At 35.7% G+C, this 115,343-nt stretch carries 103 protein-coding genes and 2 pseudogenes (1 of these 105 cut by a window edge); 36 read left to right on the forward strand and 69 right to left on the reverse strand.

Features of this window, described 5'->3' with window-relative positions; genetic code table 11:
* On the forward strand, positions 1 to 674 hold the 3' portion of the coding sequence (ribF, locus tag C1A06_RS05280; protein WP_101689198.1) for a riboflavin biosynthesis protein RibF. It extends 253 nt beyond the left edge of the window; only the last 674 of its 927 coding nucleotides appear in the window; its start codon lies off the left edge, out of view; it ends in the stop codon at positions 672 to 674.
* Positions 675 to 851: 177 nt separating this feature from the next.
* Positions 852 to 1,682 (forward strand): DUF4890 domain-containing protein, encoded by an 831-nt coding sequence (locus C1A06_RS05285; protein ID WP_145996350.1) that lies wholly within the window; start codon positions 852 to 854, stop codon positions 1,680 to 1,682.
* Between the two features lie 98 nt (positions 1,683 to 1,780).
* Here the strand turns inward: C1A06_RS05285 and C1A06_RS05290 are convergent, their stop codons facing one another.
* From C1A06_RS05290 to C1A06_RS05310, 5 genes are all read right to left on the reverse strand, one after another.
* Complete coding sequence (locus tag C1A06_RS05290) at positions 1,781 to 2,950, reverse strand: OprO/OprP family phosphate-selective porin (RefSeq protein WP_159461383.1); 1,170 nt, start codon at positions 2,948 to 2,950, stop codon at positions 1,781 to 1,783.
* 18 nt (positions 2,951 to 2,968) lie between these two features.
* A complete protein-coding gene (locus C1A06_RS05295) occupies positions 2,969 to 3,934 on the reverse strand; it encodes an HAD family hydrolase (RefSeq protein WP_101689201.1) in 966 nt (321 codons plus the stop codon).
* A gap of 72 nt (positions 3,935 to 4,006) precedes the next feature.
* On the reverse strand, positions 4,007 to 4,699 hold the full coding sequence (locus C1A06_RS05300; protein ID WP_101689202.1) for an MIP/aquaporin family protein: 693 nt from the start codon (positions 4,697 to 4,699) through the stop codon (positions 4,007 to 4,009).
* Positions 4,700 to 4,755: 56 nt separating this feature from the next.
* The gene (glpK, locus tag C1A06_RS05305; RefSeq protein WP_185116816.1) at positions 4,756 to 6,243 is read right to left on the reverse strand and encodes a glycerol kinase GlpK; all 1,488 of its coding nucleotides are present in this window, start codon (positions 6,241 to 6,243) and stop codon (positions 4,756 to 4,758) included.
* Positions 6,244 to 6,321: 78 nt separating this feature from the next.
* Positions 6,322 to 7,917 carry a glycerol-3-phosphate dehydrogenase/oxidase gene (locus C1A06_RS05310; protein WP_101689356.1) on the reverse strand — a complete coding sequence of 532 codons (1,596 nt, stop codon included), beginning with the start codon at positions 7,915 to 7,917 and terminating at the stop codon, positions 6,322 to 6,324.
* 261 nt (positions 7,918 to 8,178) lie between these two features.
* Between C1A06_RS05310 and C1A06_RS05315 the strand changes: the two genes are divergently transcribed.
* The gene (locus C1A06_RS05315; RefSeq protein WP_101689204.1) at positions 8,179 to 8,943 is read left to right on the forward strand and encodes a DeoR/GlpR family DNA-binding transcription regulator; all 765 of its coding nucleotides are present in this window, start codon (positions 8,179 to 8,181) and stop codon (positions 8,941 to 8,943) included.
* 63 nt (positions 8,944 to 9,006) lie between these two features.
* On the opposite strand, the gene C1A06_RS05320 is transcribed toward C1A06_RS05315, so the two are convergent.
* The 16 genes from C1A06_RS05320 to C1A06_RS05395 all read right to left on the reverse strand — a co-directional run bounded on the left by C1A06_RS05320 (position 9,007) and on the right by C1A06_RS05395 (position 23,277).
* Positions 9,007 to 11,301, reverse strand: coding sequence for an NADP-dependent malic enzyme (locus C1A06_RS05320; protein WP_101689205.1), 2,295 nt, complete (start codon positions 11,299 to 11,301; stop codon positions 9,007 to 9,009).
* A 51-nt stretch (positions 11,302 to 11,352) separates the two neighbouring features.
* Positions 11,353 to 12,384, reverse strand: a complete 1,032-nt coding sequence (locus C1A06_RS05325; RefSeq protein ID WP_101689357.1) for a S41 family peptidase — start codon at positions 12,382 to 12,384, stop codon at positions 11,353 to 11,355.
* A gap of 43 nt (positions 12,385 to 12,427) precedes the next feature.
* Positions 12,428 to 13,219 carry a glycoside hydrolase family 25 protein gene (locus C1A06_RS05330; protein ID WP_101689206.1) on the reverse strand — a complete coding sequence of 264 codons (792 nt, stop codon included), beginning with the start codon at positions 13,217 to 13,219 and terminating at the stop codon, positions 12,428 to 12,430.
* Between the two features lie 3 nt (positions 13,220 to 13,222).
* On the reverse strand, positions 13,223 to 13,771 hold the full coding sequence (rfbC, locus tag C1A06_RS05335; protein ID WP_101689207.1) for a dTDP-4-dehydrorhamnose 3,5-epimerase: 549 nt from the start codon (positions 13,769 to 13,771) through the stop codon (positions 13,223 to 13,225).
* 6 nt (positions 13,772 to 13,777) lie between these two features.
* Positions 13,778 to 14,641, reverse strand: a complete 864-nt coding sequence (gene rfbA / locus C1A06_RS05340; protein WP_101689208.1) for a glucose-1-phosphate thymidylyltransferase RfbA — start codon at positions 14,639 to 14,641, stop codon at positions 13,778 to 13,780.
* Between the two features lie 144 nt (positions 14,642 to 14,785).
* Positions 14,786 to 15,910 carry an aspartate aminotransferase family protein gene (locus C1A06_RS05345; RefSeq protein WP_101689209.1) on the reverse strand — a complete coding sequence of 375 codons (1,125 nt, stop codon included), beginning with the start codon at positions 15,908 to 15,910 and terminating at the stop codon, positions 14,786 to 14,788.
* A 150-nt stretch (positions 15,911 to 16,060) separates the two neighbouring features.
* Complete coding sequence (gene argC / locus C1A06_RS05350; protein ID WP_101689210.1) at positions 16,061 to 17,029, reverse strand: N-acetyl-gamma-glutamyl-phosphate reductase; 969 nt, start codon at positions 17,027 to 17,029, stop codon at positions 16,061 to 16,063.
* A gap of 1 nt (position 17,030) precedes the next feature.
* Positions 17,031 to 18,239: an argininosuccinate synthase gene (locus tag C1A06_RS05355; RefSeq protein WP_101689211.1), complete on the reverse strand. Its 1,209-nt coding sequence runs from the start codon at positions 18,237 to 18,239 to the stop codon at positions 17,031 to 17,033.
* Complete coding sequence (locus tag C1A06_RS05360; RefSeq protein ID WP_185116820.1) at positions 18,236 to 18,841, reverse strand: GNAT family N-acetyltransferase; 606 nt, start codon at positions 18,839 to 18,841, stop codon at positions 18,236 to 18,238. The genes C1A06_RS05355 and C1A06_RS05360 overlap by 4 nt, the downstream gene beginning before the upstream one ends.
* Before the next feature lie 66 nt (positions 18,842 to 18,907).
* Complete coding sequence (gene argR, locus C1A06_RS05365) at positions 18,908 to 19,369, reverse strand: arginine repressor (RefSeq protein ID WP_221405676.1); 462 nt, start codon at positions 19,367 to 19,369, stop codon at positions 18,908 to 18,910.
* Positions 19,370 to 19,547: 178 nt separating this feature from the next.
* On the reverse strand, positions 19,548 to 20,279 hold the full coding sequence (locus tag C1A06_RS05370; protein WP_101689214.1) for a biotin--[acetyl-CoA-carboxylase] ligase: 732 nt from the start codon (positions 20,277 to 20,279) through the stop codon (positions 19,548 to 19,550).
* A gap of 10 nt (positions 20,280 to 20,289) precedes the next feature.
* Entirely contained in the window at positions 20,290 to 20,652 is a 363-nt protein-coding gene (locus C1A06_RS05375) for an MmcQ/YjbR family DNA-binding protein (RefSeq protein WP_101689215.1), read from the reverse strand.
* A 12-nt stretch (positions 20,653 to 20,664) separates the two neighbouring features.
* Positions 20,665 to 21,030 (reverse strand): YraN family protein, encoded by a 366-nt coding sequence (locus C1A06_RS05380; RefSeq protein ID WP_101689216.1) that lies wholly within the window; start codon positions 21,028 to 21,030, stop codon positions 20,665 to 20,667.
* Between the two features lie 9 nt (positions 21,031 to 21,039).
* Positions 21,040 to 21,759: a 2-phosphosulfolactate phosphatase gene (locus C1A06_RS05385; protein WP_101689217.1), complete on the reverse strand. Its 720-nt coding sequence runs from the start codon at positions 21,757 to 21,759 to the stop codon at positions 21,040 to 21,042.
* A complete protein-coding gene (kdsA, locus tag C1A06_RS05390) occupies positions 21,760 to 22,554 on the reverse strand; it encodes a 3-deoxy-8-phosphooctulonate synthase (protein WP_101689218.1) in 795 nt (264 codons plus the stop codon).
* A 117-nt stretch (positions 22,555 to 22,671) separates the two neighbouring features.
* The gene (locus C1A06_RS05395; protein ID WP_101689219.1) at positions 22,672 to 23,277 is read right to left on the reverse strand and encodes an OmpH/Skp family outer membrane protein; all 606 of its coding nucleotides are present in this window, start codon (positions 23,275 to 23,277) and stop codon (positions 22,672 to 22,674) included.
* Positions 23,278 to 23,616: 339 nt separating this feature from the next.
* Between C1A06_RS05395 and C1A06_RS05400 the strand changes: the two genes are divergently transcribed.
* From C1A06_RS05400 to C1A06_RS05415, 4 genes are read left to right on the forward strand one after another with little or no spacing between them, the layout of a single operon-like run.
* Positions 23,617 to 25,074, forward strand: coding sequence for an aminoacyl-histidine dipeptidase (locus C1A06_RS05400; RefSeq protein WP_101689220.1), 1,458 nt, complete (start codon positions 23,617 to 23,619; stop codon positions 25,072 to 25,074).
* Positions 25,075 to 25,086: 12 nt separating this feature from the next.
* Positions 25,087 to 25,818 carry a DsbA family oxidoreductase gene (locus C1A06_RS05405; RefSeq protein WP_101689221.1) on the forward strand — a complete coding sequence of 244 codons (732 nt, stop codon included), beginning with the start codon at positions 25,087 to 25,089 and terminating at the stop codon, positions 25,816 to 25,818.
* Between the two features lie 11 nt (positions 25,819 to 25,829).
* The gene (locus C1A06_RS05410; RefSeq protein WP_245872006.1) at positions 25,830 to 27,257 is read left to right on the forward strand and encodes a hypothetical protein; all 1,428 of its coding nucleotides are present in this window, start codon (positions 25,830 to 25,832) and stop codon (positions 27,255 to 27,257) included.
* 5 nt (positions 27,258 to 27,262) lie between these two features.
* Entirely contained in the window at positions 27,263 to 28,285 is a 1,023-nt protein-coding gene (locus C1A06_RS05415; RefSeq protein ID WP_245872007.1) for an endonuclease/exonuclease/phosphatase family protein, read from the forward strand.
* Here C1A06_RS05415 and C1A06_RS05420 read toward each other — a convergent pair whose 3' ends face one another.
* Together C1A06_RS05420 and C1A06_RS05425 are read right to left on the reverse strand one after the other, a co-directional pair.
* Complete coding sequence (locus tag C1A06_RS05420) at positions 28,286 to 28,762, reverse strand: MarR family winged helix-turn-helix transcriptional regulator (protein ID WP_101689223.1); 477 nt, start codon at positions 28,760 to 28,762, stop codon at positions 28,286 to 28,288.
* Positions 28,763 to 28,907: 145 nt separating this feature from the next.
* Complete coding sequence (locus C1A06_RS05425; RefSeq protein WP_101689224.1) at positions 28,908 to 30,365, reverse strand: amino acid permease; 1,458 nt, start codon at positions 30,363 to 30,365, stop codon at positions 28,908 to 28,910.
* Positions 30,366 to 30,748: 383 nt separating this feature from the next.
* Between C1A06_RS05425 and rpsF the strand changes: the two genes are divergently transcribed.
* Genes rpsF through rplI form a run of 3 tightly spaced genes read left to right on the forward strand, consistent with a single transcriptional unit; the run spans position 30,749 to position 31,856 of the window.
* A complete protein-coding gene (gene rpsF / locus C1A06_RS05430; RefSeq protein ID WP_101689225.1) occupies positions 30,749 to 31,114 on the forward strand; it encodes a 30S ribosomal protein S6 in 366 nt (121 codons plus the stop codon).
* Complete coding sequence (gene rpsR, locus C1A06_RS05435) at positions 31,115 to 31,384, forward strand: 30S ribosomal protein S18 (protein ID WP_185116821.1); 270 nt, start codon at positions 31,115 to 31,117, stop codon at positions 31,382 to 31,384.
* Between the two features lie 28 nt (positions 31,385 to 31,412).
* A complete protein-coding gene (gene rplI / locus C1A06_RS05440) occupies positions 31,413 to 31,856 on the forward strand; it encodes a 50S ribosomal protein L9 (protein WP_101689227.1) in 444 nt (147 codons plus the stop codon).
* Between the two features lie 94 nt (positions 31,857 to 31,950).
* Here the strand turns inward: rplI and C1A06_RS15340 are convergent.
* The 27 genes and pseudogenes from C1A06_RS15340 to C1A06_RS05570 form a co-directional block, all read right to left on the reverse strand.
* Positions 31,951 to 32,172 (reverse strand): annotated as a pseudogene (locus C1A06_RS15340) (ABC transporter C-terminal domain-containing protein); the annotation flags it as partial.
* A gap of 87 nt (positions 32,173 to 32,259) precedes the next feature.
* Positions 32,260 to 33,834: pseudogene (locus C1A06_RS05445) on the reverse strand (ABC-F family ATP-binding cassette domain-containing protein); the annotation flags it as partial.
* 56 nt (positions 33,835 to 33,890) lie between these two features.
* Positions 33,891 to 35,045: a metallophosphoesterase gene (locus tag C1A06_RS05450; protein WP_101689229.1), complete on the reverse strand. Its 1,155-nt coding sequence runs from the start codon at positions 35,043 to 35,045 to the stop codon at positions 33,891 to 33,893.
* Entirely contained in the window at positions 35,021 to 36,169 is a 1,149-nt protein-coding gene (locus C1A06_RS05455) for a metallophosphoesterase (protein ID WP_245872008.1), read from the reverse strand. Before C1A06_RS05455 ends, C1A06_RS05450 begins: the two co-directional genes overlap by 25 nt.
* Before the next feature lie 140 nt (positions 36,170 to 36,309).
* Positions 36,310 to 36,990 carry a zinc metallopeptidase gene (locus tag C1A06_RS05460; protein WP_101689231.1) on the reverse strand — a complete coding sequence of 227 codons (681 nt, stop codon included), beginning with the start codon at positions 36,988 to 36,990 and terminating at the stop codon, positions 36,310 to 36,312.
* An 89-nt stretch (positions 36,991 to 37,079) separates the two neighbouring features.
* Complete coding sequence (locus C1A06_RS05465; protein WP_101689232.1) at positions 37,080 to 38,345, reverse strand: adenylosuccinate synthase; 1,266 nt, start codon at positions 38,343 to 38,345, stop codon at positions 37,080 to 37,082.
* Between the two features lie 26 nt (positions 38,346 to 38,371).
* The gene (locus C1A06_RS05470) at positions 38,372 to 38,833 is read right to left on the reverse strand and encodes a Fur family transcriptional regulator (RefSeq protein ID WP_101689233.1); all 462 of its coding nucleotides are present in this window, start codon (positions 38,831 to 38,833) and stop codon (positions 38,372 to 38,374) included.
* 218 nt (positions 38,834 to 39,051) lie between these two features.
* Complete coding sequence (locus tag C1A06_RS05475) at positions 39,052 to 39,753, reverse strand: NigD1/NigD2 family lipoprotein (RefSeq protein WP_101689234.1); 702 nt, start codon at positions 39,751 to 39,753, stop codon at positions 39,052 to 39,054.
* A 97-nt stretch (positions 39,754 to 39,850) separates the two neighbouring features.
* Positions 39,851 to 40,294, reverse strand: a complete 444-nt coding sequence (locus C1A06_RS05480; RefSeq protein WP_101689235.1) for a nucleoside deaminase — start codon at positions 40,292 to 40,294, stop codon at positions 39,851 to 39,853.
* Positions 40,291 to 40,506 carry a hypothetical protein gene (locus C1A06_RS05485; RefSeq protein ID WP_101689236.1) on the reverse strand — a complete coding sequence of 72 codons (216 nt, stop codon included), beginning with the start codon at positions 40,504 to 40,506 and terminating at the stop codon, positions 40,291 to 40,293. Before C1A06_RS05485 ends, C1A06_RS05480 begins: the two co-directional genes overlap by 4 nt.
* Positions 40,507 to 40,565: 59 nt before the next feature.
* Complete coding sequence (gene dinB, locus C1A06_RS05490; RefSeq protein ID WP_101689237.1) at positions 40,566 to 41,654, reverse strand: DNA polymerase IV; 1,089 nt, start codon at positions 41,652 to 41,654, stop codon at positions 40,566 to 40,568.
* Between the two features lie 12 nt (positions 41,655 to 41,666).
* Positions 41,667 to 42,494, reverse strand: coding sequence for a glutamate racemase (murI, locus tag C1A06_RS05495; protein WP_101689238.1), 828 nt, complete (start codon positions 42,492 to 42,494; stop codon positions 41,667 to 41,669).
* Positions 42,495 to 42,570: 76 nt separating this feature from the next.
* Complete coding sequence (locus C1A06_RS05500; protein WP_101689239.1) at positions 42,571 to 43,089, reverse strand: OmpH/Skp family outer membrane protein; 519 nt, start codon at positions 43,087 to 43,089, stop codon at positions 42,571 to 42,573.
* Positions 43,090 to 43,272: 183 nt separating this feature from the next.
* Positions 43,273 to 46,152: a translation initiation factor IF-2 gene (gene infB, locus C1A06_RS05505; RefSeq protein WP_101689240.1), complete on the reverse strand. Its 2,880-nt coding sequence runs from the start codon at positions 46,150 to 46,152 to the stop codon at positions 43,273 to 43,275.
* A 111-nt stretch (positions 46,153 to 46,263) separates the two neighbouring features.
* Positions 46,264 to 47,520 carry a transcription termination factor NusA gene (gene nusA / locus C1A06_RS05510; protein ID WP_101689241.1) on the reverse strand — a complete coding sequence of 419 codons (1,257 nt, stop codon included), beginning with the start codon at positions 47,518 to 47,520 and terminating at the stop codon, positions 46,264 to 46,266.
* Positions 47,521 to 47,525: 5 nt separating this feature from the next.
* On the reverse strand, positions 47,526 to 47,993 hold the full coding sequence (gene rimP / locus C1A06_RS05515; protein WP_101689242.1) for a ribosome assembly cofactor RimP: 468 nt from the start codon (positions 47,991 to 47,993) through the stop codon (positions 47,526 to 47,528).
* A gap of 108 nt (positions 47,994 to 48,101) precedes the next feature.
* Complete coding sequence (locus tag C1A06_RS05520; RefSeq protein ID WP_101689243.1) at positions 48,102 to 49,955, reverse strand: sulfatase-like hydrolase/transferase; 1,854 nt, start codon at positions 49,953 to 49,955, stop codon at positions 48,102 to 48,104.
* A gap of 182 nt (positions 49,956 to 50,137) precedes the next feature.
* Positions 50,138 to 52,396: a RelA/SpoT family protein gene (locus tag C1A06_RS05525; protein ID WP_101689244.1), complete on the reverse strand. Its 2,259-nt coding sequence runs from the start codon at positions 52,394 to 52,396 to the stop codon at positions 50,138 to 50,140.
* Between the two features lie 89 nt (positions 52,397 to 52,485).
* Positions 52,486 to 54,354: a LysM peptidoglycan-binding domain-containing protein gene (locus C1A06_RS05530; protein WP_101689245.1), complete on the reverse strand. Its 1,869-nt coding sequence runs from the start codon at positions 54,352 to 54,354 to the stop codon at positions 52,486 to 52,488.
* A 63-nt stretch (positions 54,355 to 54,417) separates the two neighbouring features.
* Positions 54,418 to 55,113 carry a DUF5683 domain-containing protein gene (locus tag C1A06_RS05535; RefSeq protein WP_101689246.1) on the reverse strand — a complete coding sequence of 232 codons (696 nt, stop codon included), beginning with the start codon at positions 55,111 to 55,113 and terminating at the stop codon, positions 54,418 to 54,420.
* Between the two features lie 23 nt (positions 55,114 to 55,136).
* Positions 55,137 to 56,045 carry a ParB/RepB/Spo0J family partition protein gene (locus tag C1A06_RS05540; protein WP_101689247.1) on the reverse strand — a complete coding sequence of 303 codons (909 nt, stop codon included), beginning with the start codon at positions 56,043 to 56,045 and terminating at the stop codon, positions 55,137 to 55,139.
* Between the two features lie 36 nt (positions 56,046 to 56,081).
* Positions 56,082 to 56,846 (reverse strand): ParA family protein, encoded by a 765-nt coding sequence (locus tag C1A06_RS05545; protein ID WP_101689248.1) that lies wholly within the window; start codon positions 56,844 to 56,846, stop codon positions 56,082 to 56,084.
* 176 nt (positions 56,847 to 57,022) lie between these two features.
* Entirely contained in the window at positions 57,023 to 57,982 is a 960-nt protein-coding gene (gene hemH, locus C1A06_RS05550) for a ferrochelatase (RefSeq protein ID WP_101689249.1), read from the reverse strand.
* A gap of 106 nt (positions 57,983 to 58,088) precedes the next feature.
* Positions 58,089 to 59,063 carry a type I phosphomannose isomerase catalytic subunit gene (locus C1A06_RS05555; protein ID WP_101689250.1) on the reverse strand — a complete coding sequence of 325 codons (975 nt, stop codon included), beginning with the start codon at positions 59,061 to 59,063 and terminating at the stop codon, positions 58,089 to 58,091.
* 94 nt (positions 59,064 to 59,157) lie between these two features.
* Positions 59,158 to 61,164 (reverse strand): alpha amylase C-terminal domain-containing protein, encoded by a 2,007-nt coding sequence (locus C1A06_RS05560; protein WP_101689251.1) that lies wholly within the window; start codon positions 61,162 to 61,164, stop codon positions 59,158 to 59,160.
* Between the two features lie 42 nt (positions 61,165 to 61,206).
* Positions 61,207 to 61,653 carry a NanQ anomerase/TabA/YiaL family protein gene (locus tag C1A06_RS05565; protein ID WP_101689252.1) on the reverse strand — a complete coding sequence of 149 codons (447 nt, stop codon included), beginning with the start codon at positions 61,651 to 61,653 and terminating at the stop codon, positions 61,207 to 61,209.
* 21 nt (positions 61,654 to 61,674) lie between these two features.
* Complete coding sequence (locus tag C1A06_RS05570) at positions 61,675 to 61,980, reverse strand: DUF8479 domain-containing protein (RefSeq protein WP_101689253.1); 306 nt, start codon at positions 61,978 to 61,980, stop codon at positions 61,675 to 61,677.
* A gap of 276 nt (positions 61,981 to 62,256) precedes the next feature.
* Between C1A06_RS05570 and C1A06_RS05575 the strand changes: the two genes are divergently transcribed.
* The 3 genes from C1A06_RS05575 (at position 62,257) to C1A06_RS05585 (ending at position 66,083) form a co-directional block, all read left to right on the forward strand.
* A complete protein-coding gene (locus C1A06_RS05575; RefSeq protein ID WP_101689254.1) occupies positions 62,257 to 64,404 on the forward strand; it encodes a M3 family metallopeptidase in 2,148 nt (715 codons plus the stop codon).
* A 52-nt stretch (positions 64,405 to 64,456) separates the two neighbouring features.
* Positions 64,457 to 65,023 carry an elongation factor P gene (gene efp, locus C1A06_RS05580; RefSeq protein ID WP_101689255.1) on the forward strand — a complete coding sequence of 189 codons (567 nt, stop codon included), beginning with the start codon at positions 64,457 to 64,459 and terminating at the stop codon, positions 65,021 to 65,023.
* A gap of 109 nt (positions 65,024 to 65,132) precedes the next feature.
* Entirely contained in the window at positions 65,133 to 66,083 is a 951-nt protein-coding gene (locus C1A06_RS05585) for a DUF6146 family protein (RefSeq protein WP_101689256.1), read from the forward strand.
* Positions 66,084 to 66,129: 46 nt separating this feature from the next.
* On the opposite strand, the gene C1A06_RS05590 is transcribed toward C1A06_RS05585, so the two are convergent.
* The gene (locus C1A06_RS05590) at positions 66,130 to 67,149 is read right to left on the reverse strand and encodes a pirin family protein (RefSeq protein WP_101689257.1); all 1,020 of its coding nucleotides are present in this window, start codon (positions 67,147 to 67,149) and stop codon (positions 66,130 to 66,132) included.
* A 124-nt stretch (positions 67,150 to 67,273) separates the two neighbouring features.
* Here C1A06_RS05590 and C1A06_RS05595 point away from each other — a divergent pair, with 124 nt between their 5' ends.
* Positions 67,274 to 67,636 carry a winged helix-turn-helix transcriptional regulator gene (locus C1A06_RS05595; protein ID WP_101689258.1) on the forward strand — a complete coding sequence of 121 codons (363 nt, stop codon included), beginning with the start codon at positions 67,274 to 67,276 and terminating at the stop codon, positions 67,634 to 67,636.
* A gap of 82 nt (positions 67,637 to 67,718) precedes the next feature.
* Here the strand turns inward: C1A06_RS05595 and C1A06_RS05600 are convergent, their stop codons facing one another.
* On the reverse strand, positions 67,719 to 68,027 hold the full coding sequence (locus tag C1A06_RS05600; RefSeq protein WP_101689259.1) for a hypothetical protein: 309 nt from the start codon (positions 68,025 to 68,027) through the stop codon (positions 67,719 to 67,721).
* A 145-nt stretch (positions 68,028 to 68,172) separates the two neighbouring features.
* Here C1A06_RS05600 and C1A06_RS05605 point away from each other — a divergent pair, with 145 nt between their 5' ends.
* The 8 genes from C1A06_RS05605 to C1A06_RS05640 all read left to right on the forward strand — a co-directional run bounded on the left by C1A06_RS05605 (position 68,173) and on the right by C1A06_RS05640 (position 77,297).
* Entirely contained in the window at positions 68,173 to 68,538 is a 366-nt protein-coding gene (locus C1A06_RS05605) for a DUF8478 family putative metalloprotein (protein ID WP_101689260.1), read from the forward strand.
* Positions 68,539 to 68,634: 96 nt separating this feature from the next.
* A complete protein-coding gene (locus C1A06_RS05610) occupies positions 68,635 to 70,995 on the forward strand; it encodes a TonB-dependent receptor (RefSeq protein WP_101689261.1) in 2,361 nt (786 codons plus the stop codon).
* 210 nt (positions 70,996 to 71,205) lie between these two features.
* Complete coding sequence (gene nrfH / locus C1A06_RS05615; protein ID WP_101689262.1) at positions 71,206 to 71,790, forward strand: cytochrome c nitrite reductase small subunit; 585 nt, start codon at positions 71,206 to 71,208, stop codon at positions 71,788 to 71,790.
* A 12-nt stretch (positions 71,791 to 71,802) separates the two neighbouring features.
* Entirely contained in the window at positions 71,803 to 73,302 is a 1,500-nt protein-coding gene (gene nrfA, locus C1A06_RS05620; RefSeq protein ID WP_101689263.1) for an ammonia-forming cytochrome c nitrite reductase, read from the forward strand.
* A gap of 48 nt (positions 73,303 to 73,350) precedes the next feature.
* Positions 73,351 to 74,643, forward strand: coding sequence for an alginate export family protein (locus C1A06_RS05625; protein WP_101689264.1), 1,293 nt, complete (start codon positions 73,351 to 73,353; stop codon positions 74,641 to 74,643).
* Positions 74,644 to 75,945, forward strand: a complete 1,302-nt coding sequence (locus tag C1A06_RS05630; protein WP_245872009.1) for a cytochrome c biogenesis ResB family protein — start codon at positions 74,644 to 74,646, stop codon at positions 75,943 to 75,945.
* Positions 75,942 to 76,724: a cytochrome c biogenesis protein CcsA gene (ccsA, locus tag C1A06_RS05635; RefSeq protein WP_101689265.1), complete on the forward strand. Its 783-nt coding sequence runs from the start codon at positions 75,942 to 75,944 to the stop codon at positions 76,722 to 76,724. Before C1A06_RS05630 ends, ccsA begins: the two co-directional genes overlap by 4 nt.
* A gap of 9 nt (positions 76,725 to 76,733) precedes the next feature.
* Entirely contained in the window at positions 76,734 to 77,297 is a 564-nt protein-coding gene (locus tag C1A06_RS05640) for a pyridoxamine 5'-phosphate oxidase family protein (protein WP_101689266.1), read from the forward strand.
* Positions 77,298 to 77,399: 102 nt separating this feature from the next.
* Here the strand turns inward: C1A06_RS05640 and ric are convergent, their stop codons facing one another.
* Entirely contained in the window at positions 77,400 to 78,125 is a 726-nt protein-coding gene (gene ric, locus C1A06_RS05645) for an iron-sulfur cluster repair di-iron protein (protein WP_101689267.1), read from the reverse strand.
* An 18-nt stretch (positions 78,126 to 78,143) separates the two neighbouring features.
* Positions 78,144 to 79,793, reverse strand: a complete 1,650-nt coding sequence (hcp, locus tag C1A06_RS05650; protein ID WP_101689268.1) for a hydroxylamine reductase — start codon at positions 79,791 to 79,793, stop codon at positions 78,144 to 78,146.
* 381 nt (positions 79,794 to 80,174) lie between these two features.
* Between hcp and C1A06_RS05655 the strand changes: the two genes are divergently transcribed.
* The 6 genes from C1A06_RS05655 (at position 80,175) to C1A06_RS05680 (ending at position 85,738) form a co-directional block, all read left to right on the forward strand.
* Positions 80,175 to 81,719 (forward strand): acyl-CoA carboxylase subunit beta, encoded by a 1,545-nt coding sequence (locus C1A06_RS05655; RefSeq protein ID WP_101689269.1) that lies wholly within the window; start codon positions 80,175 to 80,177, stop codon positions 81,717 to 81,719.
* A 14-nt stretch (positions 81,720 to 81,733) separates the two neighbouring features.
* Complete coding sequence (gene accC / locus C1A06_RS05660; RefSeq protein ID WP_101689270.1) at positions 81,734 to 83,245, forward strand: acetyl-CoA carboxylase biotin carboxylase subunit; 1,512 nt, start codon at positions 81,734 to 81,736, stop codon at positions 83,243 to 83,245.
* 11 nt (positions 83,246 to 83,256) lie between these two features.
* Positions 83,257 to 83,790 (forward strand): biotin/lipoyl-containing protein, encoded by a 534-nt coding sequence (locus tag C1A06_RS05665; RefSeq protein ID WP_101689271.1) that lies wholly within the window; start codon positions 83,257 to 83,259, stop codon positions 83,788 to 83,790.
* A 73-nt stretch (positions 83,791 to 83,863) separates the two neighbouring features.
* Positions 83,864 to 84,544: a Crp/Fnr family transcriptional regulator gene (locus C1A06_RS05670; protein ID WP_101689272.1), complete on the forward strand. Its 681-nt coding sequence runs from the start codon at positions 83,864 to 83,866 to the stop codon at positions 84,542 to 84,544.
* Between the two features lie 81 nt (positions 84,545 to 84,625).
* Positions 84,626 to 85,318, forward strand: coding sequence for a Crp/Fnr family transcriptional regulator (locus tag C1A06_RS05675; RefSeq protein ID WP_101689273.1), 693 nt, complete (start codon positions 84,626 to 84,628; stop codon positions 85,316 to 85,318).
* Positions 85,319 to 85,432: 114 nt separating this feature from the next.
* On the forward strand, positions 85,433 to 85,738 hold the full coding sequence (locus tag C1A06_RS05680) for a hypothetical protein (RefSeq protein WP_101689274.1): 306 nt from the start codon (positions 85,433 to 85,435) through the stop codon (positions 85,736 to 85,738).
* 62 nt (positions 85,739 to 85,800) lie between these two features.
* Here C1A06_RS05680 and trpA read toward each other — a convergent pair whose 3' ends face one another.
* From trpA to C1A06_RS05740, 12 genes are all read right to left on the reverse strand, one after another.
* On the reverse strand, positions 85,801 to 86,583 hold the full coding sequence (gene trpA, locus C1A06_RS05685; protein WP_101689275.1) for a tryptophan synthase subunit alpha: 783 nt from the start codon (positions 86,581 to 86,583) through the stop codon (positions 85,801 to 85,803).
* The gene (locus C1A06_RS05690; protein WP_101689276.1) at positions 86,580 to 87,212 is read right to left on the reverse strand and encodes a phosphoribosylanthranilate isomerase; all 633 of its coding nucleotides are present in this window, start codon (positions 87,210 to 87,212) and stop codon (positions 86,580 to 86,582) included. Before C1A06_RS05690 ends, trpA begins: the two co-directional genes overlap by 4 nt.
* Complete coding sequence (trpC, locus tag C1A06_RS05695) at positions 87,202 to 88,002, reverse strand: indole-3-glycerol phosphate synthase TrpC (protein ID WP_101689277.1); 801 nt, start codon at positions 88,000 to 88,002, stop codon at positions 87,202 to 87,204. Before trpC ends, C1A06_RS05690 begins: the two co-directional genes overlap by 11 nt.
* A gap of 12 nt (positions 88,003 to 88,014) precedes the next feature.
* On the reverse strand, positions 88,015 to 89,013 hold the full coding sequence (gene trpD / locus C1A06_RS05700) for an anthranilate phosphoribosyltransferase (RefSeq protein WP_101689278.1): 999 nt from the start codon (positions 89,011 to 89,013) through the stop codon (positions 88,015 to 88,017).
* A complete protein-coding gene (locus C1A06_RS05705; protein ID WP_101689279.1) occupies positions 89,010 to 89,585 on the reverse strand; it encodes an anthranilate synthase component II in 576 nt (191 codons plus the stop codon). Before C1A06_RS05705 ends, trpD begins: the two co-directional genes overlap by 4 nt.
* Positions 89,586 to 89,590: 5 nt before the next feature.
* Positions 89,591 to 90,997 (reverse strand): anthranilate synthase component I family protein, encoded by a 1,407-nt coding sequence (locus C1A06_RS05710; protein WP_101689280.1) that lies wholly within the window; start codon positions 90,995 to 90,997, stop codon positions 89,591 to 89,593.
* A gap of 6 nt (positions 90,998 to 91,003) precedes the next feature.
* On the reverse strand, positions 91,004 to 92,197 hold the full coding sequence (trpB, locus tag C1A06_RS05715; protein WP_101689281.1) for a tryptophan synthase subunit beta: 1,194 nt from the start codon (positions 92,195 to 92,197) through the stop codon (positions 91,004 to 91,006).
* A gap of 232 nt (positions 92,198 to 92,429) precedes the next feature.
* Positions 92,430 to 93,533: a PepSY-associated TM helix domain-containing protein gene (locus tag C1A06_RS05720; RefSeq protein WP_101689282.1), complete on the reverse strand. Its 1,104-nt coding sequence runs from the start codon at positions 93,531 to 93,533 to the stop codon at positions 92,430 to 92,432.
* A gap of 217 nt (positions 93,534 to 93,750) precedes the next feature.
* A complete protein-coding gene (locus C1A06_RS05725) occupies positions 93,751 to 96,165 on the reverse strand; it encodes a TonB-dependent receptor (RefSeq protein ID WP_101689283.1) in 2,415 nt (804 codons plus the stop codon).
* 187 nt (positions 96,166 to 96,352) lie between these two features.
* Positions 96,353 to 96,988, reverse strand: coding sequence for a DUF3256 family protein (locus tag C1A06_RS05730; RefSeq protein WP_101689284.1), 636 nt, complete (start codon positions 96,986 to 96,988; stop codon positions 96,353 to 96,355).
* Between the two features lie 17 nt (positions 96,989 to 97,005).
* Entirely contained in the window at positions 97,006 to 98,352 is a 1,347-nt protein-coding gene (locus tag C1A06_RS05735; protein ID WP_245872010.1) for an MltF family protein, read from the reverse strand.
* Positions 98,353 to 98,389: 37 nt separating this feature from the next.
* Complete coding sequence (locus C1A06_RS05740) at positions 98,390 to 99,343, reverse strand: NAD(P)H-dependent flavin oxidoreductase (RefSeq protein ID WP_185116818.1); 954 nt, start codon at positions 99,341 to 99,343, stop codon at positions 98,390 to 98,392.
* A gap of 253 nt (positions 99,344 to 99,596) precedes the next feature.
* Here C1A06_RS05740 and rnr point away from each other — a divergent pair, with 253 nt between their 5' ends.
* The gene (rnr, locus tag C1A06_RS05745; RefSeq protein ID WP_101689287.1) at positions 99,597 to 101,750 is read left to right on the forward strand and encodes a ribonuclease R; all 2,154 of its coding nucleotides are present in this window, start codon (positions 99,597 to 99,599) and stop codon (positions 101,748 to 101,750) included.
* 41 nt (positions 101,751 to 101,791) lie between these two features.
* Here rnr and C1A06_RS05750 read toward each other — a convergent pair whose 3' ends face one another.
* From C1A06_RS05750 to porT, 3 genes are read right to left on the reverse strand one after another with little or no spacing between them, the layout of a single operon-like run.
* A complete protein-coding gene (locus C1A06_RS05750) occupies positions 101,792 to 102,121 on the reverse strand; it encodes a nitrous oxide-stimulated promoter family protein (RefSeq protein ID WP_306346014.1) in 330 nt (109 codons plus the stop codon).
* Complete coding sequence (locus C1A06_RS05755; RefSeq protein WP_101689289.1) at positions 102,078 to 102,506, reverse strand: GNAT family N-acetyltransferase; 429 nt, start codon at positions 102,504 to 102,506, stop codon at positions 102,078 to 102,080. The genes C1A06_RS05750 and C1A06_RS05755 overlap by 44 nt, the downstream gene beginning before the upstream one ends.
* Positions 102,507 to 102,519: 13 nt before the next feature.
* Positions 102,520 to 103,239: a type IX secretion/gliding motility protein PorT/SprT gene (gene porT / locus C1A06_RS05760; protein WP_442341961.1), complete on the reverse strand. Its 720-nt coding sequence runs from the start codon at positions 103,237 to 103,239 to the stop codon at positions 102,520 to 102,522.
* Between the two features lie 257 nt (positions 103,240 to 103,496).
* Here porT and fdxA point away from each other — a divergent pair, with 257 nt between their 5' ends.
* From fdxA to meaB, 7 genes are all read left to right on the forward strand, one after another.
* Positions 103,497 to 103,664 carry a 4Fe-4S ferredoxin gene (gene fdxA / locus C1A06_RS05765; RefSeq protein WP_101689290.1) on the forward strand — a complete coding sequence of 56 codons (168 nt, stop codon included), beginning with the start codon at positions 103,497 to 103,499 and terminating at the stop codon, positions 103,662 to 103,664.
* A 109-nt stretch (positions 103,665 to 103,773) separates the two neighbouring features.
* Positions 103,774 to 104,988 (forward strand): lipoprotein N-acyltransferase Lnb domain-containing protein, encoded by a 1,215-nt coding sequence (locus C1A06_RS05770; protein ID WP_101689291.1) that lies wholly within the window; start codon positions 103,774 to 103,776, stop codon positions 104,986 to 104,988.
* A 20-nt stretch (positions 104,989 to 105,008) separates the two neighbouring features.
* Positions 105,009 to 106,601, forward strand: coding sequence for an alkaline phosphatase family protein (locus C1A06_RS05775; RefSeq protein ID WP_101689292.1), 1,593 nt, complete (start codon positions 105,009 to 105,011; stop codon positions 106,599 to 106,601).
* Between the two features lie 47 nt (positions 106,602 to 106,648).
* A complete protein-coding gene (gene secA, locus C1A06_RS05780) occupies positions 106,649 to 109,951 on the forward strand; it encodes a preprotein translocase subunit SecA (RefSeq protein WP_101689293.1) in 3,303 nt (1,100 codons plus the stop codon).
* Positions 109,952 to 110,148: 197 nt separating this feature from the next.
* On the forward strand, positions 110,149 to 112,695 hold the full coding sequence (gyrA, locus tag C1A06_RS05785; protein ID WP_101689294.1) for a DNA gyrase subunit A: 2,547 nt from the start codon (positions 110,149 to 110,151) through the stop codon (positions 112,693 to 112,695).
* Positions 112,696 to 112,715: 20 nt separating this feature from the next.
* Positions 112,716 to 114,020, forward strand: a complete 1,305-nt coding sequence (locus C1A06_RS05790; protein ID WP_101689295.1) for a tetratricopeptide repeat protein — start codon at positions 112,716 to 112,718, stop codon at positions 114,018 to 114,020.
* Between the two features lie 203 nt (positions 114,021 to 114,223).
* On the forward strand, positions 114,224 to 115,321 hold the full coding sequence (meaB, locus tag C1A06_RS05795) for a methylmalonyl Co-A mutase-associated GTPase MeaB (RefSeq protein ID WP_101689296.1): 1,098 nt from the start codon (positions 114,224 to 114,226) through the stop codon (positions 115,319 to 115,321).
* The last annotated feature ends 22 nt before the right edge of the window (positions 115,322 to 115,343 follow it).

Raw genomic sequence — 115,343 nt, forward strand, 5'->3', positions numbered from 1 at the left:
ACTATTGTATATCTATTGATTTTACAAGAGAACTATCTCAGCTTTCGGCACGAGAATTTATACAGCAAATTCTGAAAGGAAAGTATAATGTTCAGGTACTGCTCATCGGTTACGATCACCGTTTTGGTCACAACCGTGAAGATGGCTTCGAGCAATATCAGCAATATGCGGCCGAGGTAGGGATGGAGGTTATTCAAGCGCAAGCTTATCCCGATGAATATGTCAGTTCGTCGCACATACGTCAGTTATTGAAAGAAGGGCGTATAGAAGAAGCAAATCATCTGTTAGGGTATAATTATATCATTTCGGGACGCATCGTCAAAGGCTTTCAAATTGGTCGTACGATCGGTTTCCCGACAGCTAATATCGAGTCGTGGGAACGATATAAGGTTATTCCTGCTTTCGGTGTTTATGCCATTCATGTTTATATCGAAGGAAAGCGTTACGATTCGATGCTTTATATCGGAGTTCGTCCTACAGTTCAGAACGGAATGAACGTCAGTGTAGAAGCTAATATTTTCGATTTCGATGGGGATTTATACAACAAATCACTTTCGGCCGAATTTCTCGAATTTATTCGTCCCGACATTAAGTTTTCAGGATTGGATGCTCTTCGTCAGCAGCTTCAGAAAGACAAGGATAATGTAATTGAAACATTGAAAAAATATAGATAGAGTAGGGCATATTGTAATAATGATATAAGGCAGATACTAGATAAGTGTCTGCCTTTTTTGTTTGATAATGAGCTGTTTGAGCGATTGTCAAAATATTCATCTTGTTAAAAAATGCAAAGGTATTAAACCTTTCGGTTTGGAAATACTCTAACCTCTAAACGCTAAAAATTTAGAAATATGAAAAAGATAATTTGTTCTATAGTATTTTTTATGAGTGTGTCGGCAGTTTCATTTTCTCAGAACGGAGGAAAGATGCAGTACAAAGAAAGAAAAGATTTTGCTAAAGAACTGAATCTTTCGGATGAACAAAAGACTAAAGTAAATGAGTTGAACGATACATATAAAGTGAAAATTGACGAACTGAGAAAGAATTCATCTTTATCGAAAGATGAACGTAGAAAACAAATGCGCGACTTATCCGACCAAAAACACAATGACATGAAGAAAATTCTGACGGCTGATCAGATTGTAAAATTGGATGCAAGAAAAGATCAACGTCAGAATAGACAATTCAGCAATAGAAGTGGTAAACATCATCGTCAGCCAATGATGCAGAGAGGTGATAGTTGCAGAATGGATTGTATGAAAGATCTGAATCTGACAGAAGATCAGCAAGCGAAGATGAAAGCATTGAAGGATAAATATGCTGATAAATCGAAAGCATTGCGTGAAGAACGTCGTACAGAATTTGAAAATATTCTAACTGCCGATCAGAAAGCTAAGTTGGCTGAATTTAGAAAAGACAGACCTAACAGACCAAATAGAATGATGCAACATCGTCCGCCAATGATGGGCCAAAAAACTTGTAATGTAGTAGGGAATAAAGAGTTGCCTCAGGATGTGAAACTGAAATTGGAGGAGTTGGAAGCTAATTTTGTAAAAGAAAGACAAGCCATTCGAAGCACTCGCATCACGGTAGCTATGCAAGATAAGAAAATTGATGAATTACGTACAAAATATAGAGAAGACAGACGTGCTATAATGAAAGAAGCATTTCAGAAGAAATAAGTGAATTTAGATTACTGGTTATTAGTTTAGTGAAAAAGAAAAGCCACAGATAAATTTATCTGTGGCTTTCGTGTATCTATGATTATGACTAGTAACGATTAGAATACGACTTGATATCGAACGCTAAATACACTGATATTCTCGTTAGCTAAAGCTGCATTTTGTCCTAGGGACATATATGAGTAATTCAGTTTTACAGCCATATATTTGTTTAGAAAATAATTTGCACCCAAAGTAATGTCACTCATTGTTCCACCTTTCGAGAATTCGTTTCCATCCAGATTTGTATAGTTGTAACGAACTGCAAATTCTAAAGATCCAGGACGTGGTGTTGCCATACGTGACCATGAAGATGAGTATCCGTAATTACCACCTATTGCAAGAAAGCCAATTTGCGCATAGGCTCCATCAGCCTTATAGGTTGGAAGTCCGGCTCTTCTTTTTGTATTAGAATGGAAATACTCACCCTGTAGATAAAGCGGACCATATGCAGCAATAAGTTCGACTGCATACTTAGCTTGAAAATCAGCATGATCAATAGTTGTTCCAATAGCGCTTCTTGTATCTTTTGTATTTAACAGATTGCTCGCGAATTTGAATTTACGCAAATATTTTGCGCTACCTTCTTCATCTTTACCACTGGCATCAGCTTTACGCAAAGCTCCGGCTAGTCCAATGTGTAATATCTTGCCACTTTCTTTGAAAGGAGTGAAAACGAAACGACCAGCTCCCGAGTAGCCATCGTCTCCTCTGTCTTGCTCGTTTTTGATTGCTCCATTATCGGCAAATACACCTCCGCCATACCAGAATAATTTGCTCCAGCCAATGTATTCCAAACCTATCTTACGACTAGGTGCAAAAACATTTGAACTTCCATTGGGCGAAATGAATGTGGTATTGCTCGAACTTTCCATGTGATCCAATCCGAATGGTTCGATAAAGTTACCACCTCTTAGATATGAGCTTTTATTCAAGTTGTATTGTACGAAAATGTCTTTGGCTGATACTTTTGAGTTGGCATAGCCAATATCAAGCTTGACTTCCCAAGATTTATATTTAGCTTTCAGTCCCAAACGTAGGTCAGACATGGTTACTCCGTTGTCAAGTGAGGTTTCATCTTCCATAAACACTGCACCATCCAAATACATACGGCCGACTGGTGTTATTTTGATGCTTTCGTCACCAACTTTCACATCGACAGACTGAGCAGATAACATACCTGCACAAAGAAATGTGCAGGCTGTTATTATTAGTTTACGATTAAACATATACATTTAATTAAGTTGTTATTTTTTGTTTACAGCATTAGATTTAACGCCGTATTCTTCTGTAACATAAGTATATTTCTTATTGATGTTGCGATAATCATTTTCAGGAACATCGTTACAATATACAATTACAGCATTAGGATCTTTTTCCCAATATTGTTTTGCTGTTGAACCTTCCATCAAACCTCCGCTTTTACCTTCAACTTTTTTGTTGTCAGGATTAACCATAAGTTTGATTCCTGCTGATTCATTCATCATTTCCATATCACCACGGCTATTACCACCTACCAATAGAGGTCTAGCTTTGATCATAGTATGAATAACTTCAGCTTTACCACCGTCTTGAGAAACTGGGTGAACTAGTTTATCTGTAGAAATTCCATCAACAGTTGTAACTGTTCTGATACCTAGTATTCTGTCATTAGGGATACCTAATTCTTCAGCCACGAATTGTTCGTAAAGTAGTTCAGGAGAAGCTGTAATAACCCAAATCTCGAAGCCATATTCTTTCAGATTAGCAAGAAGCTCTTTCATTTCTGGGTAAAATTTAGTTTGATATTTTTCTTTGAACATATCTTTACCTAGCTTTCTGATTTCGTCAGCAGTCATACCTGATAGGTAGCGAGCTCTGTTTTGAACATACTCTAGGCCTACATTATCACCATGAAGTAACTGGTCTACAACTTGCATTTTTTCTTTCGATTTTGCATCTTTTTTACCTTCGTAAGTTCTTTTTGCATGGTCGTAAAGAGCTTCATCAGCTAAATAATAAGGAACTTGACCAAAAAGGGTTCCGTCGCAGTCGAAAGCAGCAACTTTTCTTTCAGTGATTGTGATAGTTGAGTTCAAGAAACTTTCAAGACGATCGTTAATCTCTTGAGACCAGCCTTTGATAGGACGATAAGTTTGAGCCGATAATGTTGTAACTAACAGCGAAAAAGCGACTAAAAATAAAGTCTTCCGTAATAAATTTAGATTTTTCATAATAATACTTTTAATTGGTTCAAAGTGATAAATTTGTTATAATATTTATGCAACTAATTTGTTGCTTTTTTGTTAAGAGAACAATGAGTATAAAAAACCAGCAAGGCAACCACCAGCCAATGGGCCAACTAATGGTACCCAAGCGTATGCCCAATCGGCATCTCTTTTGTTTTTCATAGGCATCAGCATATACATTAGACGTGGTGCAAGATCACGAGCCGGATTCATTGCGTATCCTGTTGTACCTCCAAGAGACATACCTATCACGACAATAAGTAAACCGACAGGCAGTGCTCCTGCAATCATTGATTGTCCTGCGAATAATATACCCATTACTAGGACGAAGGTTGCCATAAATTCGCTGAATAGGTTCCATCCGTATGATCTGATTGCCGGAATCGTACAAAATGTACCTAGCTTAACAGTTGGATCTTCTTCAGCATCATAGTGGGGTTTGTAGAATAGATATGTTAATAGTGCAGCAAACATACCCCCCAGCATTTGAGCAATGATATATCCAATTACGTTTCCGTCGAATTTGCCGGCTAAGGTAAGCCCAAGTGTAACGCAAGGGTTAAGATGAGCGCCTGAAGGTTGGGCTACATAGGCTCCGGCGAATACAGCAAGTCCCCATGCGAAAGTAATTACTACCCAACCACTATTATTGCCTTTTGTTTTAGGAAGGCATACGTTTGCAACTACACCGAGCCCCAGTAACAGCATAAGTGCTGTGCCAAAGAATTCGTATAATAAATTTGTATCCATGATGTTAGATTTTTGTTGGTATTGGTCTATTTAGATATTTGGATTATTGATATAAGCTATTTAACCCAATTTTGAGAGCGATAAATTGCGTTCGACCATTTTTTCTTAGCTAGATGCATATCAATAGTTTTGTCTGCCTCGAATCTGGTATCAACTTCCCATTGTTTTTGAACTTCTTCAATATTCTCCCAGAATCCAACAGCTAGTCCAGCTAAATATGCGGCTCCCAGAGCAGTTGTCTCTGTTGTTTTAGGGCGAATAACAGGTTGTCCTAGGACATTGGATTGGAATTGCATCAATAGGTTATTTTGTGATGCTCCACCATCAACACGTAGCTCTTTCAGACCTACACCTGCGTCAAGAATCATCGCATTGATTACATCCATTGTTTGATAGGCAATACCTTCAAGAGCTGCGCGAGCAATATGAGCGGCAGTTGTTCCGCGAGAGATGCCGACAATTGTACCTCGAGCGTATTGATCCCAATATGGGGCTCCGAGTCCAGTCAATGCTGGAACAAAATATACGTCGCCGCTATCAGGAACTTGAGTGGCAAGAGCCTCGATTTCTGAAGACGATTTGATGATTCCCAGTCCATCTCTCAGCCATTGCACAATAGCACCTCCAACGAAGATACTACCTTCGAGAGCATAAGTTGTCTTGCCGTTGATTTGCCATCCGATAGTTGTTACCAGATTGTTTTTTGATGCTACTGGCTTATTTCCTGTATTCATCAAGATGAAACATCCTGTACCATATGTGTTTTTGACCATTCCTGGTTCAACACACATTTGTCCGAAAAGAGCTGCTTGTTGGTCACCGGCAATACCTGCAATCGGAACTTTCGATGCAAAAATAGTTGTTTTGGTATGTCCGTACACTTCACTAGATGAAGCTACTCTTGGCAACATACTTTTTGGTATCTCGAAAAGTCTAAGTAATTCTTCATCCCATTCAAGAGTATTGATGTTGTAAAGCATGGTTCTTGATGCATTCGAAACATCAGTAACATGTACTTCGCCTCTTGTCAATTGCCACGTAATCCATGTGTCAACAGTTCCAAATACTAGTTCACCTTTTTCTGCTCGTTCGCGGGCACCTTCAACATTATCTAAAATCCATTTAATCTTCGTAGCACTGAAATAGGCGTCGATTATAAGTCCGGTTTTAGCTTTGACCTTTGGGATCAATCCTTGGTATTTCAGTTTATCACAATATTCGGCAGTACGTCTGTCTTGCCAAACGATAGCATTATAAACAGGTTCGCCTGTGTTTCTATCCCATACAATTACCGTTTCACGTTGATTGGTGATACCAATAGCTGAGATATTTGTTCCATTGATCCCGATCTTGGTAATGGCCTCAGCTGCAACAGAGGCTTGCGTAGCCCAAATCTCATGTGGATCATGTTCTACCCAACCACTTTGTGGGAAGTGTTGTGTAAATTCGCGTTGAGCGACTGAACATATTTTTCCAGAATGATCAAAAACAATTGCTCGTGAGCTGGTTGTACCAGCATCGAATGCTAAAATGTATTTTTCCATGATATTAAAAAGTGATGATATTGTTGTTTCTTTATTTATCTAGGTATTTGGTCGATGTTTTTCGTGGTTGTTGTGACTTTATGTCCGCCATGATGGTTTGTAAGGTTCTAGCAGATAGTCTTGAGCTAGATTTACAAATTGACTGATTTGTTCTTTTTCCCAAGTTGCGTCTTTCCCTAATTCTTTACTCATAATCGAAGCTACAGTTGGAGCTATTTCGATAGATAATCTGGCATCGAGTAGGAGAGCACGTAATCTGCGCGAAAGTACATCTTCTACTGTTTGTGCCATCTCTTCTCTCACAGCCCATACAACCATACTCTTAGTATAATCAAGCTCTGGATGTAATTTCTGCGCTAGTTCTGGATTTTCTTTTTCAATCTTAAGTATTGAACTCCAATCACTACCATACACATAATTGAAATTTGAACGGTCTACATTCTCTTGATAGCCATGTATACGTAGTTCTTCGGTTTTACATTCTACTGCTTGAAGATGACCAACCTCGATTGATTTGTCAACCACATCTTTGGCCATATCTCGGTAAGTAGTCCATTTACCACCGGTTATGGTTATTAATCCACTTTCAGATGTGACAAGCTTATGACTACGCGATATTTCTTTTGTCTTTTGAGGATTTGATGATTTTGTAGGAGCTGCAAGCGGGCGTAAACCAGCGAATACAGATAATACATCTTCGCGTTTAGGTTGTTTGGCTAGATATTGTCCTGCAGTTTTCAGAATAAATTCTATTTCACTGTCTAAAGCTTTTGGCTCAAGAACGAATTCGTTCATAGGAGTATCTGTTGTGCCTAAAACGACTTTCCCATGCCATGGAACTCCAAATAAAACGCGTCCGTCAGAGGTTTTGGGAACCATAAGAGCCGAATCTCCACCTAAGAAAGATTTGTCTACTACGAGGTGTACACCTTGGCTTGGACGGACAATATTATCAATGTGCGGATTGTCTTTTTGCATCAGATTATCTACAAATATTCCGGTTGCATTTACTACGACTTTCGTTTTAAGTTTCAATATCGTACCGTTTATTTGATCTTGAGCTATGACTCCACAGATTTTACCTTCTTTATCTTTCTCAATGTCATTAACTTTTACGTAGTTTGCAGCAGCTGCACCCTGTTCTATAGCAGTTTGCATTAAATTGATCCCCATTCTGGAATCGTCAAACTGCCCATCGTAGTATACAACTCCTCCTTGTAGGCCATTTTGCTGTATTTGAGGAATCTCTTTAATAACACTTTTCTTACTCATAGGTAATGATCTACCTAAACCTTTTTTACCAGCTAATACATCGTATAATGTAAGCCCAATAGTGTAAAATGGTTTTTCCCACCATCTGTAGTTTCCTATAATGAAACGTTGGCTTTTCACGAGGTGAGGGGCATTGATTCGCATAAGACCACGTTCGTGCAGTGCTTCAATGACTAGGCTTACATCACCTTGTGCTAGATATCTGACACCTCCATGCACTAATTTAGTACTTCTGCTCGAGGTTGCTTTCGTAAAATCATGTTGTTCTAGTAATGCTACTTTGTATCCGCGTGTGGCGGCATCTAGCGCTGTTCCTAGTCCAGTTGCTCCTCCTCCAACAACAACTATATCCCATTCTATGGAGTTGTCTGCAAGTTGTTTTAATATGTGGTCTCTATTGATCATAAGAGTAGATTTATGTAACTATTCATACGCAAATATAAATATAAAAACTAAAAAAGCAAACAATCGAAACATATTTTTTAAAAAATCGAAATTAATACATTATTAATCGGAATTCGTGGTGAGCTAAATAGCTTTTGCTTAATGATTTTAGGTCTATGTTATATTGATTAGTAATTTATTTTTGGATTTTATGTTTTATTGTAGAAAATTTTCTATATGTTTGTAAGAGTGTAAAATGTGATAAATATCCAAAATAATATGGGTAATATAGCTAAACGACATACATATATCCTCGAATTATTGAAAGCAGATGGATACGTGAAAGTTCAAGAGTTGAGTGAAGCATTGGGCGTATCTGAAGTTACGATTCGTAAAGACTTGAAGCAACTCGAAAGTAAAAAACTTTTATATCGGAATCATGGAAGTGCTAGTAGTTTAAGTTCTATAATAGAAGATAAGCACTTTGATGAGAAAGAGAAGGTTTATCAAAAAGAGAAATCAGACATCGCCAAAGCAGCGACAGAACTTTTAGAGCTAAATGATAAAATAATTATTGCTTCCGGAACAACATTGCTAGCTTTTGCAAAAGAAATTCATACGCGTGAGCCAATTACTGTTATTACACCATCAGTAAAGGTTTCGCTTGAGTTATGTTATAATCCAAATATTGAGATCATTCAGTTAGGGGGAACTCTACGTAAGAATTCGGTTTCAGTAATAGGTCATTACGCAACAAATATTTTAAGTGATGTTTCGTGTAATAAGCTATTTATAGGTGTAGATGGCTTGGATTTGGATTATGGCTTAACAACCAGTGATATGAACGAAGCGCGCATAAATCAAGTGATGATAGAAGCTTCACAGAAAGTTATAGTTTTGACAGATTCATCAAAATTTGGTAAAAGAGGATTCTGTAAAATATGTGATTTTAATAAGATACATCATATTATTACAGATGCAGGTGCGCCAAGTCATGTAATTGAAATGATTCGTGATAAAGGTATAGAAGTCACGATTGTATGACGCTGATAAATAGATAGATAAAAATAAAGCTTCAAGTATAACTTGAAGCTTTATTTTTGATGTTTATCTCATGTCTGAATCTTTGTTTGTTTCATGTACAATGGCATCAACAGCAGCAACTACAGCTAGATTTACGATATCTCGTACCGAACTTTCGATGTCAGTGAAATGGACTGGTTTGCGTAATCCCATTTGGATAGGTCCAATTGTATCGCCCGCAATACCCATTTCCGACAATAATTTACTAGAAACATTAGCCGAGCTAAGATTCGGGAAAATAAAGGTATTTACGTCCTTCCCTTTTATCGTGTTGAAAGGGAATGTTTCATCTCTTAGTTCTTTATTTAGGGCAAAATTTATCTGCATCTCGCCATCTATATCCATTTCAGGGTGGAACTCGTGAAGATGCTTAACGACGTTTGATATTGTCTTTGGACTACCATCTTGCTCGGTTCCGAAATTGGAGAACGAAAGCATAGCCATAACGGGGTTGCTATTGAAGAAACGAACTGAAGAATATGTCATCTTGGCAATATCCAAAAGTGCTTCTTCATTAGGCCAGCGGTTGATTAGTGTATCTGCCATGAAGAATGGACCGCGTTTTGTCTGAATAATGTGTAATGCAGCAAAATGCTTGTATTGTGGTTGAATTCCGATAACTTCTTTTGCAATTTTGGCAAATTCCTGATAGTGGCTATATACCCCCGTAACTAGTCCGTCTGCATCTCCGCATTCGACCATCATCATTCCGAAATAGTTTCGAATATTCATTTTTTCGAAAGCTTCTTGGAAACCGATACCTTTTCGATGACGTTCTTCACTCAATTTTGCGGCATATCTGTTTCGTTTGTCATCTTCTTTTATTGATCTGTGGTCAATAATTTGAATGCCCGTAAGGTCTATGTTTTCTTCTTTGGCTATTTTTTCTACTCTCTCAGGATTACCAAGTAGGATAGGGATGCATAATTTTTCATTATAAACAATGTTGGCAGCCTTAATCATATTCTTATGGTTCCCTTCACAGAATACAATACGTTTAGGTTTGCTCTTGGCAAGAGAACTCAGGTTGTTTATGATAGTGTTGCTGTAACCCATCATAACCGAAAGTTTGTTTTCGTATTCTTCCCAATCATCAATCTTACGACGTGCTACGCCTGTTTTGATAGCAGCCTTGGCTACAGCCATCGAAACACAAGTCAGAAGGCGAGGGTCAAGAGGCTTAGGTATAATATATTCAGGTCCGAAAGATAATCTTTTGAGCTGATATGCTGTATTGACAACATCAGGAACCGGTTGCTTTGCTAATGAGGCCAATGCTTTTACAGCAGCCATTTTCATTTCTTCATTGATAGATGTAGCTTGTACATCCAGTGCTCCTCTGAATATATATGGGAAACCTAATACGTTATTTACTTGATTAGGATAATCAGAACGACCAGTTGCGAAAATTATATCTGGACGTGATGCCATTGCATCTTCGTAGGAAATTTCTGGATCAGGATTGGCCAGAGCAAAAACGATCGGGTTTTTATTCATCGATTTTACCATGTCCTGAGTGAGTATATTTCCTTTCGAAAGACCAACGAAAACATCGGCTCCGTTAATAGCTTCAGATAATGTTTTCAGATCAGTTTTAACTGCAAATTGCTTCTTAATTTCATTCAGGTCTTTTCTGTCCGTAGATATAACACCTTTGCTGTCACAGATCAATATATTTTCAGAGCGTACTCCTAAGCGCATATATAGTTTAGTGCAAGCAATAGCCGAAGCTCCTGCTCCATTCACAACAAGCTTAACATCCTTCATTTTCTTGCGTGCAAGATCTACTGCGTTGAGTAGTGCTGCAGCAGATATGATTGCTGTACCGTGTTGATCGTCGTGCATGACCGGAATATCCAATTCATCCTCCAGACGACGTTCTATTTCGAAACATTCGGGAGCTTTGATATCCTCCAAATTAATACCTCCAAAAGTTGGCGCAATAGCCTTTACAGTTTGGATGAATTTTTCAGGATCTTTTTCGTCTACTTCTATATCGAATACATCGATACCCGCAAATATTTTAAATAGTAATCCTTTACCTTCCATTACGGGTTTACCTGCCAATGCTCCTATGTCGCCTAATCCGAGTACAGCTGTACCATTCGAAATAACACCAACTAAGTTTCCTTTGATTGTATACTTGTAGGCGTCATCCGGATTTTTTTCTATCTCGAGACATGGTTCGGCTACTCCTGGAGAATACGCCAGAGCTAAATCAGTTTGAGTTCTATGAGGTTTACTTGGTACTACCTCTATTTTACCATGTGGCTCTACTTCGTGATACTTTAGAGCTTCTTCTCGCGTAATTTTGGGCATAAATGTCGTATTAGAATGGTTTGTATAATATTGCTTAAAATTTAAGCTTAGCTATCTTTTCTTATTAACTTGAATTTCGTTTTTTATAACTTTTCTGGCAGTTTCGATTATTGTATCAATTTCTCGTAGATTGGTATCCATATCTACAAACAAGTCCGGATCAATTCCAAATTCGATATGTTCCATTGATGCATCATGTATTGGTGATGCCGAGAAGCGGACAGACCAACCATTTGGTATTTCGGATGAAAATGGCAGGCCACTTCCTCCTCCGGTTTTGTCTCCAACGATCACAGCATTGGGTGCATAACGCATGGAGTTGACAAAATCATTGGTTGCACTATAGCTGCTTCTGTTTGTTAGAACAACAACAGGACCTTGATATCTTAATCTGTCGTTTGGAGGTGTGATATATTGGGCATAAGGTTTCGAAAAACTATCGTGCCCTTTTCCAGTTTTGTGCTGTATATAACTTACTAATGTCTTTTCTTTAAAAAAACGTTCAGCTAGTCTTTCGCTATTGGTTAATGCGCCACCTCCATTGTTGCGCACATCAACTATGATACCATCACATGGCATCAGATATTTTATAATATGGTCTAACTGGCTAAGACTAGTGGATATCGAAAAATCTCCATAATACAAGTAACCGATATTATCTTCGAGAATTCTATATTTTATTCCTCCAGATATACGATAATCAGTACCGGTACCGAGATAATACTTCTCTTGTATATTTGCATCAAAGTTTTTCGGATAGTCTTCGAACCATGCTAAATATCTGATTCTATCGTGTTTCGCAACTAAATTTACATGACCGTCTTTCAGTTCGTTTAACATTTCTCCCATTACATAGAAAAACTCTTCATCTGTCATTTCTTCTTCAACACGAGCTGAATATCGAGTGTAGACTTCATCCCAATCAACGAAATCTTTTTTATATTCAAAAAAACAATATTTCTGATCAAAGATGGTCCATAAAGCTTCGAAATTTCCTTTTTTGGAATTTTCGAAATTATCTTCATGAAAGCAAGAAGTAAGAATAAATGTGATAAAAATGAAAAAAAGTAATCTGATCTTCATGTATACTCTGTCTATCTTGATGATGTTCATTTCAAAATGATGGTTAAGGTAGTAATAATTCTTTGAATTCGTCGAATGAATATCGATAATAATTTAGATCAATTTTCTCATCAACACCAGGAAGTTTTCCTGAATGAGAAAATTGCCAGATTCTCCAGTTTATATCATCTGATGGTTCTTTGTGTAGGTCGCATATCCAAAAAGGATTGTCGAGAAACGATCCTTTGATGTACAATTTATAACAATCTTTGTTTGTATATATCAATGGACGAACTCCGTAATGTTCATATAAGGCACTCTCTAATTCCACCAATTCATGCTTTATCATGGCTATATATGAAGCATCATCACTATAGGTATTGATTGTTGAATGTTCGACATCGATTGCCGGAATCAAATCTCCACTTTGGCATTTGGCAGTACGGATGAAATGCTGAGCTTGATCACGACCAGATACACCAAATCGGAAAAAATGGTATGACCCAATTTTAACTTGTGCTTCACGTGCTTGTTCGTAATTGTATATATAATTACGATCTAAATGATCAACGCTTTCGGTAGCTTTTATATATCCGAAATATATATCCTGTTCACTGACCATTTCCCAGTTGATGATCGGTTGATGATGAGATATATCGATCCCTTTGACAATGTATTTTGAAGATTCGAATTTTTGTGGTTCACGAAAATAATTTTTGTAGAACAAGAATGCTGTAATACCAACGATTGCAATTAGCAGGGCACTAATTGCAACACGTCTGGTTAGTTGATCTTCTTTGTTTATACGTTTTTTAGCCTTCTTTTTTCTAGGCTTAACTTTCTTCTTTACAGCCATTGATTATTCGAATAAAGGTGTTTCAGAGAACGGTTTACCTACCTTATCTTTTTCAGACAGAATGATTTCAGATTCATTTATATTCCAATGGATATCTAAACTAGAATCATTCCATAATAATGTTGCTTCGTGCTCTTTTGAGTAGATATTATCTACTTTGTATGCAAAGACAGCCGTTTCGCTTATAACCTTGAACCCATGTGCAAAGCCACGCGGAACAAATAGCTGTGTTTTGTTTTCCTCAGAAAGTTCGATTGCAAGATGTTGTCCAAAAGTAGGAGATGATTTTCGAAGATCGACTATTACATCTAGAACAGCTCCTTGTAGTACTCTTACCAACTTCGCTTGTGAGTATTCTCCGGTTTGATAATGTAATCCACGAAGAACTCCTTGAGTGGATTTTGACTCGTTATCTTGTATAAAATTGATTTGCCCGACATGTTTTTCGAATTGATCATATCTGAAAGACTCCATAAAATAGCCTCTTTCGTCGTAAAATACCTTTGGCTGAATCAGCCACACATCGTGCAAAGATTGTTTTATAAATTCCATTATAAGTTAAGATAGTAGACTTAGTATATATTGACCGTAAGCAGTTTTATCGAGCTTTTGCCCTAATTCTTCCAGCTGATTATCAGTTATCCATTTGTTTCTCCATGCAATCTCTTCGATACATGCAATGTAGAAACCTTGTCGATTTTGAATCGTTTCAACATAGTTTCCAGCTTCTAGCAAGCTGTCGCAGTTACCAGTATCAAGCCATGCAAATCCACGACCGAAAAGCTGAACCTGAAGCGATCCTTCTTCTAAATATAACTTGTTGAGATCTGTAATTTCATATTCGCCGCGTGCAGACGGTTTCAAAGCTTTTGCTCTTTCACAAACAGTATTGTCATAGAAATATAATCCAGGAACAGCATAGTTTGATTTTGGTTTAGCAGGCTTTTCTTCCAACGAAACGACGTTGTTATTTTCATCGAATTCGACAACGCCATACGCACGTGGATCTTTTACGTAATATCCAAATACACAAGCCCCTTTCTCAATACTTGCTGCTTGATGAAGCATTTTTGAGAAATTCTGTCCATAGAACATATTGTCTCCAAGAATTAAGCAACCAGCTTCTCCGTCAAGGAACTTTTCGCCGAGTACGAATGCTTGTGCCAAACCGTTAGGAACTTCTTGAATAATATACTCGAATTTCATTCCCAATTCTTCGCCACTTCCCAATAACTCTTTGAACATAGGTAGATCACGTGGAGTAGATATAACTAACACTTCACGTATACCTGCTAGCATAAGTGTTGATAATGGATAATAAATCATCGGTTTGTCGTAAACCGGCATGATTTGTTTCGATATTGCTTTAGACAGCGGGTAGAGACGAGTAGCGCTTCCACCTGCAAGAATTATTCCTTTCATATGTTGTGTCCGAAGTTTGTTATTTCTCAAATTTGGCTATAAATTTAAGCAAAGATAGCATTTCCTTCTCGAACATATAGTGGATTGGTCAATTTATTGCCAACGAAAAAGAGCATCCTTAGTAGGACGCTCTTTCATGTTAGTTTATGCTATAACTTGCTTAAAATGATCAAGGAACATATCTGCTTGTTCTATAGTCAGGCAGAGTGGAGGAAGTAATCGAATTACATGAGCTCCCGTTACACCCGTGAATATTTTATGATCAAACAGCAGTTTTGAACGTATTTCTTTGATTGGTTCGTTGAATTCCATTCCTATCATCAGACCAAGTCCGCGAACTTCTTTGATTTGAGGGAACTTCTTGAGTTCATTCATCAGATATTCGCCAACTTTCTGTGCATTATCTACAAGTTTCTCATCTTTCATGATGTCAAGGACAGCAATTGCAGCTGCACAAGCAAGGTGATTACCTCCGAAAGTAGTTCCTAATTGTCCGTGAACAGCTTTGAACATGGGACTGATTAATACTGCTGACATTGGGAATCCGTTAGCTATACCTTTAGCAACAGTAATAAGATCAGCTTTTATATCCATATACTGATGAGCGAAGAATTTCCCGCTACGTCCATATCCTGATTGTATTTCGTCCAGAATTAGGATAGTTCCGGTTTCAGTACATATTTTACGAAGTTCTTGCATGAATTCTTTTGTCGGTATTTTAATACCTCCAACACCTTGAATACCTTCAATAAGAACTGCTGCGTATTCTTTAGTCGAAAGTTCTTTCTTGACGAAATCGATATCACCCCATGGAGCGAAAGTTATACGATCCGTTTCATTGAAAGGCGATATATATGAAGGATTATCTGTAGCTACTACCGTTGCCGATGTTCGTCCATGAAAAGCTTTTGCAAACGAAAGCATTCTTTTGCGTCCGTTGTGGAACGACGCAAGTTTCATCGCATTTTCATTAGCTTCGGCTCCCGAGTTGACAAGAAACAAGTCGTAGTCAGGATATCCGCATTGTTCAGATAATTTGTCAGCCAGCTCCACTTGCAGTTTATTAACGATTGAGTTCGAATAAAAAGCTATTTTATTTAGCTGATCGTTAACTTTCTCAACATAATGAGGATGAGTATGTCCTACGCTGATAACAGCGTGACCACCATATAGGTCTAAATATTTATTCCCTTTGTCATCATATACATAGCAGCCTTCGCCTTTAATGATATTGATGTCGAATACGGGAAATACGTCAAATGGTTTCATTTATTGATTGTCAGTTTTAAATCTGCTAAAAAGTAACACTTGTGTACAGATTTTTATTGTTTTGGTTTTATTACTTTGTTCCCAATATTGATTTATCTATTTTATAGTATATAGATAAATTATACAAAGAACGATTGCAGTAGTATAAAATTAAAATGCCGAAGCTTTCAATTTCAATCCTGCTGTTTCTTCTAATCCAAATATGAGATTCATATTCTGGACAGCCTGACCTGATGCCCCTTTCAGCAGATTGTCTATACAAGATAGAATCAATAGTTTGTTACCATGTTTTTCGACATGAACAATACATTTGTTTGTATTGACAACCTGCTTCAGATCAGGATTCTTATCCGTTACAATAGTAAAAGGACAAGATTCGTAAAAATCTTTATATAGCTTCTGAGCATCTTCTTCAGTACCATCGAAATCGAGATATACCGAAGCAAAGATTCCACGAGTAAAATTACCTCTGACAGGTATAAAGTTTATGTAAGGTGAGAAGTCATTTTGTAATTGAATCAACGATTCACTTATTTCTTGTAAATGCTGATGCTCGAATGCTTTATAGACTGAAATGTTATTTTCACGCCAGCTAAAATGCCCGGTAGCACTGGGTTTTACACCTGCACCGGTTGAGCCGGTAATCGCATTTACATGTATTTCGGAATTGATAAGTCCAGCCTTTGCTAAAGGTAATAGTGCTAACTGAATTGCTGTTGCAAAACAGCCAGGATTAGCAATATATTTTGCGTTTACAATTTGATCTTTGTTTAATTCTGGTAATCCATATACAAATTTATTTCCTTCAGCTTTGTGGCGATAATCAGTTGATAGATCAACTATTTTCAGATGCTCGGGAACTTTGTTGGCATCTAAGAATTTTTTAGTATCTCCGTGAGCTGTACAGAAAAATAAAACATCAATTTTATCGTAAGGTAATTGATCGGTGAAACTCATTTCAGTATCGCCCAACAATCCTCCATGTACGTCATAAAGTTTATTTCCTGCATTACTGGTACTATTTACAAATACCAATTCTACTTGCGGATGATTCAATAAAATGCGTATCAACTCGCCTGCAGTATATCCGGCACCTCCTATAATTCCTACTTTAATCATTTTAAATGTCGTCCTTTCCGTTTTTTTGCTGTACGTTATGATAAATTTTGTTCGGTATTGAATAGATTTTAGTAAATCCTTTCGCATCATCCGAAGTCCAAGCTTTGTTTATTTCGCCATATTCGCCGAAGTCTGCTTTCATCAGGTCAAAATCACTTTCTACTCCAACTAAAGTATATCCATAAGGGCGAAGATTGACAATCACACGACCTGTTACATTGCGTTGCGATGATTCAAGCATTGCTTCGATGTCGCGCATAACTGGTTCAAGATATTGAGCTTCGTGAAGAAACATTCCATACCAATTGGCAGTTTGTTCTTTCCAGTATTGTTGCCATTTGCTTAGAGTATGCTTTTCAAGCATCTTATGAGCATTGATAATGACAATCGGAGCTGCAGCTTCGAAGCCTACACGTCCTTTGATTCCGATGATTGTATCGCCGATATGCATATCGCGACCGATTGCAAAAGCCGAAGTTATTTCTTCAATTTTCTGGATTGCTTTAACTTTGTCTGTATATTTTATGCCATTTACAGCAGCGATTTCTCCATTTTCGAAATCAATAGTAAGCTCTTCTTCTTGAACTTTTTTCAATTGAGAAGGATAAGCTTCTTCCGGCAAAGTTTTATTCGATTGAAGAGTTTCTTTTCCGCCGATGCTTGTTCCCCAAAGACCTTTGTTAATTGAGTATTCCATCTTCGTGAAATCTGCTTCGTATCCATGCTCTTTCAAATAATTGATTTCATATTCACGGGTCAGGATCATATCACGTGTCGGTGTGATAATTTCGATACCGGGTGCAAGAACGTCAAAAGTAAGGTCGAAACGAACTTGATCGTTACCAGCACCTGTACTACCATGTGCTACTGCATCAGCACCAATTTCTTTAGCATAGTTGATAATAGCTATTGCTTGAAAAATACGTTCCGAACTAACAGAGATAGGGTAGGTTCCATTACGAAGAACATTCCCGAAAATCATATATTTAATACTTTTTTCGTAATATTCTTGAGTAATATCTAGGCTTACATGTTTTTTTGCACCTAGCTTATAAGCTTTCTCTTCTATAACTTTCAGTTCGTCAGGTGTAAATCCACCTGTATTAGCTATAGCTGTATAAACTTCGTATCCTAGGTCTTCTGACAAATATTTCGCACAGAATGAAGTATCTAATCCTCCGCTGAATGCTAAAACGACTTTCTTTTTCATTTCTTCAATATCTTTTTTATTTCTTTGATTGTTTCTTTTACTTCTTTTTTGTCTTTTTGCTTTGCCGGATCGAAAAGCATAGCTGTACAGATACAGTATTTGCGATCGGTACGAGTCAATACATCATAGTTGATACATCCCTGACAGCCTCTCCAGAATGACTCGTCGTCGGTCAGTTGAGCAAACGTAACTGGATTGTATCCAAGTTCAGTATTTATTTTCATAACAGCAGCTCCTGATGTCAGACCAAATACTTTTGCCTCGGGAAACATAGCACGTGCCAATGAAAACGCTTTTAGCTTTATCCTTTTAGCAAGCCCATGTTGACGAAATTTTTCGACAACGATTAATCCTGAGTTCGCAACATATTGTTTGTTACCCCACGACTCGATATAGCAAAAACCCGCAAACTCGTCACCACAAGTTGCTATGATTGCTTTTCCTTCTCTGATTTTCAGTTCGACATATTCTGGCGAACGTTTAGCGATACCTGTGCCACGAACTTTTGCGGCAGCTTCTATAGTATCTAATATAGTCTGTACATAGCCTATGTGGCTATCGTTGGCTACTACTACTGATATTTCTGAAATTTGAGTGTCCATTTCTTTCTGATGAACTAAAATATTATTTGTGATAGATAATGTTGTTTCCATTTTATACGATGCTAATCAAGCTAATTTGATTGGTATAAACGTAGATAGTGAATCAATAGCATGCTGACGGCTTACATTTTCGCGTAGGATGACCAATATGGTATCATCTCCTGCAACCGTTCCCATTATTGTATTGGTTGCCTTGTCGTCAATTTCAGCAGCAATGCCCATTGCGTAGCCTGGGCGAGTCTTTATGACTGCCAGTTGTCCAGAGAATTCGATGCTCAGGTACCCGTAGGTGGCAATATTAGGTTGATTGTTTGTTGTCTGATTGACTACATCGGTCAACTGATATACATATCCATCTTCATGATGGGGTACCTTTATTATTTTCAATTCCTTGATGTCGCGAGATAGTGTCGCCTGCGTTATATCAAAGCCTTTGCTCTGAAGCATAGTAAGGAGCATATCCTGATTCTCAATTTTATTCTCAGAAATCAGTTCTCTTATTATTTGTTGGCGATATTGTTTAGTCATAATGTATAAATATACGATTCTGATGCAAAAATATACATAAAAATGCATATTCAATCTATATTCATGAATAATTATAAAACATTATAGTTAAAATGATGTTAATTTTTAGGGATTTCTGCATATTCATGCTTTTACGGCTCGAATATGTAAATATTATAGATGGATGGAAGATGAAAAATTATAATACAAATTGCACTTCTTTGAAGGCAAATTTTCTGATTTTACCATCAGGCTTTTCTAAGACTAATATGCCACTAGGCTCTATATCATTAATCTTTGCTTCGAAATCTTCGATACCATCATTGTAGAAATGATATCCGTTTTTTCTAAAAAGAGCATTTTTATATAATGATACAATTTCAAAAGTATTACCATCTTTGGCTAATTGATAGTAAAACAATATACTATTTGTAATCTTGTCTAGTATTTCATGAAGATTATATGAATTGCCCGTAACCATCGAAAGCGAAATTGGATTCGATGCATCACTTCTAAATTCTGTCTGGTTGATGTTTATACCGATGCCTGCAATGGATTGTTGAATATAGTTTCCGATAAGACTATTCTCAATCAATATACCACAAATCTTGCTGTTGTTCCAATAAATATCGTTAGGCCATTTGATACTGATTCCGTCCGCGTATCTGTCTAATACATCTTTAATTGCTAAAGCGATTATTTGCGAAATGATAAATTGCTTGTTTGCTGAAACAAAATCGGGTTTCAGTAATATGCTAAATGTTAGGTTCTGTCCTTTTTCTGATTCCCAGCTATTACCTCGCTGACCACGTCCACCAGTCTGAAAGTCTGCTACAACAATAGTACCTTCGGAGACCTCATTCTCGGAAAGAATTTTTTTTAGGTAATTGCTTGTCGAATCAATTTCTTCTAGATGGATATAGTTTGACATGAATCGGAACTTAGCTGTTATAATATTCTTTTTGTCTAATTTTGGGAAGTTTCTTGATTACTTCGTCTACCGAGTGTTGGACAAGCTCTTTTATTAGTTCATCAGGAAGGTCTCTTTCGATATAGACAGAGTTCCATAGTGCTTTACTTGTATGATATCCGGGCTGTACTCCTTCGTAACGTTCCCGCAGTTCGATCGATCTTTCGGGATCACATTTCATGTTTGCAAAGAATTCACCATCTTTAGGCTCTAAGCCTATATAGGCAAACATCTTATTCATAACTTTGAATACAAGCGTCGTATCATCGAAAGGAAAACTTTCGGTTGCACCTTTTATTGATAGACAGAAATCGCGAAAATCTTCAATGTTCATGGCTTGTGTGTTTTACATTATTGGAGGAAGAAAGGCATCTTCTATGTATTCGATATCAAATTGCCCGTTCGCAGATATAACAGCAGCTACATCAAAACGAACAGGCTTTTCTATATTATTTTCAATCAGGTAATTGTCGGCAGATTCAACAATTCTGCGAATTTTAGATGGCGATACAGCATCCTCCGGATTACCCCAAATTGATGATGTACGCGTCTTGACTTCAACAAAAATAATCCATTCGTCGTTTTCGGCAATAATATCGACTTCGTATTTTTCGTAAAACCAATTGCTTTCAAGAATACGATATCCGTTTTTCTGCAAATAGCTGATAACGGCTTGTTCTCCATTTCTGCCTAGATTATTGTGTTGAGCCATCTCACATACTCAAGGTTTGTATATTGTCAATTTTCTTGTTGATTTATCGAAGATCGGAACAACGTTTACTGTGTCTAATTCGAGGCAGTATTCTGCATCTCTTAGTAGATTATTAGCCTCGAGACGCTTTATGTGTTCAGTCTCATCCATATATTTTCTTATATCAGGTTTAGCTTTTTCCCACATTTGCAGAGCTATAGTTGTGGCATCCGAACTACTTTCGTAGCCTTTCGAAATCAATAAATCAGCTAAAGCACCTCCATAAAGACTATCTTCTATATTGAAGCGGTTATTCCATCCGGCACAAAGCACTATTACATCCTTCTTTTCTTCTGCGCAGAAGTCAGCAATAGCGCTGATGTTTGAGAATGCACCTACTAACAGGCAATAACTGTCAGAAGCTTGATCAATGGCTTGTGTACCATTGGTTGTCGTAAATACTACATCTTTATCAGCAACAATCTCGGCTGTATAATCAAAAGGAGAGTTGCCGAAATCAGCAAAATCGCATCTTTTTACGTTGCGTTCAGCTCCGACAAGATACCCTTTAGACTTATATTCTTGTGCTTCGTCAATTGATGCTACTGGTATGATACTTTTAGCACCATTGTTCAAAGCAGTACACATAGTTGTAGATGCACGGAATATGTCTACAACCACCACAATTTTATCTTTGCCATCCGTATAAAAAGAATAGAGGGCAGGGGAGAAGCATACGTCTATTTTCACTTACAATGCGGCTTTTAGTCGGGTTAGACGAGTTAGTAGATCTTCCATCTGATCAAGTGGTAGCATGTTTGCTCCATCTGATAATGCATTTGCCGGATCGAAATGAGTTTCAAGGAAAAGTCCGTCTACTCCTGTTGCTATACCAGCTTTACACATAGTTTCGATCAATTTTGGCTGTCCACCGGTTACACCAGAAGCTTGATTTGGCTTCTGAAGACAATGCGTAGCATCAAGGACTACCGGAAAACCAAATTCTTTCATTTCAGGAATACCTCGGAAGTCAACAACTAGATCAGAATATCCGAACGAATTTCCTCTATCTGTAAGCATCACATTGTTGTTGCCAGAATCTATGACTTTTTGAGCAGCAAATTTCATCGCTCCAGGAGCCATGAACTGTCCTTTTTTGATATTGACAATTTTGCCAGTTTCGGCAGCAGCAATCAATAGCTCAGTCTGACGGCTAAGGAATGCCGGGATTTGCAGAACGTCAACGTATTCGGCAGCTAATGCGGCTTCTGTTGTTTCGTGTATATCAGTTACAGTCGGTATTCCGAAAGTTTTGCCAACTTTTTGCAGAATTTTTAATGCTTTCTCGTCACCAATTCCAGTAAATGAATCAACACGTGAGCGGTTAGCCTTGCGGTATGATCCTTTAAATACGTATGGTATATTTAGTTTGCTAGTAATTCTAACTAATTCGTCTGCTATGCGCAGAGCCATTTCTTCTCCTTCAATAACACATGGTCCTGACAAAAGAAAGAAATTGTCGTTTTTTAATTCAGATATATTCATAAATAGATATTGTTTATTTCAGACTATAAAGGTAGTACAAAAAATATACCGAAAAAAGAGACGCTTATAACTTCATCCTTTTTCGGTATACTTATTATTTTATTATTAAGCTAAAGCTTATTTTTTAGGGATATATCGCTCGTTTAATTTTGTTAGAATGATTTGCGTGATGTCATATTTATCTTTCGAAACGATAATGTTGTCATGACCGTTATTCAAGAATATGATTTCATAATTTACTTCATCATTATATCTTTCGATGCACGAACGGATAGAATCTGTAATCTGATTTGTCATTTGAAGTTGTTCTGTACCTAGTTCGTTTTCCAGGCGTTGAGCCATTGCTTCGTATTCTGCTGCAAGTTTGTTTATTCTTGCATATTCTTGTTGAGCTCTATCTTCACTGATGAAAACATTTTGCTGCAATTTACGTTGAAACTCTTGGCTTTCAGTTTCAAGACTGCGTTTTTTGTTTGCTAAAGTGTTTTGAGTACTGCTCAATTTTTTCATTAAGCGGTCATTCGCGTCTTTTGCAAAGTTGTAGTTTAATAATAACGAATCAACATTTACGTAAGCTACTGGAAGCACACTGGTTGAATCACTGTTCGAAAAAGCAAGAGTTTGTCCTTGTTGCGTATTATTTTTTGATGTAAAAAATAACACAAATAGAACAATGATGGCAGCAGCCAATACGCCGTTGATAATGTAAGATATATTCTTCATTTAAAATACAAATTAGTTACAGTTCACAAATGTTTTCATGACATTAGAGGTTTTACTGATCATTTCTCTAATGACAGACAAAGATATGGTATAAAGTTAAGAATAAGAATAAAAAAAATGATTAAAAGATGTGAAAATCGAATAAATATCCTTTCTCTAGCCAAAGTTACGATCAGGTAATTATGAGTTATTGTGTTGAATAAAATGATTGATTCTATCTATTCCTGATTTTTTTGTAAATACTAAATATAATATTATATTTGTTTATCTGCTTACCCAAAAGGATATGTTAACAGATAGTTATGACAAACTTATCATTTTACAAATATTAAATATATTATGACAATAAAAGATTTAAAACCGGAATTGGTGTGGGGTTATTTTTATGAGTTGACTCAAATACCAAGACCATCTAAAAAAGAGGAAAAAGTAGTTGCATATCTTATGGATTTTGCAAAAAAACATAATTTGGAAGCAAAAAAGGATGATGTTGGTAATGTAGTGATATTTAAACCAGCTACTTCAGGCATGGAGGATCGTCCGACAGTTATTCTGCAAGGCCATGTTGATATGGTTTGTGAAAAGAACGCGGGAACTGTGCACGATTTTGATAACGATCCGATTGAAACATATGTTGATGGAGATTGGCTGAAAGCAAAAGGAACAACACTAGGAGCTGACAATGGAATGGGAGTAGCTGCAGCATTGGCAGTTTTAGCTTCGGATGACATATTGCATCCGAAACTTGAATGTCTGTTTACAGTTGATGAAGAAACTGGTTTGACGGGAGCATTTGCTTTAGGAAAAGACTTCCTGAGTGGAGATATTCTTATTAATCTGGATACAGAAGAAGAAGGAGAAATATACATCGGTTGTGCTGGGGGAAAGACTTCGACAGCCAAATTTACATATACACCAACCGAAGTTCCTAACGGATATTTTTGGTTTAAAGTGGAAGTGAATGGCTTGAATGGTGGACATTCTGGTTCGGATATCGATAAAGGATTGGGCAATGCCAATAAGATATTAAACCGTTTCCTTTGGGATTTAAATAAAAATGAAGAACTGGCTTTAGCAGAATTCAATGGGGGTAATCTACATAATGCTATTGCGCGTGAGGCATGGGCTATTGCGGGCGTACCTGTTACGGATAAAGAAAGTGTAGCGGTTAAACTAAATATTTTGGCTGCTGATGTGGAGTCCGAATTGAAACGTGTTGATGCAGGGGTAAAGCTTAAAGTTCAGTCATTTGATACGCCTAAAGTTATAGTTGACAAAAATACTACATTTAAGCTGTTAAATGCTCTTTATGCATGTCCACATGGTGTTTTGGGAATGAGTCATGAAATTGAAGGACTGGTTGAAACATCAATGAATCTTGCGTCAGTGAAAATGAAGGAAGAAAATACTATTCTGATCACAGTAAGTACTCGTAGCTCTACAGAATCATTAAAAAATGATGCGGCAAATATGTTTAAAGCTGTATTTGATCTAGCTGGAGCTGAAGTTAAATTTGCTGATGGTTATCCGGGGTGGACTCCTAATCAGGATTCTAAAATATTGAAAGTCGCACGTGACTCTTATATGAAATTATTCGGAAAAGATCCGGAAGTAAAAGCAATCCATGCTGGATTGGAATGTGGACTTTTTTTAGAAAAATATCCACATCTGGATATGATTTCATGCGGACCTACTATCAGAGAGGCACACTCTCCGGCAGAAAAAATGGAAATCCCTTCTGTTGCTAAATGGTGGGATTATTTGTTAGATATACTAAAAAGCATCCCTAAAAAATAGATTACTGGAATAATGAAAAAAATGACAGTCGAAATATGGTCAGATATTGCTTGTCCATATTGCTACATTGGAAAACGTAAATTTGAAAAAGCACTGGCTCAGTTCGAGCATCGTGATGAGATCAAGTTGGAATGGCATAGCTATGAACTGAATCCTGATCTTCCAAAGAAAGCTTTAGACATGTCTTTTGCTGAGTATTTTTCAAAAGAGAATGGAGCATCGGCAGAGGACGTAAAAGCATTCTGTCTGAAGTTGACATCCTTGGCTAAAGAGCAAGGATTGGACTTTAATTTTGATAATCTGATTGTAGCAAACACTTCTGATGCTCTACGCTTGGTAAAATTGGCTAATGAGTCAGGATTGGCGGATGAAGCTGAAGAAGCTTTATTTGATGCGTATTTCGTTAAGTCGAAAGATATAAGCGATCGAGCTACATTGGTCAAGCTAGGTGTTGAAATCGGACTGAATGAAGCTTCAATCGTAAAGATGCTCGATAGTGATAAGTATCTTGAGCAAATTGAAAAAGATATCGATTATAGTGAGAATGGACTGAATCTGGAATATATTCCGTTTTATTATTTTAATAATAAAGATATCATTCAGGGCTCAATTGAGGTTGAAGACTATATAGATATGCTGAATAAAGCCTATACAGAATGGAAAGAGCATGGTGTAGGTCGAGGCGACGGCGAAAAACGAAGTGGAGGACGTTCATGTTCTGCTGACGGAGTTTGTAGTCTGTAAAATTATAGAATGTGAAGAATATTGTATATACATTGCTGATAGCCACCCTAATGGGTGGCTTCTGCATTTCTTGTGCCGAGAGTGATGATTTTTCGTCGTCCTCAGATTTAAAACTAAGTTTTTCGAAAGATACAATTACTTTCGATACGGTTTTTACAACTATAGGTTCATCGGTAGCTCAATTTAAAATCTATAATCGAAATAATAAATCCTTGTCTATAGAATCTATTGAAATTGTAAATTCAGAGAAAAGCGGTTTTACGATGAATATTGATGGAGAACAGGGAACTCGGATAACAGATGTAGATATCTTAAAAAAAGATAGTCTTTATGGTTTCTTGCGTATTACGGTTGATCCTTTGAATGAGAATAGCCCTATTCTGATAAGAGATTCAATACGTTTTGTGACTAATGGAAATGTTCAGTATGTAATATTAGAAGCAATAGGACGTGATGTCTATATCATAAAAGGTAAAGAAATAAAGGAGGATACTTATTTTAATGCTGATAAGCCATATTTGATTTACGATTCTCTGAATGTTGTTCGGGGAGCCAAATTGACTATTGAGGCTGGTGCTGAATTGTTTTTTCATGATAAAGCCTCAATGAATATTTGGGGAACTTTAAAAGCTGAAGGTGAGTTGACTAATAATATAGTTTTCCGAAACGATAGATTTGATAAAATGAACGATATTATCCCTTATTCTAATATTCCAGGTCAATGGAATGGTATTGTTTTCCATCCTGATAGCTATGACAATTCTTTAAAGAATGTTATTGTCAAAAATGCAATAGTTGGTCTTTATTTTTATTCTTCAGATATAACAAAGAAGAAAGCGCAATTGTATAATGTTGAAGTTCGTAACTCGTCAGATAATTGTGTAGTGGCTTCTGATTGTTATATTGATGCAGTGAATTGTTTGTTTTCAAATTCACGTAAAGCTGTTTTGGATATACAAGGGGGGAATTATTCGTTTTTACATTGTACTATTGCCAATTATTATCAATGGTCAACTCGTGAAGGAGCTGCTCTGACTTTGAGTAATGAATCGGTGAGCGTTGAGTCTCCTCTTATTCAATGTGATTTTATAAATTCAATTATATATGGTACTAGAGTTGATGAGCTGTCTTTAGTGGATAAAGGAAATCAGAACTTTAATTTTAACTTTCGTAATTGCTTAATTCGTACCAAATATGGTGTAGATAGTAAGGGCTTTGTTAACGTGATATGGAATAAAAATCCAGAATTCTTAAACTTGAATTCAAGCGGTCTATATGAATACGATTTTAGATTGTCAGAGACATCCTATGCAATTGGAATTGCTGATTTAGAATATTCAAAACAAGCTACTTTTGACCTAAGAGGTAATGCCAGATTGATGGATGGAAGTTCAGACGCTGGTTGTTTTGAGTGGATGGGTGAAGAAAACAAAATTTGATGATTATGCTGCGGATAGTTGTATGTTTGTTTATCGTGATGTGTACAGCGTATCTATCTGCACAGAACCCATTTAGAATTGTATTTTACAATGTAGAGAATTTATTCGATACGAAAGATAATCCCGAGACGGATGATGATGATTGGTTGCCTAAAGGGAATCAACGTTGGTCAAATTATCGTTATTGGCAAAAATTGAAAGGATTGAGTGCTGCTATTGATAGTATAGGAGAGAATTATCCTCCAGCTTTGATAGGCTTGTGTGAAGTAGAGAATGATTCCGTTTTATTTGATCTATGTAAAAGATCTCCTCTGAAAAAGCATAAATATCGCTACATTATAACGAAATCGAAGGACGATCGTGGTATGAATGTAGCCTTACTTTATCAGCGTGATGAAATGAAATTACTTACGGTCAAAGAATATACCCCGAATTTTTCTGATGCTCCAGATAAACATACTCGCAATGTATTACATGTTACTGGATTGGTAATTAGTGGAGATACTTTAGATATTTTTATTTGCCATTTTCCTTCTCGTGTTGATGGTATAAAAAGAACTCGTCCATTCAGACAACAAGCTGCACGATTGCTAAGACAGCAGGTAGATAAAGTTATGGCGAGACGGGTGAAAGCAAATGTGATTATTATGGGAGATTTTAATGATTTTCCTAATGATGATAGTATGTTAAAAATACTGGCTGCGAGGAGTATGTCAGAATCATTAAAGTATAAAAATCTATATAATATGTTCTTAGATCGGATTAAGGAATCTGATACGGGTAGCTATAAATATAGAGGTAAATGGCAATTTATGGATCAATTTGTAGTCAATGGTAACTTATTGAACTCAGTGAATACTGTTTCTGTAACTAATAATACAGCAAAAGTATTCAGTGGTGATTTCTTACTGGAAAATGATGAGAAATACGGAGGAAAAAAGCCATTTCGAACGTATGTATGGCGTAAATATTTGGGCGGACTGAGCGATCACTTGCCAATATATCTTGATCTCAGAATTAAAGAATGATTATTTGTCTAATGCAATTTGAATATTTGAAAATACAACGCGTAATACACGTTTTGTCGTTTCAAAGTGTTCTTCATCAACACCTTTCAACGCAGCTTCCATCGTATTGTAAACAGCTTCGTTAGCAATATCTTTGATTGCGGTTCCAGTTTCAGTTAAGAATATAAGATTCGATCTGCGATCGTTTTCTGAAGCTTTACGATATACTAGTTTCTGTTTTTCAAGATTGTCAATCAAGCGTGTCATACTAGGTTTATCTTTGAACGTTGCATCGCATAGGCGTTGTTGAGTTACACCATTCTCGATCCAAAGATGCGAAAGCACAGACCATTGTTCGGGAGTAATTTCCAAATTACTTTTTCTGAAATTACGATACATCATCCTATTGATTGCCATAGATACTTTTCCGCTAATAATAGGGAAAATGACTTGAAGATTACTTTGTAGCTCGTTCTCAATAGATTCTTTATTTACCATATGTCTGTTCTTTGTATTCGGTGCAAAGATATAAAAAAAGATGCAAAAAAAACAATTGATTAGACAAGTAAAATCCTAAAGACATAAAGTAAAAGAGCCATTCATAAGGAATGGCTCTTTATTAGATATGTTATCACATTGTATATTAATGCTTATGGGAAGATTCAACTTCCTCTCTATGCTTTCTAGCTTCTTCCGCCCATTTATCTCTCAGATGTTTTGGCGAAATTTTATAAGCTATGAATAGTAATATAAACCAAATAGGAGTGTACATCAGTCCGATACGAGTGTCTTCGCGGAACCAAAGGGCTACCAGGATGAAAGCAAAGAACGCAAGCGCCATATAGCAAGTAAATAATCCCCCTGGCATCTTGTATTTCGAAGCTTTATGTAATTCGGGTCTTTGTCTGCGGAATGCAATGTAAGCGATAAGGATTGCTGACCATACGCAAACAAAAAGTATTGTAGAAACAGTTGTAACTAATGTAAATGCATGAAGAATTCCTTGGTTATCAAAATAGAGTAGGACCACTGCAGGGAGTAGGAACATACATGAGAATATCAATGCATTAGCAGGAACAGCTGCTTTCGATAATTTCTTAAACTGTTTAGGCGCTTTGTGCCCCACAGATAAACCGAATAACATACGACTTGTTGAGAATATTCCACTATTGGCAGATGAAGCCGCGGATGTGATAACAACAAAATAGGTAATAGTAAATGCAGCGGCAATGCCAGCAAATGAGAACAGAACAATAAACGGACTATTTTCAGGGTCAATAGATCTCCATGGCATAACAGACATGATGACGATTAATGCGCCAATGTAGAACAAAATAACACGAATAGGAATAGCATTGATTGCTTTAGGAAGCGTTTTTTCTATATCTTTTGTTTCAGCTGCAGTTGTACCTACTAGTTCAACTCCAATGAATGCAAATATGGCTATCTGGAAACCGGCGACAAATCCCGAAAGTCCCATCGGGAAGAACCCTCCATCGTTCCATATATTGCTAAGTGATGTTACTGTTCCAGATGGTGTTTCAAATCCAGTTATTATGAATACGATACCGATTATAATAAGTCCTACAATAGCTACGATTTTGATGATCGAAAACCAAAACTCAGCTTCGCCGAATAGCTTAACTGTAAGAAGATTGAGTCCTAAGAAAAGGAATATACAGATTAAAGCTGGTAACCAGGATGGTATGTCAGGGGCTAAGTATTTGACATAACCGGCAATAGCGATTAAATCGGCACAACCAGTAACGATCCATGCTATCCAATAAGTCCATCCAATGAAGAACCCAGCCATCGGACCTAATAAATCGTTTGCAAAGTCCATGAATGATTTGTATTTCAAATTTGATAAGAGAAGTTCTCCCATCGCTCTCATTACAAAAAACATTACAAATCCGATGATAGCATAAACAAAGAGGATAGAAGGTCCGGCTAGACTGATAGTTTTGCCCGATCCCATAAATAGACCGGTACCAATGGCACCTCCAATTGCGATAAGCTGTATGTGTCTGTTCGTAAGATGACGATTCAGACCGCTGTCAGACTTTTCACAGCTTGGAGCATTTCTTTCTGTTTTTTCCATAGTGTCAAGTTCTTTTAAGGTATTTATAATAAACTGATGAGTCTCAATGTCTAAATGTAAGTATTTTAACTTAAAGTAACTATATGAAAATGAGAATTTTTATTAAAATATTTACAAAATTGAGTAAATTAACAATTGACTAATAATGGCTCTGAGACTTAGCTGACGAGGTTTTGATCAATGTAAAATAATTAGTTTTTACCTTATCTGTCTTATTACCAATATTGTATGATGCTTATTGTGTGTGCTTTCATTATGATTTTTTTATCGTTTGTGTATTTTTTGAGTTTAAGTATTTGATATTTAATAAAAAATGCCTATTTTTGTGCCCGCATTTCGATGCAAATTGTATTAAACAATAAATAATCAATTAATTATTAATTATGAACAATTACGAAACCGTTTTCATTTTGACTCCCGTTTTATCTGATGTTCAGATGAAGGAAGCGGTAGAAAAATTCAAAGCACTTTTGGTTGCTGAAGGCGCTAAGATTGTGAATGAAGAAAGCTGGGGGCTTCGCAAATTGGCTTACCCAATTCAAAAGAAGTCAACAGGATTTTATGCATTCCTTGAATTTGAAGCAGATCCTGCTGTTATCGCAAAATTGGAGCTTAACTATCGCCGCGACGAGCGTGTGATCCGTTTCTTGACATTCCGCCAAGATAAATTTGCTCACGAGTACGCTCAAAAGAGACGTAATCTAAGATCAGGTAAAAAAGTAGAAACAGAAGAAACAAAGGAGGCTTAAATCATGGCACAACAATCAGAAATCAGATATTTAACTCCACCTTCAGTAGAAGTTAAAAGAAAAAAATATTGCCGTTTCAAAAAGAATGGTATCAAGTATATTGATTATAAAGATCCTGAATTCTTGAAGAAATTTTTGAACGAACAAGGTAAAATTCTTCCTCGTCGTATCACTGGTACTTCATTGAAATTCCAACGTCGTGTTGCTCAAGCAGTAAAACGTGCTCGTCACTTAGCATTGCTTCCATACGTAACTGACTTAATGAAATAATCAAAAAACTTAAGGAGGACAATAAATTATGCAAGTAATATTAAAAGAAGACGTTGTAAATCTTGGTTATAAAGATGATGTAGTAACTGTTAAAGACGGTTACGGACGCAACTTCCTTCTACCACAAGGAAAAGCTGTTATAGCTACAGAATCGGCAAAGAAGGTATTGGCTGAAAATTTGAAACAACGCGCTCACAAGCTAGCTAAGATCAAAGAAAATGCTGAAGCTCTTGCTGCTAAATTGGACGGAGTAGCACTTACTATCGGTGCGAAAACTAGCTCAACAGGAACAATCTTTGGTTCTGTTACAAACATCCAAATTTCAGAAGCTCTTGAGAAATTAGGTTACGAAGTAGATCGTAAAGTAATCTCTATCAAAGAAGCAGTCAAAGAAGTTGGTAGCTACAAAGCAATCGCTAGATTACATAAAGAAGTTTCAGTTGAAATTCCTTTCGAAGTAGTTTCAGAATAAGAAATTCTTTCAGATATAAAAATAGGCTTAACATTTAGTTAGGCCTATTTTGTTTTATATAGGTAAATCTTATCCTATTTTAGAGTATTTTGTCTTATACCCACTCGCTAAGTTCGAGCCAGCGCATGGTCTTTTCGTCTATCTCATCAATGAGTTCGCTAACGCGTTGTGATTTACTGATAAGTTCATCATTCGATAAATTCCCACTGGATAAAGCTTCTTCGATAGCCACTTTTTCTGCTTCGAGTTGCGGTATCAGCTTATCAAGTTCTTCGAACTCTCTTTTCTCGTTAAAGGTAAGTTTACGTTTCTCTTCTTTTTGTTGAGTACGTTGTTGTTTTTGTTCTTCCTTAGGAGATGTAGTAGCCTTAACTTCGTTAGCTTTTATGATGGCATCTTGCTCATCTTTCCAATCACGATAATCACTATAATTGCCAGGGAAGTCTTTTACAATAGCATTGCCTTGGAAGGCAAGAAGGTGGTCAACAACTTTATCCATAAAGTACCTATCGTGAGAAACGATAATAACACATCCTTTGAACTGCTGAAGATATTCTTCCAGAACATTCAATGTTACGATATCTAAATCGTTTGTAGGCTCATCCAGTACAAGGAAATTCGGATTCTGTATAAGTACAGTACACAAGTACAAGCGACGGCGCTCACCTCCTGATAACTTAGCTACAAAATCGTGCTGCTTTTCGGGAGAGAATAAAAAATGTTGTAAAAATTGTGATGCTGTAAGCTTATATCCATTTCCTAAATCGATAACTTCTGCTATATTCTGAATGACATCCAGCACTTTCATATTGTCGTCGAATGTTAATCCGTCTTGACTATAATATCCGAATTTGACAGTTTCACCAATATCGAACTGACCTTTATCAGGAGCAACTTCACCCATCAGCATTTTTAGGAAAGTAGATTTACCTGTTCCATTATTTCCGACGATACCTAGTTTCTCGTAACGTGTAAAAGTATAATTGAAGTCTTCGAGTATTTTTATACTTCCGAAAGATTTATAGATGTGCTGAGCCTCAAATATTTTTTTCCCAATGTATGAACCTTTCACTTCAAGTTTAACATTGTCGCTATCGTAATTTTGCTTCGCTTTTTTTTCCAGATCATAAAATGCATCAATACGCGACTTAGCCTTTGTTCCACGAGCTTGTGGTTGACGGCGCATCCAGTCAAGCTCTTTGCGCAGTAAATTCGAAGCTCTGTCTACTTCTGCATTTTGTGCACTAAGACGCTCTTCTCGTTTTTCGAGATAATACGAAAAATTGCCCTTATATTGGAACAATTGTTTTTGGTCGATTTCAATTATTTCGGAACATACCCGATCCAAGAAATAACGATCGTGAGTAACCATTAATAAACTCAAGCGCGAACGTTGCAGATAATTTTCTAACCATTCTACCATATCTAGATCTAAGTGGTTGGTAGGCTCATCTAATATAATCAGATCGGGCTCAGTGATAAGTACATTTGCCAGAGCTACACGCTTTAGCTGCCCTCCTGACAATTCTGAAATTTTCTGATCGAAATCTTTAATTTTTAACTGGGCAAGAATTTGTTTAGCGCGATGCTCGTAGTCCCAAGCTTGGAGAGCATCCATTTGTTGAAGTAAATACTCTAGATTAGAGTGGTCACCCGAACTCATAGCTTGTTCATATTCAGATATAAGATCAGTTATCTCATTTCCTGAATGAAAACAAGCTTGGATGACGGTTAAATCAGCTGGGTATTGAGGTGCTTGCTCAAGATAGGCAACGCGTAGGTCGCGACGATAAGTAACAGTGCCGCTATCGTGAGGTTCTTTGCCTGCCAATATATTTAGAAGAGTTGTTTTACCCGAACCATTTTTAGCAATCAGTCCAATTCGTTGCCCTTCGTCAATTCCGAAAGAAATATTCTGAAATAATACCAGACTACCAAAACTTTTAGTTAGATTTTCTACTTGTAAATATACTGCCATATTATTTTATACTTTGAGAAGCAAAGGTAGTATATTTAAGGCATAAAACCTTTAGGCTAACGAATCGATTCGTTTCTAAATTCTAGATTTAGCACAACAATTTCCGATACTGTACCTATTCTATATTGAGGCCCGGAAAGACCTAGTCCGGAAGATATATAAATATGTGTATTATCTTTTTTCAGATATCCGTACGATTTCTCATAAAACCAACTTACAACATAATTCCATGGAAATATTTGTCCGTTATGCGTGTGTCCATATAAAGCTAGGTCTGCACCCGAATCAGCGTCTTCTTGCAATCGGTGAGGTTCGTGGTTAAGTAAAATTATTGGTTTAGTTTGATCAATACCGGACATAATGTCTGAAATTTGTTTTCGATTAAGACATTTGTCATCTTCGCGACCAACGACGTAAAAAAAACTATCCACAAGTGTATGGGTGTCTCGAAGTATATGGATCCCTGAATTATCTGTAAGCCATTTTATTTTGGCTCCGGATTCTTCGTGTTTATCTTGTATATAATCATGGTTTCCGGTCGATCCATATACTCCAAGAGGTGCTTCAATACGTTTAAATTCTTCATCTACTTGTTGTTCTAGTATTGGTTTTAGATTGAAGTCGATAATGTCTCCAACAATGAGTACCAAATCTGGCTTCTGTTCATTTATCAGATCAATATATTTTGCCAGCATGTTACGTTGTATTAATGCTCCAATATGAAGATCCGAAACCATCACTATTCTTACTTTTGAATGCTTAGGATTAGCTTTCTCTATTATTAGATTTTTCTCGGTTATAACCGGATTCCGAAAACGATACGATCCCCAACTCATCATTGGTATTACTACCATTAATCCTAAGCTGAAAAGCATGAATCGAGTTTTTCGAGAAGTAAAGTTTATTTTTTCTGGGAGGTATTTTAGGCGTTTATTCGTAATATATACTAAGTCGTATAACAATAGCATAATTGCCATATAGAGAATAAATATAGTCCATGAGCCCCCAATCCATGAAATAGTACTCATCCAGTCAAGAGGAATTGTTTCATGGAAAATAAATCCGATCAGATAGATGATCAGTTCAATAACAAAAAGTAGGGTATAAGGTACGCGAATGCTTCTTTTGGCAGGCAAACCTTGCCAACCTCGCCAAAAAACGTAAATGTTTATCAGCAGATGAACTATTATTGCTCTGAGGAATATTCGCATTCTTTTCCTTTCAATGTAATGACAACGTATTCAGATTGTGTACCTATACGAAATTTTCCACCCCAAATTCCGATTCCAGAGCTTACATAGATATGCGTATTCCCTTTTTTAAGGTAACCATGATCTATTTCGTACATTGCATTTGTTATCATCGAAATAGGCCAAACTTGCCCTTTATGTGTATGTCCTGACAATTGCAGATCAATATTGTTCTTCTCTGCCTCTTCCAGATGGAATGGTTGATGATCCAGCAATACAATTGGTTTCGATTTGTCCAAACTATCAACAATAGTATTCAATTGTTTACGGCGTTTATTGCTTTTATCATCACGACCTACTAAATAGAAACTGCTATCAACTAGGATAGCTTCATCTCTTAAGAGTTTAACACCCGATCGTTTGATAAAGTCTGATGACTTTCTAAGGTCGCTCAAGAATTCGTGATTTCCTACACAACTATAAATTCCAAGTGGAGCTTTTATTTTTTTGAAACTTTCTGCAATGTTTTGGTCATCTAAAGGTCGCACACTACTATCTACAATGTCTCCAGCAATCAGAACGATGTCGGGATTCTCTTTATTGATTTTTTCTATCCAACTTTCAAATTCGTTTTTACCGATACCATATCCAAGATGTAGGTCACTGATAGCCACTATTCGGAGTGAATCTCGGTTTGCAATTGGTTTTTCCAAGGCTATTGGCAATTCAACCCTAACTTTCCATGTGTATTTCATGTAGCCACATATCATTAATAGGAATATGAATCCTACCATGAAAGCTAAACCTACCCAATTCTCTTTCGTAAATCTGGTTAATGCATCACTTGGCATGAAATGTAAGAATTTATTTGGCAGACCTAAACATAAATCTTTTACAAGGAATACAATGACGAAATATATCATGATAAATAACCAAGATGTTCCTATCATGAAGAAGAAGCGAGTCATGGCTATTGGCATTGATTCGCCTGCTACAAAATACATAATCAGTGATAATATGACTATAGCTGCCGAAGCGAATATTCCTATATTAGTCGTTGTACTAGTTGGAACGGCTGTCCAAAGATGATGAAAGATATAGAAGTTACCGATTAGGTAAAGTAAAATGACAATTACAAAAATCATTTGTCGCATTTAAATGTTTATAAAATATTGTAGTGCAGTGCAAATATAGAAAATATAGGAATTGCGGCAGATTGTAAAATAGAAAAAGAGCAACCTTGAGATTGCTCTTTAACGAATATTTACTTTATAGACTTGTTTTTTTAATCTCGTCGACTCATTGCGATCATGATATAATATATCAGAGTTGCTAATGAACCTACAGCTGCTACGACATATGTATATGCAGCCCATTTCAAAGCATCTTTAGCTTTATCATTGTTCGTATTGTCTGTAATACCAGCATTGTCAAGCCAAGCCAAAGCGCGGCTACTTGCATTTATTTCTACCGGTAATGTAATGAAGCTGAAAATTGTTGTCATCGCAAAGAGGGCAATGCCAATCCATAATAGGCCAGGAAATGTATTGAAAAATAATAATCCGGCAAGTATAATCCATTGAACCCACGATGAAGCAAAGCTTACTATAGGTACAAGCGACGATCTCATCTTTAGTGGAGTATATCCATAAGCATGTTGCACTGCATGTCCGCATTCGTGAGCGGCAACAGCAGCTGCAGCTACGCTGTTAGTCCCATAAACACTTTCACTCAGGTTTACAGTTTTGTTCATTGGATTATAATGGTCGGTTAGCTGTCCTGCTGTCGAGATAACCTGAACATCATATATTCCATTATCATGTAACATTTTTAGGGCAACATCATGACCTGTCATTCCATTACGTAACGGAACCTGTGAGTATTTTTTAAATTTACTTTGTAGTGTTTGGGAAACAATAAAGCTTACTAAAGCTATCAACCCAAATATAATCCATCCTAAAGCCATATATTATTGATTAGTTTATTTGACAAATATATAACAAAAAAAGTGCCAATCAATATGACTGACACTTTGGATATATTTAAAAATAGTAACTATTTTCTAATAATTGTTTGTTCGCGATCTGGTCCTATTGAAACAATCTTGATAGGCACTTCTAGTTCTTTTTCAAGGAAAGCTACATATTCTTTAAATTCTGTAGGAAACTCGTCTTCGCTACGCATTTTTGTCATGTCAGTTTTCCAACCTTTCAATTCTTTATATACTGGCACAACATTATCTTCTAAGTTGTATGGCATTGTTGCCAGTCTTTCACCATTTACTTCATATGCAACACAAGCTTTGATGGTTTCGAAAGAGTCCAATACATCGCTTTTCATCATAATTAGTTGAGTGACTCCATCAACCATGATAGCATATCGTAATGCAACTAAGTCTATCCATCCACAACGGCGAGGACGACCAGTTACTGATCCAAATTCAAAGCCTTTTTCACGGAGTAAGTCTCCTGTTTCGTCGAAAAGTTCAGTTGGGAAAGGTCCACTACCAACACGTGTACAGTATGCTTTGAATATACCATATACTTCTCCGATTTTTTGTGGGGCAACGCCCAAACCTGTACATGCACCGGCTGAGATAGTATTTGACGAAGTAACAAACGGATACGATCCGAAGTCAATATCTAGCATTGTACCTTGCGCACCTTCAGCCAATATTTTTTTATTATCTTTTACTGCATCATTTAGATATTGTTCGCTATCAATGATACAGAATTCTTTTAATTTTTCAATTCCTTCAAACCACTTTTTCTCCATTTCAGGAAGAGAGCTTGCATTGTGGCGGTAGTGAAGAAGTGTTTGCATATGCTGAGCCTTGATAGTCTCATATTTCTCGTCGAAATTATGGAAAAGATCACCAACGCGTAGTCCCGTTCTGTTTATCTTGTCAGTATATGTTGGGCCGATACCCTTACCAGTTGTTCCAATTTTACCTTCTCCTTTATTCGCTTCATAGCAAGCATCTAAAAGACGGTGTGTCGGTAAAATAAGATGTGCTTTCTTAGATATCAAAAGCTTTTTCTTCAGATCATGGCCTGACTCTTCCAACTTTTCCACTTCATCTTTGAAAAGAGCCGGATCAAGAACTACGCCATTGCCGATTACATTGATATTATTACCTTGGAAAATACCTGATGGAATAGAACGGAGAACGTATTTTTCTCCTTCAAACTCAAGTGTATGTCCGGCATTAGGACCTCCTTGAAAGCGAGCTACGATTTGATAGTTTGGAGTTAAAACGTCGACGATTTTACCTTTACCTTCGTCGCCCCATTGTAATCCTAACAAGATGTCAATTTTCATTTCAGTGTGATGAGTTGTTTATTATTTTATGATTTCTTTTTGTTTTTTCGTTGGCATTTGGCACATACACCATATACATAGAGACTGTAGTAGCTGACTTTAAATCGTTGAAAACGTTTTTCACGTGCAGCATCTAAAGGCTGGTTGCATTTGTACTCTTTTACTTCGCCACAATCCAGGCATATAAAGTGATCGTGATTCTCGTTACCATATGCTTTTTCATATTTCGAGACGTTGGCTCCAAATTGATGCTTAACGACTAATCCACAATCCAACAATAGCTCCATTGTATTGTATAATGTTGCCCTACTGACACGGAACATCGTCCCTTTCATTATATTGTACAACAAATCCATGTCAAAGTGTCCTTTGATATTATATATATGTTCTAGTATTGCAAATCGTTCAGGAGTTTTTCGGTGCTTACGCTGAGTTAGATACTCCGTGAATTCATTCTTTACCTGCTCTTGCAGTTTTGAGTTGTCCATTTTCAATAAAAAGCTAAATAAATGCTTGATAAACAAAAATACAATTTTTTGAGTAATAGTCTAGAGAATTATCTATGAAAAGAACGAAAATCACAATTAATTGTATTGTCTACGATATAAAAGCCGAAAGAGCAAATTCTCACGAACTCGCCCTTCCTAAGGAAATCAAAAAAAGAATATCAATAAAGTTTTATCGATGTATATTGTATAAATACAAACTAGAAAGGTGTATAATCAGCATAAACGATTTTTTCGCCTTTTAGTGTATTAAGTTTTATTTTTAGAGTTACTTTTTCATGCTTTGCCAGATTAAGACTTCTTAAATTGTAACATCTTGTTGTACCCCTGATCCATTTTTCAGAATCATCATTTTTATTATGTACAAACTCAAGATCTATTGTGTCATTTTCAATTTGGTCAGCCTCTGCAAAACTGTTGGATGTTGGTATTATCCGATATAAATCGAACTGATGTAATTTGCTGTCACTGCCATATTGGAATCCAAAATCCAGATTGACATATTGATCACTTATAGTCAGTGATTTAAAATCAATAGGATCTCTAGTCAAATTAGCTAAATCATTTACTTCGATATCTAAAACATCTTTTGTCGGAATTTCTGCTATGCCATTTAGCTTGATAATATGTCCATTATCAATATCTCCAAGAATTGTATAAGTTATACTAACTCTTCGTTCCTTTGGTATATAATTAGGAATATTTGATGCTACAACTGAAAGTATTGTACTATCGCCAATAGTAAAAGAGCGTATTGGCTCTCCAATATTATTTACAGTCGCATATTTTGAATACCATATATCTCCCAATGAATATCCATCGTCATCAGAACATGAAGAGAAGATTACACTTGTTGAAAGTATAGCAATAGCTATAGCAAATAATAAATAAAATCGTTTCATTTATTGCGGTCTTTGCGAATGAGCCGTATACCGGCCATTCTGTATTCATATACATAGATGCACACTTAGGGAAAGTGCTGCATCAAAAAATAAAAAATTAGCGTTTTTCTTTAAAAAAGTTTTTCATGAGCTGTGTACACTCATCACTCAGTACTCCTGATTTTACCTGCGTTTTAGGATGGAGTAGGTTTGGGGAGAATAGTGAGTAACCTCTTTTCATGTCGCTGGCACCATATACTAGTCTGTGCAGTTGTGCCCAAGCTAAGCTTCCGGCACACATTGGACATGGCTCTAAAGTAACATATAGAGTACAGTCGGTAAGATATTTTCCTCCGAGAATGTTTGCTGCAGCAGTAACAGACTGAATTTCAGCATGAGCAGTTACATCAGTAAGAGCTTCGGTAAGATTGTGCGAACGTGCAATAATTCGATTTTGACAAACGACAACAGCTCCAACCGGTATTTCTCCTCTGTCGTAAGCTTTGTTTGCTTCAAGCAGAGCTTGGCGCATAAAATATTCATCATCTAAAACTAGATTCATCTTCGCATTTCGTTTTCGTCAAAAAGAGTAGGGTAGTCCTGATCTAAATTTTTCAAAACAAAACTTAGTAGAGTTTCGCGTACCCAACGTGTACGATTACCAATCTTATATTTTTTCATATAAGCATCGATCATTGCATATTCTTTCTCATTGAGAGAGATCGCAATATGTTTTTCTCGTCTGACACAGTCGGTTCGCTTCTTTTGTTTCATTGTTTGCAAAAGTAGAGACTTTATTCGATATTTTAAAGGAATATATTGTGCTTTTGCTGCTAAATAGACGATTTATCGTCATCAAATTTAAAATCTATCTCCAATTGTACAGCATCTTTCCAGATATTGTCATCATTGTTCTTAATACTAAGTCCTAGAAGTCTGACTTTGGGTGAAATATCTACCATTTGCAATAACTCCTTTCCTATATCAATCAGCATTTCATAATTGTCTATTGGTTCACTCAAAGTTTTGCTTCGAGAAATAGTTTTGAAATCAGCATATTTTATTTTCAGAGTAACCGTACGACCATAAAATGATCTTTTAGATATTCGTCTTATTACTTCACGGGCAATAGCTTCCATCTCTATTGTCAAATTTTCATACGAATCTATATCTTTTTCAAAAGTATTCTCTGCGCCCAACGATTTTCTAATTCGATCGGGCTCAACTGGTCTATCGTCTAGCCCTCGCGCATATTGATAGAATTGGTGTCCCATCTTCCCAAAGTGAGCAATGAGTTCGTTTTCAGATCTTTGTTTAAGGTCTAAGCCGTTCTTTATTCCAATTTGATGCATATACTTTGCTGTTACTTTGCCTACTCCGAAAAAACGCTCTATAGCTAACGATTCAACAAATTTCTCTGCATCTTTGGGTTGTATTACAAATAATCCATCCGGTTTATTATAATCGGATGCTATTTTAGCCAGAAATTTATTGAACGAGACTCCTGCAGAGGCTGTTAATTGAGTTGTATCTTTGATCTTTTGTTTTATCTCTTTAGCAATAATCGTTGCCGAACGAATATTTTTGTGATTCTCGGTTACATCTAGAAATGCTTCATCAAGTGATAATGGTTCTATGAGATCGGTATATTCACCGAAAATATCCATAATTTGACGAGATACTTCTTTGTATGCATCAAATCTAGAAGGTGTGAATATTAAATGAGGACATCGTTTTAATGCCATTCTAGAAGACATTGCAGATCGTACTCCATATTTACGAGCTTCGTAGCTGGCGGCAGCAACTACTCCTCTTTCACCAGCATAACCTACTGCTAAGGGTTTACTTCTATATTCGGGATTATCGCGTTGTTCTATCGAAGCAAAAAACGCATCCATATCTATGTGAATAATCTTTCGCATAGCAGGGTCAATTTATTCCATTTCAATACGTTCAACGATAATTTCTTTATTTAGAAAAACTGCTGCCGTATCCGAAAATTTGTCAGGATTCTCGGTTGTATAATATTTTGTTTGCCCATTCTTTGTACATACGCTATCCATCTCTACATGACGTTCTAAGTAATCTTTGAGGCTTTGGGCTACATATTCTCCTTGCGAAATGATTTTTACATGATTCGGAATATATTGGCGTATTTTATCGAGCAGAAGAGGGTAGTGGGTACAGCCAAGAATAAGTGTATCAATCAGCGGATCCTTATCAAATAAGCTATCCAAGCTTTCATTAATAAAGAAATCGGCACCTTGACTATCAAATTTTTTGTTCTCAACAAGAGGAACCCACATTGGACAAGCTTCGCCAGTCACTTGAATATCTGGATGAAGTTTTTTTATTTCTATAGGATATGATCCAGACTGGATTGTTCCTACTGTCCCAACTATACCGACATGACGTGATTTTGTAATATTACCTACAATTTCTGCTGTTGGTCTGATAACTCCCAAAACGCGTTTGTCTGGATTTATAGTTGGCAAATCTAATTGCTGTATACTTCTAAGTGCTTTAGCTGATGCAGTGTTACATGCTAGAATAACCAGATTGCAACCCATATCGAATAAAGTCTCAACTGATTGTTTGGTAAACTGGTAAACTATTTCAAATGAACGAGGACCATATGGGGCACGAGAATTATCACCCAAATAGCAGAAATCGTATTGAGGTAATAGTTTTTGTATCTCGGATAAGATTGTTAGTCCACCATATCCTGAATCAAATACGCCGATTGGTCCCGGTTTTAACATATACAGTCTATTTAATATGAAAAATGCTTCCCATAAAGATAAGAAGCATTTTGTTTTTATTTTAGTTATTCGAGTCCTATTTTATCCCTAACTTTCTCTTAACAAGAGGTGTAATATCTACTGCATCGGGAGTAACGAATATGATTGATGGGTTTGCCATATCATATACACAGATATATCCTTGTTCTACACCTACTTGATAAACAGCATCTTTTAATTTTTGTCTCAGTGGAACTAACATCTCAGCTTCCTGAGCCTCAACATCTTCTTTTGCAACTTTCATAAAGTTATTGATGTTGCGTTCCAGCTCGTATAATTCTTGCATACGTCTCAGACGAATATTTTCCCCCATTGATGATTGGTATGAGATGAAATCTGAATACTTTTTATTGTAATCATTCTGCATCACTTCAAGCTCAGCTTTATACTTATCATTCAATTCGTTCAAAGACTCACTCGCTTTTATTCGCTCAGGCATAACAGCAAATATTTCATTCGAATTGACAAATGCAATTTGATTTGAAGTTTGAGCCGATATATGATTTGAGAAGAATAAAGGTACTATTACGAGTAAAACAAGAAAAAACTTCTTCATAACGCTGTTTTTTATTTTACTATTTGAGTGTTGGGATTCTTTGTCCAAAAGAAAATTCAATTAATAGTTGCGTTTTGCGGTGGTAGTGGTTAGATACCACCGACTATCAAGGATATAAGACTTGGTTACAACTATCAATTGGTATTTCTTTCTGTGACAAATATACGAATAAATTTTTAACTTTTAAAGTTTTTTCTTCACTTCTATTTCTTCGAACGCTTCAACAAGGTCACCGACTTTAATATCGTTGTATTTATCGATGTTCAAACCACATTCGTAACCCGAAGAAACTTCTTTAACATCGTCTTTGAAACGTTTCAGAGATCCTAATGTTCCTGTATATACAACGATTCCGTCGCGAATGATTCGAACTTTATTGTTACGTTTGATTTTACCTTCTTTGACGATACATCCAGCAATTGTTCCAACTTTCGTAATTTTGAATATCTCACGAATTTCAGCTGTTCCAACAAATTCTTCCTTAATTTCTGGAGACAACATACCTTCCATCGCAGCCTTCACTTCATCTATCGCATCATATATGATAGAGTATTGGCGGATATCTACTCCTTCTTGCTCAGCCGCACGGCGTGCCGCTTGAGAAGGACGCACTTGGAATCCTATAATAATTGCATCTGATGCTGCTGCTAATGTGATATCCGATTCAGAGATTTGTCCAACGGCTTTATGGATTACATTAACTTGGATTTCTGGAGTTGAAAGGTTGATTAACGAGTCAGAAAGTGCTTCTACAGATCCGTCCACATCTCCTTTGACAATTACATTCAATTGTTGGAAGTTGCCGATCGCAATACGACGACCTATGTCATCAAGTGTAAGCAGTTTTTGAGTACGTAGTCCTTGTTCACGTTGCAATTGCTCACGTTTATTGGTGATTTCTCTTGCTTCTTGCTCTGTCTCTAGCGCGTTAAAAATATCACCTGCTTGCGGAGCACCATTTAATCCTAGAATTAATGCTGGTGCTGATGGTGCAGCTTCTTCTATAGGTTGGTTACGCTCGTTAAACATCGCTTTGATACGACCAAAATGAGTTCCTGCAATTACAATATCACCTTTTCTTAAAGTTCCGGACTCAACCAATACTGTTGATACATATCCGCGACCTTTGTCTAGTGATGATTCAATCACAGAACCACTGGCACGACGATTTGGATTAGCTTTCAATTCAAGAAGATCTGCTTCTAGTAATACTTTTTCAAGTAATTCATCTACACCAATACCTTTTTTAGCAGAGATATCTTGAGACTGATATTTACCACCCCATTCTTCAACAAGATAATTCATCGCAGCTAGCGATTCTTTAATCTTATCCGGATTAGCTGCCGGTTTATCAATCTTATTGATAGCAAAAACAATAGGAACACCTGCTGCAGAAGCATGGTTTATTGCTTCAATTGTTTGAGGCATGACACTATCGTCCGCAGCAACTATAATGATAGCAATATCTGTTACTTTCGCTCCACGAGCACGCATCGCCGTAAAGGCTTCGTGACCTGGAGTATCCAGGAATGTAATTCTGCGTCCTGATTTCAGCTTAACATTGTAAGCTCCAATGTGTTGAGTGATACCTCCAGCTTCACCTGCAATAACATTTGTTTGGCGGATGGTATCAAGTAATGAAGTTTTACCATGGTCAACGTGTCCCATTACAGTAACGATTGGTGCACGTGGCTCTAGATCTTCTTCATTATCCTCCTCTTCATTAATTGCCTCAATAACTTCGGCACTTACATATTCTGTTTTAAATCCGAATTCTTCGGCTACGATATTTATTGTTTCAGCATCAAGACGTTGATTGATAGAAACCATTAGTCCGATACTCATACATGTTGCTATGACTTTAGTAACAGGTACATCCATCATATTGGCAAGGTCGTTTGCCGTAACGAACTCAGTTATTTTAAGTGTTCTGTCTTCAACTGCTTGTTGTGCCAGTTCTTCTTGCTGACGTTGAGATACTAACTCGCGTTTTTCTTTACGATATTTAGCACCTTTATTTTTTGCACCTTTAGTCGTCAAACGAGCTAAAGTTTCTTTTATTTGTTTTTGAACTTCTTCGTCACTAACACCAGCCTTTACTATTGGTTTGCGATGTCTGTCTCTGTTGTCATTATGAGCACCAGCAGGACGTTTAGTTACAGAGTTTGGTGGAACATTCCCGCCTTTTTCTATATCAACTTTTCCTCTTTTGATGCGATTGCGTTTCTTCTTAGCAGCATCGTCTGAGTCGTTACTCTGAGTTTTTCGGTTTTCATCAACCGATTCTTTTTTCAGAAGACGTACGTTGTTATCTTTCTGCTTTTTAGCATCTTGATTTTCCTTATCAAGACGTTCTTTTTTCTTTTCGGCTTTTGTCTTTTTGGCAGGTCGAGTTTTATCATTTATCGAGCTTAAGTCGATTGTACCTTTTACGACAATGTTTGAAGCTAACTTCGGTTTGTTCAACCTAAATACGTCTTCGCCTTCTTCGATAGTTTCTGTCTTATTTTCTATTTTATTCGTCATTTGAGGAGCTTCAACTTTTTCTTGGACCACTTCAGGAGCAACTACTTTAGGTGTTGCTTCTATAATAGGTGCTTTTTCTTCAACTTTTTCCTCTTTTACTACCTCTTTTTCAATAGGTTTTTGAACTTCTTGTACAACTTCGACTTTCTCTTCTTCAGCTGCTGGCTGCACAACCTTCTTAGGTTTATTCAGAGCATCTAAATCTATTTTGTCTATTACTTGAAGGCGAGGTTTTATTTCTTCAGGTACTTCTGTTTTTATTTCTTTTTCTTCAACTTCAATCTTTTTTGCTTCAGCTTCAGCTTCTTTACGTGCTACTTCAGCAGCTTTTGCAGCCTCGGCTTCTTTTTTGCGGTTTATCAATGCTTGAACATCTTGGTCTTTACCAAATTCTTTTACAAGCATTTCGTAGTTCTTTTGATCGATTTTTGTATTAGGATTCGATTCCACTTCAACACCTTTACTGTGTAGAAATTCAACTAATGTGTTGATTCCTACATTCAAATCTTTTGATATTTTGATTAATCTTATAGACATATATTTCTTTTAATTCTAAAAAAATCGAACATTATACTGAAAAACCTCTGCAAGCAAGGCAAAAGTATTAAGAAATCACAGAATTACCAAATCATAGGCTTTCCCTTTATCTTAATTTTCATCTTCAAATTCGGCTTTCAATATAGCTAAAATTTCATCTGCTGTATCTTCTTCCAAATCTGCATCGTTAATAAGTTGCTCACGGCTGAGTGCTAAAACATTTTTAGCTGTCATGCAACCAATTCGTTTCAATTGTTCGATAACCCATTCGTCAATTTCATCACGGAATTCATCAAGATAGATATCTTCTTCGTCGAAGTCTTCTACATCACGATATACGTCAATTGTATATCCGGTAAGCATACTTGCCAATTTGATGTTTAAGCCGCCTTTACCGATAGCCAATGATACTTCTTCTGGACGAAGTAAAACTTCAGCACGTTTTTCTTCTTCGTTAATCTTAACAGAAGTGATCTTCGCCGGACTAAGTGCACGTTGGATGTACAGGTTAGTATTCGGAGTATAGTTGATGATATCAATATTCTCGTTACGTAGTTCTCTGACAATACCATGTATACGTGATCCTTTCATCCCAACACAAGCACCAACTGGATCAATACGATCATCGTATGATTCAACCGCTACTTTAGCTCTTTCTCCAGGAATACGTGCGATTTTCTTAATTGTTATCAAACCATCATTTATCTCAGGAACTTCTAGTTCAAGCAATCTTTCAAGGAATACTGGTGAAGTTCTTGATAAGATAATTTTAGGATTGTTATTTTTATTTTCTACTCGTTCAACTACGGCACGAACATGTTCACCTTTACGGAAAAAGTCTGAAGGGATTTGCTCGGTTTTAGGAAGTAGAAGTTCTTCTTTTTCATCATCAAGAAGAAGGATTTCTTTTTTCCATATTTGATAAACTTCACCAGAAACAATTTCTCCAACTTTGTCATTATAACGAACATAAAGGCCTTCTTTCTGAAGTTCAAGAATTTTAGAAGTCAAAGTTTGGCGTAATGTTAAGATCGCACGACGACCAAAGTCTTCGAAAAATACTTCATCTGTAACATCTTCACCTACTTCGAATGAGTCGTCGATCTTTTTTGCATCACTCAGCGAAATTTGAGTGTTTGGATCTTCAAGTTCCTCGTCGTTTACTATAATTCTGTTGCGCCAAATTTCAAGGTCGCCTTTATCAGGGTTGATGATAACATCATAATTATCATTAGACCCGAACATTTTAGCAATAACGTTACGGAAAGATTCTTCGAGGACGCTAATCATAGTCATCCTATCTATATTTTTCAGCTCTTTAAATTCTGAAAATGTATCAATCAAACTGATAACTTCTTTCTTTGCCATAGTTTTTATTTAAAACTTATTATGTATTTAGTATATTTTACGTCATTATACCCGAAAGTCAAATCTTCTTCAACTTCTATTTTACGCTTTGCACCTTCAGGTTTTTCCATTTTAGTGATAGTTATTACAAACTGATTGTCGTCGCACGCCTTAAGTATTCCTTTAAGTTTGATACCTTTCTTTGTAAGGACTTCAACTTCATTACCAATATTTTTTTGGTATTGTCTTAATACTTTGAATGGTGTAGTGATACCAGATGAACCTACTTCAAGTTCGAAATCTTCTTCATCTCTGTTTAGCTGAGATTCGATTTTTTTGCTCAGAGCAATACAATCATCAATTGATATGCCTTCTTCACTATCAATCTCCACTACAATTATGTTTGAAGGTCGAATTTGTACGTCAACCAGAAACATAGAATCATTGTCTATATTTTCTTCAACAATCTGTTGTATAAAGTCTTTTTCTATCATTATTTGTTTTTGGAATGAAAAAGAGGAAGCCAATGCCTCCTCTTTCCCTTTATTCGTTTGCAAATATAGTATATTTTTGTTCTTTTTCCAAATTTATTTTATATAGGATTATTTTTTATAGAAATAATTCTTCTTTTGAAGAGCTTCTCTGATGACTTTTGTATCCAAAGCACTTCTTGGAAGTGTATTTAATTTTGGATCGGTTATTTCCAAAGATCCAATATGATTGGTGTTAGTAATAATATTATCCATGATGAATCCAAAATTGACAACGCTACCTACTACATGAGGATATCTGCTACTAGTGCTGTATATATCGTAGCCCATACTATAGTCTGATATTGGATTTTCTACGCCTAAGAACTGGTGTACAATAGATGCAGATACATCATAATGTGTCGTCATATGCGAATATGTTTTGTTTCCTTCTATTGATGGATAGTAGAATATAAAAGGTACTTTTAGTTGCCATTCAGTAAAATTGCTCCCATGTCCCCAGAAATTTTTCTTATTCTCATTAAATTCCTGACCGTGATCGCTAGTTATTATTATGATTGTTTTATCGAGCATATCTTTATTTTCAAGCTCTGTCAACACTCGTCCTATTAGATGGTCGATATGGTATACGCAATTTTTGTATAAATTGAAAAATGGTGTGCGATCGATGTCATTATTGAGAGCCATGTAGTCAGGATGCTCCCATGATGGAGTAAATTTTGTTCTGTAATTTTCAGGAATTGATATAGCATGTGCTAAATCATAAAAAATGAAAGAGAAAAAAGGTTTGTCGTTTTTTTGTTCAGCTATGAAGTCAATAGCCATTTCTGTTATCCTTTCATCTCTGTCAAAAGGAGTTGCTCCTTCTGTTTTCGTATTGATATCTTTCACGTGCCTGAAAAACATTTCATGAAATGGTGGCATGGTGAAATTTGCACTCGGAAAAGCTTGGATATTGTATTGTCGTTCTATTAACTGATCCACTAATATCGGGGTTGTATTACTGATGCCAAACTCTTTTTCATACGTCAATGATGCACCATAGAATAAACCAAACAAACCACCTCTAGTTCCATAACTTGAGCTATAGTGGTTATTGAAGTAATGACCTTTCTTCGAAAAATTGTATATATTAGGAGTAACTATACTATCGAATGTCGATGGATTCCATGAGTCGATAAGCAAATAAACAATGTTGTATTCGGGTATCGAATCTTCCAATTTTAAATCAGTTAGGGGATAAAGTACGTCGGTGTTATTCTTTTTGTTAATATCATCTAGATCATCATCCTGTGTTTTGATTCCGATTTTAGTCAATAATCTATTCATCGTCAATGGAAAAAATAAAGGTATGACTGTTGCTGATTTCTGAATAGAAGCTTTATTGACAGCCGCTGCTATAGCATGCGTGACATGTCCATTTACAAGACATACTAATAGGAATACAGTTGCTGTAAGCACACCTTTCTTTCTTATTCTTGTATAAAATTTTGATGCAATTTTATTAGCTACCAAATATGGAACCACAGCCGTAATAAATACGAGAAAAATGAATCTGAAATATAGCCAAAAATCAAAAACAAAAACTTCACTACCAGCCCCCAATATCAATTCGAGTACAAAACCATTGATATGAAAACGATATATACTGAATACTAAGCCATCTAAGATTATGAATATCTGTAGTAATATGGCCATAGCAATAAATATAGCTCGTGCAGACTTATTTAGTTTTAGTATTGTTACATTTAGGATATAAATCAAGTAAATTGCAAATGCTAGCATAGCTGATTGACCCACTATGGCAAGGATAAAGTATATCCATGCATCGACATCCATATAATTGTTTATATCGCTGCGTATTAAGTTTATAAAAAGAACAATAGATGTTATTATAGTGGTTAGTATAAACAAAGTAAAGCCATATTTGAGCTTTTCTCTCATACTCTTTGGACTACTCTTCATAATATTGTAATGTGTAGGTGTAATAATTAGGTCTTTTTTAAAATCGCGAGCAAAGATATAATATAAAATATAGATAAAGAAATGATATAAAAGAAAGTATCTATTTTATAAATATAAAATAGACACTTATATACGTTGTAGCACAAAGGAGAACTTTTACGATAGCAATATAGGCGTATTAATCAATAGATATTCTGATCGCGGCTAACTGTTTGAACTCCTTCTACTTTTGATATTTTGTTTCCTATTAACTTCAAGTCCTCTATATTGTGAACATCAAGAACGATTTTACCTTCGAATATTCCATCGTTACTATTGAAGTATATTGTTTTTATATTCAGTGATGCTGAAAATATTATATTTGATATTTCAGAGAAAATGCCAATCCGATCGATACCCGTTACTGTTATTGTAGACGAAAACGGGGCATTGGTTGCTTCTCCCCACTGAAGGTTAACAATCTTATCACCATAGCTTGCTTTTAATTTAAGCCCTATAGGACAATTAATGCCATGGACATCGATTATATTATCATTATTAATATACCCAAATACTTTATCTCCAGGTATTGGATTACAGCAAGTTGCAATTCTAAAGTTTTTCTTAAATGCATCGTCTTGTAGGGTATATGTCTTTTTCTTGTCGATTTTTTTAGTAACGTCCAAAGTGTCGGAAGATGCGCTGTTATCAGGCTTTTTCATTACTTGAAAGGCTTGTTTCATATACTTCATAAGCCCTGAAGAATTCTGTTTGCGCATAGCTAGAAGCTTCTCTATTCGGTGAGGAAGATCTATATTATGATTTCCAATTGCAAAATAAAGTTCTTCTTTATCTTTCATCTTGTAGTAGTCTACAATCTGATTCATTCGCTCGGGAGTTAGTTCAATTTGAGAGCCTTTCATACTCTCGTTCAGCATTTCTTCTCCTAATTTTATCTTTTCTCTGCGTTTTCTACGAAGAGCATATTCAATTTTTGTTTTAGCTTTGGCTGTCGAAGCAATGCTTAACCATTCTTCACTAGGTGTTTGTGTTTTAGATGTAAGTATTTCTACTTGATCTCCGCTTTTTAGTTTGTAATTTATAGGAACCAATCGATGATTGACTTTTGCTCCTATACAACTATCACCAATATCTGAGTGTAGATCATATGCAAAATCTAGAGCGGTAGCCCCTTGTGCAAGAGTGCGAATTTCTCCTTTTGGTGTAAAAACAAATATTTCTTGAGAATATAAATTTAATTTTATTGTGTCAAGGAAGTCTAGCGCATTTGGACTCGGACTTTCAAGTATCTCTTTAATTGTTTTTATCCACTTGTCCAGTTCGTTATCTTCTTCTATCTTACCTTCCTTATATTTCCAATGTGCAGCAAAGCCCTTTTCAGCAATATCGTCCATTCGTTGGCTCCTGATCTGAATTTCTATCCATTGCCCATCAGGCCCCATTACAGTAAGATGTAATGCTTGATATCCATTGGCTTTTGGGCGGCTTACCCAATCTCGAATTCTATCTGGTCTTAATTTATAGATGTCTGTAATGACAGAATAGATATCCCAACATCGTTTTTTTTCGTCTATACCAGGTTCGCTTTCAAAAATTATACGAACGGCAAATATATCATATATTTCTTCGAATGGAATATTTTTCTTTTGCATCTTATTCCAAACCGAATAAACCGATTTTTCTCGGGCTTTGATTTCGTATTTGAACCCTAAGGTATCTAATTTCTCTATGACAGGTTTCGCAAAGTGAGAGTATATATTCTGACGTTCTTGGCTTGTTGTTGCAAGTTTTTCTGTTATCTCCTTGTATGTTTCTGGATTTTCCCATTTAAAACTTAATTCCTCTAATTCAGTTTTTATCGCGAATAAGCCTAATCGGTGAGCTAGGGGAGCATAGATATACATTGTTTCGCCTGCAATTTTATATTGCTTGGCAGGAGTCATAGAACCTAGAGTTCGCATATTATGCAATCTGTCTGCAATTTTCACAAGTATGACACGTATATCATCAGACATTGTAAGCAGCAGTTTACGAAAGTTCTCTGCTTGTGCCGATACGTTATCTTGGTCTCCAAACATACCTTGCGATATTTTTGTCAGACCAACTACTATTCGTGTAATCTTGTCTCCAAAAAGTGCGCGAATATCTTCTTCTGTATATTCGGTGTCTTCAATCACATCATGCAGTAGGGCTGCACATATTGAAGTAGATCCGAGACCTATTTCGCCGCAAACGATACGTGCTACTGCAAGCGGATGCATAATGTAGGGCTCTCCTGAGCGTCGACGAGCACCTTTGTGAGCCTCTTTAGCTAATTGGAACGCACGCGTAATTATTTCCACCTTGCGACGATGGTTACTATTTAGGTAATCATTGATAAGAGCGTTAAACTCATTATCGATCATTATATCTTCTTCACTTTTAATGTTCTTATCACTCATAGTCTTGATGGCAAAGCTGAGTAAGCAAAAATAATAAAAAAAACTATAATAAAAATTATACTTGTATCAAGTTATATATTTAAGCTCTTTTACTTTTTGGGTAAATAAATAACCAGCCTTTGACCTGCTTTTGCAATAGGTGATTTTAATTTATTCCATGCAATGATACTTTCTTGAGTAACATGGTACTTAGCAGCTATTTTTGTTAATGTTTCTCCTATTCTAACCTTATGATATACAGTCCTATCATTAATTTCCTGAATCCGAATTTCATTTTCACTTTGTTCTGATCCATCCAGAGTTATTCGTGGAAAATAAGATATGCTATTTATCTCGTTTTTGTCAATGTATTCATCTACTATAGATGATAGGTACTCTCTGTCAATTTCTAATACAGATATTTCAGGCTCAACAACACGTAGCGTGTCTACTATTTCTACATAGTGCACTTTTTTTATAACCAAATTACGTCCAGCAATAAGATTATTACCCGATATGTTATTCCAGTTCTTTATATCGGAGGTAGATACATTATTCTTTTTAGCTATTTTAGCCAATGTATCACCTTTTTTTATCTTGTAATATGTATTTTTAGTCTCAGTTTTTTGACTTTTTACAATTTGAACTAATCCATTACTAGTTTGTACAACTGTAGGTTCTTCTTTTGTGATTATTGGTTCTTTTTCTTTTTCTACTTTTTTTACTGCCAGAGATGGATTTGATACCCTTAGTGATCTACCAACACTGATGTTGTTAGATCTCAGACCATTCCATTGTTTTATCTGATTGACTGTTACTCCATATCGTCTGGCGAGACTGCCTAATGTGTCGCCTCTTTTTACTTTATGAATACGGCTAGTACCTCCGCTCGATCCACCCTGTACAACATCAACACCAGCTGTTCTTCTATGAGTTAGTAACTCGTTTGCTCTGTGATTAAAGATTGTGTCTTGTTTATCTATAAATGCTGTAGCTTTAGTTAGAGGCAGATTCAATGTGTATGGTTTGTTTAATCCTGGGACTATATCGGTTTTAAACTGAGGGTTATATTGGCGTATATCTTCAATTGGAATATTTAGAATATCTGAAACTTGTTGAAAATGAAGATTTTTATTTACTACTAATGTATCCATTAGTATTGGCATCTCTGGTTCTCCCGGACAGATGCCATGTTTGTCATAATAGCTCATAACATAAGTTGCTGCAATGAATATCGGAACATAACCTCTTGTCTCGCGAGGAAGAAACGGATAGATAGTCCAATAATCAGTCATACCACCACTACGACGTATAGCCTTATTTACATTTCCTGGGCCACAATTATAGGCCGCAATAACTAAATTCCAATCATTATAAATATCATATAATGCTTTTAGATAGCGAACTGCAGCTACAGTTGATTTTTCAGGGTCACTACGTTCGTCTACTAAGCTGTTTACTTCAAGATTATACATGCGTCCGGTGGGAAGCATAAATTGCCAAAGACCTGTTGCACCTACACGAGACCTTGCTTTCGGATTGAGCGCTGATTCTATGACAGGTAGGTATTTTAGCTCAATAGGAAGATTTTCTTTGTCTAATTCTTGCTCGAACAATGAAAAATAATATTGGCCTTTGCTGAGTAATGAACTTACTAGCAGTGGCTTTTTGAGATACATTTCGATATATTTTCTTACCAAGGGGTTGTAAGAAAGTTCCATCTTTGAAGGTAGCGAGTAGAGTCTATTAATGAATATAGAATCGTGTGTATTCAATAGCTGATCGCCCGAACTGACACAGTTTGAGTTCCCATATATTTTTTTCTGGGTCATTTTTAACAGCAAATCATCATAATTTTTCTCGATGCTTGCCGGAAATTGAGTAGTATTTTTTATATCAGATTCTATCTGCGAAAGTTGTGGGTATGCACAAAATCCGATTAATAGAGACGCTGATATTAATATAATTCGTTTAAACATATTAATAAGTATTTTAATTCATTCGTTATGAGGCGAAGAATTGTAAAGTTTACTAGTTGTATACTAAAAAACTATTCTAAACTGGACACCAACTGTTGTGCCCGAAATAGAATTTGGTGTCCATACCATAGGAGCTACGGTCATCGACAGATCTTCCGACATATCGAAGTCGAAAAGTTGAGCATCTACATACGCATCAATCATGCATAGTACATAAAGGCCAGCCCCTACAATGATAGAAAGATCGCGGTATCGGCGATAAAAATCTCTTTTACGTTTCAATAAATCTTGATAACGCTGTCTTTCTTGAGGGTTAAATTGAATGTCGTTACTTGCATTAGGAAGAAAGTCTTTCCAACTATCTCCTTTACCCAATGCTAAATCACTAAATGCATCTGCGTAATCGCTATAATATCGTCCATTCCATGTGAAAGCATATACTACGCCCAAAAAACCTCCATAAACAATTGGAAGTTTCCAGTATTTGCGATTGTATGCTTGGCCTAATCCCGGAAAGATAGCTGAATATATAACTGCTTTTGTCGGATTAGGTTTGAACTCAGGTTTTATGAGGTTGTATGGATTAATTTCTTCTTTTATTTCCAGTTTAGGTAGGCTATCTCTGCTTATCGAATCTATTAATATTATATATTCTTTGTCAGTAGAATTTTCTATAGTAATATCAAAATCTTTAGCTTGCAGGCCTATGTGTAGACTTCCAAACAGTAACAACAAGCAAATTAATAAATTCTTTTTCATGTTTTGATATTACAGACAATAACCTATTTTTTTAATTGATCAAATATTGAAATAATGCGTTCCAGTTCTTCTTCAGATTTAAACGGTATCGAAATTTTTCCTTTACCTGTATCGTTGCAGCTAAGTTGAACTTTTGTTCCGAAGTATTTTGATAAATGATTTTTCAATAAATTGAATTCTTCAGGCGTTGCTTTTCTAACTCCTGCTTTCTTTACATTTTCAACAGCTTTTTCCTCAGAAATAAGGTTTTCTAACTTTTCTCCCTTATTGATAGCACGTACATATTCTTCAACTTTCCGTACCGACAATCCTTCTTCAAGAATTAGTTCATATAGCTCTAATTGTGCCGCAGCATCTTCTAAAGTGACTAATGTGCGAGCGTGAGCCATGTCTATTTTCTTATCTCTGATACCCATCTGTATCTCAGCTGGTAATTTTAACAAACGTAGATAGTTTGCAATAGTCGTACGTTTTTTACCAACTCTTTCACTTAGTTTCTCCTGGGTAATATGATATGTTTCAATTAAATTTTGATATGCTAATGCAATCTCAATTGAGTTTAGATCCTCCCGTTGGATATTCTCAATCAAAGCCATTTCCATCACGGTTTCATCTTCAGCAGTCCTTACGTATGCAGGAATGCTAGATAACCCAGCAAGCTGAGATGCACGAAAACGTCTTTCTCCAGCGATGATCTGATAAGAATCCTCTGTAATCTTACGCAATGTAATAGGCTGTATTACTCCGATTTGACGAATAGAAGTAGCAAGTTCAGTCAAAGCTTCTTCGTCGAAAACATGACGAGGTTGGTCTGGGTTAGCCGAAATTTTATCTAGTTCTATTTCATTGATAGATGATGAACCCTCGGTTTTTACCTCTTCAACGTGTATCAATGCGTCAAGTCCTCTTCCTAGTACAGGTTTTTTAGCCATTTCGTATTACGTGTTATTTAGATTGAGACAACAAAGTTAAGAATTTTTCTCGATAAGTTCTTTTGCTAATTGCATATGGTTTATCGCTCCACGCGAAGCAGCATCATAAACTATGACAGGTTGGGCAAAACTTTGCGATTCACTAAGTTTTACATTACGCTGTATTACAGTTTCAAACACTAAATCTTGAAAGTGATTTTTCACTTCTTCGTATATTTGATTTGCCAAGCGCAAACGTGAATCATACATTGTAAGCAGAAATCCTTCTATTTCCAGATTAGGGTTCAGTTTAGATTTTATAATCTTTATTGTATTTAATAACTTGCTGATTCCTTCTAATGCAAAATATTCGCATTGTACGGGTATGATAATCGAATCTGCAGCAGTCAAAGCATTTACTGTAATAAGTCCTAATGAGGGTGAGCAGTCAATAAGGATGAAATCGTAGCTGTCACGTAATGAGTGTAACACACTTGACATTCTTTTTTCACGACTTTCCATATTGAGCATTTCCAATTCTGCTCCGACAAGATTAATATGCGATGGGAGAACACTCAGATGATCAAATTCAGTAGGAATAATTGCTGCTTTAGGGTCAGATGATCCGATCAGACATTCGTATATTGTACTTTTCACATTGCGTATATCAATGCCAAGCCCGGAAGAAGCATTAGCTTGGGGGTCGGCATCTATCACTAATACTTTTTTTTCGAGAGTAGCTAGTGAAGCCGCTAAATTTATAGTTGTGGTTGTTTTACCTACACCACCTTTTTGATTTGCTAGTGCAATAATTTTTCCCATATATTAATAACTCTGTTTTTTCGATTGGCAAATTAAGGAATAAAAAATAGGATATTGTCTTATTTTTTGTGAAACTATGTACTGATTGTTGATAAATAATTTAAAATGTTAATAATCTCATAAGCGAAAAAGGATGAAATAGCTATATTTCAGAGATATGTATGGTAATAGTTTGCTTAGTTTGTAATGATTTTAGCAAGTCCTTCTACCCAGCAATCGTCACTATTGAGGCAAGGGATGAATATGAAACTTTCACCTCCATGCTTCATAAATATTTCACGCGCATGAATATGTATATCGTATATTGTTTCTAGATTATCTGAGGAGAATCCAGGAGAAGTTATTATTATTCGTTTTTTTCCATTCAAAGCAGCCTCTTTCACTACTTCGTCAAGGCTCGGTTGTATCCATTTTTTTCCCATCGCCGACGAAAATACTATTTGCCCTTTATTTAAGGGAATATTAAGTTTCTTACTTACAAGCAATACTGTTTCTTTGGCCTGATACACATAGTCAAACTCACGACCTTTTTTCCACCCCTTTTCTATATGAGTAAGTGGTAGACTGTGAAAGTTGAACAAAAACAGATCATGGTCTTCGACAAGGAAAGGCCTTATCTTATCGGATAGTGCTTCTATATATCCTTCATGAGAATAGTAAGGACGTGTGAATGTTATTCTATAAGGATAAGGTTTCTCCATAAATATGCGTCCAACTTCATCTGCTGCAGTCTGCCAAGAAGATTCAGCATAGTGCGGAAACATTGGAACTACTACCACTTCGTGTATATTACCATATTTGCAAAAATCTTGAAGTGCCATTTCTATGTTTGGCTCTTCGTAACGCATGGCTATTTTTACCGGTTTCTCTATTTTATTTTCAAGTTTTGAGGCTAGTTGCTCCATATGGTAGACTAGGGGAGAGGCATCGTGTTCATCATCCCAAATTAAAGAATATTTTTTAGTAGAGCTAAATTGCCTTAATGGTAAGATAACCCCGTCAACTAATATGGGACGAAACCAATCTGGTACAGTCATAACCATGGGATCGGATAGCATTGCTCGTACAAATGCTTTTACATCTTTCCTACTTTTTGTTTGAGGGCTTCCTACGTTTACTAATAATATTCCTTGCATATAGATAAAATTGTTCAGACTTGTAAAAATACAAAAACTACATCTCTCAAACATCGAAGATGTAGTTTTTGTTTAATAAATAAGTTTTATGATGGATTAAGAATCCCTAAACGTAAGTTTCTAATAATAAAACATTATCATTAGGCTTAATTAATACGTCTTCTGTATCAGCCGGAATCAAAATTGACTCACCTTGTTTTACTTGGATCACGTTTCCTTTATTATCTTCAATCTGACAAGCCCCTCCCATACAAATATATATAACAAATGAGTCTGTATCTTTATATGAACGAGCGGTGTTTCTACCTAATTCCAATAGATTAGTCGTGAAATATTGGCATGACTCTAATTCTACAGATTCGTTTTTAATTGGAGTGTAGTCAGTGCGGTAGTCGTCCTGAAGCGTATAGTCTATAGCGTCTTTTGCCAATTCGGTATGCAGCTCACGCGGTTTCCCATCTACACCCAATCGATTGTAATCATAGATGCGATAAGTGATATTCGATGTTTGTTGTATTTCGGCAACAAATGTACCAGCGCCTATTGCATGAACACGACCCGCTGGTAGAAAGAATACATCGCCTTTTTTGACTTCATATTTTTTTAGATAGTCCATGAAGTTGTTCTCCTCTATACTCTTGATATAGGTTTCGGGCGTCATTTGTTTGGCAAATCCTGAATATAATGTTGCACCTTCACTTGCGTTTACGACATACCACATTTCTGTTTTTCCAAACGAATTATGTCTTTCTTTTGCTAGTTTGTCATCGGGATGAACCTGTATTGATAGATCGTCGCGAGCATCAATGAACTTGATTAGTAGAGGAAAAGTAGTTCCGAATTTTTCAAATACCGAATTACCTACTAATTTACCTTGGTATAAGGTGATTAATTCATCTAAGGTTTTACCTTTTAACTCACCATTAGCAACTACAGAAACATTGCCTTCTACACCCGATATTTCCCAGCTTTCGCCAATTCCTTTTTGCTCAGGTTGTATTCCTTTAAACTTACATATTTCGTTACCGCCCCAAATAATTGATTTTAGGATTGGTTCAAATTTTATTGGATATAATTTCATTTTAATATTTCAATTGTTTTAATTCAACTTTAAGAATGTCTCAATGTATATGCAAAAAGAATCTTTTTTAGTCTCATTACAAAATAGATCTAAATTATTTTGATTTTCTTAACACAAAAGCAGATCTAGCAGGTATATAAAGATTCAACCAGCCTTTCTTATCTTTTTTATAAAGTTCATCATATTGGGTTCTGTGAATAATACTGTCATCAGACAGACCATTTCCTCCAAATTCCATACTGTCAGTATTCAGAACGACTTGATATTCTCCCTCAGGAGTTATGATACCATAGTCAGTATAGGATTTGTTAGGACTGAAATTGAAGACAAATATCAATTCTCCACGCATATATGCCAGAACCTGATCTTCATCTTTATCCCAAAGGCGTATTACTGGTGTTGCTTCAAACTTTTTCTCACTTTTGATAAGGCTTAGCATCGCTTTGTCAAAATCGCCTAGCCAGTGATATTTCAAATTCTGATCATCAGCCAAGTGCCATTGTCTGCGAGCGTAATGATATGACCAGTTATTGCCTTCGCGAGGAAAATCTACCCATTCCGGATGACCAAATTCATTACCCATAAAGTTTAAATATCCTCCATTTATAGTACTGACAGTAGCTAGACGAATCATTTTATGAAGTGCTATTCCTCGATCGGTAGAAAACGAACTGTCAAATAGTTTTGACATGTGCCAATACATATCAGCATCTATCAGGCGGAATATGATTGTTTTGTCTCCTACTAGAGCCTGGTCGTGACTTTCGGCATATGAAATTGTCTTTTCATCTTCACGCCTATTGGTCAATTCCCAGAATATGGCAGTCGGATGCCATTCTTCATCTTTCTTTTCTTTGATTATCTTAATCCAATAATCAGGAATATTCATTGCCATACGATAGTCAAATCCGTAGCCTCCATCTTTGAACTTAGAAGCCAAGCCTGGCATACCGCTCACTTCTTCGGCTATAGTTATGGCTTTCGAATTTACTTCGTGAATTAATTTGTTGGCTAATGTCAGATAGCAGATAGCATCGGGATCTTCGTTTCCATTGAAATAATCTTCATAGCTTGCAAAAGTGTCTCCAATGCCATGGCTGTAATATAACATTGATGTTACTCCGTCGAAGCGGAAACCATCAAATTTGTATTCGTCGAGCCAAAATTTGCAGTTAGATAAAAGAAAATGAAGAACTTCATCCTTTCCGTAGTCGAAACATAATGAATCCCATTGCTTATGTTCGCGACGCTCTCCACTATGAAAATATAGATCGTAAGAGCCATCAAATCGGCCTAAACCTTCTACTTCATTTTTTACTGCATGTGAATGGACTATGTCCATAATAACGGCCATTCCCATTGCATGCGCATCATCAATCAGGTGCTTTAATTCATCTGGTGTGCCAAAGCGTGATGAAGCTGCAAAGAAACTTGATACATGATATCCGAACGATCCATAATATGGATGTTCTTGTATAGCCATTATTTGAATAGCATTGTATCCATCTTCTTTTATTCGAGGTAGGACATTTAGTCTGAATTCTTCGTAAGTACCAACGCGACTCTCTTCAGTAGCCATGCCAATATGGCATTCATAAATGAGTAAAGGGTCAATAGTCGGTTTGAATGTTTTCTTTTTAAACTTATATGGTTTTTCTGGATCCCAAACTTGCGCTGAAAATAGATAAGTTTGAGCATCTTGTACTACACGCGTTGCCCAAGCTGGGATTCTTTCAGCTTCGTTACCATCCCAACACATCCATAATTTAAATAAATCGCCATGCTTGATCGCTTTCAAGGGAACTTCAATTTCCCATTGGCCATTCGATATGCGATTTAACTTAAACTCTTCCAACAGCTTCCAGTCTGTGAAATCTCCAATCAGATATATTTCTGTTGCATTGGGTGCCCATTCGCGGAAAATCCAGCTTTTAGCAGTCTTATGCAAACCAAAGTATTGGTATCCAGATGCAAATTCTGAAAGAGATAGTGCACCATTGCCCGTCAATTGTTTTTCACGGTGTCCAACATAGTTGTACCTTCCTTCTATAGCCTTTGCGTAAGGCTTTAACCAAGGGTCGTTTTTTATTAGTTTAAGCATAAGTTATCGAAGTGTTAATGATGGTAATTTAGAGAATCTGTTTTATATTTTTACCTTAACAATGATTTTTAAAATATTTCCTTCTCCAACACATGGAGCGTGTCCATCTTCAGGAAAGAAAATAAGAAAATCACCGGGTTTGATAGTGATATAACTATTTGGCGTATCGTTGAAAAACTGAATATCTATCTCGTTATTGAATGGAGCAGCTTCTGATTTTAGATTAGCTCGGCTTGACCATCCAAAAGTTTCTTCTTTGCTTACTGGTAATTGAATATCAATATACGAATTGTGAACTTCAAGCTTTGCTGCTTCTTTCGATTTCAGAGTTGAATCATTTACACTGACAAATAGGTTATCACCATCGAGTATTGTTTTTCCAACTTCCAGTTTAGAAAAGTCAAGTGTTTTGATATATTCAAATGCTTTTTTAAATAAAGGGTTCATTTGCTCATACGGAGCAGTGTTTTTAAGACTATCAATTATCATATTGTAATTTTTATATATAAATTATTCGTAATCTGAGGGTGCAATATTTATTTGAAACATATATTCTCCTTTAATATTGCTGTAAATATATTTGAACCCAACATTTTCTTTTTGATATAGTGCCGCTGTAGGTTGCTTTTTCAAATTCTCAATCATCAACGATTTTGATGATTTGATGAAATTAGAAGAATCTATCCCTGAAAAAGTTAAGCGGTAATGGTATTGTATAACTCTGTCAGAAACAAGTTTACAACTGTCGAAATATACATTGTCATTCAATTTTCTGGGACAACGTGCATTTTCGGTAGCAACCTCTTTTTCTAGCATTGTTTCTACTTTATTGCTATTCTGACAATTAAAGAAAATTGTACAGCAGACAATTAATAATATAGCAGAAAGAAAGTGGTATCTCATTTTAATTGTTATTGTTGAATCGCTTTTATTATACAAGTTTACTAAATTTTATTTGATTAGCTACCATGAAAAAAATGTTTTGTGCACTGGAACTATTTTTAGCCTAATAGAGTCAATTATTTTATTTATTTTTGTATTTAATGGGGTTCGTAAATCTAATTTTATATATAAATTAATCAATTAGTTAACATGAAAAAAATTCTTTTTTTATTAAGTTTTGCAATTATGCTGTACTCTTGTAACGACAAGAAGGCATCATCAAATCCGTTTTTCGCGGAGTTTGATACTGAATATGGATTGCCTCCTTTCGATAAAATTAAAGTTGAGCACTACATGCCTGCTTTCGAAGAAGGTATGAAACAAGAAAGTGCTGAAGTTGATGCCATTGTAAATAATACAGAAGCACCAACATTCGAAAATACAATTGTAGCTTTAGAACAATCAGGCAAAATGCTTAAGCGAGTATCGTCTGTATTCTTTGCGATTAGTGGAGCTAATTCTGACAGTATCATTAGTGGAATAGAGAAAAATATTTCACCAATATTGACAGAACATAGCGATAATATTAATTTGAATGCAAAATTGTTCGAAAGAATAAAAGTAATCTATGAAGATACTACGCGCACAGATTACACAACAGAACAAAAGAAACTAATTGAGAAATATTATAAAAACTATGTTCGTTCAGGTATTCTTTTAGATGCTGATAAACAAGAGCGTTTACGTGCAATTAATAAAGAATTGAGTGAATTGAGTACTGCATTCGGTCAAAACCTGTTAGCTGACACAGATAAGTTTGAGCTTGTTATCGAAAAACAAGAAGACTTGGCAGGATTACCTGCAGATGTTGTAGCTGCTGCTGCCAGCGTTGCTTCTAAAAAAGGACTTGAAGGAAAATGGATATTTACGACTAATAAACCAAGTTGGGAGCCTTTCTTGAAATTCGCAGACAACCGTGAACTACGTGAAAAACTATATCGTGGAATGTTCGACCGTTGTAATAATGGAAATGAAAACGATAATAATGCTATCGTTGAAAAACTTGTTAAGTTAAGAATTGAAAAGGCAAACTTGTTAGGTTATAATACATTTGCTGATTACGTTCTAGAAGATAGAATGGCAAAAACTCCAGATAATGTAATGGGATTCTTAAACAATATTTGGGAATATGCATTACCTCAAGCTAAAAAAGAAGCTGCAGAATTGACAGTTCTTGCTAAAAAAGAAACTAATAATGGAAGTTTCAAATTAGAATCTTGGGACTGGTGGTACTATGCAGAAAAACTTCGTAAAGAGAAATACGATTTGAACGAAGAAGAATTGAAGCCATATTTCGAATGTGAGAATGTAAGAGATGGTTTGTTTGATGTAGTAAATAAGCTTTATGGATTAACATTCAAACGTTTAGAAAATGCACCTATATATCAAGAGGACGTACAAGTGTATTCTGTAATTGATGCAGATGGATCTTTGATCGGAACAATCTACATGGACTTCTACGCACGTAGCGGTGCTAAGCGTAATGGGGCATGGATGGGTAGCTTCCAAAAACAAGATGTAGATGCAAATGGAAACTTTGTTCATCCAATTATATATAATGTAGAAAACTTCCCTGCTCCAGTAGGAGATCAACCGTCATTATTGACTCTTGATCAAGTAGAAACGATGTTCCACGAATTCGGACACGCTTTACATGGTTTGTTGTCTAAATGTAACTACTATTCACTTTCAGGAACTGCTGTTAATCGCGATTTCGTTGAGCTTCCTTCTCAAGTTATGGAACATTGGTCAACAGAACCTCAAGTGTTGAAACAATATGCTAAGCATTATCAAACGGGTGAAGTTATTCCTGATGCATTGATCGAAAAAATGCAAAAAGCTGGAACTTTCAATCAAGGATTTGTTACAACAGAACTTGTTGCTGCTGCAATTCTTGATATGAAATGGCACACTCTGAAATCTACAGATCTTGCTATGTTTACAAAAGAAGGTGATGGTAAATTAGATGTTCAGAAATTCGAAAAAGATGCAATGAACAATATCGGACTAATCTCTGAAATTATACCAAGATACCGTACTACATACTTCAGCCATATCTTCAGTGGTGGTTATTCTGCTGGATATTACAGCTACCTTTGGTCGGAGGTATTGGATGCCGATGCATACGAAGCATTTGTTGAAGCAGGTGATATTTTTGATCAGAAAACAGCAAAATTATTCCGTGAAAATGTATTGTCGAAAGGTGGAAGCGATGATCCGATGACATTGTACAAAAACTTCAGAGGAGCAGAACCTAACCCTAAATATTTATTGAAAAACAGAGGTTTTGTAAAATAATCATTTTACATTATCTTTGCAGCACTAAAAAAAAATAACTAATAATATATTAATGGCAACAACAGCAGATATAAGAAACGGAATGTGTATAGACCTTGAAGGTCAATTCTATTTTGTAGTTGAATTTCTACACGTAAAACCTGGTAAAGGTGCAGCATTCGTTCGTACAAAATTACGTAATGTAAAAACAGGACGTATACTTGATAAAACTTTCAATGCAGGTGTTAAACTGGATGAAGTTCGTATCGAACGCCGTCCATACCAATATCTTTACCAAGATGATATGGGGTACAACTTTATGAATACAGAGACTTTCGATCAAATCTCTATACCTGGAGAAGCAATTGAAGGTGTTCAATTCTTGAAAGAAGGTGATATGGTTGATGTTCAGGTTCATGCTGAAACAGAAACTATCCTTACAGCAGAAATGCCTCAAAGTGTTATTCTTGAAGTAACATACACAGAACCTGGACTTAAAGGTGATACAGCTACTAATGCAACTAAGCCTGCAACAGTAGAAACTGGTGCTGAAGTACGTGTGCCATTATTTATTAATGAAGGTGATAAAATTAAGATCAGTCCGGCTGATGGCTCATATCTTGAGCGTGTGAAAGCTTAATTGATTTTTTAGAATACCGATAAAGCCTGCTGAATAACATCAGCAGGCTTTTTGTTTTCAGTCAGGTAAAGTATATCTTTATTTATTAGGAACTTAAATTGTGTGTGCTATGAAAAAGATTCTTTTTATAATAGTATTATTCATACCTCTCTTTTGTCTTGGGCAGGTTGAAAATGATACTATAAATAATGAATTAGATGATCTTTTCTCAAAATCAAACAAATCGTTGATTGTAATCGATGGAGTGGTTTTTGACGGAGTACACATTAGTGATGTAGATATGAGCAATGTCTCAGATCTGACTATCCTAAGGGGAGAATATGCTGTATATATTTATGGTAATAAAGGGAAAAATGGAGCTATTATCATTACAACTAAAGAAATAGAACAACAAAATGGAAATTCTCAAAACTCAGAAGATAATGAATCTGCAGTAAAAAAGAAAAAGATAAGTAAGAGTAAAAATGACATGGGTCTGCCAATATCATTAAATGTTGATAGTATTAGTGATGATATTTCCCAAAGAATACCTGCTTCTAGATTAGTTATGGTGCCAAACCATGCGATAAAACGAGTGCCATTTAGATCTTCTAATCTTATTATTTTACTTGATGGTGAGATTGTAGAAAATGATGCCTTAAGCCGGATTGACCTTTCGGATATTGACACATTGGTTGTTATTAAGGGGCAAAATGCCATTAATCTAATGGGGAATAAGGCACGTGATGGTATTATCTATTTATCAACAGATGGAAATATCTCAATTGAATCTGAATACGAAGCCATCGTTCTTGATGTTGGATTCGATAGTTTTTTAGCAACACAAAAATCAAAAGATTACTATTCTATAGCATCTTTGAAAGCGAAAAATGAATACCTAGTTTCAGAGTGGAATTATAGATGTGGCCTACCTTCGGTATATAACCCAAACGTATATGAACAGAAAATAGATTATGAATCACGATTGGACTATGGTTTAGATGTTGAATATATAGTGTATATGTTCTTTAAATATATGGCAAAAGAAAATAATATTCGATTCAATATGACTTTTATATAAAATAAAAAAGCCCATTACAAATAAGTAAAGGGCTTTTAAAATAGGCTTATTCAGGTTTGTCTATAACCATGCCGAATTGGTAACTAGCAAAACGACCTGCGTTTTTGTCAATAACAATATCGGATTCTTTTTCGCCCCATGGCCATCCACCAAACTCAGTTTGTCGATACTCCATAAAGGCTTCTTGTAATTCTCTTTCGGTACTCATAACAAATGGTCCGTAAGCTGCTATTGGCTCATTGATAGGTTCACTTTCAAGCAATAGTAATTTAGCTTTCGAATTTCCGCTTTTTATAACTATATCTTGATCTCCATATAAATCTGCTAACTGAGAAACGCGTAGCGGTGTCCCTTCAATGTTAATGGAATCTTCTCCCTCGTAGTAAAATAAGAAACGATTCATTGTCGAAGATACTGCATTCAATTTAAATTCAGTATTGGCATCCATTTCGATCAGAGCTGCTCCAAAGTGATTCTTAGGATCGGCAGCCCATGAGTTTTTTAGAGCACCCAAAGCTTTCACTCCGTAATATTCACCAAGGATAATTTTAAATGTTACGTCGCCCGAATCACTACTGATTTTAGCAGTCGGAATTTTATCTCTCCAAAGCATTTTGTAGTCTGGCTCGGTCAATTTGCTCTTTGAAGGAAGATTTACCCATATTTGGAATAGTCTGAACGGATTTTCCTTATCATCATTTAGCAATGGAAACATTTCCGAGTGCATAACACCAGATCCGGCACTCATTAATTGTACGTCACCATCTCCATAACGACCATGAGTTCCTTTCGAGTCAAAATGGTCTGCATATCCTTCAGGAATTATTGTTATAATCTCGAATCCACGATGTGGGTGCTGTGGAAATCCTGGGATAGTATCACCATGATACATTCTCCAAGGTGCTGAATTGTTAAAGTCGCTACCTTTAATTCTTGTTGATAAATAAGATTTAGGTGCCATTTTACCATTACCTTCAGGATATTGATCGCGGTGATGAGCAGCTAGAATAAATGGGTCTCTAACATCTAATCTGCTTTCTGTATTTGAAATTCTTTTAATCTTCATAATAGTGTCCTTTCTTTTAATATAAATTTTGATCTTTATCTTAATAGTATCAAATAAAAGGCCAAAGTGTTATATATTTGTTCCGAGTTTACTCGAGGTAACTAGTAACATTAACGTAACTATTATGAACGAAAATAACGATTCACTACCATTAGCTTGTACAGAAAACCTAATGGCAATGCGTGATACGATAGATATTTTGGGCGGAAAGTGGAAATTACAGATATTGCATTATCTGGCAGTAAAAGAATCTGAAAAGAATACTTTCAAGAAGATAGAACGTGGCATATTGGGTATTTCTGCCAAAATGCTATCTAAAGAACTGAAAGATTTGGAAATGAATCAGCTTATTACCCGTACGGTTGTTCCAACAAAACCGGTGACTGTAGAGTATGCCATTACTGAATATGGTAAAACTGCAAAAGATATAACAGATAAACTGGTAGAGTGGGGTATTAATCACCGCAAACATCTACTTGGAAAATAGGAGAACAAAAAGCATAAAGATTAAATCTGAACTATTCTAGTTCGATTTAATCTTTATATTACTCGTGCTATATAAACCTCTTTTAATCAGCTTCAGTGTTGAATCTCCATTCTTTATTTATATGGTCATAGATTATCAGGAACTCTTTAACCGAAGGAAGGCGTAGAGTTTTGTCATGTGACATTAAGGCATCACGATTCCCTTGAAGATTTGAAACAGAATTATTCCAGATAGAGATTTTTTCATATACTGTATTAATATGTTTTGTATCCGATCTGGATATAGCCGAATTGATTTCTTCAATCAAATTAGGAATCTTTTCTTTTGCATATTGTTCTGTTATTGAACTATAAGCAGTCATGTATTTTTCTGTAATTTTTGTTCTATCCATGATGCAAAGATTTATGTTACACTATAAAAATACTAAAAAATAAGAAAAAATCATAGATGTTTTTGGATTAATTTATTGTGAAAATTCTATTCAGATAGTATGATGTAAGCTATTATTCTCTATTTTTGCGATAATTATTAGGCATATGAAATTGTTGAGACAAGGTATAAGACAGAATGTGATGAAGATCATTTTATTAATGATCTTTAGCTTATATACATGTTCAACAACCTTTTTTACGCATAGCCATATTGTCGAGGGCTTAACTATCATTCACTCTCACTTCTATGATAAAGGTGATGATGGTAAGCCTAGCCATATACATACAACGGTTGAGCTTCAGCTCATACAGATATTATCTACCTATTCTTCTTTCGAGATAATAATCTCGGCGGTATTGATAGGTCTCTTCGCTTCTTATTGTAAAAAACTACTTATTAAAGCCAACTGCGCATCGAAACTGCAAATATGTTTTGAGCAGCTAAGGCTCCGTGCTCCTCCCGTTTTATAGTTTTATATTGATTTACACTGTTAGACTTTTATATATGCGATATATGTATAGGTCTGATCTTATTTACAATTTAATTAAAACTATAAAGCAAATAAAATGAATAAATATATTTTATTGCTTCTGCTATTATTGGGAGTAACAATACATGCAGTAGCAAACAATACACCCGTACAAGTTACGGATGCAAACTTATTCGGTCATGTAATCGATGCAAAAACAAAAGAACATCTCCCATATGTGACTGTTGTAATAGAAGGTACAACTATTGGTACAACAACTGATGCAACAGGGCATTATACATTGAAAGATTTGCCGACAAGAAAACTAATTGTTGAAGCACGTTTTGTCGGTTACGAAACAATGAGTATTGAGGTCATCATAGAGAAAAATAAAACCCAAGAAATTAATTTTGAACTCAAAAAGTCATCAGTATCGCTCGACGAGATTGTTGTCTCAGCCAATAGAAACGAGACTAGCCGTAAATTGGCGCCAACGTTGGTAAGCATTCTCGATGCAAAAACTTTTGACAAAACTCATTCATGTTCGGTTGGCGATGGCCTGAATTTTCAGCCTGGCTTACGTGTCGAGAATAATTGCCAAAATTGCGGTTTCACACAAGTGCGAATGAATGGCTTAGAAGGGGCATATTCGCAAATATTGATTGATTCGCGACCTGTATTCAGTTCTTTGGCTGGAGTATATGGCTTGGAGCAAATTCCTGCAAATATGGTTGAGCGAATTGAAGTTGTTAGAGGTGGCGGATCTGCTTTGTTCGGAGCTTCAGCAATAGCCGGTACGATCAACATTATCACAAAAGAGCCTCTAAGAAATTCAGGACAATTATCTCATAGTATTACTTCAATTGGAGGAGAAAGTAGCTTTGATAATAATACAAGCTTCAATGTTTCTCTGGTATCAGATGACCATAAAATGGGTATAATGGCTTATGGACAAAAGCGTCATCGTACGGCTTACGACCATGACGATGACGGCTTTTCCGAAATTCCGAAATTAGATAATCGCACCTGGGGGATACGTTCATATTTAAAAGCTAGCCATTATTCGAAATTTACTCTGGAATACCATAATATGCAAGAATTTCGAAGAGGTGGTGATCGTTTAAATTTACAACCATTTGAAGCACAAATAGCCGAGCAGGCCGAATCTAAGATAGACGGAGGTAATATTAAATATGATTGGCTTTCGCCAGATGGTAAACATCGAGTGAGTGTATATACTGCTTCTCAATTGACAAATAGAAATAGTTATTATGGAGGGGGAGTTCCCATTAGCCAATTGCCAAGCGATAGTATAAAAGCTAAGGAAAGCCGATTGAAATCTTATGGTAAGACAAAAGATATAACATTTAATGCAGGTGCTTTATATTCTTACGATATCGACAAATTGTTGTTTATGCCATCCACATTGACGACTGGTTTAGAATACAACTTTAATAAATTGGATGATATCAGTGGATACAGATCAGCTCCTGTTAAACAAGCTATTAGCATCTATAGTGTATATGCTCAGAATGAATGGAAAAACGATATGTGGGGATTTTTAATTGGGGCGCGAATGGATAAGCATCGTCTACTGGATAGCCCTATTCTTAGCCCGCGTGCAAATATTAGATATAATCCTACTGAGAATATTAATATACGTTTGAGTTATGGACAAGGATTTCGTGCGCCGCAATTATTTGACGAGAACCTTCATGTTAAGATTGCGCAAGGCGAAGCTATCACGCAGATATTAGATCCTAATCTGAAAGAAGAGAAATCTCATAGTTTCAGTGGATCAGTAGACTACTACTTATTTTTAGGAAGAAATCAATTGAACTTTTTAATTGAAGGATTCTATACAAAGCTCAACGATCCATTTACAACAGTTAAAGAATCACATCCCGATGATAAAGGGCGAGAGATTGAACGTGTTGTTAATGCTTCCGGAGCTAAAGTATATGGAATTACATTAGAAGCGCGTGCTGCTACTACTGCTAATATAGAATTTCAAGTTGGAGCAACTATTCAGCGGAGTTTATACGATAAAGCTCGTAAATGGTCTGGAGAAGATATTGATGATGATGTAATAGCAACAAGGAATATGATGCGGACACCGGATTTTTATGGATATTTTGTTGCAACATGGAGTCCCGTAAAACAATTTAATACATCTTTATCGGGTACATATACCGGAAGTATGTATGTGCCACACGAAGCAGGTGTTATAGATAGAAATATAACAGAGAAAAGCCCTTCCTTTTTCGATATGAATTGGAAAGTTGCATATAATATTCCCATTTATAAAATAGTTAATCTGGAGCTAAATGCAGGAGTACAAAATATATTCAATGCATATCAAAAAGATTTCGATCAAGGCCCTGATAGAGCATCAAGTTATATTTATGGACCTTCATTACCACGAAGTTTCTTCGTAGGAGCTAAAATCAGTATATAAATTATTTTTTACAGACATTTGAAAGGAGCAAAATTAAATTTTGCTCCTTTCTTTTTATAAATCAGTATATTATATATGTTGAATAAAATGATGTAATATTTTTTATGAGATGTAATTTTGATTACATATTCTTAGGTTAATAATACTTAAATTTGTATATTCATAGATGTATACCTATGAGTCGAAGATTGATATTTTATAAAAAACAATATGAAAAAGCTTTTAAGTCTTATACCGCATCAGTTCGTCTTTCCGCTATTCCTCATAGGGGGAATACTTGTAGGGCTTGGAGCATATGCTGCGTATGTGTCTAGGGCGCATTCTTATCTTTCGGATAATCCTGAGGCATGTATCAACTGTCATATAATGACACCATATTACAGTTCTTGGAAGCATAGCTCTCATGCACAGTGGGCTACATGTAACGATTGTCATGTCCCTCAAAATAATATGATTGAAGGATATGCATTCAAAGCGATGGATGGATTGTATCATGCCGCAGTGTTTACAATGCATGGCGAGCCTCAAGCAATCAGACCACGAGATGCTAGTTATGAAGTTATTATGAATAATTGTATTCGCTGTCATGAACATCTGAATACAGCTGTAGTAGAAACCGGTATGGTATCATACTGTGATGTGAAAGAAGGAAAGGGAAAAGCTTGCTGGGATTGCCATCAAGAAGTGCCTCATACTAAAGTGAGTAACATTTCTGGAGCACCAAATGCATATGCTCCACTTCCCGAATCACCAGTTCCTGCATGGTTAAAAGATAAAATGAAGAAAAACAACTAAATATTGATCATTATGTTAAAGAAATTAGCTGAAGCAATAAGAAAGCGACCTATTATTGGTTGGGGAATATTTTTGGCTTCGATGGTTGTAGTATTTTTATTAGGCTTGTTAGCAGCCTCTATAACTGAACGAAGGGCAGAAATAGCAACTATTGTTGCAAATCGTATTGATGAGATTGAACCGGGTGATGCTCGTAGTGAAAATTATAAAAATAATTTCAGACGTGAGTATGATACTTGGAAAAAGACTCAAGACATGGACTTCCGTAGTAAATATAACGGAAATATGATGCAAGATGCTCTGGAAGATAGACCTGAAATGGTTATTCTTTGGGCTGGTTATGCATTCTCTAAAGACTACAATGCACCTCGTGGACATATGTATGCTTTGGAAGATAATAGAAATACATTACGTACAGGTACTCCAGAGAATGAAGGAGATGGACCACAACCGGCAGCTTGTTGGGTATGTAAAAGCCCGGATGTACCTCGTTATATGCACGAGCATGGAATTGATGAATTCTATAACCATCAATGGGGTGATTTAGGTAGTGAAATAGTTAATCCGGTAGGATGTGCTACATGTCACAATAGTGAAACAATGAATCTTCAGATTTCACAACCAGCTCTAATACAAGCTTTCGAAGCAATGGGAAAAGATATAACACAAGCTACCCCTCAAGAAATGCGTTCTTTGGTTTGTGCTCAATGTCACGTAGAATATTATTTCCAAGGAGATCACAAAGTTGTGACTTTCCCGTGGAAAGACGGTATGACTGTAGAGGATATGGAAGCATACTATGATAGTATTCAGTTCACAGACTGGACACATAAATTGAGTCGTGCTCCTATGTTGAAAGCTCAACATCCTGACTATGAAGTATTCCTTTTAGGTACTCATGCTCAAAGAGGTCTGTCTTGTGCTGATTGTCATATGCCATACAAATCGGAAGGTGGTATTAAATATTCTGATCACCAAATTATGAGCCCGCTTAAAAATATAGCAAATACTTGTCAGGTATGTCACCGCGATAGCGAAGAAAACTTAATGAAATATGTTTACGATATTCAGGATAAGGCTAACGAAATTCGTAACCGTATTGAAGTTGAATTATCGAAAGCGCATATCATGGCAGCTAAAGCTTGGGATAGTGGAGCTTCGGAAGCTGAAATGCAAAAAACACTTAAGCTTCTTCGTCAGGCACAATGGCGTTGGGACTTCTCGGTAGCAACACACGGTGGTTCGTTCCATGCACCGGTTGAAATCCAAAGAATTTTGGCTCACAGCCTTGATAAATCATTGCAAGCTCAGCTAGAGGTACAAAAGGTATTATTCGCTCATGGAGTGACAGATGTTGCTATGCCTGATATTTCTACAAAAGCAAAAGCTCAGGAATATATTGGTCTTGACATGAAGAAAGAGCGTGAGAATAAAGACAAATGGATCAAAACAGTTGTTCCGAAATGGCTGGAAGAAGCAAAAGCTAAAGGAAGACTGATTGCAGAAAAATAAGGCTTTGTGTAAACTAAATATAACCCTCATTTTCTAATCGAAAAAGAAATGAAACTAATTAAGAACATACTAATGGGATTAGCATTAATCCCATTTGTTCTTTCTGCACAAGAAGAACAGCAGGGAGAATTTTCAATATCGGCACAAATCCGTGCCCGTGGTGAATATCGTAATGGAGCTCTTTTCCCTAGATATGAAGGCGAAAATTCAGCATCATTCATAAACAATCGTACCCGTTTGACTCTTGGTTATACGCGTTCTAATTTAGAACTTCGTTTGTCAGGGCAACATGTCGGACTATGGGGCGAGAGTATTCAATCTAAGAAAGACGGAGACTTTGTATTGAATGAAGCTTGGGCTAAACTAAACTTTGGTGATGGATTCTTTGCTCAACTTGGCAGACAAGCATTAAGCTATGATGACGAACGTATTCTAGGTGGCTTGGATTGGCATGTTGCAGGAAGATATCACGATCTACTTAAACTAGGCTACTCGAAGAATTTGAATACAATTCATGTAGCATTAGCTTTCAATCAAAACAGTGATAATCCCCAAAAAAGAGGCAATTATTTTGCTCCAACTGGTCAGCCATATAAAAATATGCAGATGGCTTGGTATCATTATGGAAGTACACAAAAACCGTTTGGAATATCATTGTTAGCTATGAATCTTGGATGGGAACTAGGTGATATTGAGAATGCAAAGAATGGCTTTATGCAAACCTTCGGAACTTATTTAACCTATAAAAAAGATATGTGGGATTTGAATGGTTCAGCATACTATCAATCAGGAAAAAGTAGAACTGGAAAATCTGTTTCAGCTTATATGGCAAGCGTATTTGCTAAAGCTAATTTTACTTCTCAATGGGCTGTCGGTTTCGGTAGTGACTATTTGAGTGGATCGGATCAGAACAGTGATAAACACAAAGCTTTTGATCCGTTATATGGTACGCATCATAAATTCTACGGAACGATGGATTATTTCTATGCTTCTACATTCTCTAATGGCTTAAATCCGGGTTTGTGGGATAATCAAGTAGGTATTTATTATAAACCATCGCCAAAAGTAGATATGTCATTGAATTATCACTATTTTATGTCTGCAAAAAGTGTTACAGTTGAAGAACATAAATTTAGTAAAGGTTTAGGTTCAGAAGTCGATTTCCAAATTAATTGGTCTATTATGCCAGATGTTAAGCTGATGGCCGGATATTCGTTTATGTTGGGTACAAAATCGATGGATGTAGTAAAAGGTGGTAATCACAAAAGCTGGCAAGATTGGGGATGGATTTCGATCAATATAACCCCGAATCTATTTAAAACTAAAGTAAATAAATTCTAAGTGAACGAAACGAATAAACGTACTATGTGGCAATTTCCTTGGCAGTACAAGGAGAGTATTGCTATCGTTGCAGGTATTTTGATTGTCGGTATTTTATTGCAATTAACATTAGGAAGCTTTGATTTCTTTCTACTTCATGCACCTGTAAATATTATTATCGGGATTTGTTTAATCATATTGATTATAGCATTATCCTTTGTCAAAAATAATTCGATCATAAATTGGTTGTCAAGTGTCCCCCTATCGGTAGCTCTTATAGGGGGGCTATTTGTGATGACTATTATTATGGGGCTTACTCCTCAGTATGCACGTGTAAATACAGATTTACACATTCATTGGGATCATGCTTCATTCGACCAAATATTTGATTATGTACTAACTAACTTAGGATTCAAACAAGTAACTACATCATGGCCTTTTGTGCTAATGTATGCTTTTAATTTACTAGTGTTAGGCTTAGTTATTGCAAGAAGGCTTCATAATTTCAGGCTGAAAGATTACGCATTTTATCTGAATCACTTTGGCCTTTGGATATTCTTTTTTGCTGCAGGATTAGGTTCTGCAGATATGTTACGCTATGTAATGTATGTAGAAGAAGGTGAAGTAGAATGGCGTGTGTATGACAATCATGAGAACGTCTTAGAGCTAGATATTGCAATCCAGCTTCATGATTTCGTAATGGAGGAATATCCACCCAAATTAGCTGTAGTTAATAAATTTACGGGAGATGTTCAACCTGAGAGTAAACCTGTATATTATCAAATAGACGAAAGCAGACGCAATGAGATTTTGGCAGATTGGAATCTAGAGCTAGAAGAGTATATTCATGAAGCCGTAAGAAAGACTGATACAAGCTTTCAAGCCATACCAATGTCGGGTTCGATGCCTGCTGCAAGAGTAAAGATGACCAATAATAAAACAAAGCAAGAAGTGTCGGGTTGGTTGACATGTGGAAGTGTTGACCAGTTTGTAATGCCTCTTGAATTGGATTCTACATATTCATTGGTCATGACAAAGCCAGAGGCTAAACGTTTTGCTTCAGATATCACTGTAATGACTAAGGATAATCAGGAGCCAATACATGCGACTTTAGAAGTAAATAGTCCATTGAGAATGGGTGATTGGATGATCTATCAATACGATTACGATCACGCATTGGGTAAGGCATCACGTACAAGTGGTTTCGAACTGGTATACGATCCTTGGCTGCGTGTGGTTTACTTGGGTATTATATTGATCGCTCTAGGATCAATTTGTATGTTGTGGGTAGGTAATAGAAACAGGCAAAAAGAAAAACAATGACTTGGAACGAATATTTATGGTTTGCTATACCTGCCATTCTATGTTGGTTATCGGCAGGAATATTAGCATTTAGAACTAAAAAGACTATTTTAGTTGATATATTAACAATACTTGGAATCCTTATTTTTGGAGCTTTTATAATCGGCTTGTGGATAGGACAAGATCGTCCGCCATTACGTACAATGGGAGAAACCCGTCTGTGGTATTCGTTTTTCCTTGCATTAATCGGATATGGTACATACAAGCATTGGAAGTATAATTGGATATTAGGATTTTCAAATCTTGTAGCAATTGTTTTCGTAATAATTAATATTGTTAAGCCCGAAATTCATTCGACGAATTTGATGCCGGCATTACAGAGCTATTGGTTTGTACCTCACGTTACGGTTTATATTTTGTCGTATTCGATGTTAGGTGCTGCAACAATTGCGTCAATTGTACAATTGGTAAAATTAGGAAAAGGAAAACCGGATGATAATCTTTACAATTTTATGGATAATATAGTGTATGTCGGATTTGGTTTTTTGATGCTAGGTTTACTAATGGGTGCGTTATGGGCAAAAGAAGCATGGGGACATTATTGGTCTTGGGATCCCAAAGAAACTTGGGCTTTTATTACTTGTGCAGCATATTTAATATATGTTCATATGCGATTACAGAATAAACATCCTAAATTTACACTATGGATGCTGCCAATATCATTCGTTATGCTAATGATTACGTGGATTGGAGTAAACTATCTTCCGGCAGCACAAAATAGTATACATGTTTATTCGTAATAAGATTAAATGAGAAGAAAAGACCGAGAAATGGGGCGTGAATTTGCGCTTCAGATTATTGATAATTCAGACTATGGAGTACTATCTGTTATAGATGCAGATGGTGCTCCATATGCTTTTCCACTTTCGCTAGTTCGTAAAGAAGATAGTTTATATTTTCATTCAGCGCAGGGAGGTAAAAAGGTAGAAATATTCAAGAGAAATCCTATTGTAACTGTGGTATTTGTAGGTAAAACCAAGATTCCTGAATTGTTCTCAATTGAAGAACTGGATTCGTGTTTACTTGACGAGAAGAAAGGAAGTTCTTTAGCAAGTAAAGTTTTTACAACTGAGTTTGAGTCTGCTATTACTTATGGACGGATAGTCCTAGTGAATGATAAACAAGAAGCTATAGATGCATTACGGTTATTATGTGAAAAATATACACCATCGAAAATGAAGTACTTCGAGATGGCTGTTAGATCAGGATTGTCGAGGACAAATATTTATCGAATAGATATTGAATCTATTACAGCCAAACGTAAAAAATACGATTCAAAAGGAGAAGAAATGAAATGGGGTAGGATAGAGTAATTATATTATATATAGCTCTGTATAATCTATACAATATCAAAATACCCTATAAATGATTAAGTTTTATAGGGTACTATTTTTATAATTCAAAAAGAATATTGACTAGCTCAGACTATCCTCAATTATTATTGATTTTTTAAAGAGTATATTATTTTCTACATGGATATGTATATGCAAATTCTCTTCAAAAAGTCTTAATTCTTCTAATACTAATTTGTATGAATTGCATGCATGTTTGGGTGCCGTGTAGTAATTAGTCAGTTCCGATATTCTTTTAAATCTTGCACCTTCATCTTCATGCTCTTGTAGCATCACTCGAATTGGGTTCTGTACGCTTCCACAATGAAATTGGGGTAAATTATCTCCTCGTTCAGATGCCGTTACGATTTCATATACCAATGGAAATAATATATTTTCTTCTTTAGCCAAATGATTATCAAGATCCATTAGTGAAGCTCTGAATAAATTCAGAACCTCAGTTAGATGTTTATCTGTTTCACCATGGGCTTTAACTACTTTATCTAAAAGATTGTATATACGAGGACCATTATTACGGATGTAGTGATGATGATATTTTACAATATAATCGATCAATAACTCCAATGACCAATTGTCGAAATTCAATGCTAACGGAAGGCCTCCATATGAAGTTTGATTATTCAGAGCTTCAATAATCTTATCTAGAGGTACTGACGCATTTTTTGCAGCATCTTCGATAAAGATATTACCTCCACAGCAGAAATCAATACCGAAAGAATTAAAAACTCGTGCATACTCAATATTCTGAGCTACTATTTCACCAATAGTTTTATTTGAGAATTGTTTCATTTAAATAGTCTATTAAAATTAGGCAATCCAAGCTTCCATATCCGCTTCTACAGTAGAAATACCACCGATTCCAAAGTTTTCGATCAATACTTTTGCTACGTTTGGTGATAAGAATGCAGGAAGTGATGGTCCTAAGTGAATATTTTTGACACCAAGACTAAGTAAAGCAAGAAGTACTATTACAGCTTTTTGCTCGTACCAAGCAATATTGTAAACTATAGGAAGTTCATTTATATCTTGTAATTCGAACACCTCTTTCAGTTTCATAGCTATTACTGCCAATGAATAACTATCGTTACATTGCCCTGCATCCAATACGCGAGGGATACCACCTATATCGCCTAACGGAAGTTTGTTGTAGCGGTATTTAGCACATCCAGCCGTTAAAATTACAGTGTCATTAGGTAATGCTTCCGCGAAATCTGTATAATAGCTTCTTCCTTTAACACGACCATCACAACCTGCCATTACAACAAATTTCTTAATTGCACCACTTTTTACAGCATCTACGACTTTATCTGCAAGTTGAAGTACTTGATGATGGGCGAAGCCACCAACGATAGTGCCTTCTTCGATCTGTGTTGGAGCTGCACATTTTTTTGCTAATTCGATAATTTCAGAGAAATCTTTCTTACCATTTACATCCGTATTAATATGCTTGAAACCAGGATAGCCTGTTGAGTTTGTAGTGAATACCTTGTCCCTGTATGATGCATCGCTGAGTGGAGGAACTATACAGTTAGTCGTAAATAGGATAGGACCATTAAAACTAGAGAATTCTTCGCGTTGTTGCCACCAAGCATTACCATAGTTTCCTACGAAATGTTCGTATTTCTTGAATTTTGGATAGTAATTTGCAGGAAGCATTTCACTATGTGTATAAACGTCTACTCCAGTGCCTTCTGTCTGTTCTAGAAGTTCTTCCATATCTTTGAGATCATGGCCACTAATAAGGATTGCAGGATTTTTACCTACACCAATGTTAACCTCAGTCAACTCAGGATTACCATAACTTTCTGTATTTGCCTTGTCAAGCAGAGCCATTGTTTTTACACCTATTGAGCCCGTCTCAAGTACTAATGCAATCAATTCTTCAACAGTTAGAGTTCCCAGAGATAGGTCGTGCATAGCACGTTGCATAAACGCATCTACATCTTCGTCGTTATATCCAAGTCTCGCTGCATGTTCAGCATAAGCTGCCATACCTTTCAATCCATAAATTGTAAGTTGAGCAAGAGAACGTATATCTTCATTTCTTTCGCTTAAAATACCTACGGTTGTCGCGAAACTATCATAATCTTTTTCTTCAGCTTCCCACGTTAATTGTGGTAATCGAGGCAATATTATATTATTTGCAACACAAAAAGCAATTAATTCTTCTCTTATTTTAAGACTTTCTGTTACTCTAGCTTTTATTGTCGGATCGTCAAAATTAGCATTAGTAATAGTACAAAAAAGGGCATCGCGGACGAATGCATTAACTTTCTCGAAATTGTAGTTCAGTTTACTCTCTCTAATCTTTGTGGTAATAACGGAAATACCTTGCACTGAATACATCAATAGGTCCATTGAATTCGAAGTAATATAATCTTTACCACATACTCCTTTCAGAATACAGCCTTCTCCTTTAGCTGTTTCTTGACATTGATAGCAAAACATTTTATCCATAACATTTGTATTTAAGTTGATTTAATTTTATTCTAATACAAAGAAAGATAAGCGTGATGAGTTAAATTGTCACAATTGTGACACATGTTAAAAATGTGTCCTAAAACATTATTTTGTTAATCTTATAAGATTAATAATTTGCATAGTTTTCAATAATAAAGGAAATACTTAGACAGATGATAGAAAAAATTAATATCTTTATGACATGACTATGATAATAGAACCAGAGTTTTCTATTTGTTGACCTTGGATGATAATACATCTTATTATCTATATTTTATAAACTACAATAAGTATTAGTATTTAAGACTAAATCTGTAAAACAGGCGGTATAGTACTTTGTAATTAATACAACTTTAACAATTTAAATTATATAATACAATGAAAGAACTTCTGAAAAAATTAGAAGACCTAAACCAGCAGGCCGAATTAGGCGGTGGTAAAAAACGTATTGATAAACAACACGAAATGGGTAAATTAACTGCTCGTGAAAGAATCGAACTTTTACTTGAGAAAGGGTCTTTTATTGAACTTGATAAATTTGTAACTCATCGTACTACCGATTTTGGTATGGCAGATACAAAGATTCTCGGAGATGGTGTCGTTACTGGCTACGGGATGATTGGAGATCGTCTTGTATTTGTGTTCGCGCAAGATTTTACTGTATTTGGAGGCTCATTATCAGAGACATATTCAAAGAAAATATGTAAAGTTATGGATATGGCTATGCAGATGGGAGCACCTGTTATTGGACTTAATGATTCGGGCGGAGCTCGTATTCAGGAAGGTGTGAGATCATTAGGAGGTTATGCTGATATTTTCTTGAAAAATTCGATGGCATCTGGTGTCGTACCTCAGATTAGTGCTATTATGGGGCCTTGTGCCGGAGGAGCAGTATATTCTCCTGCATTGACTGATTTTATCTTTATGGTAAAACAGAGTAGCTACATGTTTATTACCGGACCCGATGTTGTGAAAAGCGTAACGCAGGAAGAAGTTACAAAAGAAGAACTTGGAGGAACAGATATCCACATGAGTAAATCTGGAGTAGCTCATTTTGCGGCAGAAAATGATATTGATTGTATAAATCGAATTAGAGAACTGATTACATATCTACCAGGGAATAATATGGAAGAACCTCCTTTTGTTCCGACTCTCGATTCGCCAACACGCCCAACACCTACATTAGCTGATCTTATTCCGACTAATCCAAATCAGCCATACGACATTAAGAAAATGATAAAAGAAATTGCAGATGATTATCGTTTCTTTGAAGTACAAGAAGATTTTGCTATGAATATTGTGATCGGTTATATTCGTCTTAATGGTAAAACTATCGGTGTTGTTGCAAATCAACCGGCTGTATTAGCAGGTACTTTGGATATTAATGCTTCTGTGAAAGCAGCACGTTTTGTGCGTTTTTGCGATGCATTCAATATTCCTCTGTTGACATTGGTTGATGTTCCGGGATTTCTTCCAGGAATTAATCAAGAATATGAAGGAATTATTCGTCATGGAGCTAAATTACTTTATGCATATTGTGAGGCTACAGTTCCAAAAGTTACCGTAGTAGTACGTAAATCATATGGTGGAGCATATTGTGTAATGAGCTCAAAACATATCAGAGGAGATATAAACTTTGCATATCCTACGGCTGAAATAGCTGTTATGGGTCCTGATGGTGCTGTAAATATTTTATTTAAGAAAGAAATTGATAAAGCAGAGGATGTAGAAGCTAAACGCAAAGAGCTGCAAGGTGAATATCGTGAAAAATTTGCTAATCCATATCGTGCAGCCGAATTAGGTTATATGGATGAAGTGATTGATCCGGCTATAACACGCGTACGATTGATTCGAAGTTTCGAAATGCTGGCAAATAAACGTCAGTCTAATCCTCCGAAGAAACATTCTAATTTACCACTTTAAAAGACTTTACAATCATGATAAAAAAAATATTAGTAGCTAACAGAGGAGAAATAGCGCTACGTATATTTCGCACATGCCGTGTAATGGAACTAGGAACAGTTGCCATTTATACACATGTCGATCGTGGAGCTTTGCATGTTCGTTATGCTGAAGAGGCTTTTTGTATCTCAGATTCTCCAGAAGACACATCTTATCTTAAACCTGAAAAAATATTAGAAATAGCTAAAAAAACAGGTGCAGCAATACATCCCGGATATGGATTTTTGTCAGAAAATGCAGACTTTGCCCGTCAATGCGAGAAAGAAGGAGTGATCTTTATTGGCCCGAATGCCGATATTATCGAGCGTATGGGGATAAAGACCGAGGCTCGTAAGGTGATGAAAGAAGCTGGTCTACCTATCGTTCCGGGTATAGAATCGCCAATATCATCTATAGACGAAGCTCGAAAGGTTGCAGAAGAAATAGGTTATCCAATTATGCTAAAAGCATTAGCTGGAGGTGGAGGTAAAGGAATGCGTTTAGTACATGCTCCGGAAGAATTAGAAGCAGCTGTACGTTTATCAAAATCGGAAGCTGGAAATGCTTTTGGTAATGACGCTGTTTATATTGAAAAATATATTGAGAAACCACATCATATTGAAGTACAAATTTTAGGCGATAGATATGGTAATGTTGTTCACCTAGGAGAACGAGAATGTTCAATACAAAGACGTAATCAGAAGTTGATAGAAGAATGTCCGTCTCCTTTTTTGAAGCCTAAAGTAAGGGCTAAAATGCTTGATATGGCTGTAAAGGCAGCTAAAAAAATAGGTTATTATAGTGCCGGTACGTTAGAGTTTATGGTTGATAAAGATCAGAACTTCTATTTCTTGGAAATGAATACACGCTTGCAAGTTGAACATCCGGTAACAGAATTATGTACTGGGGTAGATATTGTTCGTGATATGATTTTAGTAGCGGATGGTAATGCATTGCCATACAAGCAGTCGGATATTGTTTTTCATGGATCAGCTATTGAATGTCGTATTTATGCTGAAGATCCTGCAAATAACTTTATGCCATCTCCTGGTGTCATTAAAGTAAGAGAAGTTCCCGAAGGACGTAATATCCGTTTAGATAGTTCTGTATATGCAGGATTTGAGGTTTCGTTACATTACGATTCAATGATTGCGAAACTATGCTCTTGGGGCCGTTCTCGAGAGTCTGCAATAGCAACTATGCGCCGTGCATTGCGTGAGTATAAAATGCTAGGTATTAAAACTACTATCCCGTTTCATCAGCGGGTACTAATGAATGAAGCTTTTGAAAGTGGTGATTATGATACAACATTCATTGATACTCGATTTGATAAAGAAGATTTGAAAAAAAGAAAAAGCAGTGATCCTACGATTGCCGTTATTGCAGCAGCTTTGAAACATTATGAGTTAGAAAAAGAAGCAGCAGCCCGAGCAACAACATTACCTGTAGTAGGTGAGTCGTTGTGGAAACATTACGGTAAATTAAAAATGACAGTGAATAACTATTAATAGGAAAAACTATGAGTGAAGTAAAAAAAACATTAGCAACATATTATGCTCAGGTAGATGATTTTCCTGATAATGAATATAAAGTAGAGATTATTGAAGATGGCCCGATTAAGCGAGTTCTGGTAAATGGGGTAGAGTACGAAGTAGACTATCATGTTGGAGGTGATACTATCTATTCTCTTCTAATAGGCAATCGTTCGAATGGTATTCAGATGACACGTGTTGAAAATGCATCATATGAAGTTATTAATAAGGGTGATATTTTTCATATTGATCTAGTTAATGAGGTCGATAGAACAAGATATCAACATGACAAAGCTCAGCATGCTGGGGTTCAGATTATTACAACACCAATGCCGGGAGTCATACTAAAAGTATATGTAAAAGAGGGTGATCATGTTAAAGAAGGAGATCCGTTATGTGTGCTTGTAGCAATGAAGATGGAAAATGAGATAAAAGCTTCTTCGGATGGAGTTGTTAGCGAAATTTTCGTCAAAGACAATGACAAGGTAAGTCTTCAGGATAAAATAATGATAATAGAATAGACGAATTTTATATATCGTTGAATTTGATTATTCGAATTAATTAATTCTTATATCTTTCGTATATTTGAAGATTATGAAAGATAATTTAGTTAATATACTATCTCGGTCTGTTCTATTTTCAAATATAGATTATTCAGATATAGAGCTGTTTCTGAACAATAATGATTATAAAATAGAGCAATACACAAAAAATGATGTATTTGCACTAGCCGGAGATAAAGTGAACCATCTGATGCTAGTTCTCGAAGGAAAACTTATAGCTCGGATGGTTTCTGAATCTGGCAAATATATTCAGATAGATAAAATTGACTCAGGACGAATAATTGCTCCGGCGATGTTGTTCGCTACTGATAATGTATTTCCTGTTAATGTTATACCTGATGCCGAAACTAGTGTATTCTTTATGCATAAGAATAACTTTCTAAGAGCGATGCATCAAAATGAGAAACTTTTGCATAACTTTATACGCATAGTTTCGGACATAAATAGATTTTTGAGCACGAAGATTCACTCATTATCATTGAAAACAATAAGAGGTAAATTAGCTGAATATCTATTACAAGAAGAAGAAAGACAAGGGGGAAATAAAACCGTGACTCTGCTTTTGACTAAGCAAGAGTTAGCTGATAAATTTGCAGTTGCAAGGCAAGCTTTAAGTCGTTCTCTATCCGAATTGGAAGAAGAAGGTATGATTCTGATCGAAGGTCGTAAAATAACTATCGTTGATAGAAATAGACTATCTGATCTTGATTAATATTACGTCATTTAACAATTAGTTTATTTTATAATAAATCTCTACTTTTGTATATCATTTTAGAATAGTTATAACCCTATTATGGAGCAAATTTTACTGACAGAACAGCATAAACAACTATTATATGAAACAGCATTATTTAAAGATATTGCGTTAAATATAAAAAAGACACTATTGGATAAATTAGATTATACTGTCTACGATATCAAAAAAGGAGATATTGTTGCTAAACAAGATTCAGAGTGTCGACATCTTTTTGTTTTGCTTGAAGGACAGCTTGAAGTAGATATAATTGATGCTCTAGGTAATGATGTTTTTATTGAGTATATCGTTGCTCCAAGGGCTTATGCAACACCACATTTATTCAAAAAGGACACTACATTACCTGCCACGTTTACAGTTATTGAAGATGGAGTACTATTTACAGCAACAAAAGATTCTGTTTTTAAACTGATAAGTGAGAACCCAGACCTGCTGAAAAGCTTTTTATCTGTATCTGGTAATTGTAATAAATGCACTGTCTTGCGTTTACGAGCTTTGTCATACAAGAATGTCAGAAGTCGTTTTATCGCTTATCTTTTCGAACAAAAGTCAGAGGGTAACGATGTTATTGAAATTGAACATAATCAGGTTCAATTAGCCGGTTATCTGTGTGTTACACGACCTGCACTAACTAAAGAAATTAATAAAATGATAAAAGAAGGACTAATTTCTATGAAGGGAAAAGTAGTTCATCTTTTAGATATACCCCAATTGAAGAAATCATTACTATAAAGGTTTATGAAATCTGTATCATTGATAGTTTATTTTCTATTTTGAGTAAGTTCTTATTTTTTAAGTATATTTGCACACGATAATAAGGTTATTAATCAACGAAACATAAACACAATGAAAAAGATTTTAATTTTAACTTCTATATTTTTAGTAATATCAATTTCTAGCATCAATGCGCAAGATGTCATTATAAGTGAAAAAACTGCAGCTAAGATAGAGGGTGTAAAAGCAAAAGGCGAAAAACAAAAAGCTAATCTTGATAAAAAACTAGAAAAGGATATTGAGAAAATTCGAAAAAAAGCTGAAAAAGACATCGAAAAAGCTAAAGCAAAAAATGAGAGTGACAAAGTAAAAACTGATGCTAAAACGCAGCAAGAAATTGAAAAAATAAGAATTAAAGAAAATATAAGCTTAATGTAAGCTCGCTGTAAATATCAGACAAAAGGATAAAAGCTACAAGTTTAGAACTTGTAGCTTTTTCTTTATGAGAATTTTTTAGAGAGTGCTTCTTTCAGATTTAGGATAGCATCTTTTATATTGGAACTTTCCTTCAGAAGCGTAATAAATTTACTACCTATGATAGCTCCATTAGCATTTTGTTGTGCCGATTCCAATGTTGACTTGTTGGAAATGCCAAAACCTATGAGACGTGGATTCCGAAGATTCATTTTATTTATTCTTTGGAAGTAAGCCTGTTTCTGATCATCGAAGCTGTTTTGAGCTCCAGTAGTAGCTGTAGATGAAACCATATATATAAATCCGTCTGTATTATCATCAATAGTTCGGATACGCTCTTCTGAAGTATCAGGAGTAATGAGCATTATTATCTTCAGATTATATTTGTCGGCAATCGGTTTATATTCTTTTATATAATCATTAAATGGGAGATCAGGGATAATCATCCCATCAATGCCAGCATCACTACATTTTTTACAGAAATTATCGAATCCGAATTGTAAAATTGGATTTAGATATCCCATCAGAATAAGAGGTATTGAAACTTCTTTGCGAATATCCTGTAGTTGATCGAATAAAATACGCAATGTCATCCCATTATTCAATGCTATCGTGCCACTTTCTTGAATAGTTGGACCATCAGCCATCGGATCAGAAAATGGTATGCCAATTTCAATAAGGTCAATTCCGTTTGCAACTAATTCTTTGATAATTGTACATGTATCATGCAATTGAGGAAAACCCGCTGTAAAGTAAATTGATAATATGTTATTGGGTTTTGATATAAATAATTGATTTATTCTGTTCATGATTTTAATTTGTTTAAAAATTGGGTCAATAATTCAATGTCTTTTATGCCGGGTTCTTTTTCAAAGCGACTGTTTACATCGATTCCATATAATAGAGGATGTGTCATAGCTTTTATGCGTTCTACATCTGTTAAAGAGATTCCTCCGCTAAGGAAGAATGGGATTATTCCAGTATATTTATCCAACATAGACCAATCGAACTTCTTACCCGATCCGCCATAGCTTTCAGTCTTGGTATCAAATAAAAAGTATTCACAGCAATCGGAGTATTGTTCAATATTGATAAAATCATTGGAACTGGAAATACTAAAAGCTTTTATAACCGGTATTTCTTCTCGTATTTCATTACAATATTCGGGGTTTTCATTTCCATGAAGTTGCGCATAATCTAGCTGATATTCTTTCGCCTTGTCCAATACATACTGAATATCTTCGTTTACGAACACTCCGATGCGTTGTACATTTGCTGATGTTGTAATATCTTTTAGTAGCTGAATATTAATTGAGGGTATAGTCTCTACATATCTTGGCGATTTAGAATAAAAAATCATTCCAATATAGTCTATTGATAAATTGCACAGTTCTGCAATGTTATCAATATTCCTCATACCACATACTTTAACCTTCATTTTCTAGTTCTTTTATAAATTCGCCCAAAGCTTTGGCCGGATCTTTGGTCTTCATAAAATTCTCTCCCATCAAGAAGCCTTTGAAGCCAGCTTGACGTAAATCTTTTACTGTCTGAGGATCAGAGATACCGCTTTCAGAAATCTTTATATAAGTATCGGGAATTTTATTACCTAAATCATATGATACTTGTATATCAGTAACGAAGGTCTTCAAATTCCTATTATTTATACCTACAACATCTATATTGTCTCTAATATAATCGAGTTCTTGCTCGTTATGAATTTCGAGTAAAACATCCAAACCTAAATCTTTAGCTGTTTTGGCAAATGATTTAGTTTCATCCAGAGTTAGGGATGCCGCAATCAAAAGAATTGCATTCGCTCCGTAGAAAGCAGCTTGATATATCTGGTACTCATCAATAATAAAATCTTTGCGTAGTAGGGGAGTATCTGTCAAATTGCGAGCTGATCTCAAGTCATCTAATTTACCGCCGAAAAACTTTTCATCGGTAAGTACTGAAATGGCGCTAGCCCCTTTCAGCGAGTAATAAGGGATTATATCTTCTATTTTAGCATCTTGGTGAATCCAGTCACGAGATGGAGATTTACGTTTAAATTCAGCTATAATTCCCGTTGATGAATTAGCTATTGCTTTACTAAATACTTTTGATTTGGGTAATGGGTGCGAATCAGCTAAAATGCGAATCATTGTAGCAATAGGCATTTCCTTTTTTTGTATTTCGACTTCTAGCCGCTTTTGTGTTATTATTTTATCAAGAATTGTTTCCATTAAAATATCTTATCAAGAATTAATTACTAAGAATTTATTGAATGTGTGTTTTAGTTTGCCGCTGCTTATAACTTCTTCGGCTTCGAAAATACATTCATTGATTGTCTTATTAGGGCAAATCGTATTGATCGCTACAGCAGAATTGGCCATGACTACATTTTTCTGAGCTTCTGTTGCTCGATTCTCAATTACATTTCTAAATATAATTGCAGCTTCCTCAGGAGTATCTCCACCGAATAACTCAGATTGATTATATCTTTTAAAGTTAAACTCTTCTGGCGTGTATATTTTTTCACCTGATCTGCTTATTACTTTGAAGTTATCTGTCAGCGAAATCTCGTCATAACCGTCAATATTATGTACGATAGAATAGTCTACGTCAGTTTGCTGATAAGTGTAATGATACATACGTGCCATTTTGAGATTGAAAACACCGAGTACACTTTTCTTCGAGCGAATAGGATTACAAACAGGACCTAGCATATTGAAGAATGTGCGTATACCCAAGCTTTTTCGGATAGGAGCAACTACTTTCAATGCATCATTGAAAAGGGGAGCATGCAAATAAGCAATGTTCGATTCCTCTAACGACCTTTTCAGTCTATCAATTTCGTTAGTGAACTTAACTCCATGATTTTCCATAACATTCGAAGCTCCACTAACCGAACTAGATCCATAATTACCGTGCTTTGCGACCTTATATCCTGCAGCAGCTACAACAAAACAAGATAGCGTAGATATATTAAATGTATTTTTATTATCACCTCCCGTACCGACGATATCTATTGGATCGTATGCCTGAAGTTCTCGCATATCTACGCATAATTCATGAAGTGCGTCAGTAAACCCTAGAAATTCATCGACATTGATACTTCTCATGAGAAATACACTGATGAATGCTGATATTTCTGCTTGATTAAACTCATTCGCAGCAATACGTATCATTATATCTTTAGCTTCCGCACGAGATAAGACTTGATGTTGGAAGAGTTTAGTTAATATTTTTTTCATTTGATATTACTCTTTAGAAAATTTTCGATAATCGTACTGCCTTGTGGTGTTAGTATAGATTCGGGATGAAACTGAACACCATGTACATCATACTCATTATGTTTCAATGCCATTATTAAGCCGTTTGCATCGGTTGCTGTTACTGATAAACACTCTGGTAAGTTTTTGTCAGAGACTACCCATGAATGGTATCGTCCAACTTCAAGTTTCTGATCTAGACTATCGAAGATATAATCTTCATTACATAGTGTTATTTTGGTTGCAATACCATGGTAAACATCTTCCAGGTTCGTCAGAGTTGCTCCGAAGGCTTCTCCAATTGCTTGATGTCCTAGACAAACTCCTAAAATAGATTTCTTATGTGCATATTTTTCAATTATAGGCAGTAATAATCCTGCTTCACTAGGTATGCCTGGTCCTGGAGACAATATAATCTTGTCATATATTTCAACTTCTTCTAGACTAATCTTATTATTTCTTATAACCTCAACTTCCGTATATCCTAGTGATTTAACTAGATGAACAAGGTTGTATGTAAACGAATCGTAGTTGTCGAAAATTAATATTTTCATGATGATTAATTTTTCAAAGAGTTAGCAAAATTGATAGCTTGTTTCAGAGCTCCTAATTTCTTTTTTACTTCCATAACTTCTGTTTCGGGATCTGATTTTGAGACAATTCCTCCTCCAGCTTGATAATATAGAGTATTACCTTTGCTCAAAAATGTACGAATAGTTATAGCTTGGTTCAGGTCTCCATTGAAGCCAATATATCCAATACAACCACCGTAAACACCTCGCTGCTTGGGCTCAATATCTCGTATCAATTCCATAGCTCTTACCTTCGGCGCACCAGATAGTGTTCCGGCAGGGAATGTATCAGCAAAGAGTTTAATACTGCTAACATTGTCATCTACTGTACCGCTAACTCGTGATACCAGATGCGTAACGTGCGAATAGAATTGAATATTTTTATAGAAGTCTACTTTTACGTTATGGCAATTTCGGCTAAGATCGTTTCTTGCTAAATCGACCAACATGACATGCTCAGCATTTTCTTTTTCATCTTGAAGAAGCTTTTCAGCCAATTCTATGTCTTTTTCATCATTCCCAGTACGGAAATATGTACCGGCAATAGGGTCAATGTATGCTCTTTGTTTGTTTACTCGACAATGTGTTTCCGGTGATGATCCAAATACACGGAATGCTCCGAAATCGAAATAAAATAAATAAGGCGATGGATTGATCGATCGTAATGCTCTGTAAACATTAAATTCATCTCCTTTAAACCTCTGCGAAAAGCGACGCGATAGCACAATTTGAAATACATCACCACGTTTACAGTGATTAATCCCTTTATGAATCATTTCGATATGTTCTTCGTCTGTTATATTTGACTGTTCTTCGCCAAGTGATTCAAAATGATACATTGCAATATTATTATTGGACAATGTGTTTTCTAGTTCATGCATCTTCGATGCTTCTCCTTCCGGTATATTCTCTACTATAGTCAATTCATTTGTCATATGGTTTATAACTACCGTGAATCGATATAGGATATAATAAAACTCGGGAACAGCTTTCTTACTTTGTTTAGTTTGATCCGGGACAATATCTTCGAAATGATATATTGAATCGAAAGAGGTATAACCTAAGAAGCCATTAAAATAGGTCTGATTATTACCTAAAACATCAAAGTCATTAATAAATGATTGAAACACTTCTGTTAACTCATTATGCTCTGAAAGTTTATCCTCAGTAATATTTCCTGAAGGATATTTTTTCGAAACGATTCCTTTTTCAACTTTAATGTACGCTATTGGATCAACACCAATAAATGAATAACTATTATCGGATGAATGATAATCTGAACTTTCCAATAAAGCAGATTCTGCATATTCATCCCTTATTTTTAGATACAAACTCACCGGAGTTTGCATATCTGCAAGCAGTTTTTTTGTTTGTACTGATATCTTAGTTCTCATAGAGGATTATTTATTCTTTTGAGTATTGTAGCTTATGAATGTGTCCATGTCTTTATCTCCACGTCCTGAAAGGCATAATACAACTACATCTTCTTTTTTGAATTGTTTTTTCCCTAATACAGCCAATGCGTGTGCTGATTCGATTGCAGGGATAATCCCTTCTAATCTGGTTAATTCGAATGCAGCATCCATAGCTTCATCATCATTGATAGCCAATACTTCCGATCGACCTATTTGAGCTAGATGCGCATGTAGAGGACCAATACCCGGATAGTCCAGTCCTGCCGAAATAGAATAAGGCTCTTCAATCTGCCCATCCTCACTTTGCATCAATAACGTTTTACATCCATGAATTATTCCTAAACGACCTAGATGGATCGTAGCTGCTGACATACCCGAGTTTACACCCTTACCACCAGCTTCAGCAAGAATTATTTTTACATTTTCTTCATCCAAATAGTGATATATTGTTCCAACTGCATTACTTCCACCACCTACACAAGCAATCAAATAATCCGGATTTTCATCTCCTTCTTGCTCTTTTAATTGTTTACGTATTTCTTCGCTAATAACAGATTGTAAGCGAGCTACCATATCAGGATAAGGGTGTGGCCCTATTGCTGATCCGATTATATAAAATGTATCTTTGGGGTTCGAACACCAGTCTCTGATAGCTTCGTTTGTCGCATCTTTTAAAGTCATATTTCCACTGGTTACAGCAACAACTTTTGCTCCCAACATTTGCATCTTTTCGACATTCAACTTTTGTCGTTCAACATCTGTTGCTCCCATATAAACAATACATTCCATATTCATCAAGGCACATACGGTTGCAGTCGCTACGCCATGTTGTCCTGCACCAGTTTCGGCTATAATACGAGTTTTACCCATACGGCGAGCAATAAGGATTTGACCTATTGTATTATTAATTTTATGGGCTCCTGTGTGGTTCAAATCTTCACGTTTCAGATAAACTTTACACCCATATTGTTCTGATAATCTTTTAGCCAAATAGAGTGGGGTCGGACGTCCTACATAATTTCTTAAAAGATCATCAAATTCTTTTTGAAAAGATGGATCATTAATAACTTCTAGATAGGTTTTCTTAAGTGTTTCAACATTATTATACAGAACCTCGGGAATATATGCACCGCCGAATTCCCCATAAAATCCGTTTTCGTCAACCGTAAATTTTTTCATTTTGTTATATGTTTTCGTTATTTTTTGCAATAAAAAAAGCCTGTCGTGAGTTCTCCGACAGGCTTTGTATTCATTTATATTTATTCTATAGTTAATACACACCGATTTGACCCACAATTTTTGATAATTGAGAGTGCCACCACCATGCTGTATTTACTCGATTAAACTTCATTTTCTTATTTTTCGTTTTGACAAAGGTATTAAAATTATTAAATAATCAAACCTTTCGCAGTTATTTTCTAACTTTTCTGTTCTTTTTCATCCATCTCTTTATGGTCAGATAGTATCCGGTGATAGGTAGCGATGTTCCTATAAGACAGCATATAAAAGTTAGAATTTTAGACCAAATACCCCAATAATCACCTACGTGGAGGGAATATGTCCAAGCCCAAACTTTGGATTTAACGTCCTGATCTTTGAAATATGATATTTTTTCTATCGCTCCTGATTCTTTATTGAAATCGATCTTATCTTGTACTCTGGTACGATATGTGTTGTCAGGGTGTGCAGATACAGATCCATCGCTGATTCTGATATAGTCATATTTTAATTCTTGGTTTAAGATATTATCAGAAATAGCTTGCCAGCTTTGATAATTAATTGTATTCTCTTCTTTTTTGTTCTTACCTTTTCCTCTACCACCACCTTTGCCATGGCTTTCTTCTGTTTGTTGACGATCCCCAAATATATAGAATATGCTATTTCTATACCATTCGAAAGACCACATCAATCCAGTTAATGCTAATATTATTAGTACTATTGAGGCGTAAGTTCCTAATGTATTATGCATTCCCATCATCATCCGTTGCGTTCCATTCTTGAAGTGGATGATGTAGTTCTCCTTTTTCTTCTTTGAATGATAGCACAAACCAGTTATCACTATCAAGATAAATAGTAATGTACTCCATCCTACAATTTGTTTACCCCAAGTATGGCTACCGTCCAATAGCCATCGATGCAGGGACATAACAGTGAAGAAAGGGTGTTCACGTACTGAATATTCTCCTGTAATTTGGCCGGTATATTGATCTACAAAAACGGATGCTCTGAAGCCTTCTTCAAGCCCCATCTTGTAAGTTTTGGCAGGATTTTTATTAATCTCGACATTTGCTACTCTATTGTCGATTAATTGTCTATTTACCATAGGTATCAGCTGATCTAGCGGAATAGCTTTGCTTTTAACCTCCTTTACATTATACCATTCAGGATTAGAAATCTCAAGGATTTCTTTTTGGAAGACTAAAATAGCTCCAGTTAGGCAGATTATGAGTAAAATAGCTCCTAATGGTATAGACAGCCATTTATGTACTTTCTTATTTGCTTTTTTAAATTTCATTGCTGTTGAGAGAGTTATTGTTATCGTTTACAAAAGCTTTCCGATGCCTTATAATCGAAAGACATCGGAAAGCGGTATTACCATGAATTAAATCTAGCGCTTGAATAATATATAAAGATATTCATAGCACTTATTTCAGTACAAAAATCATATTAAAAATATTTATATACAATCGCTAGATATAACTATTTTATACAAGTTAAATAATAACTTATTGTTAGAAACTATATGTAACTACTCCCGCAAAATTTCGAGGATCAATTTGATTGATATACCCTCCGCGATAATATGAATTGTAGCCAATTTCGTCGAATATATTATTGAAGAACACACGTGCTGTTACTTTTCCATATGTATAACCAAGCTGAGCATTTACTGTGATATATGATGGCATATCGAATGGTTTAGTATTCACTGGAGTTCCATGTCCATCATATTTAGTACTATATTCATTTACTGGGCGTTTTCCTACGTAGTATGCCCCTAATCCAAGAGAAAGTCCTTTTAAGAAAGATTTGTCAACTTTGTATTGTACCCAAGCATTTGCGGTATGTTTTGCTGCATTCATTGGAGCCGAACCATTTACATACGAAGGACTATCTTTATATCTAGCATTTAGGTACGCATAGCCGATCATTACTTGTAAATTATCAAGTATACGTCCATTTAATTCAACTTCTATACCATCCCTACGTATATTTCCGGCTTTATATTTATATATTGTTTCTTCGAAGATACCTTCATCATTAATTTCATACTTTGTATTGGTCAAATTATCTGTGAGTATATTGAAGTAAGTGAAATTAAATCGGAGTCTCTCATTTAACCATTCAGATTTAAATCCTACTTCCCATTGCGAGGTTGTTGCAGCTCCAGCTTTACTTATTTTATCTTCTAGAATATCCGCTGCATTTCGTAGACTAGTACTTGTAGTATATGAACCGAAGATATTAATGTTTTTTATAGGTGTAATCATGATACCTGCCATCGGATTCCATGCATCATTTAAAGTTCTGCCTCCTTCTTCATTTTCTACAGATATTGAACTATAACGTATCCCCAAAATTGCTTTCAAATATTTGTTTATAGTCATAACTTCCTGAGCCATTATTCCATATGTAGAATATTTGCTTCTGGATTCAGCTTTTAAAGTTACAAACTTTTTAATATCCTCTATACTTGGAGCTTCGGTAGACCATTCACCATTCAAGATGTCTATATTGCCTAATGATAATGAATTATATGATCTGCTTGTAGCATCAGCAACTCTATAATCGAAACCAACTTGGAATGTGTGTTTAATAGGTCCGGTATAAATGTCTCTACCAATTAAGTCAAGTTGAAATGTTGAGTTATCATCATCGCGGTATGAACGACCTAACGATCTGGCACGGGTACCCCAATCATTATTAATAGCTTTGCTGCCAATGCTTGTATTAAGATTATCAAACTTGTAAGAAGATTTGAAATATGCAGCACGTACACTGATATTATCAGTCAGATAGCGAGTAATTCTTGCCGCATAAGTCATTGTTTTGGTATTTATATTATCTGCTCTAGTTCCTAAGAATTTATTTCTAGGAATTTCGTAAAGAGCTTCTACATCCATATTTGCTAAATTAATAGCACTATTGACCGGAACTCTATTATCATTCATATAATCCATTTCAAGAGTAACTGTAGTCTTATCATCAGGACGCCACTCCAAAGATGGATTAATATATACTTTATCTGAATTTACAATTGGTCGATAATTATCGTTACGCTCATAGGCTCCATTAATTCGGAAGGCAATTGTTCTATTCTTGTCTAATACAGATTGTACATCAAACGTAGGGCGTACTTGTCCCCAACTTCCGACACGGAAACCAACTTCTCCTGCATTGGTGAATTTAGGCGTTTTAGTTACCACATTGATAACTCCACCAGCATTCCCAATATCAGTTATTACACCTTGCGTTATAGCAGCAGATCCCTTTATCATTTGTACACTTTCTACGCCTTGCATATCTGTAAGGATAGATGCAGTTTGGAATTGAGAGTCAGTCCTAACTCCATTTTTTAATACAGGAATTCCACGAAATCCTCTACTAGTAAAACTCTCTTTTACACCACCGTATGAGCCAAATAGAGTAACTCCAGGAACATTCTGTATAACATTGGCTACAGTTAGTGCTCCTTGTTCGGCGATTACAACTTCTGATATGACAGATATACTCTGAATTTGCTCGCTTGGACGTAATGGCATACGAGTAATTGCATCTAGCTTTTCTGGCTGTTTGTAACGTTCTCCAAAAACTTCTACTTCTCTGAGCTCAACATTCGATTCAAGTTTAATTTCGATTTTATGGTCAGCTTCGTCAGAAAGATCAACTTCTACAGATTTCGGCTTATAACCTACGATCTGAGCTATTACTGTATATTTATGGGGTCTAAGCTTTCGAAATAAAAAAGAACCATCTTCGTCAGTTAATTGATTTCTGTTATAGCCTTCTAGTAAAACCACAGCGCCAGGTATTGTAATACCATTCTCATCATATACTTTACCTTGGATTGATTGTGATTTTGCAGACATAATAGCAAAGAATGCTATTAGTATAAGTAATGTGGATTTTCTAATTATTGATTTCATCTATTTAAAATTTATATTTTCTAAACAGATGCAAAGCTCTTTAATCCGAAGGGTATCTGCAATCACAAAAAATGATTAAAATTGATGAATTGGTACCTTAAAATTGTTACTTATACCTAAATTTAATATAAAAAAAGTGTCTTTTATCGAAATAGAAGACACTTAAGATATGTATTTGGAGAAAATATTATTCAAATTTTGTTTTATCCCATTTCAGTTCTTTAGGTGAGTCTTGAAGAAAGGCTGTAAGTGTTGTGTAGTTCTTTTCATCTAAATATTTTTCAATATTTAGTTCAATTTGAATAGAATTTGAATTTGGGGATAAACTTAATTTTATAGGAAGTATATCTACTACAGCGATTGCATTTTTATATTCATCACTATGTTTATCAATATTAGATTTAATGAACCAACTTAGCTCTGGTGTAGGAAATAAACTTTTATCTTTAATTTCAGTCCAATCTTGTGTGTAAAAAGAAATATTGCTATCACAAAAATCTTTACACACAGTCTTAACTACACAAATAATATTTGTATTATTTATTAATGGTAATAATTTGATTTGGACGTTACCTGCATCTGAGGTTTGTATTGAGATAAAGGTATCACTAATATTGTTTCTCGTATACTTGTTATATAAACTGTTCCCCGTGACTGTTACAATAGAATCAGTATTTTGGGCAAGTATTTCCTCTTTTTGTTCAGTAGTTAACCCCCAGATAATATTGTCAGGCATACTTTTAACAACTTCAGATAGAGTTTGTCCATAGCTGTTAAGTAAGAATATTACAAGTAAGATTGTCAGTATAGTTATTCTTTTCATTTAATATTTAAATTAGATTACAACCCTTTGCGGAATCGTTCGGCTGTATTTAAAACATTATCAACATATTTAACGGTTTCGTTTCCTCGGAAATATCCATTCTTACACACTGGATCATTAAAATATGTCGGATTCCTTTTCAAAAGTACAAATTTTCTGACATTATCATTCCAAATAAACTGATTTGCTCCATATTTGACTGCTAAATTTTGTGCGTCACGTATGTGCCCATCACCACCATTGTATGCAGCCAAAATAAATTTTAGGCGTTCTTGTGGATCTTCAACTTTTTTGAAAATAACATCTAGTCTATCTAGTAGTGTGACTGCTGCACCTATACTAAGATCTGGATTCATTCTGTCAGCTTCGCTTAGTCCCAACGATTTAGCAGTTCTAGGCATTAAGCCCATTATACCTGCAGCACCAGCCCACGATTTCTTGTTGTTTATAAATCTAGACTCGTGATATGACATCGCAGCTAAAAATGCCCAATCGTAATTTGTCCCTTCTGCATGTTTTCTGAAAAGACTATCATAAGGTGAAATTGCACCTTTAGGAAGGCCTTTAGGTAATTCAAATGCATCAATCAATGGTCGTTTACTCAGCTCGAAATATCGTTTATTAATTGCCTTGAAATTTTGTGATTTATTATTTCTCTCAGACCAATTGCTTAAAGTCTCAGCCAACTTAGGAGCATTTTTAGGTACTGCCCACGATACGCGTTGATCGAAGCTCATGGGTAGAGTAATATTAATATTGTTATAATACGTACGATTCAGTTTTGCAACATATTCGTCAGCTAGGGTATATTGAATCTCACCAGTAGATACCATCTCAATAAGATCCTCGGTAGTAAGTGTATCCCGATCAAGATATTTAATGTGGATTCCTCCACCTAATTCTTCGTTGAAATTGTTAAGTCGTTCGTTGTATTTTGAATCACGAAGGGTGTAAACTTCTTTACCTATTAATTGTGATTGATCATGAAGAATTGTATCTCCTTTTCCAGCGCGTTGCACCAATACTTGGCGTGTAATAGATTGTGGTCCACAAAAATTGAGCGAATCTTTTAGTTTGATATCTACTTTGATAGGAAATGCTATTAAATCGCCTTTTCCTTCTAGTAGAAGTTCTTTCATACGCTGCTCATTTTCAGCTACGATAACTTCCAATTTGACACCTAGTGAGTCTGAAAAATTCTTAGCTATCTCGTAATCGAAACCAAGAGTATCCTCTCTATAAATAAAATATGATGTTGATGTATTTAATGTGATAATGCGAAGAACACCTTCTTGTTGAATCTGTTCTAGGTCATGAACTTCTACTTTTGGCTTGCACGAAACCAAAAGTAGAAGAGTTAACATAAGTATCCCTAAATATGTTTGGGATTGATTTCTAAATTTAGAATTTACCTTTTGTAGAAATAGCATCTAGCTGATTATTATATTCAGAAATAATACTGTCAACTACTTTAGCTACAGATGGGATATCATCTATTAATGAGCTTATTTGACCTATTTCAAGTTCTCCTTCAACCAGATCTCCTTCGAAAATTCCTTTCTTGGCACGTCCACGACCAAGTATTTCGCGTAATTCCTCAGTAGTGGCACCTTTATCTTCTGCTGCTTGTACTTGATTATAAAATTCGTTCTTAATTAAACGTGTAGGACTAACTTTTTTCAGTGATAGTACAGTATCTCCCTCTTTGAGAGCAATACATGCTTTCTTAAATTCTTCAGAAGCAGAGCTTTCTTCAGTTATAGCAAATCGAGATCCTATCTGTACTCCATCTGCACCTAAAGCCATTGCTGCTAACATGCCACTGCCTGTGCCAATACCTCCTGCTGCTAATAATGGTAGATCACATACTTTTCTTACCTGAGGTATAAGGACCATGGTTGTTGTTTCTTCTCGGCCATTATGTCCTCCGGCTTCAAATCCTTCTGCAACAATAGCATCAACACCAGCTTCTTGGCATTTTATAGCAAATTTTGAGCTGGAAATTACGTGAGCTACTTTTATTCCGTGACTTTGTAACTCTTTGGTCCAAGCTTTCGGATTGCCGGCAGAAGTAAATACTATTTTGACTCCTTCTTCTATAATTATTTTCATTATAGACTCAATTTCAGGGTACATTAGCGGTACATTTACACCAAATGGTTTGTCTGTTGCTGCTTTACATTGTTGTATATGATAGCGCAAATTATCGGGATGAAGCGAGCCCGCACCTATCAAACCTAAACCGCCTTCATTACTAACTGCTGCGGCCAAACGCCAACCACTACACCATACCATTCCACCTGAAATAATTGGGTATTTTATGCCGAAAAGAGATGTTATTCTATTGTTACTCATTTTTATAAGATAGTTTTATGTAATACAATTTATTTGACAAAATAGTAATTATTTTGCTTATGACAAACTTACATAAAAATAGCTATTGTTGGATAAACTATCTGATTGCATATACAAAAATGATGATAAATTGGTTCTTATAGTAGGTTATAATAAAGGATTAGAAGTTGATAGATTCTTCAAAATAGTGTTCAATAAAGGATATCATAATGGAAAACTTTTGTATATTTGAACAACTCAAAATGTTAAAATAATGGCAAAACAGAAATTTAATAAAGCCGATAAACGAAGCTCAAAAGCTGATATTGTAAGATACGTTACAAACTTTTTTAATCGAAATACAAAGGATTCATTCAATTATAAACAAATTGCGGCAGAGATAAAGCTAAAAACTTCTGCGGAAAAACAACTTTTAGTGTCAATATTAGACGATCTGAAAGAAGATGAGTTTGTGGAAGAAGTTTCGCGAGGTAAGTATAAAGCCAATGTACGCGGAATGTTTTTAGAAGGACGTTTCGAACGTCGTAGTAATGGTAAGAACTTTTTCGTTCCGGATAATGAAGACGAGACTAAAATATTTATTGCTGAGCGAAATTCGGCTCATGCTATGGATGGAGATCGTGTAAAAATTCATGTGTTGGCACATCGTAAAGGGCACATGCCTGAGGGAATGGTCGAAGAAATATTAGAGCGTAAACAGTCCCGATTTGTAGGAACTCTAGAAGTGCAAAAGCATTTTGCTTTTTTATTGATGGATAGTAAAGTACTTGCAAATGATATCTTTATACCTAAAGATTCCTTAAAAGGAGGAAAAAGCGGAGATAAAGCTCTGGTTGAAGTGGTAGAATGGCCTGAAAAAGCAAAAAATCCGATAGGTAAAGTATTGGATATTCTAGGTGTCGCAGGAGAGAATAACAGTGAGATGAATGCTATTCTTGCTGAATTTGGTCTGCCTTATAAATATCCGGATAGGGTAACTGCTGCCGCTGAGAAAATTCCAGATATAATAACCGAAGAAGAGATTGCAAAGCGAGAAGACTTCCGTAAGATAACTACATTTACAATAGACCCTCGTGATGCAAAAGATTTTGATGACGCGCTATCAATCCGTCAGCTGAAAAATGGAAATTGGGAAGTTGGCGTACATATTGCTGATGTTACACATTATGTGAGAGAAGGCGATATTATAGATAAAGAAGGGGAGAGTAGGGCAACATCTATTTATTTAGTAGACCGTACCATCCCAATGCTACCCGAACGTTTAAGTAATTTCTTGTGTTCCTTAAGACCGAATGAAGAGAAATTGGCTTATTCTGCAATATTCGAGATGGACGAAAATGCTAATATCAAGAAATCGAGAATTGCGCGTACTGTAATATGTTCCGATCGTAGGTTTACATACGAAGAAGCCCAAGCTATGATAGAAGGTGCTGATGGTGACTATAAAGATGAAATTCTTGTTTTAGACCAATTAGCAAAAAAACTTAGAAGTAAACGCTTCGATAATGGGGCAATAGCTTTTGATCGTCATGAAGTTCGTTTCGAGATTGATGAAAAAGGTAAGCCGTTAAGTGTTTATTTTAAATATTCGACTGATGCAAATAAACTGATCGAAGAATTCATGCTATTGGCCAACCGTACAGTTGCTCAATTTGTAGGCGATGTGCCAAAAGGCAAGAAGGCTAAGACGTTTGTATATCGTATTCATGATTTACCAAATCAGGATAAGATGGAGAACTTGTCGGAGTTTATACGTCGATTTGGATACAAGATTAAAGCTGATGGAAGTAAAACTGCTGTTTCGAAATCTATTAATCATTTACTAGATAATGTTTCAGGCAAGCCTGAGGAGAATCTTATTTCAACTATTGCGATCCGAGCGATGGCGAAAGCAATATATTCAACTGATAATATAGGTCACTACGGACTTGCTTTCGATTATTATTCGCATTTTACGTCACCGATACGTCGTTATCCAGATATGATGGTTCATCGCTTGTTGACACGTTACTTAGATGGAGGGCGTAGTGTGAGTAAGGTTTTGTACGAGAATAAATGTAAGCATTGTTCGGATATGGAACAACTTGCCGCAAGTGCAGAGCGAGCTTCGATTAAATACAAACAAGTCGAGTTTATGGCTGATAAGTTAGGTGAAGATTTCGATGCAGTAATTTCTGGTGTAACGGAATGGGGACTTTATGCAGAGATTAATGAAAATAAATGTGAAGGGATGATTCCGATCCGTGATCTTGACGATGATTATTATGAATTCGATGAGAAAAATTACTGTTTGCGTGGTCGTAGAACAAAACGGACTTTTAGTTTAGGAGACCCAGTTCGTATTCAGGTTGCACGAGCGAATTTAGAGCGCAAGCAGCTCGATTTTGCGTTGGTTGAAAATCAATAACTAATAAAAGATATAAAAATAGCGGGTTGATTTTCAACCCGCTATTTTGTTTTAAACAAGTGTTTTATTGCTAAGACTGGATGTTTATATATCATTCTTGGTCCGGCAAACCGCATAACATTACGTATTTTTTCTCGCATTTCTGGTTTGTAACAATGAACCGGACATTTTTCACAAGTAGGCTTATTATTTCCATACTTACATCTCGAAAGACGAGATTGGGCGTAATCATTCAATTCTTCACATTCTGCGCATAAAGAACTATGTGTTCCATGTTTGGCATTACAATAAATATATATCATTTTGCCAACAGTGAGTTTTTCTTGTCTATTCATCAAGTACAAAATTAGAATCAGACATACGTTCGTCATTAGAAAACAGTATCATTCCTGTTTTCATTCGCTTGAAATTTAGCTTTTTATAAAAACTCTCCTTGCCGGGTGATGCATATAGCATAAAGTTGCAATCCGGAGTTTTTTGCATAAGTCGATTTACTAATTCTTTTCCGATTCCAAGACCTTGGTATTCCGGCAAAATGGCTATGTCATACAAAGCAGACTGACGTATACCATCAGACAGCATTCTGCCACAACCAATTAAGTCTTGATCGTCAAAAGCAAAAATTACAGCATAACTTGCTTCAAAAGACTTTTTATGTCCTTTAGCATCTATATATGACATTCCAACTTCTTTGAGCAAATCAGGAATCTTATTCCAATTGATATTATTGCAATTTTCTTGAAAGTGTAAATTCATGAATACAAATTTACTACTCAAAATTGAATATTAATGAAATCATTCGAGTTTTTCCAGAGCCAAGTGCATCTCTATATTTCATGATGTCTAAATCTGTTATGTCAGACTTATCTGTATCAACTAGATCAGCTAGACCGAGGGTGAAACGTAGTTCGGGGCAAAGTTTAAAAAGAGGTAGATATATATTACAACCTATACCGAATTCCAATCCGTAATCCATCTTTTTCATGCGGATCGCCTTATCTTTATCATTGTTTAGGCTCATATTTACATATGGACCAGCCAAAAGGTACGGACGAGCATTATGAATACGCGAGCCGCTAAATTTTAAATGTATAGGAACCGATATATAATTATTCTTGGTTGTAATATCGTATTTTTCACCGGTAGATTGTTCTCTGAAAAGGTATTTCTTCTCACCTATATGAAGGGCAGGAGATACCCTTAGATTAAAATATTGGCTTAAATATCTATCAGCCATAATACCCACTGTAAACCCAGGTGCATAAGCTGGAATGTCTGCAAACCATACCTCGCCATCAGGAGAAGTATGGCCTGTATTTTTCAAGGCCATATCTTGAGCATGAAGGCCTACGAATAAGCCAAAATGATATAGTCTTTGATCTGCATTTGGCTGATTTTGTACTTTCCTATATGATTGTGCTGCCACAGAATTTGAAAAAAACAGTAGTAGCAAAACTGTAATAACTATGTAAAAAGTATTTGTTTTCAATATTATAATTGTTTTGTTTTTAAACGTAAAGAGTAGGTAATTATTGTTTATTTTAATTGTCTATTATGTATAGATTAATTCTATTTGCTCTAAATTATCAAACACAAAGGATTAATGTTTAATTGATTATGCTATCCACAGGTAGCAAAATGTGTGATAATTGAGAATAATTCACAAAATTAATTTTGGTAAAGTATGAAAACTATATATATTTGCAGTATCAAAGTTAAAAAATAATAATTTAAAACTAAACTATCATGGCATACGTAATTAATGAAGATTGTATCGCTTGTGGAAGCTGTATTGACGAGTGTCCAGTTTCAGCTATTTCAGAAGGTGATATCTATGTAATTGATGCTGATGTGTGTACAGACTGTGGAACATGTGCAGATGCATGTCCATCTGAAGCAATACATCCAGCTTAATTTTTTAGATTAAGAAGCATACGAAAAGCTACAATAATTTTATTGTAGCTTTTTTGTTATATTTGCTCTCGTCATTTTGGAGATATGTAATCTCTTTTTATTGTCAATTATGGATAAGAATCTACTATTATTTTTTTCTTTAGTTATTTGCCTACTTTCTGGATCTAGGATATATGCACAATCGAATATTGTTCAATTAAGTGATTCGTCTAAGGTAAGTGTTCTCACAAACTCAGCATCACCACGATATGTCTATAGCATGTTTGGACACACTGTATTGCGAGTTCAGGATCCAATAAATAGGATAGACTTATCATTTAATTATGGAGTATTTGATTTTGATAGCCCCAATTTTATGTGGCGTTTTGTCACAGGAGCAACAGATTACATGGTGGTTGGCTATAATTCGAGATTTGCAATAGAAGAATATCATGAAAGGGGTGTTGAAATTAAAGAGCAGGTTTTGAACTTAACATTAAAGGAAAAACAAAATGTATGGAATGCATTGGTTGTAAATTCTTTGCCGGAAAACAGAATCTATAGGTACAATTTCTTATACGATAATTGTGCTACACGCCCAAGAGATATAGTTGAAGCAAATATAGAGGGCCAGATTCGATATACAGCTACTAATAAAGAGCAAACTTACAGAAATTTGATTCACGAATGTGTTGCCCAAAAGCCTTGGTTGCGTTTTGGAATAGATTTGGTTATAGGTGCTGATGCTGATAAAATAATATCTGACAGACAGAAAGACTTTCTGCCTAGTTATTTATATCAAGCAATTGATGGAGCAGAAGTGATAGAAGGCGATAGTGTGCGAGCTCTGGTTGTAGAAACAAATACTCTTTCTTCACCAAGTACTTTAGTAAAAGAAGATAATTTACCAATTGACTATCCATTGATTGTCGGTATTATTTCATTAATCTTAGTTTTGTTGTTTTCTTATTGGGCTTATAAATATGATCACAATACTTTAGTAAAATTATTTGATACAATATTGTTTATTTTTGCCGGTATTTTAGGAAGTATTATCTATTTCTTAATGTTTCACTCAACCCATCCTTGTGTCGATAATAATTGGAATCTAGTTTGGCTCAATCCAATAATGCTAATAGCCGGTTTGTTATTTTTTGTAAAACCACTAGCAAAATGCATTTATTATTATCATTTTATTAACTTTGTGGCGCTAACAACCTTGCTTTTGGCATGGGTTTTGATTCCTCAGTATATGGAATTAGCCTTTATACCTTATGTGGTGATATTATTGGTGCGTTCGGTTATGAACGTAATTACTCAGAGAAAGGTTGTTGGTGTAAAATAAATACAGATTGAAATAATTTAATGATTAGAATATTAACAACTCTTGTTGCTGCTATAGCTGTATCTTCGTTGCAAGCACAGCAACATGATGTGTCTTCCTCTCGAGAAATGCCTAAGCTGGTAGTTGGAATTACTATCGATCAGCTACGAGGAGATTATATCGAGCTTTTCAAATCTTCATTCTCAGAACGTGGGTTCAAGCGTTTATTAAACGAAGGCTTAGTTTATGAGAATATGAAGTTTGATCAACCAAATCTTGATGCGTCATCGTCTATTGCTACTATTTATACAGGAACAACTCCTTTTTATCATGGTATTGTAGGTAATAAGAAGTATTCAATCAAAGAAGATAAAGATATATCTATCTTCGAAGATCAAAACTTTTTAGGAAACTACACGCATGACAAAGTGTCGCCTTTAGCTATGCTCGCTTCAACGGTGACAGATGAACTTAAATTGGCATCGAATAGTGCTTCAGATGTATATGCATTTGCTCCTACAACCGAGCAAGCAATGATTTCTGGTGGTCATTTAGCTAATGGTGTATTCTGGCTAGACTCGTACAACGGGAAATGGTCATCATCTACTTTCTATAGAGATTTTTATTGGGTGGTAGATCAAGAGAATAGAGATCAAAACTCATATCCATATAAAGTTATTTCGAGCCAAATATGGAAACCTTTGTTAGATATAAATAAATATAATGCTTTCCCATATACACAGGGTGTAGTTAATTTTCAACGAGGACTTGCCGCTGATGGAAATCTGACATTTCGAAATTTCAAGAAATCGCCATTTATGAATCAATATGTGCGCGAAACAAGCTTGAAAGTTCTTGAGAAAGCGGATATGGGTAAGCGTATCAATCCTGATTTTTTAGCTCTTACTTTTTATGCGGGCTCATTTCCTGGAGCTGCAAATAATTCTCCTGAAATTCAAGACCTATATATTCGTTTAGATAAAGATATTGAAGCTTTATTGGATGGAATCGACAAAACAGTAGGACTGAAAAATACACTTATATTTGTTACGTCGACTGGGTATTTTGATGGCGAAGAAACTCCTAATAATATCATAAATAGGGGAGCGTTTCATATAAATCGTTGCGAGGCATTGCTTAATATGTATTTGATGGCTATATATGGTAATGAGCAATGGGTAAAGAAATATCATAATAATCAGATATATTTAGATAGAAAACGTATTGGGGATAAAGGGCTTTCTCTTAGAGAAGTTCAGGAAAAAGCAGCCGAGTTTGTAGCTGAATTTACAGGAGTTCAGGATGTTTATACTGCATATCAGCTTAAGCACGGTGAATGGAATCCAATAATGGAATTCTACAAGAATGGTTATTCAAAAGAATCATCAGGTGACTTGTTTGTTGAAATACAACCTGGATATAAAATTGTAAATGAACAAAATCCAGAATTTAAGACAAAGGTTGTACGAAATAATGCAATCATTTGTCCCGTAATCTTCTTTGGAAACAATATCAAGCCTCAAAGAATAAAACGTACAATAAAAGCTGTAGAAATTGCTCCTACGATATCTCAGGTGTTGAGAATAAGACCGCCAAATGCGGCAATGGGGCAACCTTTATCAGAACTATTTTAATTTAATTGTACGAATAAATATTTATAAAGAAATAAAAAAACTATTATATGGGATTTAATGACATACTAACCAAATTATTTGGAAACAAGTCGCAACGAGATTTAAAAGAGATTAATCCGTATGTTGATAAAGTAAAGGCAGCGTACGAGAAAACGAAAATGTTATCGAATGATGAAATGAGAGCTAAAACGCTCGAAATTCGTCAAAAAATTCAAGATTATGTTGCTGCTGAGAAAAATAAGATTGCTGAGCTGAAGGCCAACATCGAAAATATAGATATAGATAAACGTGAAACTGTTTGGGCTGAAGTTGATAAGCTTGAAAAAGAAGTAACAGCAAAATATGAAGAAATATTAGAACAAGTATTGCCAGAAGTATTTGCTATAGTAAAAGATACAGCACGCCGTTTCACTGAAAATGAAGAAATCGTTGTAACGGCTACCGATTTTGATCGCCAACTTGCCGAAACTCATGATTTCGTAGAAATAGATGGAGATAAAGCTGTTTATTTCAATCGCTGGGTTGCAGGAGGTAATGAGATTGTATGGGATATGATCCATTATGATGTACAGCTTTTTGGAGGTACAGTATTGCATAAAGGTAAAATTGCTGAGATGGCAACCGGTGAAGGTAAGACTTTGGTTGGTACACTTCCGGTGTTTTTGAATGCATTAACCGGTGAGGGTGTTCATGTTGTAACAGTGAATGACTACTTAGCAAGACGTGACTCGGAATGGATGGGGCCGATCTATATGTTTAATGGCTTGTCTGTTGATTGTATAGATAGACATCAACCAAACTCGGAGGCTCGTCGTCAGGCTTATCGTGCTGATATTACTTTTGGAACAAATAATGAATTTGGTTTCGATTATCTGCGTGATAATATGGCAATCAATCCAAATGATTTGGTACAACGCAAGCATAACTTTGCTATCGTTGACGAGGTTGACTCGGTATTAATTGATGATGCTCGTACGCCATTGATTATTTCAGGTCCAACACCCAAAGGAGATGAGCAGTTATTCGAAGAATTCCGTCCTCGTGTTGAAGTAATTGTAAGAGCACAACGTGAGTTATGTTCTAAATTGTTAGTTGAAGCAAAAGCTAAAATAGCTTCGGATGACAAAAAAGAGCAAGAAGAAGGCTTCTTGTTGCTATATCGTTCATACAAAGGTTTACCTAAGAGCAAGCCTTTGATTAAATTTTTAAGTGAACCAGGCATAAAAGCGGGAATGCTAAAAACAGAAGAGCATTATATGGCAGAGCAAAGCCGTAATATGCATATCGTAACAGATGAGTTGCTCTTCGTTATTGATGAAAAAAACAATCAGATTGAACTGACAGATAAAGGTATTGACCACTTAACTGGACGTTCGGATGACCCTCAATTCTTCGTACTTCCTGATATTAGCGCACAGCTTTCTGAATTAGAAGGCTTGGCTATAGCTGATGAAGAAAAAGCTCAGAAGAAAGATGAAATTATGCAGAATTACTCAGTTAAGTCTGAGCGTGTTCATACAGTAAATCAATTACTGAAAGCGTACTGCTTGTTTGAAAAAGACGATGAGTATGTTGTTATGGACAATAAGGTGATGATTGTTGATGAGCAGACAGGTCGTATTATGGATGGTCGTCGTTACTCCGATGGCTTACATCAAGCGATAGAAGCTAAAGAAGGGGTTAAAGTTGAAGCTGCAACTCAAACATTCGCAACAATTACGCTGCAAAACTATTTCCGTATGTACAACAAGCTTGCAGGTATGACCGGTACAGCTGAAACGGAAGCAGGAGAGCTTTGGGATATCTATAAATTGGATGTAGTGGTTATTCCGACTAATCGTCCGATAGCCCGTAATGATATGAATGACCGTATTTATAAAACTAAACGCGAAAAATACAATGCGGTTATTGAAGAAATTGTAAGTTTAGTTGAACAAAATCGAGCAGTTCTTGTAGGTACTACTTCTGTTGAAATATCTGAATTGCTTAGTAAGATGTTACATCTTCGCAAAATTAAGCATACAGTTTTGAATGCTAAGTTGCATCAGAAGGAAGCAGAAGTTGTTGCTAATGCTGGTCAGCCAGGTGCAGTAACTATTGCAACGAATATGGCTGGTCGTGGTACTGACATTAAGTTGGCACCGGAAGTGAAAGCAGCAGGAGGTTTGGCAATTATTGGTACTGAGCGTCATGAGTCTCGTCGCGTTGACCGTCAGTTGAGAGGGCGTGCTGGACGTCAAGGAGACCCAGGGTCATCTGTATTCTATATCTCTCTAGAAGATGATTTAATGCGTTTGTTTGCGTCAGAACGTATTGCTGGCATGATGGACCGTATGGGTTTCAAAGATGGAGAAATGTTGGAGCATAGTATGCTTAGCAAATCGGTAGAACGTGCTCAGAAGAAAGTAGAAGAGAACAACTTTGGTATTCGCAAACGTTTGCTTGAGTATGACGATGTTATGAACTCGCAACGTGAAGTTATCTATACTCGTCGTCGTCATGCGTTGATGGGTGAGCGTATAGGTATTGATATCGTCAATATGTTTTACGATACAGCTCAAGAACTGGTTAATCGTTGCCGTGAAGAAAACGATTATGAGACATTGAAAATTGATACACTTCGCATATTAGCTGTCGAATCTCCAATCACTGAATCGGAATTCCGTACAGCAAAAGTTGAAGATCTTGTAGAAAAATTGTTTAATAGAGCAGTTCAGAACTTCAAAGAAAAGATGGATCGCTTGGCAGATGTGACGAAACCAGTCATCAAACAAGTATTCGAAGAGCAAGGTGATCGTTATGAGAATATACTTATACCAATAACGGATGGTAAACGTGTATACAATATTTCATGCAACTTGAAGGAAGCATACGAGACAGAGTCTAAATCGGTTGTAAAATCATTTGAGAAAGCAATCGTATTGCATACTATAGATGAATCATGGAAAGAACATTTGCGTGAAATGGATGACTTGCGTCAATCTGTTCAGAATGCAAGTTACGAGCAAAAAGATCCATTGTTGATCTATAAGCTCGAATCGTTCAAGCTGTTTAGTGCCATGCTTGTAGTAGTTAATAGTAAAGCTGTAACAGTATTAATGCGTGGTCAAATTCCACTTCGTGAGCCAGAGCAAGTGCAGCAAGCTAAAGAAGAAGAGAAAACTGATTATAGTAAAATGAAGGCCGGTAGAACTGAGGACGGATCTTCTGGTAATCAACGTGTGCCAGGTCAGCCTCCACAACCACAAAAGGTGGCGCCGATTAAAGTTGATAAAGTTCCCGGACGTAATGAACCTTGTTTCTGTGGTAGTGGATTGAAGTATAAAAACTGTCATGGAAAACATGCTTAATTGAAACAAAAATTAAGGTTTTCTAATAAAAATAATATTTTGATAAAGCCCGATAGAAACATCACTTCTGTCGGGCTTTTTTGTATGGTAAAATTTTAACTATTGCATTATATTTAGTATCTTAGCATGTTTTTATTTGCGGCATGAAAATCGCATAAATACAGCAGACTATTGATTAGATAAAACTTAATTAAATAATGGGATATCAGGAAGATAGAATTATTAAAATCAACATTGAGGATGAGATGAAATCTGCTTACATCGACTATTCGATGTCAGTAATTGTTTCGCGTGCATTGCCCGATGTTAGAGATGGATTTAAACCTGTTCACCGCCGTATACTTTTTGGTATGAGTGAATTAGGTAATGCGTCTAATAAGCCGCATAAAAAATCAGCGAGAATCGTCGGTGAAGTGCTAGGTAAGTATCACCCACACGGAGACTCATCAGTCTACTTTGCGATGGTACGTATGGCTCAGGAATGGAGTATGCGTTATATGCTTGTAGATGGTCAGGGTAATATGGGTAGTGTGGACGGAGATAGTCCGGCGGCTATGCGTTATACCGAAGCTCGTTTGAGTCGTTTAGCCGAAGAAATGTTGAAAGATATAGATAAAGAAACTGTTGATTTTCAACTAAACTTTGACGATACACTGAAAGAACCAACTGTTCTGCCAACTCGTATTCCGAATCTATTGATAAATGGTGCTTCGGGTATCGCTGTAGGTATGGCTACTAATATGCCTCCTCACAATATGACGGAGTCTATTAATGCTATAATTGCTTATATCGATAATAGAGATATTGATATTGAAGGTTTAATGCAATATATTAAAGCTCCAGATTTTCCGTCAGGAGGTTTTATTTATGGATATCAAGGTGTTAAGGATGCATTCGAGACTGGTCGTGGACGTATTATTATGCGTGGTAGAGCAGAGATCGAAACAGAAAGTTCACATGATAAAATCATTATAACCGAAATTCCATATCTAGTTAATAAAGCTGAACTGATCAAGCATATTGCAGATTTGGTAAGCGAGAAACGCTTAGAAGGAATAAGCAACATTAATGATGAAACCGACCGTCAGGGTATGCGTATTGTTGTGGATGTGAGACGTGATGCTAATGCAAATGTTGTGCTAAATAAATTGTACAAATTAACAGCTTTGCAATCATCGTTCAGCGTAAACAATATTGCACTAGTTAATGGACGTCCGCGTACATTAAACTTGAAAGATATGATCTCTTGCTTTGTCGATCACCGTTATGATGTTGTTATTCGTCGTACGCAATATGAATTGCGAAAAGCTGAAGAAAGAGCACATATCTTAGAAGGATTGATTATCGCATCAGATAACATAGATGAAGTAATTAAAATAATCAGAGGTTCTAAATCGCCTCAAGAAGCTATTGAAAGCTTAATTGCCAGATTTAACTTGTCTGAGATTCAATCGCGTGCAATTGTAGAAATGCGTTTGCGCCAATTAACAGGACTCGAGCAAGATAAATTGAGAGCTGAGTTTGATGAGATTCAAAAGTTAATTGCTTATTTGAATGAAATCTTATCGAACGATGATCTTGCAATGAAAGTGATTAAAGACGAGTTAATTGAGATTAAAGACAAATACGGTGATGAACGACGTTCTGAAATCGTATATTCTTCAGAAGAACTTAATCCGGAAGACTTTTATGCTGATGATGAGATGATTATTACTATCTCTCACATGGGCTATATCAAACGTACTCCGTTAACAGAATTCAAAACTCAGAATAGAGGTGGAGTAGGGGCTAAAGGCTCAGAGACACGTGATGAAGATTTCATCGAATACATCTATACAGCTACTATGCATGACTATATGCTTCTGTTTACACAAAAAGGAAGATGTTATTGGTTACGTGTATTTGATATTCCTGAAGGTTCTAAGAACTCAAAAGGTCGTGCAATTCAAAACTTATTGAATATCGCTTCTGATGATAAAGTTACTGCATTTGTGAGAATTAAAGGATTGATGGATAGTGAATTTGTGAACAACCACTATTTAATGTTCTGTACTAAGAACGGTGTTGTTAAGAAAACATTATTAGAAGCATATTCTCGTCCTCGCCAAAATGGTGTAAATGCAATAACTATTCGAGAAGACGATAAAGTAATAGAAGTGCTTATGACTGATGGTGATAGCGAAATATTGATGGCAAATCGCAATGGTCGCGCTATCCGTTTCCATGAGTCGAATGTTCGTGAAATGGGACGTACTGCAACCGGTGTTAGAGGTATGCGTATTGACGAAGATGATCCTACAGACGAAGTTGTTGGAATGCTGGTAATGTCAAAAGAAGATCAAATCACTAAATCTATTATGGTTGTTTCAGAGTTGGGCTATGGAAAACGTACTCGATTAAATGATGAAGATGGAGAGCCTGTTTATAGAATTACAAGTCGCGGTGGTAAAGGTGTTAAAACACTGAATATTACAGATAAAACAGGAAAATTAGTTTCTATAGATAGTGTAGTAGATGATAATGATTTAATGATTATTAATAAATCTGGTATAACTATTAGGATGAAAGTTTCCGATATTCGCATAATGGGACGTGCAACCCAAGGTGTGAGATTGATCAACTTGGGTAAGAAAAATGATGAAATTGCCTCAGTTTGTGTAGTTTCATCTGAAGGAGATGATGACGATGTAGAATTAGATAATAATATTAATATTTCTGAAACAGAAATAAATAAAGAAAATTGAAACATTTAAATAGTACCATTATGAAACGAATATTAATAGTCGTATCACTATGCTTGGTGGCTTCAGGAGCTGCTTTTTCTCAAAAGAAAGTATTGAAAGAGGTAAAGTCAGCATTAGACAAAGGAAGCTTTAATGAAGCAAGAGAACTTATTAAGCCAGCATTAACAGATCCTGAAACTGCAACTAGCCCTGATACATGGAAATTAGCTGGTGATATTGAATTTAAGTCAGCAGATAAAGAAGTTGATAACGAAAGATTGAAAGACTTCAACAAAGGGGCAGGGTGGAATGAAGAAGTGCTATACACAGGTATGCGTAATATGATTGAACCATATTTGAAAGCAGATTCATTAGCTCAACTTCCTGATGAGAAAGGTAAAGTTAAAAATAAAGTAAGAAAAGATATTGTTAAAAATATCACTGCTTTATATCAGTATTATCCTAACGGAGGTGTGTATTATAATCAGAAATCAGATACTAAGAATGCTTCTGCAATGTTTGAGCTATACTGGACTATACCTCAAATAGACATCTTTACACCAGAAGAAGCTAAGGTATTCAATACTGCTGATAGCTCATATCAGATTATTAAATATTACACTATAATTACTGCTCTTCAATCGGATGATAAGGATCGTACTATCAATCTATTGAAGAAAATTATATCAGAACCATACATTGAAAATGCTACTCAAAAAGAAAGCGATCCATATGAATTGCTTGCAAATGAGTACATTACAAAAGGAGATACTGTTAACTATTTAGAAATGCTTAAAGTAGGTTCAAGTAAATTCCCTTCAAATCAGTATTTTACATCTAATTTGATCAATGAATATATCAAAGCAGGAGAAAAAGACAAAGCTATTGATTTCCTAGATCAAGCTATTGCAGCAGGAAATACGTCTGACATCTGTATGTTCTCTAGTGTTAAAGGTTCATTGTATCTTGATAGCAAAGAATACGATAAAGCTCTTGAAATTTACCAAACTACGTTAACTAATGATCCTTCATGCGAAAGATCAATGGAAGGTCTAGGACTTGTATATGCTTTCAAAGCGCAAGATATTAAAGAAAGTATCGTAAATCTTTCTCGTAAAGAGCAAGTTGAAGCTGATAAACAAACAGTAGATTTGTATATGAAAGCTATGGAGCAATTTGAAAAATTGTATAATACTCAAACAGAAAGAGCTGATAGCAAATCAAATATCAAAAAAACATTGCAGAAGCTACAAAATGTATATTACAATTTGAGCTTGCTTAATGTTGATAAAGAAAAAGAACTTAAAGATGTTGATGCTCAACTTGAAGAGCTAAAATATGAATAAGGTTGAAGTATACAATTTCAGAAAAAGATGCCAGTAAATAGGCATCTTTTTTTATGAATGCAATTGTTATATAATAACTATTATGTTTAATTATTAATGCGAAATTAATTAAACAGGCCAGCTCGAAACTTTTTTTTTCAAATAAGAATGAATACCTTTACTCTAAATGTAACGAGATATTTAAAACTAATAATACGAACAAAATGGATCATATCGAGAATAGTGGCAAGTTCAAGGGTTTGCAAGTGAATAAAGGTACATCAGAGCAGCCAATGGTCAATCCATATATGAAGGACTTCAAACGCTTTAAACGTAAGGAATATTCAGCTGATGAATTCGTCGAAGGTATTCTTAAAGGAAATATCTCGATATTAAGTCAAGCGGTTACCCTCATTGAGAGCTCTAGAATTGATCACCAGATTTTAGCTCAGGAAATTATTGAAAAATGTTTACCCTATTCTGGTAATTCTGTGCGTATTGGTATTACAGGTGTTCCTGGTGCCGGAAAAAGTACTTCAATCGATGTATTTGGAACGCATTTGATTAAGCAAAATCACAAAGTAGCAGTTCTAGCTATTGATCCCTCGAGTGAAGTGACAAAAGGTAGTATTTTGGGTGATAAAACCCGCATGGAAAAACTTTCGATAGAGAAAGATGCTTTTATTCGCCCCTCTCCTTCTGCTGGCTCCTTAGGTGGTGTTGCTCGCAAAACACGTGAAACAATTATTCTTTGTGAAGCTGCAGGTTTTGATCGGATTATAATTGAAACTGTAGGAGTTGGACAATCCGAAACAGCAGTGCATTCAATGGTTGATTTCTTTTTATTGATACAATTAGCCGGAACTGGAGATGAATTGCAAGGTATTAAAAGAGGAATCATGGAGATGGCTGATGGTATTGTCATAAACAAGGCTGATGGTAGCAATATTGAAAAGGCAAAATTGGCTCAATCGCATTTTAGAAATGCTTTGCATTTATTTCCGTTACCTGAATCAGGTTGGAAACCAGAAGTGTTGACATATTCTGGTTATTATGAAATAGGTATACCTGAAATATGGGATATGATAGACAAATACATCGATTTTGTTACTAAAAATGGATATTTCGATTATCGGAGAAACGAACAATCAAAATATTGGATGTATGAAACTATAAATGACCGTTTAAAATCAAATTTTTACAATAATGATTTAATTCAGAGCCAATTGAAGGTCTTGGAACAGGATGTCTTAAATTCGAGAATTAGCTCTTTTTCGGCTGCTACAAAAATCCTTGATATCTATTTCGAAAATGTGAAGTAATTTAACCGCCTTTTCTTACTTA

The organism is Dysgonomonas massiliensis (assembly GCF_900240225.1).
Taxonomy (GTDB): Bacteria; Bacteroidota; Bacteroidia; order Bacteroidales; family Dysgonomonadaceae; genus Dysgonomonas; species Dysgonomonas massiliensis.

Bases quoted from the DNA above. Each gene is read 5' to 3' on its own strand.
- C1A06_RS05285 (WP_145996350.1), top strand. From the start codon at position 852: ATGAAAAAGATAATTTGTTCTATAGTATTTTTTATGAGTGTGTCGGCA.
- C1A06_RS05290 (WP_159461383.1), bottom strand. From the start codon at position 2,950: ATGTTTAATCGTAAACTAATAATAACAGCCTGCACATTTCTTTGTGCA.
- C1A06_RS05295 (WP_101689201.1), bottom strand. From the start codon at position 3,934: ATGAAAAATCTAAATTTATTACGGAAGACTTTATTTTTAGTCGCTTTT.
- C1A06_RS05300 (WP_101689202.1), bottom strand. From the start codon at position 4,699: ATGGATACAAATTTATTATACGAATTCTTTGGCACAGCACTTATGCTG.
- glpK (WP_185116816.1), bottom strand. From the start codon at position 6,243: ATGGAAAAATACATTTTAGCATTCGATGCTGGTACAACCAGCTCACGA.
- C1A06_RS05315 (WP_101689204.1), top strand. From the start codon at position 8,179: ATGGGTAATATAGCTAAACGACATACATATATCCTCGAATTATTGAAA.
- C1A06_RS05320 (WP_101689205.1), bottom strand. From the start codon at position 11,301: ATGCCCAAAATTACGCGAGAAGAAGCTCTAAAGTATCACGAAGTAGAG.
- C1A06_RS05325 (WP_101689357.1), bottom strand. From the start codon at position 12,384: ATGAAGATCAGATTACTTTTTTTCATTTTTATCACATTTATTCTTACT.
- C1A06_RS05330 (WP_101689206.1), bottom strand. From the start codon at position 13,219: ATGGCTGTAAAGAAGAAAGTTAAGCCTAGAAAAAAGAAGGCTAAAAAA.
- rfbC (WP_101689207.1), bottom strand. From the start codon at position 13,771: ATGGAATTTATAAAACAATCTTTGCACGATGTGTGGCTGATTCAGCCA.
- rfbA (WP_101689208.1), bottom strand. From the start codon at position 14,641: ATGAAAGGAATAATTCTTGCAGGTGGAAGCGCTACTCGTCTCTACCCG.
- C1A06_RS05345 (WP_101689209.1), bottom strand. From the start codon at position 15,910: ATGAAACCATTTGACGTATTTCCCGTATTCGACATCAATATCATTAAA.
- argC (WP_101689210.1), bottom strand. From the start codon at position 17,029: ATGATTAAAGTAGGAATTATAGGAGGTGCCGGATATACTGCAGGCGAG.
- C1A06_RS05355 (WP_101689211.1), bottom strand. From the start codon at position 18,239: ATGAAAAAGAAAGTCGTTTTAGCATTCAGCGGAGGATTAGATACTTCA.
- C1A06_RS05360 (WP_185116820.1), bottom strand. From the start codon at position 18,841: ATGGACACTCAAATTTCAGAAATATCAGTAGTAGTAGCCAACGATAGC.
- argR (WP_221405676.1), bottom strand. From the start codon at position 19,369: ATGACTAAACAATATCGCCAACAAATAATAAGAGAACTGATTTCTGAG.
- C1A06_RS05370 (WP_101689214.1), bottom strand. From the start codon at position 20,279: ATGTCAAACTATATCCATCTAGAAGAAATTGATTCGACAAGCAATTAC.
- C1A06_RS05375 (WP_101689215.1), bottom strand. From the start codon at position 20,652: ATGAACATTGAAGATTTTCGCGATTTCTGTCTATCAATAAAAGGTGCA.
- C1A06_RS05380 (WP_101689216.1), bottom strand. From the start codon at position 21,030: ATGGCTCAACACAATAATCTAGGCAGAAATGGAGAACAAGCCGTTATC.
- kdsA (WP_101689218.1), bottom strand. From the start codon at position 22,554: ATGAATATATCTGAATTAAAAAACGACAATTTCTTTCTTTTGTCAGGA.
- C1A06_RS05395 (WP_101689219.1), bottom strand. From the start codon at position 23,277: ATGAAGAATATATCTTACATTATCAACGGCGTATTGGCTGCTGCCATC.
- C1A06_RS05400 (WP_101689220.1), top strand. From the start codon at position 23,617: ATGACAATAAAAGATTTAAAACCGGAATTGGTGTGGGGTTATTTTTAT.
- C1A06_RS05405 (WP_101689221.1), top strand. From the start codon at position 25,087: ATGAAAAAAATGACAGTCGAAATATGGTCAGATATTGCTTGTCCATAT.
- C1A06_RS05415 (WP_245872007.1), top strand. From the start codon at position 27,263: ATGCTGCGGATAGTTGTATGTTTGTTTATCGTGATGTGTACAGCGTAT.
- C1A06_RS05420 (WP_101689223.1), bottom strand. From the start codon at position 28,762: ATGGTAAATAAAGAATCTATTGAGAACGAGCTACAAAGTAATCTTCAA.
- C1A06_RS05425 (WP_101689224.1), bottom strand. From the start codon at position 30,365: ATGGAAAAAACAGAAAGAAATGCTCCAAGCTGTGAAAAGTCTGACAGC.
- rpsF (WP_101689225.1), top strand. From the start codon at position 30,749: ATGAACAATTACGAAACCGTTTTCATTTTGACTCCCGTTTTATCTGAT.
- rplI (WP_101689227.1), top strand. From the start codon at position 31,413: ATGCAAGTAATATTAAAAGAAGACGTTGTAAATCTTGGTTATAAAGAT.
- C1A06_RS05450 (WP_101689229.1), bottom strand. From the start codon at position 35,045: ATGCGAATATTCCTCAGAGCAATAATAGTTCATCTGCTGATAAACATT.
- C1A06_RS05455 (WP_245872008.1), bottom strand. From the start codon at position 36,169: ATGATTTTTGTAATTGTCATTTTACTTTACCTAATCGGTAACTTCTAT.
- C1A06_RS05460 (WP_101689231.1), bottom strand. From the start codon at position 36,990: ATGGCTTTAGGATGGATTATATTTGGGTTGATAGCTTTAGTAAGCTTT.
- C1A06_RS05465 (WP_101689232.1), bottom strand. From the start codon at position 38,345: ATGAAAATTGACATCTTGTTAGGATTACAATGGGGCGACGAAGGTAAA.
- C1A06_RS05470 (WP_101689233.1), bottom strand. From the start codon at position 38,833: ATGGACAACTCAAAACTGCAAGAGCAGGTAAAGAATGAATTCACGGAG.
- C1A06_RS05475 (WP_101689234.1), bottom strand. From the start codon at position 39,753: ATGAAACGATTTTATTTATTATTTGCTATAGCTATTGCTATACTTTCA.
- C1A06_RS05480 (WP_101689235.1), bottom strand. From the start codon at position 40,294: ATGAATCTAGTTTTAGATGATGAATATTTTATGCGCCAAGCTCTGCTT.
- C1A06_RS05485 (WP_101689236.1), bottom strand. From the start codon at position 40,506: ATGAAACAAAAGAAGCGAACCGACTGTGTCAGACGAGAAAAACATATT.
- dinB (WP_101689237.1), bottom strand. From the start codon at position 41,654: ATGCGAAAGATTATTCACATAGATATGGATGCGTTTTTTGCTTCGATA.
- murI (WP_101689238.1), bottom strand. From the start codon at position 42,494: ATGTTAAAACCGGGACCAATCGGCGTATTTGATTCAGGATATGGTGGA.
- C1A06_RS05500 (WP_101689239.1), bottom strand. From the start codon at position 43,089: ATGAAGAAGTTTTTTCTTGTTTTACTCGTAATAGTACCTTTATTCTTC.
- infB (WP_101689240.1), bottom strand. From the start codon at position 46,152: ATGTCTATAAGATTAATCAAAATATCAAAAGATTTGAATGTAGGAATC.
- nusA (WP_101689241.1), bottom strand. From the start codon at position 47,520: ATGGCAAAGAAAGAAGTTATCAGTTTGATTGATACATTTTCAGAATTT.
- rimP (WP_101689242.1), bottom strand. From the start codon at position 47,993: ATGATAGAAAAAGACTTTATACAACAGATTGTTGAAGAAAATATAGAC.
- C1A06_RS05520 (WP_101689243.1), bottom strand. From the start codon at position 49,955: ATGAAGAGTAGTCCAAAGAGTATGAGAGAAAAGCTCAAATATGGCTTT.
- C1A06_RS05525 (WP_101689244.1), bottom strand. From the start codon at position 52,396: ATGAGTGATAAGAACATTAAAAGTGAAGAAGATATAATGATCGATAAT.
- C1A06_RS05530 (WP_101689245.1), bottom strand. From the start codon at position 54,354: ATGTTTAAACGAATTATATTAATATCAGCGTCTCTATTAATCGGATTT.
- C1A06_RS05535 (WP_101689246.1), bottom strand. From the start codon at position 55,113: ATGAAAAAGAATTTATTAATTTGCTTGTTGTTACTGTTTGGAAGTCTA.
- C1A06_RS05540 (WP_101689247.1), bottom strand. From the start codon at position 56,045: ATGGCTAAAAAACCTGTACTAGGAAGAGGACTTGACGCATTGATACAC.
- C1A06_RS05545 (WP_101689248.1), bottom strand. From the start codon at position 56,846: ATGGGAAAAATTATTGCACTAGCAAATCAAAAAGGTGGTGTAGGTAAA.
- hemH (WP_101689249.1), bottom strand. From the start codon at position 57,982: ATGCAAGGAATATTATTAGTAAACGTAGGAAGCCCTCAAACAAAAAGT.
- C1A06_RS05555 (WP_101689250.1), bottom strand. From the start codon at position 59,063: ATGAAATTATATCCAATAAAATTTGAACCAATCCTAAAATCAATTATT.
- C1A06_RS05560 (WP_101689251.1), bottom strand. From the start codon at position 61,164: ATGCTTAAACTAATAAAAAACGACCCTTGGTTAAAGCCTTACGCAAAG.
- C1A06_RS05565 (WP_101689252.1), bottom strand. From the start codon at position 61,653: ATGATAATTGATAGTCTTAAAAACACTGCTCCGTATGAGCAAATGAAC.
- C1A06_RS05570 (WP_101689253.1), bottom strand. From the start codon at position 61,980: ATGCTAGAAAAAGAGGTTGCTACCGAAAATGCACGTTGTCCCAGAAAA.
- C1A06_RS05575 (WP_101689254.1), top strand. From the start codon at position 62,257: ATGAAAAAAATTCTTTTTTTATTAAGTTTTGCAATTATGCTGTACTCT.
- efp (WP_101689255.1), top strand. From the start codon at position 64,457: ATGGCAACAACAGCAGATATAAGAAACGGAATGTGTATAGACCTTGAA.
- C1A06_RS05585 (WP_101689256.1), top strand. From the start codon at position 65,133: ATGAAAAAGATTCTTTTTATAATAGTATTATTCATACCTCTCTTTTGT.
- C1A06_RS05590 (WP_101689257.1), bottom strand. From the start codon at position 67,149: ATGAAGATTAAAAGAATTTCAAATACAGAAAGCAGATTAGATGTTAGA.
- C1A06_RS05595 (WP_101689258.1), top strand. From the start codon at position 67,274: ATGAACGAAAATAACGATTCACTACCATTAGCTTGTACAGAAAACCTA.
- C1A06_RS05600 (WP_101689259.1), bottom strand. From the start codon at position 68,027: ATGGATAGAACAAAAATTACAGAAAAATACATGACTGCTTATAGTTCA.
- C1A06_RS05605 (WP_101689260.1), top strand. From the start codon at position 68,173: ATGAAATTGTTGAGACAAGGTATAAGACAGAATGTGATGAAGATCATT.
- C1A06_RS05610 (WP_101689261.1), top strand. From the start codon at position 68,635: ATGAATAAATATATTTTATTGCTTCTGCTATTATTGGGAGTAACAATA.
- nrfH (WP_101689262.1), top strand. From the start codon at position 71,206: ATGAAAAAGCTTTTAAGTCTTATACCGCATCAGTTCGTCTTTCCGCTA.
- nrfA (WP_101689263.1), top strand. From the start codon at position 71,803: ATGTTAAAGAAATTAGCTGAAGCAATAAGAAAGCGACCTATTATTGGT.
- C1A06_RS05625 (WP_101689264.1), top strand. From the start codon at position 73,351: ATGAAACTAATTAAGAACATACTAATGGGATTAGCATTAATCCCATTT.
- ccsA (WP_101689265.1), top strand. From the start codon at position 75,942: ATGACTTGGAACGAATATTTATGGTTTGCTATACCTGCCATTCTATGT.
- C1A06_RS05640 (WP_101689266.1), top strand. From the start codon at position 76,734: ATGAGAAGAAAAGACCGAGAAATGGGGCGTGAATTTGCGCTTCAGATT.
- ric (WP_101689267.1), bottom strand. From the start codon at position 78,125: ATGAAACAATTCTCAAATAAAACTATTGGTGAAATAGTAGCTCAGAAT.
- hcp (WP_101689268.1), bottom strand. From the start codon at position 79,793: ATGGATAAAATGTTTTGCTATCAATGTCAAGAAACAGCTAAAGGAGAA.
- C1A06_RS05655 (WP_101689269.1), top strand. From the start codon at position 80,175: ATGAAAGAACTTCTGAAAAAATTAGAAGACCTAAACCAGCAGGCCGAA.
- accC (WP_101689270.1), top strand. From the start codon at position 81,734: ATGATAAAAAAAATATTAGTAGCTAACAGAGGAGAAATAGCGCTACGT.
- C1A06_RS05665 (WP_101689271.1), top strand. From the start codon at position 83,257: ATGAGTGAAGTAAAAAAAACATTAGCAACATATTATGCTCAGGTAGAT.
- C1A06_RS05670 (WP_101689272.1), top strand. From the start codon at position 83,864: ATGAAAGATAATTTAGTTAATATACTATCTCGGTCTGTTCTATTTTCA.
- C1A06_RS05675 (WP_101689273.1), top strand. From the start codon at position 84,626: ATGGAGCAAATTTTACTGACAGAACAGCATAAACAACTATTATATGAA.
- C1A06_RS05680 (WP_101689274.1), top strand. From the start codon at position 85,433: ATGAAAAAGATTTTAATTTTAACTTCTATATTTTTAGTAATATCAATT.
- trpA (WP_101689275.1), bottom strand. From the start codon at position 86,583: ATGAACAGAATAAATCAATTATTTATATCAAAACCCAATAACATATTA.
- C1A06_RS05690 (WP_101689276.1), bottom strand. From the start codon at position 87,212: ATGAAGGTTAAAGTATGTGGTATGAGGAATATTGATAACATTGCAGAA.
- trpC (WP_101689277.1), bottom strand. From the start codon at position 88,002: ATGGAAACAATTCTTGATAAAATAATAACACAAAAGCGGCTAGAAGTC.
- trpD (WP_101689278.1), bottom strand. From the start codon at position 89,013: ATGAAAAAAATATTAACTAAACTCTTCCAACATCAAGTCTTATCTCGT.
- C1A06_RS05705 (WP_101689279.1), bottom strand. From the start codon at position 89,585: ATGAAAATATTAATTTTCGACAACTACGATTCGTTTACATACAACCTT.
- C1A06_RS05710 (WP_101689280.1), bottom strand. From the start codon at position 90,997: ATGAGAACTAAGATATCAGTACAAACAAAAAAACTGCTTGCAGATATG.
- trpB (WP_101689281.1), bottom strand. From the start codon at position 92,197: ATGAAAAAATTTACGGTTGACGAAAACGGATTTTATGGGGAATTCGGC.
- C1A06_RS05720 (WP_101689282.1), bottom strand. From the start codon at position 93,533: ATGAAATTTAAAAAAGCAAATAAGAAAGTACATAAATGGCTGTCTATA.
- C1A06_RS05725 (WP_101689283.1), bottom strand. From the start codon at position 96,165: ATGAAATCAATAATTAGAAAATCCACATTACTTATACTAATAGCATTC.
- C1A06_RS05730 (WP_101689284.1), bottom strand. From the start codon at position 96,988: ATGAAAAGAATAACTATACTGACAATCTTACTTGTAATATTCTTACTT.
- C1A06_RS05735 (WP_245872010.1), bottom strand. From the start codon at position 98,352: ATGTTAACTCTTCTACTTTTGGTTTCGTGCAAGCCAAAAGTAGAAGTT.
- C1A06_RS05740 (WP_185116818.1), bottom strand. From the start codon at position 99,343: ATGAGTAACAATAGAATAACATCTCTTTTCGGCATAAAATACCCAATT.
- rnr (WP_101689287.1), top strand. From the start codon at position 99,597: ATGGCAAAACAGAAATTTAATAAAGCCGATAAACGAAGCTCAAAAGCT.
- C1A06_RS05750 (WP_306346014.1), bottom strand. From the start codon at position 102,121: ATGACGAACGTATGTCTGATTCTAATTTTGTACTTGATGAATAGACAA.
- C1A06_RS05755 (WP_101689289.1), bottom strand. From the start codon at position 102,506: ATGAATTTACACTTTCAAGAAAATTGCAATAATATCAATTGGAATAAG.
- fdxA (WP_101689290.1), top strand. From the start codon at position 103,497: ATGGCATACGTAATTAATGAAGATTGTATCGCTTGTGGAAGCTGTATT.
- C1A06_RS05770 (WP_101689291.1), top strand. From the start codon at position 103,774: ATGGATAAGAATCTACTATTATTTTTTTCTTTAGTTATTTGCCTACTT.
- C1A06_RS05775 (WP_101689292.1), top strand. From the start codon at position 105,009: ATGATTAGAATATTAACAACTCTTGTTGCTGCTATAGCTGTATCTTCG.
- secA (WP_101689293.1), top strand. From the start codon at position 106,649: ATGGGATTTAATGACATACTAACCAAATTATTTGGAAACAAGTCGCAA.
- gyrA (WP_101689294.1), top strand. From the start codon at position 110,149: ATGGGATATCAGGAAGATAGAATTATTAAAATCAACATTGAGGATGAG.
- C1A06_RS05790 (WP_101689295.1), top strand. From the start codon at position 112,716: ATGAAACGAATATTAATAGTCGTATCACTATGCTTGGTGGCTTCAGGA.
- meaB (WP_101689296.1), top strand. From the start codon at position 114,224: ATGGATCATATCGAGAATAGTGGCAAGTTCAAGGGTTTGCAAGTGAAT.